Origin of the sequence: Microvirga vignae (genome assembly GCF_001017175.1) — a bacterium.
GTDB lineage: Bacteria > Pseudomonadota > Alphaproteobacteria > Rhizobiales > Beijerinckiaceae > Microvirga > Microvirga vignae.
This window is the reverse complement of record NZ_LCYG01000011.1, coordinates 1-95,563: the sequence shown is the minus strand read 5'-3', so window position 1 is coordinate 95,563 and position 95,563 is coordinate 1. Positions and strand designations below refer to the sequence as shown.

General features: G+C 60.5%; 88 protein-coding genes, 1 tRNA gene and 3 pseudogenes. 42 read left to right on the top strand and 50 right to left on the bottom strand.

What is annotated here, in order from left to right; translation table 11 throughout:
- The 3 genes and pseudogenes from AA309_RS03150 to AA309_RS03140 all read right to left on the bottom strand — a co-directional run.
- Positions 1–1,136: pseudogene (locus AA309_RS03150) on the bottom strand (NADPH-dependent assimilatory sulfite reductase hemoprotein subunit); the annotation flags it as partial.
- A gap of 22 nt (positions 1,137–1,158) precedes the next feature.
- Positions 1,159–2,910, bottom strand: a complete 1,752-nt coding sequence (locus AA309_RS03145) for a diflavin oxidoreductase (RefSeq protein WP_047187525.1) — start codon at positions 2,908–2,910, stop codon at positions 1,159–1,161.
- A 169-nt stretch (positions 2,911–3,079) separates the two neighbouring features.
- Positions 3,080–3,547, bottom strand: a complete 468-nt coding sequence (locus AA309_RS03140; RefSeq protein ID WP_047187544.1) for an Lrp/AsnC family transcriptional regulator — start codon at positions 3,545–3,547, stop codon at positions 3,080–3,082.
- Between the two features lie 184 nt (positions 3,548–3,731).
- Between AA309_RS03140 and AA309_RS03135 the strand changes: the two genes are divergently transcribed.
- The 4 genes from AA309_RS03135 to AA309_RS03120 all read left to right on the top strand — a co-directional run bounded on the left by AA309_RS03135 (position 3,732) and on the right by AA309_RS03120 (position 8,496).
- On the top strand, positions 3,732–4,496 hold the full coding sequence (locus AA309_RS03135; protein ID WP_047187524.1) for a phosphoadenylyl-sulfate reductase: 765 nt from the start codon (positions 3,732–3,734) through the stop codon (positions 4,494–4,496).
- Complete coding sequence (gene cysD / locus AA309_RS03130) at positions 4,480–5,466, top strand: sulfate adenylyltransferase subunit CysD (protein WP_280136869.1); 987 nt, start codon at positions 4,480–4,482, stop codon at positions 5,464–5,466. Before AA309_RS03135 ends, cysD begins: the two co-directional genes overlap by 17 nt.
- Entirely contained in the window at positions 5,466–7,082 is a 1,617-nt protein-coding gene (cysN, locus tag AA309_RS03125) for a sulfate adenylyltransferase subunit CysN (RefSeq protein ID WP_047187523.1), read from the top strand. The genes cysD and cysN overlap by 1 nt, the downstream gene beginning before the upstream one ends.
- Before the next feature lie 217 nt (positions 7,083–7,299).
- Positions 7,300–8,496 carry an O-succinylhomoserine sulfhydrylase gene (locus tag AA309_RS03120; protein WP_047187522.1) on the top strand — a complete coding sequence of 399 codons (1,197 nt, stop codon included), beginning with the start codon at positions 7,300–7,302 and terminating at the stop codon, positions 8,494–8,496.
- 11 nt (positions 8,497–8,507) lie between these two features.
- Here AA309_RS03120 and AA309_RS03115 read toward each other — a convergent pair whose 3' ends face one another.
- From AA309_RS03115 to AA309_RS03105, 3 genes are all read right to left on the bottom strand, one after another.
- Positions 8,508–9,359, bottom strand: a complete 852-nt coding sequence (locus AA309_RS03115; RefSeq protein WP_047187521.1) for a sulfurtransferase — start codon at positions 9,357–9,359, stop codon at positions 8,508–8,510.
- 18 nt (positions 9,360–9,377) lie between these two features.
- A complete protein-coding gene (locus tag AA309_RS03110; RefSeq protein WP_425286846.1) occupies positions 9,378–9,812 on the bottom strand; it encodes an OsmC family protein in 435 nt (144 codons plus the stop codon).
- A gap of 141 nt (positions 9,813–9,953) precedes the next feature.
- Positions 9,954–10,622, bottom strand: coding sequence for a peroxiredoxin (locus AA309_RS03105; RefSeq protein WP_047187520.1), 669 nt, complete (start codon positions 10,620–10,622; stop codon positions 9,954–9,956).
- Between the two features lie 745 nt (positions 10,623–11,367).
- Here AA309_RS03105 and AA309_RS03100 point away from each other — a divergent pair.
- From AA309_RS03100 to AA309_RS03085, 4 genes are read left to right on the top strand one after another with little or no spacing between them, the layout of a single operon-like run.
- Positions 11,368–12,345: a sulfate ABC transporter substrate-binding protein gene (locus AA309_RS03100; RefSeq protein WP_047187541.1), complete on the top strand. Its 978-nt coding sequence runs from the start codon at positions 11,368–11,370 to the stop codon at positions 12,343–12,345.
- Positions 12,346–12,348: 3 nt separating this feature from the next.
- The gene (gene cysT / locus AA309_RS03095; protein WP_047187519.1) at positions 12,349–13,197 is read left to right on the top strand and encodes a sulfate ABC transporter permease subunit CysT; all 849 of its coding nucleotides are present in this window, start codon (positions 12,349–12,351) and stop codon (positions 13,195–13,197) included.
- The gene (cysW, locus tag AA309_RS03090; RefSeq protein WP_047187518.1) at positions 13,190–14,071 is read left to right on the top strand and encodes a sulfate ABC transporter permease subunit CysW; all 882 of its coding nucleotides are present in this window, start codon (positions 13,190–13,192) and stop codon (positions 14,069–14,071) included. The genes cysT and cysW overlap by 8 nt, the downstream gene beginning before the upstream one ends.
- A complete protein-coding gene (locus AA309_RS03085) occupies positions 14,055–15,134 on the top strand; it encodes a sulfate/molybdate ABC transporter ATP-binding protein (RefSeq protein WP_244470239.1) in 1,080 nt (359 codons plus the stop codon). The genes cysW and AA309_RS03085 overlap by 17 nt, the downstream gene beginning before the upstream one ends.
- Before the next feature lie 262 nt (positions 15,135–15,396).
- On the opposite strand, the gene AA309_RS37560 is transcribed toward AA309_RS03085, so the two are convergent.
- From AA309_RS37560 to AA309_RS03055, 5 genes are all read right to left on the bottom strand, one after another.
- The gene (locus AA309_RS37560) at positions 15,397–15,705 is read right to left on the bottom strand and encodes an IS6 family transposase (RefSeq protein ID WP_047187515.1); all 309 of its coding nucleotides are present in this window, start codon (positions 15,703–15,705) and stop codon (positions 15,397–15,399) included.
- A 64-nt stretch (positions 15,706–15,769) separates the two neighbouring features.
- Complete coding sequence (locus AA309_RS03070; protein ID WP_047187514.1) at positions 15,770–16,537, bottom strand: SDR family NAD(P)-dependent oxidoreductase; 768 nt, start codon at positions 16,535–16,537, stop codon at positions 15,770–15,772.
- Positions 16,538–16,554: 17 nt separating this feature from the next.
- Positions 16,555–17,610 (bottom strand): tagatose 1,6-diphosphate aldolase, encoded by a 1,056-nt coding sequence (locus AA309_RS03065; protein WP_047187513.1) that lies wholly within the window; start codon positions 17,608–17,610, stop codon positions 16,555–16,557.
- A gap of 75 nt (positions 17,611–17,685) precedes the next feature.
- Positions 17,686–18,483, bottom strand: coding sequence for an HpcH/HpaI aldolase family protein (locus AA309_RS03060; RefSeq protein WP_047187512.1), 798 nt, complete (start codon positions 18,481–18,483; stop codon positions 17,686–17,688).
- Positions 18,484–18,534: 51 nt separating this feature from the next.
- Complete coding sequence (locus AA309_RS03055; RefSeq protein ID WP_047187511.1) at positions 18,535–19,452, bottom strand: PfkB family carbohydrate kinase; 918 nt, start codon at positions 19,450–19,452, stop codon at positions 18,535–18,537.
- Positions 19,453–19,601: 149 nt separating this feature from the next.
- Here AA309_RS03055 and AA309_RS03050 point away from each other — a divergent pair, with 149 nt between their 5' ends.
- From AA309_RS03050 to AA309_RS03010, 9 genes are all read left to right on the top strand, one after another.
- Complete coding sequence (locus AA309_RS03050; protein WP_047187510.1) at positions 19,602–20,420, top strand: IclR family transcriptional regulator; 819 nt, start codon at positions 19,602–19,604, stop codon at positions 20,418–20,420.
- A 24-nt stretch (positions 20,421–20,444) separates the two neighbouring features.
- Positions 20,445–21,326 carry a dihydrodipicolinate synthase family protein gene (locus tag AA309_RS03045; protein WP_047187509.1) on the top strand — a complete coding sequence of 294 codons (882 nt, stop codon included), beginning with the start codon at positions 20,445–20,447 and terminating at the stop codon, positions 21,324–21,326.
- A 255-nt stretch (positions 21,327–21,581) separates the two neighbouring features.
- Complete coding sequence (locus AA309_RS03040; protein ID WP_052954452.1) at positions 21,582–22,400, top strand: transporter substrate-binding domain-containing protein; 819 nt, start codon at positions 21,582–21,584, stop codon at positions 22,398–22,400.
- Between the two features lie 146 nt (positions 22,401–22,546).
- Positions 22,547–23,236 carry an amino acid ABC transporter permease gene (locus AA309_RS03035; RefSeq protein WP_244470240.1) on the top strand — a complete coding sequence of 230 codons (690 nt, stop codon included), beginning with the start codon at positions 22,547–22,549 and terminating at the stop codon, positions 23,234–23,236.
- Complete coding sequence (locus AA309_RS03030) at positions 23,233–23,889, top strand: amino acid ABC transporter permease (protein WP_047187507.1); 657 nt, start codon at positions 23,233–23,235, stop codon at positions 23,887–23,889. The genes AA309_RS03035 and AA309_RS03030 overlap by 4 nt, the downstream gene beginning before the upstream one ends.
- Positions 23,870–24,601 (top strand): amino acid ABC transporter ATP-binding protein, encoded by a 732-nt coding sequence (locus tag AA309_RS03025; RefSeq protein WP_047187506.1) that lies wholly within the window; start codon positions 23,870–23,872, stop codon positions 24,599–24,601. The genes AA309_RS03030 and AA309_RS03025 overlap by 20 nt, the downstream gene beginning before the upstream one ends.
- A gap of 238 nt (positions 24,602–24,839) precedes the next feature.
- A complete protein-coding gene (locus AA309_RS03020; RefSeq protein WP_047187505.1) occupies positions 24,840–25,802 on the top strand; it encodes a Bug family tripartite tricarboxylate transporter substrate binding protein in 963 nt (320 codons plus the stop codon).
- 24 nt (positions 25,803–25,826) lie between these two features.
- The gene (locus AA309_RS31620; RefSeq protein WP_052954451.1) at positions 25,827–26,324 is read left to right on the top strand and encodes a tripartite tricarboxylate transporter TctB family protein; all 498 of its coding nucleotides are present in this window, start codon (positions 25,827–25,829) and stop codon (positions 26,322–26,324) included.
- 7 nt (positions 26,325–26,331) lie between these two features.
- Positions 26,332–27,849: a tripartite tricarboxylate transporter permease gene (locus AA309_RS03010; protein WP_047187504.1), complete on the top strand. Its 1,518-nt coding sequence runs from the start codon at positions 26,332–26,334 to the stop codon at positions 27,847–27,849.
- Between the two features lie 246 nt (positions 27,850–28,095).
- On the opposite strand, the gene AA309_RS03005 is transcribed toward AA309_RS03010, so the two are convergent.
- Positions 28,096–29,133, bottom strand: coding sequence for an MBL fold metallo-hydrolase (locus AA309_RS03005; RefSeq protein WP_342027922.1), 1,038 nt, complete (start codon positions 29,131–29,133; stop codon positions 28,096–28,098).
- Between the two features lie 387 nt (positions 29,134–29,520).
- On the opposite strand from AA309_RS03005, the gene AA309_RS03000 reads away from it, so the two are divergent.
- The 4 genes from AA309_RS03000 to AA309_RS02985 all read left to right on the top strand — a co-directional run bounded on the left by AA309_RS03000 (position 29,521) and on the right by AA309_RS02985 (position 33,003).
- On the top strand, positions 29,521–30,495 hold the full coding sequence (locus AA309_RS03000) for a Vgb family protein (RefSeq protein ID WP_047187503.1): 975 nt from the start codon (positions 29,521–29,523) through the stop codon (positions 30,493–30,495).
- Positions 30,492–30,881 carry a c-type cytochrome gene (locus tag AA309_RS02995; RefSeq protein ID WP_200901932.1) on the top strand — a complete coding sequence of 130 codons (390 nt, stop codon included), beginning with the start codon at positions 30,492–30,494 and terminating at the stop codon, positions 30,879–30,881. The genes AA309_RS03000 and AA309_RS02995 overlap by 4 nt, the downstream gene beginning before the upstream one ends.
- Positions 30,882–31,108: 227 nt before the next feature.
- Complete coding sequence (locus AA309_RS02990) at positions 31,109–31,837, top strand: Crp/Fnr family transcriptional regulator (RefSeq protein WP_244470238.1); 729 nt, start codon at positions 31,109–31,111, stop codon at positions 31,835–31,837.
- Positions 31,838–32,106: 269 nt separating this feature from the next.
- Positions 32,107–33,003 (top strand): DMT family transporter, encoded by an 897-nt coding sequence (locus AA309_RS02985; RefSeq protein WP_047187501.1) that lies wholly within the window; start codon positions 32,107–32,109, stop codon positions 33,001–33,003.
- Positions 33,004–33,479: 476 nt separating this feature from the next.
- Here the strand turns inward: AA309_RS02985 and AA309_RS35025 are convergent, their stop codons facing one another.
- Positions 33,480–33,641 (bottom strand): hypothetical protein, encoded by a 162-nt coding sequence (locus tag AA309_RS35025; protein ID WP_160310386.1) that lies wholly within the window; start codon positions 33,639–33,641, stop codon positions 33,480–33,482.
- A 421-nt stretch (positions 33,642–34,062) separates the two neighbouring features.
- On the opposite strand from AA309_RS35025, the gene AA309_RS02980 reads away from it, so the two are divergent.
- Together AA309_RS02980 and AA309_RS02975 are read left to right on the top strand one after the other, a co-directional pair.
- On the top strand, positions 34,063–34,746 hold the full coding sequence (locus AA309_RS02980) for a phosphoglycolate phosphatase (protein ID WP_047187500.1): 684 nt from the start codon (positions 34,063–34,065) through the stop codon (positions 34,744–34,746).
- A 114-nt stretch (positions 34,747–34,860) separates the two neighbouring features.
- Positions 34,861–35,097, top strand: coding sequence for a BrnA antitoxin family protein (locus tag AA309_RS02975; protein ID WP_047187499.1), 237 nt, complete (start codon positions 34,861–34,863; stop codon positions 35,095–35,097).
- Positions 35,098–35,285: 188 nt separating this feature from the next.
- Here the strand turns inward: AA309_RS02975 and AA309_RS02970 are convergent, their stop codons facing one another.
- Both AA309_RS02970 and AA309_RS02965 read right to left on the bottom strand, forming a co-directional pair.
- The gene (locus AA309_RS02970; protein WP_047187498.1) at positions 35,286–36,218 is read right to left on the bottom strand and encodes a pseudouridine-5'-phosphate glycosidase; all 933 of its coding nucleotides are present in this window, start codon (positions 36,216–36,218) and stop codon (positions 35,286–35,288) included.
- Positions 36,215–37,168 (bottom strand): carbohydrate kinase family protein, encoded by a 954-nt coding sequence (locus AA309_RS02965; RefSeq protein ID WP_052954450.1) that lies wholly within the window; start codon positions 37,166–37,168, stop codon positions 36,215–36,217. Before AA309_RS02965 ends, AA309_RS02970 begins: the two co-directional genes overlap by 4 nt.
- 414 nt (positions 37,169–37,582) lie before the next feature.
- Between AA309_RS02965 and AA309_RS02960 the strand changes: the two genes are divergently transcribed.
- From AA309_RS02960 to AA309_RS02940, 3 genes are all read left to right on the top strand, one after another.
- Positions 37,583–38,143 (top strand): hypothetical protein, encoded by a 561-nt coding sequence (locus tag AA309_RS02960; protein ID WP_047187497.1) that lies wholly within the window; start codon positions 37,583–37,585, stop codon positions 38,141–38,143.
- 1,939 nt (positions 38,144–40,082) lie between these two features.
- Positions 40,083–41,042, top strand: a complete 960-nt coding sequence (locus AA309_RS02945; RefSeq protein ID WP_047187535.1) for a GGDEF domain-containing protein — start codon at positions 40,083–40,085, stop codon at positions 41,040–41,042.
- Between the two features lie 472 nt (positions 41,043–41,514).
- Positions 41,515–42,834: a low temperature requirement protein A gene (locus tag AA309_RS02940; protein WP_200901931.1), complete on the top strand. Its 1,320-nt coding sequence runs from the start codon at positions 41,515–41,517 to the stop codon at positions 42,832–42,834.
- Between the two features lie 369 nt (positions 42,835–43,203).
- On the opposite strand, the gene AA309_RS02935 is transcribed toward AA309_RS02940, so the two are convergent.
- The 4 genes from AA309_RS02935 to AA309_RS02920 form a co-directional block, all read right to left on the bottom strand.
- Complete coding sequence (locus AA309_RS02935; RefSeq protein WP_047187494.1) at positions 43,204–43,542, bottom strand: DUF6665 family protein; 339 nt, start codon at positions 43,540–43,542, stop codon at positions 43,204–43,206.
- Positions 43,543–43,748: 206 nt separating this feature from the next.
- The gene (locus AA309_RS02930; protein ID WP_047187493.1) at positions 43,749–44,495 is read right to left on the bottom strand and encodes a DUF4336 domain-containing protein; all 747 of its coding nucleotides are present in this window, start codon (positions 44,493–44,495) and stop codon (positions 43,749–43,751) included.
- A 12-nt stretch (positions 44,496–44,507) separates the two neighbouring features.
- On the bottom strand, positions 44,508–45,380 hold the full coding sequence (locus tag AA309_RS02925) for an SDR family oxidoreductase (protein ID WP_047187492.1): 873 nt from the start codon (positions 45,378–45,380) through the stop codon (positions 44,508–44,510).
- 70 nt (positions 45,381–45,450) lie between these two features.
- On the bottom strand, positions 45,451–45,747 hold the full coding sequence (locus AA309_RS02920) for a hypothetical protein (RefSeq protein ID WP_047187491.1): 297 nt from the start codon (positions 45,745–45,747) through the stop codon (positions 45,451–45,453).
- A gap of 217 nt (positions 45,748–45,964) precedes the next feature.
- On the opposite strand from AA309_RS02920, the gene groES reads away from it, so the two are divergent.
- Together groES and groL are read left to right on the top strand one after the other, a co-directional pair.
- A complete protein-coding gene (gene groES, locus AA309_RS02915; RefSeq protein WP_047187490.1) occupies positions 45,965–46,279 on the top strand; it encodes a co-chaperone GroES in 315 nt (104 codons plus the stop codon).
- Positions 46,280–46,319: 40 nt separating this feature from the next.
- Entirely contained in the window at positions 46,320–47,966 is a 1,647-nt protein-coding gene (gene groL, locus AA309_RS02910; protein WP_047187489.1) for a chaperonin GroEL, read from the top strand.
- Positions 47,967–48,317: 351 nt separating this feature from the next.
- Here groL and AA309_RS02905 read toward each other — a convergent pair whose 3' ends face one another.
- Positions 48,318–48,737 (bottom strand): hypothetical protein, encoded by a 420-nt coding sequence (locus AA309_RS02905; RefSeq protein WP_047187488.1) that lies wholly within the window; start codon positions 48,735–48,737, stop codon positions 48,318–48,320.
- Between the two features lie 281 nt (positions 48,738–49,018).
- Between AA309_RS02905 and AA309_RS02900 the strand changes: the two genes are divergently transcribed.
- The 3 genes from AA309_RS02900 (at position 49,019) to AA309_RS31615 (ending at position 53,840) form a co-directional block, all read left to right on the top strand.
- Positions 49,019–49,747: an oxygen-binding di-iron domain-containing protein gene (locus AA309_RS02900; protein ID WP_047187487.1), complete on the top strand. Its 729-nt coding sequence runs from the start codon at positions 49,019–49,021 to the stop codon at positions 49,745–49,747.
- 89 nt (positions 49,748–49,836) lie between these two features.
- Positions 49,837–52,230, top strand: a complete 2,394-nt coding sequence (locus tag AA309_RS02895; protein WP_047187486.1) for a penicillin acylase family protein — start codon at positions 49,837–49,839, stop codon at positions 52,228–52,230.
- 605 nt (positions 52,231–52,835) lie between these two features.
- On the top strand, positions 52,836–53,840 hold the full coding sequence (locus AA309_RS31615; protein ID WP_160310385.1) for an alpha/beta fold hydrolase: 1,005 nt from the start codon (positions 52,836–52,838) through the stop codon (positions 53,838–53,840).
- Between the two features lie 270 nt (positions 53,841–54,110).
- Here AA309_RS31615 and AA309_RS02885 read toward each other — a convergent pair whose 3' ends face one another.
- The 9 genes from AA309_RS02885 to AA309_RS02845 form a co-directional block, all read right to left on the bottom strand.
- Positions 54,111–55,616: a tripartite tricarboxylate transporter permease gene (locus tag AA309_RS02885; RefSeq protein ID WP_047187532.1), complete on the bottom strand. Its 1,506-nt coding sequence runs from the start codon at positions 55,614–55,616 to the stop codon at positions 54,111–54,113.
- On the bottom strand, positions 55,616–56,113 hold the full coding sequence (locus tag AA309_RS02880; protein WP_047187485.1) for a tripartite tricarboxylate transporter TctB family protein: 498 nt from the start codon (positions 56,111–56,113) through the stop codon (positions 55,616–55,618). The genes AA309_RS02885 and AA309_RS02880 overlap by 1 nt, the downstream gene beginning before the upstream one ends.
- Before the next feature lie 141 nt (positions 56,114–56,254).
- Positions 56,255–57,250, bottom strand: a complete 996-nt coding sequence (locus tag AA309_RS02875) for a tripartite tricarboxylate transporter substrate binding protein (protein WP_047187484.1) — start codon at positions 57,248–57,250, stop codon at positions 56,255–56,257.
- 393 nt (positions 57,251–57,643) lie between these two features.
- Positions 57,644–58,348 (bottom strand): RraA family protein, encoded by a 705-nt coding sequence (locus AA309_RS02870; RefSeq protein ID WP_047187483.1) that lies wholly within the window; start codon positions 58,346–58,348, stop codon positions 57,644–57,646.
- A 50-nt stretch (positions 58,349–58,398) separates the two neighbouring features.
- Complete coding sequence (kce, locus tag AA309_RS02865; protein WP_047187482.1) at positions 58,399–59,325, bottom strand: 3,5-dioxohexanoate:acetyl-CoA acetone transferase; 927 nt, start codon at positions 59,323–59,325, stop codon at positions 58,399–58,401.
- Between the two features lie 23 nt (positions 59,326–59,348).
- Positions 59,349–60,281, bottom strand: a complete 933-nt coding sequence (locus AA309_RS02860; protein WP_047187481.1) for a 3-hydroxyacyl-CoA dehydrogenase — start codon at positions 60,279–60,281, stop codon at positions 59,349–59,351.
- 20 nt (positions 60,282–60,301) lie between these two features.
- Entirely contained in the window at positions 60,302–62,818 is a 2,517-nt protein-coding gene (locus tag AA309_RS02855) for a branched-chain amino acid ABC transporter ATP-binding protein/permease (RefSeq protein WP_047187480.1), read from the bottom strand.
- A 4-nt stretch (positions 62,819–62,822) separates the two neighbouring features.
- On the bottom strand, positions 62,823–63,698 hold the full coding sequence (locus AA309_RS02850; RefSeq protein ID WP_047187479.1) for a branched-chain amino acid ABC transporter permease: 876 nt from the start codon (positions 63,696–63,698) through the stop codon (positions 62,823–62,825).
- Between the two features lie 128 nt (positions 63,699–63,826).
- A complete protein-coding gene (locus AA309_RS02845) occupies positions 63,827–65,077 on the bottom strand; it encodes a substrate-binding domain-containing protein (protein ID WP_047187478.1) in 1,251 nt (416 codons plus the stop codon).
- Between the two features lie 73 nt (positions 65,078–65,150).
- Between AA309_RS02845 and AA309_RS02840 the strand changes: the two genes are divergently transcribed.
- The 3 genes from AA309_RS02840 to AA309_RS02830 all read left to right on the top strand — a co-directional run bounded on the left by AA309_RS02840 (position 65,151) and on the right by AA309_RS02830 (position 67,630).
- Positions 65,151–65,876 carry a GntR family transcriptional regulator gene (locus AA309_RS02840; protein ID WP_244470237.1) on the top strand — a complete coding sequence of 242 codons (726 nt, stop codon included), beginning with the start codon at positions 65,151–65,153 and terminating at the stop codon, positions 65,874–65,876.
- An 83-nt stretch (positions 65,877–65,959) separates the two neighbouring features.
- Positions 65,960–66,736, top strand: a complete 777-nt coding sequence (locus AA309_RS02835; protein ID WP_047187476.1) for an SDR family oxidoreductase — start codon at positions 65,960–65,962, stop codon at positions 66,734–66,736.
- 360 nt (positions 66,737–67,096) lie between these two features.
- Positions 67,097–67,630 (top strand): DUF3124 domain-containing protein, encoded by a 534-nt coding sequence (locus AA309_RS02830; RefSeq protein ID WP_244470236.1) that lies wholly within the window; start codon positions 67,097–67,099, stop codon positions 67,628–67,630.
- Between the two features lie 115 nt (positions 67,631–67,745).
- On the opposite strand, the pseudogene AA309_RS32810 reads toward AA309_RS02830, so the two are convergent.
- The 4 genes and pseudogenes from AA309_RS32810 to AA309_RS02810 all read right to left on the bottom strand — a co-directional run.
- Positions 67,746–68,235 (bottom strand): annotated as a pseudogene (locus AA309_RS32810) (cation:proton antiporter domain-containing protein); the annotation flags it as partial.
- Positions 68,236–68,485: 250 nt separating this feature from the next.
- A tRNA-Trp gene (locus tag AA309_RS02820) sits at positions 68,486–68,562 on the bottom strand.
- 368 nt (positions 68,563–68,930) lie between these two features.
- Positions 68,931–69,773, bottom strand: a complete 843-nt coding sequence (locus tag AA309_RS02815) for a slipin family protein (protein ID WP_084730817.1) — start codon at positions 69,771–69,773, stop codon at positions 68,931–68,933.
- Entirely contained in the window at positions 69,770–71,146 is a 1,377-nt protein-coding gene (locus AA309_RS02810) for an NfeD family protein (protein ID WP_052954446.1), read from the bottom strand. Before AA309_RS02810 ends, AA309_RS02815 begins: the two co-directional genes overlap by 4 nt.
- A 730-nt stretch (positions 71,147–71,876) precedes the next feature.
- Here AA309_RS02810 and AA309_RS02805 point away from each other — a divergent pair.
- On the top strand, positions 71,877–73,841 hold the full coding sequence (locus AA309_RS02805; protein ID WP_052954445.1) for a PAS domain S-box protein: 1,965 nt from the start codon (positions 71,877–71,879) through the stop codon (positions 73,839–73,841).
- A 78-nt stretch (positions 73,842–73,919) separates the two neighbouring features.
- On the opposite strand, the gene AA309_RS02800 is transcribed toward AA309_RS02805, so the two are convergent.
- On the bottom strand, positions 73,920–74,234 hold the full coding sequence (locus AA309_RS02800) for a DUF6894 family protein (RefSeq protein WP_052954444.1): 315 nt from the start codon (positions 74,232–74,234) through the stop codon (positions 73,920–73,922).
- Between the two features lie 348 nt (positions 74,235–74,582).
- On the opposite strand from AA309_RS02800, the gene AA309_RS02795 reads away from it, so the two are divergent.
- On the top strand, positions 74,583–74,813 hold the full coding sequence (locus AA309_RS02795) for a hypothetical protein (RefSeq protein WP_047187474.1): 231 nt from the start codon (positions 74,583–74,585) through the stop codon (positions 74,811–74,813).
- A gap of 60 nt (positions 74,814–74,873) precedes the next feature.
- Here AA309_RS02795 and AA309_RS36240 read toward each other — a convergent pair.
- From AA309_RS36240 to AA309_RS02780, 4 genes and pseudogenes are all read right to left on the bottom strand, one after another.
- Positions 74,874–75,037, bottom strand: a pseudogene (locus AA309_RS36240) (DDE-type integrase/transposase/recombinase); the annotation flags it as partial.
- 254 nt (positions 75,038–75,291) lie between these two features.
- Positions 75,292–76,230: a PfkB family carbohydrate kinase gene (locus AA309_RS02790; RefSeq protein WP_047187473.1), complete on the bottom strand. Its 939-nt coding sequence runs from the start codon at positions 76,228–76,230 to the stop codon at positions 75,292–75,294.
- A 79-nt stretch (positions 76,231–76,309) separates the two neighbouring features.
- Positions 76,310–76,978 carry a GntR family transcriptional regulator gene (locus tag AA309_RS02785; protein WP_047187472.1) on the bottom strand — a complete coding sequence of 223 codons (669 nt, stop codon included), beginning with the start codon at positions 76,976–76,978 and terminating at the stop codon, positions 76,310–76,312.
- Entirely contained in the window at positions 76,975–77,868 is an 894-nt protein-coding gene (locus AA309_RS02780) for a dihydrodipicolinate synthase family protein (RefSeq protein WP_047187471.1), read from the bottom strand. The genes AA309_RS02785 and AA309_RS02780 overlap by 4 nt, the downstream gene beginning before the upstream one ends.
- Positions 77,869–78,005: 137 nt before the next feature.
- Here AA309_RS02780 and AA309_RS02775 point away from each other — a divergent pair, with 137 nt between their 5' ends.
- The 4 genes from AA309_RS02775 to AA309_RS02760 all read left to right on the top strand — a co-directional run bounded on the left by AA309_RS02775 (position 78,006) and on the right by AA309_RS02760 (position 82,173).
- Positions 78,006–79,340, top strand: a complete 1,335-nt coding sequence (locus AA309_RS02775; RefSeq protein WP_047187470.1) for an ABC transporter substrate-binding protein — start codon at positions 78,006–78,008, stop codon at positions 79,338–79,340.
- A gap of 42 nt (positions 79,341–79,382) precedes the next feature.
- Positions 79,383–80,321, top strand: coding sequence for a carbohydrate ABC transporter permease (locus tag AA309_RS02770; protein ID WP_047187469.1), 939 nt, complete (start codon positions 79,383–79,385; stop codon positions 80,319–80,321).
- Positions 80,318–81,142, top strand: a complete 825-nt coding sequence (locus AA309_RS02765; RefSeq protein WP_047187468.1) for a carbohydrate ABC transporter permease — start codon at positions 80,318–80,320, stop codon at positions 81,140–81,142. Before AA309_RS02770 ends, AA309_RS02765 begins: the two co-directional genes overlap by 4 nt.
- A 374-nt stretch (positions 81,143–81,516) precedes the next feature.
- On the top strand, positions 81,517–82,173 hold the full coding sequence (locus tag AA309_RS02760; protein WP_047187467.1) for a class I SAM-dependent methyltransferase: 657 nt from the start codon (positions 81,517–81,519) through the stop codon (positions 82,171–82,173).
- A 169-nt stretch (positions 82,174–82,342) separates the two neighbouring features.
- Here the strand turns inward: AA309_RS02760 and AA309_RS02755 are convergent, their stop codons facing one another.
- The 8 genes from AA309_RS02755 to AA309_RS02720 all read right to left on the bottom strand — a co-directional run bounded on the left by AA309_RS02755 (position 82,343) and on the right by AA309_RS02720 (position 89,796).
- Complete coding sequence (locus tag AA309_RS02755) at positions 82,343–82,603, bottom strand: dodecin family protein (RefSeq protein ID WP_047187466.1); 261 nt, start codon at positions 82,601–82,603, stop codon at positions 82,343–82,345.
- Positions 82,604–83,131: 528 nt separating this feature from the next.
- Positions 83,132–84,010: an NAD(P)-dependent oxidoreductase gene (locus AA309_RS02750; RefSeq protein ID WP_047187465.1), complete on the bottom strand. Its 879-nt coding sequence runs from the start codon at positions 84,008–84,010 to the stop codon at positions 83,132–83,134.
- 98 nt (positions 84,011–84,108) lie between these two features.
- Positions 84,109–85,368, bottom strand: coding sequence for a TRAP transporter large permease (locus AA309_RS02745; protein ID WP_047187464.1), 1,260 nt, complete (start codon positions 85,366–85,368; stop codon positions 84,109–84,111).
- A complete protein-coding gene (locus AA309_RS02740) occupies positions 85,365–85,946 on the bottom strand; it encodes a TRAP transporter small permease (protein ID WP_052954443.1) in 582 nt (193 codons plus the stop codon). Before AA309_RS02740 ends, AA309_RS02745 begins: the two co-directional genes overlap by 4 nt.
- A gap of 4 nt (positions 85,947–85,950) precedes the next feature.
- Entirely contained in the window at positions 85,951–86,949 is a 999-nt protein-coding gene (locus AA309_RS02735; protein WP_047187463.1) for a TRAP transporter substrate-binding protein, read from the bottom strand.
- Positions 86,950–87,068: 119 nt separating this feature from the next.
- Positions 87,069–88,121 carry a transketolase family protein gene (locus AA309_RS02730; protein WP_047187462.1) on the bottom strand — a complete coding sequence of 351 codons (1,053 nt, stop codon included), beginning with the start codon at positions 88,119–88,121 and terminating at the stop codon, positions 87,069–87,071.
- The gene (locus AA309_RS02725; RefSeq protein WP_047187461.1) at positions 88,118–88,993 is read right to left on the bottom strand and encodes a transketolase; all 876 of its coding nucleotides are present in this window, start codon (positions 88,991–88,993) and stop codon (positions 88,118–88,120) included. The genes AA309_RS02730 and AA309_RS02725 overlap by 4 nt, the downstream gene beginning before the upstream one ends.
- A gap of 53 nt (positions 88,994–89,046) precedes the next feature.
- Positions 89,047–89,796, bottom strand: coding sequence for an SDR family NAD(P)-dependent oxidoreductase (locus AA309_RS02720; RefSeq protein ID WP_047187460.1), 750 nt, complete (start codon positions 89,794–89,796; stop codon positions 89,047–89,049).
- A 115-nt stretch (positions 89,797–89,911) separates the two neighbouring features.
- Here AA309_RS02720 and AA309_RS02715 point away from each other — a divergent pair, with 115 nt between their 5' ends.
- Complete coding sequence (locus tag AA309_RS02715) at positions 89,912–90,814, top strand: LysR substrate-binding domain-containing protein (RefSeq protein WP_047187459.1); 903 nt, start codon at positions 89,912–89,914, stop codon at positions 90,812–90,814.
- Here the strand turns inward: AA309_RS02715 and AA309_RS02710 are convergent.
- Genes AA309_RS02710 through AA309_RS02695 form a run of 4 tightly spaced genes read right to left on the bottom strand, consistent with a single transcriptional unit; the run spans position 90,783 to position 94,696 of the window.
- The gene (locus tag AA309_RS02710; protein ID WP_047187458.1) at positions 90,783–91,049 is read right to left on the bottom strand and encodes a hypothetical protein; all 267 of its coding nucleotides are present in this window, start codon (positions 91,047–91,049) and stop codon (positions 90,783–90,785) included. The genes AA309_RS02715 and AA309_RS02710 overlap by 32 nt on opposite strands.
- Positions 91,050–91,084: 35 nt before the next feature.
- Positions 91,085–92,245 (bottom strand): M20 aminoacylase family protein, encoded by a 1,161-nt coding sequence (locus tag AA309_RS02705; RefSeq protein WP_047187457.1) that lies wholly within the window; start codon positions 92,243–92,245, stop codon positions 91,085–91,087.
- A gap of 10 nt (positions 92,246–92,255) precedes the next feature.
- Positions 92,256–93,491 carry a Zn-dependent hydrolase gene (locus AA309_RS02700; protein WP_047187456.1) on the bottom strand — a complete coding sequence of 412 codons (1,236 nt, stop codon included), beginning with the start codon at positions 93,489–93,491 and terminating at the stop codon, positions 92,256–92,258.
- Positions 93,488–94,696 (bottom strand): diaminopropionate ammonia-lyase, encoded by a 1,209-nt coding sequence (locus tag AA309_RS02695; RefSeq protein WP_047187455.1) that lies wholly within the window; start codon positions 94,694–94,696, stop codon positions 93,488–93,490. Before AA309_RS02695 ends, AA309_RS02700 begins: the two co-directional genes overlap by 4 nt.
- Positions 94,697–94,813: 117 nt before the next feature.
- Here AA309_RS02695 and AA309_RS02690 point away from each other — a divergent pair, with 117 nt between their 5' ends.
- The gene (locus AA309_RS02690) at positions 94,814–95,299 is read left to right on the top strand and encodes an Lrp/AsnC family transcriptional regulator (protein ID WP_047187454.1); all 486 of its coding nucleotides are present in this window, start codon (positions 94,814–94,816) and stop codon (positions 95,297–95,299) included.
- Positions 95,300–95,563 lie beyond the last annotated feature (264 nt).

The following is a 95,563-nucleotide window of genomic DNA, read 5'->3' as shown; positions in this document are numbered from 1 at the left end:
TCTCCGTCATGCACCTCTGCAATGCGGCGAAGTCCTGTCATGAGAGAAGGACCATCCGGAATGTCGCGCACACGGCCGTTTTCGATGAACAGGGTCAGGTGATGGCGCCCATCCTCGCCCTCGACCCAGCCATATCGGTCACCGTTCGAATCGAAGCTGTAAGGACGCGGATCACCCAAAGGCTTGCCGATGCGCCGCTCGACTTCCGTGCGAAAGGCAGCAAGGCCACGATCTTCGATCGTATATTTGAGGCGGGCATGCTTGCGGCTCGTGCGGTCGCCCCAATCCCGCTGGACGGTGACCACCGCCTCGGCGACGGCAAGCGCGTCCTCTGGCTGACAGAAGCCCATCACATCAGCGGTGCGCGGATAAGTATCCTCTTCGCCATGGGTCATGCCCATGCCGCCGCCCACCGTCACGTTCCAGCCTTCGACCTCGCCCTTCCTGTCGAGGATCGCGATGAACCCGAGGTCTTGGGCGAAGATGTCGACCTCGTTCGAGGGTGGAACCGCCACAACCGTCTTGAACTTGCGCGGCAAATAGGTGCGGCCATAGACAGGCTCGGTCACCTCTTCCTCACCACCGGCGATCTTCTCGCCGTCGAGCCAGATTTCCCGGTAGGCGGGCGTCCGCGGCAGGAGATGGTCCGAGATCGACTTGGCCAGATCATAGGCTGCCCGATGTGCCCTTGACTGGTTCGGGTTGGTGGAGGCCAGTACGTTGCGATTGACGTCACCGCACGCAGCAAGAGTGTCCAGAAGCGCGGTATCGATGGCCTTCATCGTTGCTTTCAGGTTCGACTTGATGACGCCGTGAAACTGGAACGTCTGCCGCGTCGTCAAGCGCAATGTTCCGTTGGCGTAATCCTGGGCGATCCGATCGATCTGAAGCCATTGGGAGGGCATGCAGACCCCACCGGGAATGCGCAGACGGATCATGAAGGAATAGGCTTTCTCAAGCTTCTTCTTCGTGCGCTCCGCCCGCAGGTCCCGGTCGTCCTGCAGATACATGCCATGGAACTTTACGAGTTGCTGATCGTCCTCGCTGATGGAGCCGGTCACGACGTCGGTGAGACCTTCCGCAAGCGTGCCACGCAGATAGCCGCTCGCCTCTTTGATATGCTCGTTACGCGAAAGCTCTTTCGACATATTCTTTTTCTCAATAAACGTCTTGATGATAGCGGCGGCCGCGCTCAAGCTCTGACACGGCTTGCTCTGCGGCTTCGGGGGAGAGAGCCTTCACGTCCGCATAAGCCGCGACGATTGCAGCACGAACATCCTTCGCCATGGCTTTGGCATCGCCGCAGACATAGAGCTGAGCGCCATTTTCCAGCCATTCGATCAGGTCGCGGCGCTGCTCCCACAGGCGGTGCTGGACATAGACCTTATTTGGAGTGTCGCGGGAGAACGCGAGATCGATCCGCGTCAGCGACCCGTCCTTAAGGGCATCCTGCCACTCGAGCTGGTAGAGGAAGTCATGAGTGTAGTGTCGGTCGCCAAAGAACAGCCAGGATCTGCCCTTGGCTCCGATGGCTCGCCGTTCCTGCACGAAGGCGCGGAAGGGAGCAACGCCGGTTCCAGGGCCGATCATGATAATATCGGTCGACGGCTCCGGCAGCCGGAAGTGCTTGTTGGGCTTCAGCCGGACGCGGGCTGTCGCGCCGGATTTGAGGCGATCGGCCACGAAGGTCGAAGCAACGCCGCCGCGCTTGCGGCCATGCGCTTCATAACGAACGGCTGCGATCAAGAGGTGTGCCTCATCGCCGACTTCCTTGCGGGAGGAGGCAATGGAATAGGCGCGGGGCGGTAAGGGGCGCGTGAGAGCTGTGAGTTGGTCGGCCGTCAGTGCTGCGGGAAAGGCCTCCACCAGGTCGATCAGTTGGCGTCCCTCGATCCACGCACGGGCCTGCTCTTCATCGAGGAGCTTGCGTAGCTCTCGATGCCCTGTCTCTGCGGCAAATGTTTCGAGGGTCTTGATGGAAAGCGTCGTGATGTCGCGCTCGTTCAGTAATCTGGAACGCAAGCTCTCTTCTCTGCTGAGCCCTGTTGCCGCGAGAACGGCATCGACGAGAGCCGGATCGTTCTCGGGGAAGAGTTCAAGCGAGTCGCCGGGCTCGTAGGCCGGAGCGGCGCCATCAAAACCGAACGCCAGATGGATGGTTTCCTTGTCGGAGCGTGAGGAGTTCAGGTTGACGTGCTCGATCACTTCGGCGGCGACCGGATCGCGGCTGATCTCGACGCCGGCACGGCTGCTGAAGTCGACGGAGACCACATTGTCTGCTGCATCCTGGGCCGGCGTAAACGCCTCAAGGGTGCTCTTGATCCAGGTTGCCGCGGGAGATTCGAAGTCTAGATCGCAATCGATGCGCTCCACGGCCCGCGAGGCTCCAAGCTCGGCAAGGCGCGCGTCAATAGCCTTTCCCACGGCGCAGAATTCCGCATAGGCGGTGTCGCCCAGGGCCAGAACGGCAAACGTCAGCCCCTCGAGGCGTGGCGCCGATGCTCCCATCAGATCCGCATAGGCCCGGGTTGCCCGGGAGGGTGGCTCGCCTTCCCCCCAGGTGGCGGCAATCACCACCAGCCGGCTCTGCTTCGGCAGGTCCGCGATATCGAGATCGGCAAAATCAATGATCTTGGGTTTGAAGCCGCCTTTTCGGGCCAGCTTCGCGATGTCCTGAGCCAATCGCTCCGCGTTGCCTGACTCGCTCGCGAACAGGATCGTGAGAGGTTCAGCGGCGCGCGCGGGCGCATCGACGCGGGGAAGGGGCGCCTGACCCGCATCGATCCCGGCAAGGAAGCCGGCGAGCCATGCACGCTGGATGGGCGAGGCTGCGCCCAGGACGCGATCGAGGCTGAGCCGGTCGTCGTCCTTGAAAGGCGCTGTTTGAGGCAGAAGGGCAAGTGCTGTCATGGCTTCAGTCTCGCGTGGGCCACAGGGGTAGTCAATGAAACGTTCGTTTTAAAGAACTAATACCGACGGAAGAATTCTTCTCTTTGCAGGCCATGGCGGAGAAGAAGAGTTCTGCAGGGCTCGAATATAGGAAGCCAAGCCCGACGCATGGGGAGTCCGGCCGCTTTCATCAGCCCTGGGCGACCATCTCAATGGGCAGGACCGTGGTGAATTTGACCCGCTCGACACTGAAGCGTGAGCTGACCTTCTTCAAAGAGACGATCCCGATCAAACGCTTGTAAAACAAGTCATAAGCCTTGATGTCGGGCACGACGACACGAAGCAGGTAGTCCACATCGCCGGCCATGCGATGGAACTCCACGACCTCGCTCATGGTCGAGATTGCTCTCACGAACTGCTCAATGGATTCCTGGGTGTGGTCTCCGGCTTCGATGCTCACGAAGACTGTCAGGCCCAGCCCCAGCTTGTCTGCATCCAGAAGCGCGACCCGCCGCTGAATCACCCCTTGCGCCTCAAGGCGCTGAATACGTTTCCAGCAGGGGGTTTGAGATAAACCGACCCTCTGGCCGATATCTGCGACAGATAACGTGCCGTCCTGCTGGAGAAGATCCAAAATTTTTCGGTCGATACGGTCCATCTCTGCAACTCGCCATTTGCCGAATATTGCTTTCGTCGTTCTGGCCTTCCGAGAAAAATAGTTCTCTTCTTGGGGCGTCTTGACCATTTGGTCAGACAGCCGCCCTTCGGCTTCAGAACCTCCTGACCTTGACACCGTTCGTTATTAAGAACAAGTTCGATGTTGTGTTTAGGAGACTTTTGCCATGGATCTGGGTTCAGGCGGCTCGGGAGGTGGGACTTTAGCCCGCGCCCTGAGTGGTATCGGCCTTCCTGAGAGGTTGGCTCTTGCCTCACGATCGATTGCCGGTCGGCTGGTGTTCACAACGAGCTTTGGTATTGAGGACCAAGCGATTACCCATGCGATCTTCAGCGCAGGACTCGATGTCCATATCGAGATCGTTACTCTCGATACGGGCCGGCTTTTCCCCGAGACCTACGATTTGTGGGAGCAAACAGAGGAGCGCTATCAGCGCCGGATCAACGCCGTCAGCCCCGATCGCGGTGCGGTGGAGGCTTTGGTGAACCGTCAGGGCATCAATGGATTCCGTCACTCGGTTGAAGCACGCAAGGCTTGTTGCGATATTCGGAAAGTTGAGCCGCTCGGACGGGCTCTCGCGGGAGCGGCAGGCTGGATCACGGGACTGCGCGCCGAGCAATCGGCTTTCCGCGCCGCCGTGCCGCTCGCCATTCATGATGAAGGCTATGGGCTGATCAAGATCAACCCTCTGGCGGACTGGAGCCGGCAGGACCTCGCCCGGTATGTCATCGACAATGCCGTTCCGTACAACCCGCTGCACGACCGTGGCTACCCGTCCATTGGGTGCGCGCCGTGCACACGCGCAGTCCGCCTCGGAGAGCCCGAGCGTGCAGGCCGCTGGTGGTGGGAGCAGGAGGCTAAAAAGGAATGCGGGCTGCACCTCGTACCAACACAAAAAAATCTGGAGCATTCCCATGACCGTCTGGCGTGAAGCATGGGGTGGTGGCCGCGCGAAGCAGCTTGATCCTCAAGATGGCGCACCGAAGACCGAGCTCCTCCCGACAGGTTTGACACATCTCGACCGCCTCGAGGCGGAGAGTATCTACATCATGCGAGAGGCTGTCGCCGAATGCGATAATCCGGTTATGCTCTATTCGATCGGCAAGGACTCATCAGTCCTGCTCCACCTTGCGCTCAAGGCATTCTATCCGGCGAAGCCTCCGTTTCCTTTACTGCACGTGGATACGACCTGGAAGTTTCGCGAGATGATCGCTTTTCGGGATCAGCGTGCTCGGGAGCTCGGGCTTGAGCTTTTGGTGCATACCAATCCGGATGGGCTGGCCCGCAACATCGGTCCGATCAGCCACGGTTCGGAGATCCATACGGACGTGATGAAGACTCAGGCGCTCAAGCAGGCGCTGGAGCGTTACGGGTTCGATGCGGCCTTCGGCGGCGCTCGCCGCGATGAGGAGAAGTCGCGTGCGAAGGAGCGCGTATTTTCCTTGCGCAATGCTCATCATCGCTGGGATCCTAAGCGCCAACGCCCGGAGCCCTGGCAGCTCTACAACGGACGCAAGCGCAAGGGTGAGAGCCTGCGCATCTTCCCGCTGTCCAACTGGACCGAGCTCGACATCTGGCTCTACATCCACCGCGAGAACATCCCCATCGTTCCGCTCTATTTCGCGGCGGAGCGGCCGGTTGTGGAGCGGGACGGGATGCTCATCCTCGTCGATGATGAACGCCTGCCGCTCCATCTCGGGGAGCAGCCGCAGCTGCGTTCTGTCCGGTTCAGAACCCTCGGATGTTATCCTTTGACCGGTGCCGTGGAGAGCACGGCATCCACGCTTCCGGACATCATTCGCGAAACACTCGAGGCACGTACATCCGAGCGACATGGACGCGCCATCGACAAGGACACGGCAGCATCCATGGAGCGCAAGAAGCAAGAGGGCTACTTCTGATGACCGTTCATCCCGCACCTGCGAGTTTCATGCTGAAGGATTATCTCGCGGCCCATGAACACAAGAGTTTGTTGCGCTTCATTACCTGCGGCTCTGTCGACGACGGCAAGTCCACGCTGATTGGCCGTTTGCTGTACGAATCCAAGCGCCTGTTCGACGATCAGCTCGCTGCTCTTGAACGTGACTCGCGCAAGCACGGAACCCAAGGAGGAGAGATCGACTTCTCGCTCCTGGTCGACGGGCTTGCCAGCGAACGCGAGCAGGGAATCACGATTGACGTTGCCTACCGGTTCTTTTCGACGGAACGGCGGACCTTCATCGTCGCCGATACGCCGGGCCATGAGCAATATACGAGGAACATGGCGACAGGCGCATCGACGGCAGATGTGGCTATTCTCCTCGTTGACGCCCGCAAAGGGATAACCCGGCAGACCCGCCGACATGCCCTCCTCGTGTCCTTGCTTGGGATAAGGCATATCGCCCTGGCCATCAATAAAATGGACCTCGTGGGCTGGTCCGAGGAAAAATTCAGAGAGATCGAGGAGGAGTTCAGAACCTTCTCGGCCAATCTCGGCTTCGAGGAAGTCACCGCAATTCCTCTCTCCGCACTTCATGGTGACAATGTCGTAGAGGGCGCTTCCCAAGTGCGCTGGTATTCAGGGCCGACATTGCTCTCATACCTTGAGACCGTTGAAGTGGAGCAGGCGGGAGAGGCGGAGCCCTTCCGCATGCCGGTCCAGGGGGTCAACCGACCCAATCCGGATTTCAGGGGATTTGCCGGGCTTGTCACGAGCGGGGCAATCAAGCCGGGAGATCGCATTCGTGTTCTCCCTTCAGGCGTGGAAACATCCGTTGCACAGATCGTCACCATGGATCGGCTGCTGGATAGGGCTGTCGCCGGACAATCGGTGACTCTCACCCTGTCCGATGAGGTGGACATCTCTCGTGGAGACGTCATCGCGTCCGTAGATCAACCCCCTCAGGTCTCCGACAGGATCAGCGCGCGACTCTTCTGGATGGCGACCGAGCACCTGAAAGAAGGTGACCAATTTCTCCTGAAGCTTGGTGCCGCGACGGTGCCGGCGATGGTGATCAATGTCCGCCAGAGGATCGATCTCACGACCCTGGCGCCTGTAAGCGTCACGTCCTTCGGAGCGAACGACATCGGTGACGTTGTCCTGGCGCTCGATCATCCCATCGCCTTCGACGCCTATTCCGAGAGCCGTCGCACGGGGGGCTTCATCCTCATTGATCGGGAGAGCTTCGATACGGTTGCCGTTGGACTTGCGGATGCGGCCGGCTTGAAGCGCAAAAAGGAGCAACAGGGATCACGAAGCTATCTCCGCTTGGTCTGGCATAAGCCGAGCAACGAGCAGCCATGGCGCAGTGTTGCCAAGGCCATGTCATGGAGATTGATTGGATCCGTTGCAACCATAGGGGCAGCCTTTGCTCTGACGCAGGATGCTCGCCTTGCTGCGGCGATCGGAGCCATCGAGGTCATGACCAAACTCGTGCTCTACTACGGGCATGAGCGCATCTGGGCGCGCATCAGGTTTGGCCTGTCCATCGCTTCGGGACAGCACGGCAGGGGGCCTCAAGGCTCGAGCGCCAACTAGCCCCTTGGTGTAAGAACCGATCCCGATCTTTAGCGCATCGTGCCGACCCGAAGGGCCGCGTCAGCGAAAAGTGGACCCGGTTTTCTGCATCAACGATGCGCTCCTCTCAAGAATGAGCATCGGATGGAACCAAAAGTGGATCCCACTTTTCTTGTCCGATGCTTGAGAAGATCGCCTATCGGGTATCGGGCGGTCAGCCTCATTTGAAGGAACAGCCATGAGTGAGCGGTCACGCAACGGCCGGATTTTGCATGCGGATACCCGCCTCGTCCATGAGGGGATACTGCGATCGGAGTTTGGTGAAACATCCGAGGCGCTTTTTCTCACCCAAGGCCACGTTTATGCGAGCGCGGAAGAATGCGAGGCCCGCTTCACGGGGGATAGTCCAGGCTTCCTTTATGCCCGCTTCTCGAATCCAACCGTTTCGATGTTCGAGCAGAGGATCGCTTCGTTCGAAGGGGCCGAAGCGGCTCGGGCAACCGCAACCGGGATGGCTGCTGTAACAGCCGCTCTCATGGGATTGTTGCAGGCGGGCGATCACATCGTCTCCGCCCGGGCGCTGTTCGGCTCCTGCCGCTATGTCGTTGCGGAGCTCCTGCCGAGGTTCGGTGTTGCATCAACGCTTGTCGATGGAACGAACCTCGACGCCTGGCGCGAAGCCGTGAGGCCGGAGACGAAGGTCTTCTTCCTTGAGAGCCCGGCCAATCCCACGCTGGAAGTGATCGACATTCAGGCTGTCGCACAGATAGCACGCGAAGTCGGGGCGAAGCTCGTCGTGGATAACGTGTTCTCGACACCAGTCTGGCAGAAGCCATTGGAGCTTGGGGCCGATTGCGTTGTTTACTCGGCGACGAAGCACATCGACGGCCAGGGGCGCTGTCTCGGCGGCGTCGTCCTTGGGTCAGAGGAGTTCATCCTGACCCATATTCATACGCTCCTCCGGCAGACCGGGCCATCAATGTCCCCGTTCAATGCATGGGTGCTGCTGAAGAGCCTCGAGACACTCCCCTTGCGCGTGGAGCGTCAGACCCGAACGGCGGCGGAACTTGCGGACGCGCTCGCTGGACATTCCCGGATCAGGCGTCTCACCTATCCGGGTCGTGCGGATCACCCGCAGGCGGACATCATTGCCAGACAGATGAAGGGGGGATCGACCTTGATCGCACTCGAAATCGAGGGCGGAAAGGCGGGAGCCTTTCGCTTCCTGAATGCGCTCAATCTTGTTCGGATTTCCAACAATCTCGGTGACGCCAAGAGCCTCATCACACATCCCGCGACCACGACACACCAGCGGTTCACGCCGGGAGAGCGCGCCGAGATGGGAGTCCGGGAGGGCCTTGTCAGGCTCTCGGTCGGCCTCGAGCATCCCGGCGATCTCATCGACGATCTTGTTCAGGCGCTCGATCGGGTTTGAGGCCAAGCGCCTCAACTCTCATCCGTGGCAACAGGTCGGGTGGGCTCCTGCGTCCATTCCGACATGGAGCCATCATAAAGCCTGACTTCAGGGCGCTTCAGCACTTCCGAGAGAACGAACCAGTTCGTGGAGGCGAGGTGACCGGTGTTGCAATAGCTGATCACCGGCCCTGAGGGAACTCGCCGGAAGAGCTGCTCCAGCTCAGCGAGAGGGAGCAGACGTCCGGTTCCGGGCTGAAAGGCTTTGCTGTGATCCAGGTGGACGGCACCGGGCAAGTGTCCGGCGCGAGTAACCTGCGGGCTCTTCTCCCGCCCCTCGAATTGCGCTTGAGACCGTCCGTCGAGCAGTGTTGCGCCAGACTCTGCAATCGCCTTTTCGACCACATCAGCCTCTGCACGCAGGTTCCCCGTCGGTCTCACCGGGTAAGGATCGTCCCCTGCCGGGGCGGACGGTCCTGTCTCCTCAAGTTTTCCGGCATCGCGCCATGCCTTGTAGCCACCGTCGAGGATGGATACCTGTTCATGACCTGCGACTTTCAAAGTCCAGTAGACGCGGGCGGACGCGCTGAAATTGGAAGGAGCTTCTCCTGCCGAGACGATGATGACATGGTGCTCGGGCTTCACTCCGATCCGTCCCAACAGAGCTGATACCTGCGTGGTCTCCGGAAGAAGTCCGCCTGCTCCACCTTTCACACTTCGCCAGCCGTCAGTGGCATAGTCGCTGTGAAGGGCGCGAGGGATATGTCCATCCTCGAAGGCCACCCGGCCGCCGCTTTCCGTGGAGCGGATGTCAAGAACGAGGAGCGAGGGATCTGCGAGATGAGCTCCAAGCCATTCGATTGAGACGAGCGGTGAGACAGGCATGGCACTGACCTTAAGCAATCAAGCGGCGGGGCGAGGATCAACCGTCCAGGAATGAGTGATGTCCACAACCTGACCCAGCATGATGGATGCGGAGCAATACTTCTCCTTGGAGAGCTGGATGGCACGTTCGACCTTCTCAGGTGAAAGTCCCTGTCCCGAGAGCCGATACTTGAGATGAATCGACGTGAACACCTTCGGATCTGTCGGTGCCCGTTCGGCTTCCACCTCGACCACGCAATCCGTGACGGGCTCACGGCCGCGCTTGAGGATGAGGACCACATCGAATGCCGTGCAGCCCGCGAGACCGATCAGCATAAGCTCCATCGGGCGAATGCCGATATTGCGACCGCCGTTCTCAGGTGCTCCGTCGAGCACGATGGCGTGCCCACTCCCCGATTCAGCCGTGAACATCATCCCGTCGACCCAGGACACACGTGCTTTCATGTCTGTCATCAGTCCTGCTCCTGACCACGATGTCGCTCTGCCCTGTGAGCCGGCATGCCAAGCCGACAAGGATCGTCGCCGCGCGCATCAAAGCCCGCGGCGACGGTTCATGGTAACCAGTCAGCTCTTCCGGTCAGATATAGGGGAGGATCAGCTGGCTTTCGCGGGCTGCGGCACGATGCGCAGATACGGCTTGGGCGCCTTCCAGCCCCCGGGATAAAGGCGCTGGGCTTCTTCGTCCGAAACCGAGCCCGCGATGATCACATCCTCGCCCTGCTTCCAATCCGCGGGAGTGGCCACCCGATGTTGGGCAGTCAGCTGGAGAGAGTCGATGACCCGAAGCACTTCATCGAAGTTCCGGCCGGTCGTCATCGGGTAGACGAGAACAAGCTTGATTTTCTTGTCCGGGCCAATGATGAAGACGTTTCGAACCGTCTGGTTGTCGGCGGCCGTGCGCCCCTCCGACGTCTCGCCAGCCTCGGCCGGGAGCATGCTATAGAGTTTGGAGATCCTGAGGTCAGGATCACCAATGATCGGATAATTGACGGCGGCCCCTTGGGTCTCTTCGATGTCGCGCGCCCAGGCTTCGTGCTTCTCGACGGGGTCGACGGAGAAGCCGATCACCTTGACACCTCGTCGATCGAACTCGGGTTTGAGCCGCGCCACCTGTCCAAGCTCCGTTGTGCACACGGGCGTGAAATTCTTCGGATGCGAGAACAGCACGGCCCAGGAATCGCCGATCCATTCATGGAAACGAATAGGACCGTGGGTGGTAATTGTCTCGAAATCTGGAGCAACTTGCCCAATTTGCAGCGTCATGACGTGCACTCTCCCTCTCTTATGCGGCGAGACATTGATCTCTATGTGTACAAGCAGCGTGCAATTCGTGGGTCGATTGCGTGTGCTTCATCGGTTCGCAGCCATGAAAAACGCATTCCAAATATGCCTACGTCATAATCAAACCTGATCCGAGGTAAGCTCGCGCGTAAGGCGAGCCTCGCTCACAATCGGTTGAAACGAGGTGGAACGCATCGTCTGGCAAAGGAAAGTCTCAAGCGAGCGTAGCTCCGAGTCAACAGGAATGTTCTTTTTAAAGAACCGAAGGAGCCCGGTCGATTGTGCTAAAAAACAATCGCTGGAGAGAACTTTCTTCTAAATTGCAGTATTTTGGCAGCTACATAGTATTTTCTGTGTATGTGTAGCGGACATTTAGCGAAAAAAGATGTTTGCGTATTTTAAAATAGATGTTCATGGCGCAATTTTCTAGGGACTTTCCGGCGACTAGAATTTTTTTCTATGAACCTTCGTTTCAATGTTGTTCTTGATGGTTGAGGCAGCGATATAGGGACGCGTTTGAGCCGGAGTCAATTTGACAGTTGTTCTTTTTAACGGATACTTCATCCCGCTTCTCGTGCATTGAAAGCGATGTCCGCATAGCCCGCGAGTTGCTCGGATCCAAGATGGGACCCAGGAGGGTGAAGTGACAAATAAGTTCTCACATGTTGCCGAAGCTAAGACACGTTTCCGGTCTGGATCTGTCTGGCCGACGATTGGCTTGATTGTCATGAGCGGGGTAGGCCTTCTGACCCTTTCGGGTGCCGCGTCGGCTCAGACGCAGCTGCTGAACGTATCTTATGATCCGACGCGCGAGCTTTACCGTGAGATCAACCAGGCCTTCGCGGATGAATGGAAGGCGAGCACCGGCGAAACCGTTGCCGTTCGTGCATCCCATGGCGGCTCAGGTGCGCAGGCTCGCACGGTCATTGACGGTATCGAAGCCGACGTGGTGACGCTTGGCATTCCATCCGATATCGATGCCATCGCAAAAGTAACCAAGAAAATTCCGGCTGACTGGCGCAATAAGTTGCCGAACAACTCCTTGCCGTACACATCGACCGTTGTCTTCCTGGTCCGCAAGGGCAATCCGAAAGGGATCAAGGATTGGGACGATCTCGTAAAGCCCGGCATTCAGGTGATCACGCCCAATCCGAAGACGTCCGCAGGCGGTCGTTGGAATTTCCTGGCGGCCTGGGGCTATTCCCACACCAAGGATGGAAATGCCGATAAGGCGAAGGGGTTCGTGACTGCGCTCTACAAGAATGTCCCGGTGCTCGACACCGGTGCCCGAGGCTCAACCGTAACCTTCGCCCAGCGTGGCCTGGGAGATGTGCTGCCGGCCTGGGAAAACGAAGCCTTCCTCGTGCTCGATGAATTCGGCCATGACAAGTTCGAGATCGTCGTGCCGAGCCTGTCGATTCTGGCCGAGCCGCCGGTCACCCTCGTTGACGGCAATGTCGATGCCAAAGGCACACGCAAGGTGGCCGAGGCCTATCTCAAGTTCCTCTATACCGACAAGGCGCAGGCGATCTTCGCCAAGCATCATTACCGGCCTATCAAGGCCGAGGCCGCCAAGCCGGAACATCTCGCCGAGCTGCCGAACCTGAAGCTGTTCACGATCGAATCCCTGCAGGGGAATTGGGATGACATCCAGAAGAACAATTTCGACTCGGGCGGACTCTTCGACCAGATCAGCAAGCGCTAAGTCATGAGCTCTGCCTTCCTCTTGCGTTTCAAGCAGCCGAGCGTGTTGCCGGGCTTCGGCATCACGCTCGGATATACCCTGCTGTATCTCGGGTTGATCGTGCTGTTGCCCCTTGGTGCGCTCGTGGCGAAGGCCTCGAGCATCGGCCTCACCGGGATACTCTTTGCAGCCGCTGATCCTCGGGTCTCGGCGGCGTTGTGGACGAGCTTCGGCGTCTCTCTGATTGCAGCTGGCGTCGCGTCTCTGTTCGGTCTTCTCGTCGCCTGGGTCCTTACGCGGTACGACTTCCCAGGGCGGAAGATCGTTGATGCGATGGTGGATTTGCCGTTTGCCTTGCCGACGGCAGTGGCAGGCATCGCACTGGCCGCGCTCTATGCACCGAATGGGTGGGTTGGAGCATTCCTTGAGCCTCTCGGCATCAGGGTTGCCTACACCCCGCTCGGTATTTTCGTGGCCTTGGTTTTCATCGGGCTTCCCTTCGCCGTTCGCACGGTTCAGCCATTGATCGCAGAAATCGAGCGCGAGCTGGAGGAGGCCTCCGCAACGTTGGGCGCCTCGCGATGGCGTACGGTTCGGAGTGTTCTCCTGCCGCCGCTGCTGCCTGGATTGCTTACCGGGTTTGCGCTCGCTTTCGCCCGGGCTGTCGGAGAGTACGGCTCCGTCATATTCATCGCAGGCAATCTGCCTTATGTTTCGGAAATCGCCCCGCTGCTCATCGTGATCAAGCTCTCGGAATATGATTATACCGGCGCGACTGTGATTGCGACGATCATGCTGGCGATCTCCTTCGCGACGCTACTGCTGATCAATCTGATCCAGGCCTGGAGCCGCAGGAGATTCGGTTATGTCTGATCTCAGTGCCACATTGCCTCTATCGCCTCCGTCTCAGCTCAGCGTCGTCACAGAGAAGAGATTGATCCGCCAGTTGGCGATCACGGTCGCGCTTGCCTTTCTTCTTCTGTTTCTCGTTCTCCCGCTCATCGTTGTTTTCGTGGAAGCGTTCAAGCGAGGGCTGGCAGGTTATTTCGCTGCCTTCCAGGAAGAGGATGCACTCTCTGCGATCGGGTTGACACTGACGGTTGCTGCCATCGCCGTTCCATTAAACCTGGTTTTTGGCCTGACGGCTTCGTGGGCCATCGCCAAGTTCGAGTTCAAGGGCAAAAGCCTGCTGATCACTCTGATCGACCTGCCATTCTCCGTGTCACCCGTCGTGTCGGGCCTGATCTACCTGCTTCTGTTTGGCGCACAGGGCCTATGGGGAAAATGGTTGATGGCACAGGGTATCCAGATCGCTTTTGCTTTGCCGGGCATCGTTCTTGCGACCATCTTCGTAACCTTTCCCTTCGTAGCCCGCCAGCTCATCCCGCTCATGCAGGAGCAGGGCACAGCGGAAGAGGAGGCGGCCCTGACGCTGGGGGCCAGCGGATGGCGCACCTTCTTCACCGTGACTCTGCCCAACATCAAATGGGGCCTGCTCTACGGAGTCCTGCTTTGCAATGCGCGCGCCATGGGTGAGTTCGGCGCCGTCTCGGTCGTCTCAGGACATATTCGAGGCCTGACCAATACTATCCCGCTTCACGTGGAGATCCTCTACAATGAGTACAACTTCGTTGCGGCCTTTGCTGTCGCCTCGCTCCTCGCTTGCCTCGCCCTCATCACGTTGGCGCTCAAGTCTTTCCTCGAGTGGCGTCACGGAGCTGACCTCGCCGGTGGCACAGTCAATTGAGAAAAGCCAAGCCGTGGACATCCGTGTTGCCGGCGTGACGAAGGAATTCGGAGATTTGGCCGCTCTCCACGATGTTCACCTGGACGTTCGTCCTGGAGAGCTCCTGGCTCTGCTCGGCCCTTCAGGTTCTGGAAAGACGACATTGCTGCGAACCATCGCCGGATTAGTACAGGCCGATCGCGGGCAAGTGTTGTTCGGCGGCTTGGATGCCACGCACCTCCCTGTGCAGAAGCGGCAGGTCGGCTTCGTGTTTCAGCATTATGCCTTGTTCAAGCATATGAGCGTTGCCGACAACATTGCTTATGGCTTGCAGGTGCGGGAGCGGGCGAAGCGGCCGTCGAGAGCCGAGATTCGGCGCCGCACCAGTGAACTGCTCGATCTGGTCCAGCTCTCAGGCTACGAGAACCGCTTTCCGGCGCAGCTTTCCGGTGGGCAGCGCCAGAGGGTGGCACTGGCGCGTGCGCTTGCAGTCGAGCCGCGCGTCCTGTTGTTGGATGAGCCTTTTGGAGCACTGGACGCCAAAGTGCGCAAGGATCTCCGTGCCTGGCTGCGCGACATTCACGAGCGTACCGGCAAGACGACGGTGTTCGTCACGCACGATCAGGACGAAGCCTTGGAGCTGGCTGACCGGGTCGCCGTCCTCAACCTGGGCCGCCTTGAACAGGTCGGCACTCCGGACGAGGTGCAGGACCAACCTGCAACGCCCTTCGTCATGACATTCCTCGGTCAGGCAACACGCTTTGCGGCAGATATTCGCGACGGAAAGGTGCTGGTCAACGAAAGAGGGGTGCGTGCCGACGCACGAGACCTCGCGGCAGGAAAGGCCAGCCTCTATTGCCGTCCCTGGCATCTGAGGCCGACACCTGCGGGGCAGGGAAATTTCCAAGGCATCGTCAGCGGAACTCGGCGTCTTGGATCCATTCGCAGGATCGAAGTCTCGGGAGATGATGGGACGAGGCTCGAGGTTGAAATCCCTCTCGAGGCGAATCTGCAGCCTGGGGAGCAGATCGGCTTGGAAATCCTGGACGGGGTCGTGTTCCCTGACCATTGGACGCCACGCTGATCGATGCCGAGGATCAGAGAGCAGACCAGGTCATTGCGGTCTGCCCTTATGTAGTCGAGCCGAAATGGAAGGCTAAAGCCGAGGCCGGGTCCGACTCAGATCAAGCCGCCGTCGTTAGCAATATCGGAGGCCAGGATGGTGTGCAGGGCCTTTGCTATCTGGGAGAGAGACGTGTCTTGCCGTCGGTGTGGCCGCGGGCTGTCGATCCGATGTTCAGCCACAACCCGTCCCGACGATCCCGAAAGAGCAATGACCCGGTCGGCTAGGTACGTGGCCTCATCGATGTCGTGAGTGATGAACGGGATGGTCTTACCCGGCCCCCGCCGACGCACACATAGGTCTCATCCACGAGCCATGAACCGGAGCGGACGCCCTGGTAGCAGCGAACTCTCGTCTCGATTTGGGGAGCATAGCGCTGAACCCGGCGGAAGATGGTGGATGAGCCGACCTCGACGCCACGCTCCTGCATTATCTCAGACAAGTCGCGATAGCTGATGCCGTATTTGCAATACCAGCGAACGCACACTAGGATGACCCCGGCCAGAAAGTGGCGGCGCTTGAAGATCGACATAGGAACGGCTCCTTGATGGACCGTTCCTCGTCATAAGGCCAAGGTTAATGCAACGGCGCCGCACTCATGGCATGTATTGGCCGCCGTTCAACTCTATCGTCTGACCGTTGATATAGCCGCTCATCGCGTTACTAGCGAGGAATAGGAACACGCCGACTGCATCCTCAGGCGTGCCGATCCTGGCCATAGGAATTGTCTTGCGCTGTGTTTCAATCCAATCAGGGCTTGAGAAGCGTTCATGAAATGGTGTCATGATGACGCCAGGCGAGACGCCATTCACGCGGATGTTGTTAGGGGCGAGTTCCTTGGCCATGTTCCGCGTAATGTTGAGGACGAAGGCTTTTGCGCCAGCATAGAGGCCCGCTCCTGGTCCTCCGCCGTTGCGCGCGGCGATGGAGCTCGTGTTGATGATCACACCACCGCCCTCGGCCCGGCTGAGATAGGGCAGGGCTGCTTTCGATGTCATCACCACCGAGCGGATGTTGGTATCGAGAACCCGGTCGTAGAGATCGTCGTCAATCTCCTGCAGAGGCGATCGCTTGATCATCGCACCTGCATTGTTGATCAACACGTCGAGCCCGCCGAGTTTGGCGACGGAATCTTCCACCAGTTGCGCTGCTGCGGCAGAGCGTGAAACGTCGGCTTGCAAGGCATGAGCCTCTCCGCCGGCGTTCCGGATGTCCCTCACGATGGCTTCAGCCTCTCCTGCACTGGAATTATAGTGAACAATGACGCGTGCGCCTCGTGCTGCAAAAGCCTTAGCGACGGCAGCGCCCATGCCGGTGCTCGACCCGGTGACAAGAACGCGCTTGCTTTTCAAATCCTCAAGCATCTTTCGAAAGCTCCCTATCAATGCGTGTCTTCGAAGGCGGCGTAGTCGCTCGGGAAGGAATGGCCGGCTGCCGCCAGTTCAATGTTTCTCGCAATTCCCGGGGCCTCACTCCAGGACTTGGCGAGGGACACGGTGAGGGCATTGATTTCATTCATGTAGCGGGTGGCCTCATCGTCGAGCTGCCGCTCCATGGCGGCGATGTCGGGATAGGCTCCGAAGGAAGGCCACCAGATCGCGCGGCCGGCCAGATAGCCATTCGCGCCAGCCCGATAGGCGAAGGTCAGGACGCGCCGGAAGACTTCCATGCTCGCGCCGGCGCTCAGCATGACCCAAGGCTGGTCGATGATCTGTGAGATCTGGTTGAACAGCGCCTGTGCCTGACGGGTTTCGGGGCTGTCCATATCCGGATCGGGAAGCGCTGACGCGACGACCGGGCTTTCGAGCTTGTAGATGTCGACCCCATATTCCGGGCTTGCGAAATCCCTTAGGCTCTGCAGGACGAGCTCGGGGTACTTTTCCTTGTTCTCGGTGTAGTCGGTGGTGTGACCCTGCGCGCCTTTGAACGGATAGACGAGCAGTTCAAGCAGGAAAGGAATGTCGTACTTACGGCAAGCATCGCCCACTTCACGAACAAGGTTCTTTTGGTGTGTGACGACGTCCCGAGTGGCGTCGGGTCGGTACCAGAGCAGAAGCTTTACACCATCTGCGCCCATCCGCTTGATCTTGCCAACGCTCCAGCTCTTCATGAGGTTGGTCTTGCGACCCTCCGAGGTCTCTTCAAAATTGAAGTCCTCAAGCGTGACCAGAAGGCCTTTGCTGGGTTGAATGGCGGCTTCCGACTCGCTGAATCCGTAATCCGGGTCGATGAGCAGCGCCGAGCCAAGCGGCAGAAGCTTCTTGGTGAGCGTTGCCTTTGCCCTTGCGAGATCTTCGTATCCGGGTGTGCGCGGCGCCAGTTTCGGCGCCAGTGCCTTGAGCATCGGCGGACGCTGGTCGACGGCGACCATCTTGAAGCGTCCATCATTGTCGGCGAGCCTCCGCATGCCGCGGAGCTTCCCTGCTGAGATCTTCATAACCCTTCCTTCATGCAAGCGGCAGCGCGCCCGTTGGAGCCGGCGATTGCCGCAGATACTTCGATCGCACCGGTGTCAGCCGTTGACGGCCTTCATGGCCTCGCTAGCGCGTTGGCATCCTTGGTTGAGGAACATCACGTCGTTGCCGAGAATGATCATGTCGACACCCTTCTCCGCCAGCTTGATCGCGTTCTCCGGCGTTGGGGGGATGCAAGGGGCCATGACCTTGATGCCGCGGGCGTGGCATTTCTCTATCAGCTCGTCGAGCCTCTCGTTCACTTCCTGATTCGACATTGAGTAGTCGATCGGTATTTGCCTGGAGAGCGAGTAGTCGGCAGGGCCGAAATTGATGACATCTATTCCCTGCACGTCGAGAATGGCGTCGATGTTGTCGAAGAACTCGTAGCTCTCCGCCATGGGAATCACGAGGCTCTCCTCATTCGCGGTCTGCGTATAGGTCGACCACTTGAAGTTCGGGCCCGCGAAACCCGCCGCGCGCACGGAGGCGTCGCCACCGCGTCGGCCGAGGGGCGGGAATTTCGCGGCGCGCACGATGGCTTTTGCCTGTTCGGCGGTGTTGACCTGCGGAATAATGACACCCGCTGCGCCAAGCTCCAGGGACTTACGGATATCCCACTCGATGGTGCCGCGCGTGCGGATCAGCGGCGCAATACCGGAGAGCTTCGCGGAGAGGATGAGCTTCTCCAAGTGGAGATCGACGTTGACCGCTGTATGCTCAGCATCGATGAAGGCAAAGTCGAGACCCCAATTCCCGGCAATTTCGATCGCGGCGTTCGAGCCGCTATACATTGTCATTCCGAAGGTCGGTTTGCCGGAGCGGAGTTTCTGCGTGAGCGTTTCCTTCTCAGTCATTCTATTTCTCGTCTGAAGTGTTGGATAAGGTTTGTTGGGGCAGCCTGAATTTCAGGCTTTCTCAGTTATGAACTCGTCGAGTTCTTCGCGGGTCGGAATACCGGCTCGGCCACCCCAGCGCGTGCATTTCAAGGCAGCCGCCGCTCCAGCGAACTGACCTGCGCTTTCGGTGGAGTGTCCCTCGGCAAGAGCGAGAGCGAAGGCGCCATGGAAGACGTCGCCTGCAGCGAGGGTATCCACAGCTTCGATCGGGAAGGCGCGGATGCGGCGGACCTCTCCGTGTTCGAGCCATGCGAAGCCATCTGCGCCCAAGGTGACGGAGACGGTGCCTCTTGTCTGGCTCTGCGCTGCGCGAAGGCCGCCTTCGATATCGTCTGTCGCCGCAAGACGCCGGAGGGCAGGAGCAGAGAAGACCGCGTGGGAGGAGAGCCCAATGAGCCGTTCGACGGCGTCGTCGTTTGTCAGGTCTGCATCGAGCACACTGGGGATTCTGTTCTCGAGCGCCATGCGCAGAACCTTTTCCGATGCCGCCGGCCAGCGCACATCGCAGAGAACTGTATCGATCTCATCGGGGAGTTGGCTCGGGAGCCAAGAAGGGTCGGCGTCGAGTTCGCGGTCCGCAAAGGCGATGATGAAGCGCTCGCCGTTCTCATCCACCATGACAGCGGAAACACCTGTGCGGCGGCCAGGTACGCGACGGATCGTGGAGGTATCCACTTTGTAATGGGACAGTTCTGCAATGACGCCGGCGCCGATTCCGTCGTCGCCAACGCGAGCCCAGAGGGAAACCTTCCCTCCCAAGCGGGCAATGGTAACCGCTGCGTTGGCGGCAGGGCCGCCGCCTACCTGACGGAAATTCCGTGCGAAAACCTTAGTGGGCTCAGCAGGGAAATGATCGATAGCGAACATATTGTCGAGAACGGCCACGCCCACGCAAAGCACACGGCCAGGATCAGTCGGTTTTCTCATTGCCGGACCTTAATTCCGTATTTCGGAATTCATGAGTAATTGGTCCGTATTGCGGTTGTCAATCCCGGAATTATGTTCCCGTACAGGATATGGCGCGCTATAGGGGCGTGTCATAAGATTGCGACACGACGTGTCGTGCACGAGGAACAATGACTAAGACCAAGCAAAGTAAGAGTTCTGCCGTCTCCGAGGTCCAGGCGAACGATCGGGGATCCCTGAAGTCGATGCACAAGCTCATGGCTGTGCTGGACTGCTTCTCCCGCTATGACCGTTCACTGACCCTCAGCGAAATATCGGCTCGCTGCGGCATGCCGAAGACCACCGTCCACAGGCTCGTCAGCAGCTTGAGGGAAGCAAAGCTCCTTGAGCAGGATCGCGAGCGTGACAGATACAGGATGGGTATCCGCCTGTTCGAGCTGGGCAGCATCGTTCTCGGAAATATCGACGTCTATCGTGAGGCGAGGCATCTGGTCGAGCGGCTGATGAGCGCCACCGGCGAGAATTCGCATCTATGCGTCTTCGACGGAACCAACATGGTCAGCATCGAGCACTTGGAGCCAGGCGGCAACAGCGTGAACTGGACGACGACGCTGTCCATCTCCCCGTCCTATTGCACGGGCGTTGGAAAGGCGGCGCTGGCTTACCAGGACCCGTCCGTGGTGGAGAAGATCATCAGTAGCGGGCTTGTGCCTTACACCCCGACAACGATCACAGATCCCGGCCGATTGCGGGAGGAACTGGCTCTCACCCGAGAGCGCGGCTACTCTATCGACGAAGGCGAGCACCAGCCGGGGATCCGGTGCGTAGCAGCCCCGATCTACAACTCGGCAGGCCGCGTCTTTGCCGCCATCAGCGTGTCCGGCCCGAAGGAGCGCGTTACACCCGACAGGTTACCAGCGCTGACGGCACTCGTCATCGCGACGGCCGACCAGATTTCTCGCCAACTTGGCTTCGACAAAAGAGCCTAAGGGTCCATTTTTCCGGAGTTATTTATGTCCGTCTCGCAACTTCCCCGTGGTGTGCTGGTTCCGCTCACGACGCCCTTCGACGCCCAGGGAAATATCGACGAAAAAGGCTATATTGCGCAGCTCGAATGGATAGAGCGGCAGGGAGCCCATGGCGTCGTGGTGGGCGGGAGCACGGGCGAGGGGTACACCCTTACCGAAGACGAGCTCGTTCGGCTCGTGGAGCTGGCGACGGATACCTTGAAGGGGCGTCTGCCGGTTCTCGCCAGCATCATAACCGACAGCACCCGCGCTGCGGTCAGCCGGGCGAATCTCGTGGCTCAACTTCCCATCGACGGAATTCAAGTTGCTCCGCCTCACTACATCTTTCGACCGTCCGAAAACGGAATCATCGCGTTCTATGCCGCCATCGCAAATGCAACGCGGCTTCCCCTCGTCATCTACAACGTCATTCCCTGGACCAATGTTACGCCTGAGTTGGCAGTGCGGATCATGGAGACGGTGCCTCAGGTGCAGGCCGTCAAGCAGAGCGACAAGGATTTCGGCGTCTATGTCGATCTCGTGCGCAAGATCGGGCCGAAGCGCGTCTTCGCGGCGATCGATGGAGGCCTGATGAGCTGCTACGACGTAGGAGCCGTGGGATCCATCGCCGCCATTGCCAGCGCCGCGCCGGGGCCGAGCGTGGCTCTGTGGAATGCCGTTCAGAACAACGATCGCGAGCGGGCAGCTCTGCTGCATGCGCAGCTGCTCGACGTCTGGATGGCTGTATCGGCTCCCAACCTGCCGGCGCAGGTCAAAACCGCTCAGACTCTTCAAGGGATGCCTGAGAGTTTTCCCCGCGCCCCTATGGCCGCATCCAGCGAAGCCCAGCGGGATGTGATAGCGCAGGCGCTATCGCCATTCGTCTGACGGCCTCAGGTTCTCCGAAAGCACTGAGTTCTCCGGAAGCACTGAATTGAGAAAACTGGCATGCGGCCTTGCATGTCAGGATAGGCAACCGGCTGTCTTAAGCTGAAGCACTCCTTCTGCTAGCTTATTACGTTATAATTCTAAACGGAATTGACATCTGAAATGCGGGATGCATTATTTTCGTATTCCGCAATGCGGTTTAGCATTCGCTTATCCGGGCTGTTGCGGCCGATAAATGTCAACGGGAGGAAGATCGTGAACTGGTTTTCGAAGCTGCGCAGCGCCGCGCTTGCCACGACGTTTGCAGTCACTGCTGCAACCTTGGTCGCTGTGCCCGCAAAGGCCCAGACTCTGAATGAGATCACCGAGAAGGGAAAGGTGACGATTGGCGTTCTGACAGGCATCCCGCCCTATGACACGGTAGATGCGAGCGGAAAGACCGCAGGCTTCCTGGTCGATCTGGCCAATGACGTCGCTAAAAATCTCGGTGTGAAAGCCGAGATCGTGCCCGTCAATAATGCCTCTCGCGCTGCGGCTCTCGAGTCCGGTCGTGTCGATATGCTGATCGCGCACATGACTGCGACGCCTGAACGCGCCAGGACCTTCCTCATGACCAATCCTTATGGCGCTTATGAGATGCGCTTCGTGGCGCGCAAGGACATGCCGCTGAAGAAGCTCGATGATCTCGCGGGGAAACGGGTCTCGGTTCCCAAGGGCAGTACGCAGGATGCCGCGGTCAGCGGTTTCGGCATCAAGGGCCTTGAGGTCGTGCGCTTCGACGATGACGCTCTTGCAATGCAGGCGCTCATCTCAGGTCAGGTCGACGCGACCGCAGCCGTGGCAGCCGTCGCCAACGACGTGATCAAGAAGAGCAACCTTGCCGATATCGAAGTGAAGTCGGACGTTCCGATCTTCACGCTCTACTGGTCCATGGCCGTTCGCAAGAACGCAACGGAACTGCACCATTGGCTCAACAACTATATCTACTACAGCGAAGTCAGCGGTTCTCTGGGCACCCTGCACCAGAAGTGGGTCGGCATTCCGATCCCCGGCGGTAAGCTGCCCACGTTCTGATCGAGACGCGTCACGGGATTGCTCCCGTGACGCATTTGCTCCTTGGAGAGCATTCTCACGGTTGCCAACCTTTCTCTCTGCCCGGCGCTGCAGGTGCCCAACGTGAGCCGATGTGAATGGCATATCAGATGAATTTTGCGCCCGTGATGGCGCTCGCGCCCCAACTCTTCGAGGGGGCGTTCAATACTTTGATCCTCTCGGGCCAGTCTATCGTCGCAGGTATCGCCATCGGCGTTGTTGGAGCGGTCGGGCGCACGGAAGGCCCAAGATGGCTCGATCGTGCCATAGGTGCTTACGTTGAGCTGTTCCGCAACACTCCGCTGCTCGTGCAGCTCTTTCTCATCTTCTTCGGGCTTCCTTATATCGGCCTGCGGCTATCAGCCAACGCGGCGGCAATCATCGCCGTCGCTCTTAATCTCGGCGCTTACTCGACAGAGATCCTGCGCGCCGGATTGCAGGCCATACCCCGGACCCAGATCGAAGCAGGTCTGGCGCTCGGCATGTCGCGTCTTCAGGTCGTACGCTATGTGGTGATCGTTCCCGCTCTACGCATCATTTATCCGGCGTTGACGGGACAGCTGACACTGACGCTGCTCGGAAGCTCGATTGCTTCTGCGATCTCTGCAACCGAACTCACTGCTGCGGGAGCAAGGATTGAGTCAACGACATTCCGCAGCCTCGAAACGTTCCTGTGCGTTGCCGTCATCTATATCGCGATGACCTTCACGTTTCGATTTATCTACTGGCTCATCGGGCTATTGCTATTTCGTCGTAAAGCGCCGCCGAAGCCTTCGCTCATCGCCGATATTTCCGAAATTTCGAGGGTTGGCGTATGATCAGGTCATTCGGTTGGGAGAGCGTCGAGTTCCTGATCCGCGGTGCGGGTTGGACCCTGCTTCTGTCTTTCATGACCTTCGTCATCGGAGGATGCTTTGCGCTGATCTTTGCTTTGCTGCGGACGTTGGGGCCAAAGCCCGTGCGCCTCGCCATTGCCGGCTTCATCCAGCTCGTGCAGGCGACTCCGCTGCTGATCATCGTCTTCTTGTCTTTCTACGGCCTGAGCTTCGTGGGCCTTCACTTTCCGCCGATGGTGGGAGCGGGCCTCTCGCTGGCGGTTTATACCACCGTCTTTCTCGGCGATATCTGGCGTGGCTGCATCGAGGCGATTCCACGCCAGCAATGGGAAGCGGCCGATGCGCTTGCGCTGACGCGCATGCAGCAGCTGCGTTACGTCATTCTTCCACAGGCCTTTAAGATCTCACTCGGCCCGACCGTCGGGTTCATGGTGCAGATCGTCAAGAACACATCGGTTGTTGCGCTGATCGGTTTCGTGGAGCTCACTCGTGCGGGCCAACTGCTCAACAACATGACGTTCCAGCCCTTCCACGTGTTTCTGACTGTCGCCGCGATCTACTTTGCCATTTGTTACCCAATGTCCTTCCTAAGTGAACGTTTGAAGGGGAACCGTCATGTCCGCCCTGCACATTAACGAGATCCAGAAGTATTTCGGTGCGCTGCTGGTTCTCGACGGCGTGTCGCTCGATATCGCCCAGAGCGAGGTTGTCGCGGTGATCGGGCGCAGCGGTTCCGGTAAGAGCACTATGCTGCGCTGTATCAACGGCCTTGAAAAGATTCAGGCCGGCTCAATCGAGGTCGCAGGCCATCGAATCGGCCCTCAAGGTGGCGACCTTCGCAGCCTGCGTAAGGAAGTCGGCATGGTCTTCCAGAGCTACAATCTCTTCCCGCATCTGACCGTGCTTGAGAACGTGACCCTTGCGCCGAAGGTCGTCAAAGGCGTTGGTCGCGAGGAGGCGGAGGCGATTGCGCATGATGTGCTGCGCCGTGTCGGTCTTGCCGAGAAGAGCGGAGCTTATTCTGATGAACTCTCAGGAGGGCAGCAGCAGCGCGTTGCCATTGCCCGTTCTCTGGCTATGCAGCCGAAGGTCATGCTCTTCGATGAGGTGACATCCGCTCTCGACCCCGAACTGACGGGGGAGGTTCTGAAGACGATGGAAGAGCTTGCCGATGCCGGCATGACCATGGTGCTGGTGACGCATGAGATGGGCTTCGCACGCCAGGTCGCAGACCGCACCGTCTTCATGCACAAAGGAAAGGTTTGGGAGCAGGGGCCCTCAGAGGAACTATTCTCTTATCCGCAAACTCCTGAATTACGAAACTTCATTGCTCCGAATCTGAAGTGATCCCAGCCAAAAAATCATAACTGGGTTGCGGCCAGGGCTCGCGGTTCGGAATTGACAACGTCATTTCGGGACCATTTACTGGTTAAATCCGAAATACGGAACGGTGGTCCGGAAAGAGGCGCTGACGTATAGTCGGGCAGGCCAGTGCCGCGAATGTGCACGTCAGGCCAACATAAACAACTAAAGAGGTCGCTTCCCACTGAAGGTGGCAAGGCGAACGATATCACTGGAGGATCCCATGAAGTTAACTCGCCGCCTTGTTCTTGCCGCCGCTGTGGCGTTCACCATCAGCACGCCCGCACTTGCGCAATATCCTGAGCGACCCATCACGCTGATCGTGCCTTGGGCGGCGGGTGGCGGCACGGACGCTACGGCCCGCACTGTCGCGTCGCTCCTTGAGCAGGAACTTGGAAAACCGGTCAACGTGGTCAACCGTACGGGCGGTGGAGGAATCGTCGGTCATACTGAGATCGCCAATGCGAAGCCGGACGGTTATACGCTGGGCGTCATCACAACCGAACTCTCGCTTTATCACTGGCTGGGTACGTCGCCGCTCGATTACAAGAACTATACGCCAATTGCCCTCTACAACACGGATGCACAGAGCATTAACGTGCGTCCTGATGGGCCGAAGGATCTGAAGGAACTGCTCGCTAAAGCGAAGGAAAAACCTGGTTCCCTAAAGGCCTCAGGTGCCAATCGCGGCGGCGCGCCTCATCTTGCGATGGCGGGTCTTCTGAATGCTTCGCAAATGCCCGTCGATACGGTTCCATGGATTCCAACGGACGGCATCACTCCCGCACTGCAGCTTCTCACCTCAAATGCGATTGCGGTAGTCGGAACGACGATTCCTGAAGTTCAGTCGATGGTCGACGCGGGAGAAGTGAAGACTCTTGCGATCATGCGTGCCGAGCGCGATCCATCCTTCCCGAATGTGCCAACCGTCAAGGAAGTAGCCGGCGTGGATTGGTATCTGTCATCCTGGCGCGGCGTCGCCGGTCCGAAGGACCTGCCTGCCGACGTCGCGAAGCGGCTCTCGGATGCGATGGCGAAGGTCGTCCAGAAGCCTGAATTCAAATCCTTCATGTCAGCCCGGAAGTTCGGCATGGATTACGCGGATGCACAAAGCTTCGGGAAGTTTCTTTCGGATGCCGATGAACGTTTCGGCACGGCTATCAAGGCTGCCGGTCTCGCGAAATAGAAAACGTATCGGAAGCTGTCTGACATGAGCAAAGCTCCGTTCTTGGCAGGAGCGATCCTGTCTCTCTTGGGGGCGGGCGTCATCGCGGAAGCGATGCGCCTTCCAACTATCCCTGGCCAAACTTATGGGCCGGGCTTCTTCCCAGTGCTGATCGGCGCCGGGCTGCTTGTCTTCGGTGCTATATATGCCCTGAGTGTGAGGCGTCCGATGCAAGCGGTCATCCTGCTGGAAGGAGAGGGGACTGCGCCCGATGAGGCGGAGGAGACTGTTCCGGAGCGTCCCTTCTATGGGGCGCTCGCATGGCTCGTCACCGGGCTTGTAGCAACGATTTTTCTTTGGGAGACCGCAGGCTTCGTCCTTCTGATGTCGGTTGTTTTGACAGTCTTCATGATCCTTCTGGGCGTTCGGTTCTGGCATGCAGGGCTCGTCTCAATTGCCTCCACGATCATAGTCTATGCACTCTTCATCAAGATCCTGATGGTTCCCCTTCCTGCGGGCCTACTCGCGCCGCTGGGTTTGTGAGGCAGACATGCAAACGCTTCTTGAGGCCTTCAGGCTCATCGCGGATCCGCAGGTTATCGTCACTGTCCTGCTGGCTTCCATCTTCGGTCTTTTCGTCGGCGCTATTCCTGGACTGACAGCAACCATGGCAACAGCGCTTCTCGTGCCGATGACGTTTTTCATGGACCCGCTGTCTTCGATTGCGGCTATCGTCGCATGCACGGCCATGGCGATTACGGCAGGCGACATTCCGGGCTGTCTGCTGCGCATTCCCGGAACGCCCGCTTCGGCGGCCTATACTGACGAGACGTTCATGATGACGAAGAAGGGGCTAGGTGCGCAGGCACTGGGTTCCAGCCTCGTCTCTTCTGTCATCGGCGGCCTGTTCGGAGCTATCGTCCTGATGGTGGCTGCACCGTCGCTTGCGCGTGTTGCTTTGAACTTCTCGAGCTTCGAGTATTTCTGGCTCGCGTGCATCGGCTTGTCCTGCGCTGCGCTTGTAAGTTCGACAGGCTTCGTGGCCGGACTGCTATCCCTCTTCATCGGGCTGTTGATTGCAACCGTCGGGATGGATGTCATCAGTGGATCGCCGCGTTTCACGTTTGGTTCCGTTCAGCTCATGGGCGGCGTCAGCTTCGTTCCGGCCATGATCGGCATGTTCGCTATCTCGGAAATTCTCTACAGCCTCCTGAACGGAACGGCCCGGCAGCGCTTTGCAAAGCCTCAGAAGATCACTGGGATCTTCCATGGTATCCTTCCTCTCATTTCGAAATACCGCACGAATGTTGCGCGCGGATCGGTGATCGGCACCATCATCGGCATCTTGCCGGGTGCCGGTGGCGATATCGCGGCTTGGATCACCTATGCTACCGCCCGCCGTTTCTCGAAGGAATCGCAGAAATTCGGTACAGGGCATCCCGAAGGGGTCATTGAGGCCGGTGCCGCAAACAACGCGGGCTTGAGCGGCGCCTGGGTGCCGGCGCTCGTCTTCGGCGTGCCCGGAGACGCGGTGACGGCCATTGCCGTCGGCGTGCTGTTCATGAAGGGCATCAATCCCGGTCCGCGCCTTTTCGAGACGCAAGGAGCGATGCTCTATGCCGTCTTCATGATCTTCCTCATCGCCAATATCGCGCTGCTACCGTTCGGCTGGCTTGCCATCCGCGCAGCCAGCAAAATCCTCAGCGTTCCACGTCCTCAGCTGATGGCCGTGATCCTCCTCTTCTGCATCGTCGGCTCATTCGCCATCAACAACACGATCTTCGATATCGGTGTCATGCTGGTCTTCGGAATTCTCGCCTTTGCCTTGTCGGAGGCTGGTATTCCCATTGCACCCATCATCCTCGGCATCGTCCTAGGGCCGCTTTTAGAACAGAATTTTCTGACGTCGATGACGATAGCGGATGGCAACCTGCTCGCTTTCTTTGAGCGTCCTATCGCTGGTGTCTTAGGAATCTTCGTCCTGCTGTTGTGGAGCATTCCGCTCGTGAGCGCGATCATGCAAGTGTCTCGCCACGTGTCACATGCGCGCCCTATGAAACTGACCTGATGAATCTCCCTATCGAGTCATTCACGTAAGTCAAATCAGGAGCATCTATCATCAAATCTGAAAGATGCTCCTCCATAAGACTCTCTGCATCACTAGTCTCCAATCGAGACACTGGTTTGCACACCCTCACGAGTTATCGGGTGCCGGGTTGCATGCGCGTGCTGGTGGCCTTCTATGGCTGAACAATAGCGGTTATATCATCGCACATTAGGTCCGGTTGTGACCCTAAGCAGACATTGCGCCAGATCAGGTTGTCCAAACCAGACCTGGTCGCATGGCGATGAAGCGACGGCCGGAAATTGTTCCTGCCCGAAGAGCGTTGGCAAGATCTCGAGGCGGTTGGTCAACGCCCTCGTCTGTGAGCCTGAAGGTTCCCCAGTGACAACCCAAGGCAGACTTGGCCTTGAGAATGCGGAAAGCATGAACCGCCTCCTCAGGATTCATATGATGAGGCGCCATGAACCAGCGGGGTTCGTAAGCGCCGATGGGCAGAAGAGCTACATCAAGGCCAGAATGTCTGCCTGCAATAGCGCGAAAGTGCCTGCCGCCGCCAAAGCCGGTATCACCGGCAAAATAGACTGAGTGATCGCCACCACGCACCACGAAGGATGCCCAGAGCGCATGATTACGGTCATTGGTGGCCCGAGCGGACCAGTGATGTGCCGGCTCGACAAACACCTGGAGACCAGGTGCGAGTGCAATGCTGTCCCCCCAATCCAGAGCCGTCACGGCGACCTTCGGATCATGAGTCCGGATGATGGTGTCGTTGCCGAGCGGGGCCACGATCCTCGGTCGGTCGCGTTCCCAGAGGCGTACGAGGGTAGGGAGGTCCAGGTGATCGTAGTGGTTGTGCGAGACGAGCACTGTATCGATCCGGGGCAAGCGGTCGAACGGAATGCCCGGTCTGTTGTATCGGCGCGGTCCGGCAAACGGAACGGGGCTGGCCCGCTCGGACCAGATGGGATCCGTGAGAATGTTGTGACCGGCGATCTGGATCAGGAAAGTCGCATGCCCGACGAAGCTGATGCGGAGATCACGCCTTCCGACACGCGCTGGAGGCGTGTCCTGGAACGGGCTTGGATAAACCTCAGGCCAGGGCACCGCCTGCTTGGTGAGCTGCCAATGGAGAAAATCGACAAAGCTGCGGGAGCGTTCTCCGCCGGGGTTGAAGAAGCGCTGCCCGTCGAAGTGGTCGCTCCGCGGACCTTTGTAGTAGAAGCTGCCCTGAGCGGCCCGAGCGTGCGACGTAGTACCAACGAAGGGAAGAAGTCCGACCAGTTGCACGAACCTTCTGCGCGATAGCACGGTTACCCCTTGGTCTGAATGCGGTGCCGAACAGCACTTAGGGCTCCCCTTAGGCTGTCTCAATCAGGTGGAGCAGGTCGAAATCGTTCGCCCCTGAGCCTCCTGGGCCGTTGCAGACCCACAATCAGGTGGAACAGTCGCCTCCTCCTTCACGCCATTGTCTCCACTTCAGGCGAACGCATCCCTGCGCTTGTTTAGGCGGCGAACACCACCATGGTGTCATCTTTCCAGATGCCATGGAAAGGGCGCTGAAGGCGATCGAGTGCCCTTAGGGCTCTCGCGGCAGTGTGAACGTCTCCCGTCTTGTCGTCTTGGAGGATTGACACAATCTGGCTCCATGCTCTGCAGCGACAGCAGGAGAGCCCCATGCACGCGCTTTTCAGTCGCCTCGCCCTTGCGGCGACCGCCGCGTTCATTGCCGTGTCATCTGCATTTGCGCTCGACCGACAGGTCTATGAACTCCCGCAAGGTGCCCGTCCGCACGATGTCGCACCGGCCCCAGACGGGAAGGTCTGGTACACCGCCCAGCGTAAGGGCGCCCTCGGCATTCTCGATCCTCATACAGGGAACGTCCGTGAGGTGCCGCTCGGCCCGAGGTCGGCGCCTCACGGCGTCATTCAGGGGCCGGATGGGGCTGCCTGGATCACCGATGGCGGGCAGAACGCCATTGTGCGCTTCGATCCGAAGACCGAGGAGGTGAAGATCTGGCGGCTGCCCGAGGATATCGGCTACACCAATCTGAACACCGGCGCCTTCGACAGGAACGGCGTGCACTGGTTCACGGGCCAGAACGGCATCTACGGCCGCCTCGATCCCAAGACGGGCGATATGAAGGTGTTCAAGGATCCGAAGGGGCGGGGACCTTACGGCATCGCCTCGACCCCGGACGGGGAAATCTACTACGTCTCCTTGGCAGGAAGTCACCTGGCGAAGATCGATCTGGAGACGGGGGACGCGAAGGTGATCGAGCCGCCGACGCCGAACCAGGGGGCGCGGCGGGTCTGGTCAGACAGCCAGGGACGTCTGTGGATCTCCGAGTGGAACTCGGGCCAGCTTTCCATGCATGATCCCAAGAGCGGTGACTGGAGGGCCTGGAAGCTGCCAGGCGAGCAGCCCCGGGCCTATGCAGTCTATGTCGATGAGCGCAACACCGTCTGGGTATCGGACTTCGGCAGCAACGCAATCCATGCCTTCGATCCGAGGACGGAGGCTTTCACAACCATCCCGAAATCAGAGGAGGGGGCGAATGTCCGCCAGATCCTCGGCCGGCCAGGGGAGGTCTGGCTGCCCGAGTCTGGCGCGGACAGGCTCGTGGTGATCCGCACCGGAACCACGCAGTGAGGCCACGGATCGCGGTCCTGGTTGCATGTACGGTCTTTCCGGGCGCAGGATCGCCTGCCAACGCGGGCGATCCGGCCCAGGGCGAACGGGTTTTCCAGTACTGCTACTCGTGCCATTCGGTCATGCCGGGCGAGACGAACCTGCAAGGTCCCAATCTCGCAGGCATCATCGGCCGGCCTATTGCCGCACAGAACGATTTCGCCTACTCGCCGGCGATGCGAGATCTCGCAGCCCGTGAAAGGGTCTGGTCGGAATCGCTGCTCGACAGGTTTACCGCACAACCCGAGGCCGTCGCGCCGATGACCAGCATGCAGTTCCATGGGGTCGACGATCCAGCCGAACGCGCGGACCTGATCGCTTACCTGCGGGCCATCCCTCGCCCGTAGCAAGCGTGGCTAATCGGACAGCTTGTTTCAGTGACGACTCTCGGATCAGCCGGATTGGCGAAGCTCACTTGCTTCAGCGAGTGACACGAGCCCTGTTCCCCTTGCTATGAAGTATCACGGACGAAATGTTCGGGCGAGCGGCTGCTTGCGACCGTCCAACCGTATTCTGGCTTTTGATCTGGGCTGTAATCGGTTTAGCTTGCGGCATGCGAATGCCGGAACACAGCTTGACTCAAGACGCGAGACCCAATCATCGAGCCAATCGGCTCCTGGCCGCGCTGGAGCCTGCTGATTTCGCCTGTCTCGAGCCGCATCTTCAGATCATAAATCTGGAGCAGGATCAGGTCGTCCACGAGGCGGGCGATACCTTTCGCTACGCCTACTTCCCCCATGACACCGTGGTGGCGCTTGTCGCGGTGCTGAAAGACGGCCGCTCTGCGGAGATGGCAGTCTACGGCCGCGAGGGTGTGATCGGCCTCGTCGGCACGATGGTCAGCCGCCAGGCATTCGGGCGCTATGTCGTACAGGCTCCCGGAGCGGCATCCCGAATTGACATGGAGCTCATGCGCGAGGTGATCAGCAGCCGCCCGAAGGTTCTGCAATTGATCCTACGTTTCAGCGAAGCGATGATGGCGCGTGTCCTCCAGAACGTGGCATGCAACGCCGTTCACAGTGTCGAGGCGCGCTGCTGCCGATGGATTCTCAGTGTTCATGATCGGCGCGACCAGGATACCCTGCCGCTCACGCATGAGCTCCTGGCTGACATGCTCGGGGTTCAGCGCTCTACCATCAGCACCATTACGCGAGCACTTCAGGAAGCGGGGCTGATCAAACAGGGCCGAGGGCAAATCACCGTGACAGATCGGGCTGGTCTCGAAGGTGCGGCTTGCGAGTGCTACGCTACCGTGCGCCGCAGATTCGAGCGCCTGTTGCCTCACACTTATGCGCGAGAGTGATCTGTGTCTGTCTCCAGGAGCGCACTCGGCCAACGGCAATGGCACGGACACAGCCCATCAGGGCTTAGTCACCGATGAGTCCCCTGTGTCTTCCGCAGGCGTTTCGGCACTCACCATAGAAAAATCATGACGGGACAGCCGGTCCCTCTCTCGTGCACCTGTTTGACAGGAAAAACGAGCGGCGCATCAACGGGGCCCCTGCGCTTGCGCATGCCAGCTCAACGCTCTTGGCAGTTGTGGTGCCCTCCAGGGCCGGTTTATCAGAGCTCATGAATCTCCGTGATTTTTCCCTGATGCTCCTGGTGTGCCTCTTGTGGGCGATGCACACAGTGGTGAGCAAGCTCGTCGTGACCGGCATGGAGATCCCGCCCTTGTTTTATGCAGCGACCCGATATGGGATCGTCGCGCTGTTGGCCGTGCCGTGGCTCCTGCCCGTTCCACGTCCGATCTGGCGCATTCTTCTGGTGGGGTTCCTCATGGGCGGTGGTGGCTTCGCACTCTTCTTCCTTGGCATGAAGAGCGCAAGTCCTTCAAGTGCCGCCGTCGTAACCCAGCTCGGGCTTCCGATCACGACCCTCCTGTCCGTCGTCATGCTGGGAGAGAAAATCTACTGGAGAAGAGGGCTTGGGATTGCCATGACCTTCGTGGGCGGCGTGCTGGTGATGTGGAATCCCGACAATGGGCTTCCAGTCTCCAGTGGGCTCGTTCTGATCCTTGGATCTGCAGCTGCAGGGTCGCTGGCAGCCGTGATGATGAAGCAGACGGAAGGCGTTCAGCCGCTGCGGTTCCAAGCCTGGGTCGGGCTCGCATCCGTGGTGCCGCTGGCGTTCCTGACGGCAGGCTTTGAGACCGATCAGATCCCCCGAGCCCTGGAGGCTGGCTGGGCCTTCATGATGGCCCTGCTGTTTTCGGCTCTGATCGTGTCCCTGCTGGCCCACACCATCTACTATGGCCTGATTGGCAAGTATCCGGCCAACCTGATCGCGCCTCTCATGATCATGAATCCATTGATGACCGTGGCGATGGGGATCTTGGTGACTGGGGATCGTTTCGACACCCGGATGGCTCTCGGCACCGGGATCGCGCTCTGCGGCGTTCTGATCATCACTCTGAGGCGCAACCACGTCATGCCGCTGGCGGCACTCGTCTGGGACCGCCTGCGATAAGGCAATCGGGTATCGCCGGCTCTCCGTCACTTACCTCTGGTCGCAGGATTAGGTTCTGGGATCTCATGGCGCCGTACCCGCTGGCGCCGCACCCGCGTGGCTCGAACTGGGATTGTCCGTTCCTGGTACTCAGCAGACCTTGCGATCGTTCTCAAAACCTGCCGTTTTCGCAATCGGCGGCGAAGGCGGATCTTTGATTGCGCGAGAGGCGCTTGGAACTGGTCACGGACAGGACACAGATTGAGCAATCGGTCCCGTTTGTCCCCGTTTGACGAAGCGCAGGACCGCCAGCGGCAGGGCCGAGATGCCGAGAGTGTTAGGCTTAGGCCGCAGGTGAGAAAGTTTGCTGCACGGTATGAGGCGAGCAGGACCAGCGCTTGGAGCAGCGAGTACCCGAGGTGAAGGCTCATCGTGGCTCGAAAGCCTACCGGCAGGGCATGATGGCTGTTCTCGGCGGTGAAAAAGCGGCCTGTGGCTCAATCGTGAGCCGGGACCGTATTGGCGGAGTTCAATCCATTCTTTGTCCGCGCCTGCCGCGAGATATCGAAGCGGACTTTCTCGGCCTTGCTCACGTACTGGCTCGCGACCAGCATTCCTTTGAAGGGGCGGATCGTCGACGGCACACTCGACGCTATCACAACTGCGATCCGTGGGGAGAGCGCCGCCCGTCAAACCATCGCACGACGGATTCTCCAAGGGCATGTGTTCCAAGCCCATCCAGAAGGGCATCATCTTTGATTTTTGCTTCCGGAGCGGTGGCGCCGGGCTGATCCCAATGTCTATGCCAGGCAGTCGGGCTTCGCCCTCGTGCCGAGTGAGGCCTTCGCGGTCGGGGTTGCTCCAGACGCTATCCGCGTCTCCCTTGGCGCGGCACAGAACCAAGCGATGTTGGAACGGGGCCCTGGATTGCTGGCGACGGTCTTGTCGCACGGGCCGAGCACCTTGTCCTCCATTGTCTCATCTTACCCGAGAAAGCCATCAAGCGCCGTCGGACGGTAGCGTGTTGCCTGTTCGTACGCCAGGATTAGTGTTCCACCAGAAATCCTTGAAGGCGATCACATGACCCAGCTTGAAGCCGTCATCTTCGATCTCGATGGAACGCTCGTCGATAGCGCGCGCGATCTCCAGAACGCTATGAATGCGCTTCTAGCGGGGGAGGGACTGCGATCGGTCTCCCTGGAAGAAGTCAAATCGATGATTGGCGACGGTGTCGCCAAATTGGTTGAGCGCGCCCTGGCCGCGACCGGAGGAGACCCGGCGCGCCTCCCTGCACTCGTTGACCACTTCCTTGCGATTTACGATACCAATGCGGCTAATCACACCGAGGCCTATCCGGGCGTCCTGGACACACTGGAGAGCCTAAGGCGATTGGGGCTCCAGTTGGCGGTCGTCACCAACAAACCCTGTTCGGCGACGACAGAGATTCTTCGGGCCCTTGGCCTTAGAGCGTTCTTCAGTGCCGTGATCGGAGGCGATACCCTTCCTGAGCGCAAACCTCACCCCGCTCCCATCTTGATGGCGCTTGATCGGCTCGGTGTAAGCCCGGGGGCGGCCCTAATGGTGGGCGACAACTACCATGACGTACAGGCGGCTAGAGCGGCGGGCGTGCGCGTCTTCGCGGTCACGTACGGCTACAATCACAAGCCGCTTACGGAGTTGGCGGCTGATCAGCTTCTCGACACCATGTCCGATCTCGTACCGAGCATCGGGATTGGCATTGCAGCAGAAGACCTCTTGCGCTGAAACCCGTGCCGCTTTCTTCTGGCTTAATCCTGGTCAGACCTATAGGAAGGCGTTATTTTACAACCGTTCTGGTAGGAAGTAGCTTCAAAGGCAGCGTTGAATGGAGAGGAAAATATGTCGAAATCACCTGGAGGGCGCCGTTCAACCGATCCGCTGAAGGCTGCTGAAGCTGCCTTCAGGAAGGCGACAACCAAGCCGCTCGAGACGCCTCCTAAGGCTCCGTCCCTCCCGGGGGTGAAGGAGACCGTCACTCTGCGCATTGACCAGGATGTGCTCGAATACTTTCAGCAGGACGGTCCGGGATGGCAGGACCGCATCAATGTGGCTTTACGCAAGATAGCTGGCAAATAGCTGGCAAGTGAGGGATTGTCTCGTGGGACGCGCAACTCCTGTCTTGGAGTGCAGTCGGCCACTCAATCAGTTCAGTCAGTAGCCGATGGTCTCTCTGGTCGCGACATGATTGAGGCAAATGTTTCGTTGAGCCACCACCTCTTCCGGACTTTGGGACGAGACCGCAGGCCAAGTGACGCAAACTGACTTTACGAAGCAGGCTTGGCAAGTGATGCCGCAAGTCGCGCTGCCAACGCGGCGTTGTTTTTGACCAGGGCAATGTTGGTGGCCAGACTACGTCCGCCCGTGCTTTCGAAAAGAAATGACAGCAGGAAGGGTGTCACGGCCTTACCGACAACGCCACGGCGTCTGGCTTCAGCAACCGCCCGGTCGATGAAGACCTTCATCTCGTCGGCGGGAATTTCATCAGCCCTCGGGACAGGATTGGCTACAAGAACGCCGCCGCCAAGGCCTAGCGCCTCCTTGATGTCGATGAGATCAGCGACCGCCTCCGGGCTGTCGAGCCGTATGGGAGCGGTCAGTCCGCTTGTCCGGCTCCAGAAAGCCGGAAAGTCGTCCGTCTGGTACGCCACAACAGGGACGCCGCGGGTTTCGAGATATTCAAGAGTTCGCGGCAAATCGAGAATGGCCTTGGCACCTGCACACACCACCGTGACAGGGGTCCGAGTCAATTCATCAAGATCGGCCGAGATGTCCATCGTGATCTCCACCCCCTGGTGAACACCGCCGATCCCGCCCGTGGCGAAAACCCGAAGCCCCGCCAGATGAGCGCAGATCATGGTTGCGGCAACCGTGGTTGCACCATGACGCCTCGCCGCAATGGCGTAGGGCAGGTCGGCACGGCTGAGCTTCATCACGTCTGTGGCCGTCCCAAGCCAGTCGAGTTCCTCGTCCGTGAGGCCGACCTTGATCCGCCCGGCGATGATCGCAATCGTCGCCGGTACGGCTCCATTCACGCGCACGACGGCTTCAACCTCGCGGGCCGTGGTCACGTTCTGGGGGTGTGGCATGCCGTGAGTGATGATGGTGGACTCGAGGGCCACGACGGCACCGCCCTTTTCCAAGGTCGATCTCACCTCGGGGGCAAAGTCGAGAAAGCGACCGTCGATATCGCGGCTCATACGGGTTCCCCTTCAGGTCTCTGGTTGACACTCCGTGCCACAGTGGACTCGAGCAAATCAAGCGAGAGATCCGGGCGAACGCTGTCCGGGCACTCCAAGGTCAATGCCGCCGCCACCGTACCCATTCGCACTGCTTCCGCCAAGGAGCGGCCCCTCAGCATAGCGACAAGCGTGCCGGCAATGAGAGCATCACCTGCGCCAGTCGCATCGACGATCTGGACTGGGATGGCCTCGACTCTCGTGAGTCCTAAGCCATCCATTGCGATCAGCCCACCTTCGCCGAGAGTCAGGACGACCCGCGTGGCGCCAGCGTCGAGCAGGGCCGCCGCGAGCTCTTGCGGTGGTGCACTGAACTTGCCCAGGAGGGCTTGTGCCTCATCCAGATTAAGAAGGAGGAGCCCGACACCGTTCAGGTCGTGGGGCAGGCGCCTGACTTTCAGCATGGAGACGGCGTCAACCGCCAGCATAGAGGAGTGTCGACGAGCCAAATTGACGAGCTCATGCAGCGTCTGTGAAGGAAGGTTGCAATCGGCAAAGATCCAAGATGTCGACATTTCGGGCCAAACCTGATGCAACAGGGACGGCGTGAGGGCGTCAAAGATCGCCATATCGGCCAAGCCGAGGGCGAGATCCCCATTCGGCTCAAGGACAGCCACATATTCCGCTGTAGCATAGTCGCTCGAGACCGCCACGTGCTGCGTGCCGATGCCCAGCCCCATGAGGCCCGCTCGGATTGCGGCGCCATTCTCGTCCTGCCCCAGTACCGAAATGAGGGATGACCTCGCACCAAGTCGCGCGATGTTCTCCGCTACATTGCGGGCCACCCCGCCGAACGACCGCTTGGATGCGACGGGGTTGGACGTCCTTAGATGGACGGGTTCATGTGCGCGGTATTTTCGATCAACGGTTGCGCCGCCGATGCAGATCACCCTGCCTGAGTCCAGATGCATGCATACAGGCCTTTCGCGTTGCGGCGGTCTTTCCCACGCGGATGATATGCTAGGTGATATGCCAAGTCATTGAGCGGAGAACACTCGAGGGTGAGCGTCTTGGGCATCGACCCTCTATCTGCTGCAGATTCGCACTTGAGTGGACGTAGGAAACCTGACCGTTGACATGTTCGGAAGTGCAGCATGTTCTCCAATGCGAGTTCTGCACAAGTGGGATAAGCAGATCGGCACAGGACATCACGCTAAGACCTCTTTTGACCCAGAACTGCCATTCGTCCGCTGTATCAGAATACCGACGAAGACCTGCTCTCAAGAGCTAATCCTTCTGCGGGGCTACCAGACCATGCGCCAGGGGAGCAGGATCGCCGCTCGGTCGACATCATGCCATGATCAACGAGCTTGGGAGTGTCTCCTATGTCACATCGAAAGAGCCAGGGAAGCTTGCGTTCTGCAAGCCTTGCAATCGTGGCAGCTGTTGCATTTGGCATCGCGTACACGAGCGCGGCCGGGGCATCCCCAGAGGACGAGGTCGCCCGGCTCAACCGGGTGCGCGCCAATCTGTTCGAGGAACTCGTGAAGACGAGGGCCGACGCAGCTTCTGCGCGTGCCGAATTGGAAGCAGCTATCAAGGCGCGCGATGCAGCCGAGGCCGAGGTCGCTCGTCTGAAGGGGGCGGCCAGTGCTAAACCCGCCAACTCTGAGCCGAGCGCCGAGACGAAAGCCGAGCCGCAACAACGTGCCACGAACACCGCGTCCGCTACGGCTCGTCAGCAGCGCGTGCGCCCTGCGGCACTGAGAGCAACCGGATCCGTTCGGAAAACGGCCGCGGCGAGCGCGCAGCAGCGTGTCGCAGGAACCAACCTTGCACGGAGTACGGTCGCCCGGCAGACCGATCAGGCTGCGCGTCAGTCGGCGGCGCCGGTTGCTCGTGCACAGGAACTGCCTAGCGTGTTGCGCCTGCAAGCTCCGCAATAGTCGCCTGCCCGCGCGCTCCCACGCGACATTCAATAACGCCCTGGCGGGCTTCCCGCCCGCTTGGACGCCCATAGACAATCCCAACCTCCACCGGCGCCCGCTGACCATTTCGCGTCCGCCGCATTTCGCCGGCGCTTGTCGCATCCACTCGGATCAACTCTGCGCCCATCTCGGCGGCGTGCGTACGGGCTGCCGCAATGACCGCTTGGCGACATGTTGCGACCACCTCATTGGGCGTGCCAGGACGGTATTGAAGTTTTGGGATGGTTGCTCGTTCGGCTGCGTAGCCACCAACCAAACCAGAGACGCCAACGAGAAGAATGACCCACAGCATGTCTTTCCACCAAAAGCGCCCCGCGGATACTAAGGTCAAGGCGCCATGATCGCCGCTTCTAAGAAGTTCTCACCTAGTCTGTCAGTTCCTTATCCTGGAGTATTAGGCCAGCTGCCGTGGCACGGCGCTCACAAGCGGCCGGGTGGCTAGGGAGGGATAGAATTTCGTCAACTCCATCCGGGTACCGAAGCGACGATAGAGAAGCCGACACGATGTTGAGATCCACTGCTGCTCTGCGGCAAGAATGACTGCACTTGGCACTTCTCGGAAGTGGCGTCTTGGTCTGCTCGTTGCGCTTAAGCTGACAAGTCAGTTCGTTTGGCCGTTCCTGGTGGCGGGAATCGTCTCTGCATCTGGAACCTGCGCTTCCTCCCTTCTGTTCATCTGAGCGCCTTTAATCTTGTACCTTAGACGCTCAAAGAAATGTTCGCGTGCATTCTGTGTAGCGTCGCTCTAACGGAGACCCACATGCGGAAGGCTTTTATTCTAGCAGCTGGACTGGCTCTCATCGGAACGTCAGCGTGGAGCCAGAGCTCGTCGCGAGATGACGATGATTGGCGCGATAGATGGCAGGAAAGCCGTGGCCGATGGGACAGAGAGAGCGATCGGGACGATGATCAAAGTGAACGGCGCGGACGTGCCATGCGCGACGATGACGACGATCGTTCAGGGCGCGGTGCCCGCTTTTTTCTCCGTAGTGGCGATACGCAGCTTCGAGTCGCCTGTAGCGATAGGGACTCTACGCAAGCCTGCGTAGACGCAGCCCTGCGGATGTTCGACCGGGTGCAATCGCGACCTCGTGCAGCGACGATTTCGCCCACGCCTACGCCAGCATCTCCTGCGCCGAGCTCCCCTTCGACGCCCCGATAATGCGAGGAGATCGGTGATAGGCTCTATATCACCGATCGCTCGGCCTTAATCTTCGCAAATACGGTATCGTCTTATGACAGTTTCACCGAAACGGTTCGTGTAACGGCGGGTCTCGTAATAACAATCTCGTTCTCTATCGCGCCAACGCCGACCCCGCTCCCAGCCTCGATCTCTCCAGCCTTGATCGCGATCCGGGTTCCAATCCCGCTCCCGCCACTCGCGGCCACCATCCCAATCTCGATCCATTCGGGGCTGCGCGGAAACACTTCCCGCAAGACCACCGGCGAGAATGCATCCTGCAAGTACCGTCCATACGTGCCCAAGCCTTGCCATGAGTAATCTCAGAGCTCCCGTTGAACAGGGAGTTAACGGGCTTGAGAAAACCTCGTTCCTGAGGCTCTCTGGTCATCCAGTCAGCTTTTAGTTGGCTTTAATGTCAGCTTCTGGCACATTCCAGACCTAAGCCAAAGGCAGGTAACCTGATCTAAGCGGAAGTTCGAAAAGGGCAGGGGATCTTCAGGGCCTGAACTGTTCCAAGCCTCAATGCATGGGCGCGCAGGATTCCGCACGTGCAGGTTTGAGAATTGGCCTAAGCCGTGTGCTTTTCCGACATCGGCCTATGCACCAAGAGCCGTTTTGGCCGGATCAGGAGAGTTCCTCTTGCTCGTGTAATCGTTTACACTCCCGCAGCCTTGATGGCTCCAGCACTTCCTCCTGATCGTGCCCCGGTTCGTGATGACTAAGTTTATTCCAGATCTCGGCGACGAGACTCTCCAGGCCTTGGTCGAGGCCCTGACTGAAAGCGGCCAAGCGGTATCGCTCTACGATGCCGAGGATCGTCTCCGATACGCCAACAAGACCTACCAAGGCATGTTGTTAGGAGATTATGAGGGTCCCTACACCTTTACCGATATCCTGCGCCATGCGGCCAAGCATGGTTTGGGCGTGAGGATCGACGATCATGATGTGGAGGCTTTCATTGCCCGGACGCTGCCGCGGCGCAGAAGCGTGCCTCGCAAGTCATTCGAGACGGATCTTGTCGACGGCCGGTGGTTCTGGATGGATCATACGATCCTGCCGAATGGCTGGGTTCTGTCCGTGGGCGCCGACATCACGGCCCTGAAGCACAACGAGAAAACCTTGCGCATGGCGCACGAGGAGGCCCTTGCGGCCGCGCGCACCGACCAACTAACCGGCCTGCCAAATCGCCGCCACATCTTCGAATTGCTCGATGAGACACTTGCGTCAAGAGGGGTAGGTTCAAGCCTGTGCACCGTCATCATCGACATCGATGGGTTCAAGGCAATCAACGACACCTACGGGCATGATGCGGGTGATGCCGTGCTCGAGCATTTTGCCCGAGTTTGCCGGGAAAGGGTCCGGGTTCAGGACTATTTGGGACGGATGGGCGGAGAGGAGTTCCTGCTGCTTCTGCCGGAAGTCAGGCTCACCGACGCCGTGCCGATTGTTGAACGGATTCGAAAGGAATTTCCTCTGGTTCGACTTGGGAGCAGTGGACTTGAGCTGACTTACACCTTCAGTGCAGGCCTGACGGAGGCTCTGCCGCACGATGATCGTGTCTCTATTCTTCATCGAGCCGACCGCGCCCTGTATGCCGCCAAGGCGGATGGCCGAAACTGCACAAAGGCTAGCTTCGAAGGACGAACGCCAACGACCTGGACGAAGGCATTCTAGGCAACCTTGGTGAAGTTGCTTGTACAACAGGTGTTCGCTGACACTTCGCCGACATTATGGTTGGCCAGTTCTAGAACGAAAGCCGGGCGCTTACAGGAAACGGGGAACTCAGGGTGTCGATAATCGTCCCATGCCGATGGCAGAAAAGTGCTTGATAATAAAAAGGTTAGAACAGCATTAATGACTGCGGTTGTCTTAAGGGAGATCTCGTCACTTGGCCGAGGGGCTTTGTCCGTCCGCGTTCATTCACGGATCCGTGAAGGCGGAAAGTTGTCTCTTTGGGAGGAGGCGAGTTGCCGGGCAGGCCTTCAATCCTACTCCTCCGTGGACCAGGTTCAGCAGACGGATGGCCAAACAGGTGGCTCTATTTTATTTTAGAGTCAGGATCGCTGAACGTTGGATTCCTTGGCTCCTGGCGGCCCTTGCTCTCGCAGGCGCGCTTGGCCCTACGATCACCAACGAAGGACTGGTCATGAAAACCACGCCGGCCGGCTCCGAAACACTCCACCATCACACCCGACGAATGGGCGGCCGCGATCCCCACGAGGCGCACCGCGTCGCGACCCCGCTCGAATTGCTGTTCGACCTGACGTTCGTCGTCAGCTTCGGGCTCGCGGCTTCCCAGTTCGCCCATGAGCTGGCGGAAGGCCATTACGCCGCTGCCCTGATCGGCTTCGGGTTTGCGAGCTTCGCCATCTGCTGGGCCTGGGTCAATTTCTCCTGGTTCTCCTCGGCCTACGATACCGATGACTGGATTTTCCGCCTCGTCACCATGGTGCAGATGATCGGTGTGCTGGTCCTGGCCATTGGCCTGCCGCGCATGTTCGCCTCCATCGAGCACGGTGAACATCTTGACAATTCGGTCATGGTGCTCGGCTATGTGATCATGCGCGTCGCCATGGTGTTCCAATGGCTGCGCGCTGCCAGGCAGGATCCCGCCCGGCACCGCGCTTGCCTGACCTATGCCGTCGCCATCTCGATCGCCCAACTCGGCTGGGTGGTGCTGATCTTTTTCGATTTCTCGCTCGGTGTGACCTTCATCCTCGTCTGCACCCTTGTGCTCATCGAACTTGCGGGACCCGTCACCGCCGAGCGCAAGGATGGAGGCACACCCTGGCACGCCCATCATATTGCCGAGCGCCACGGCCTGTTCGCCATCATTGCGCTCGGCGAGGGGATCGTGGGCACGCTCGCGACGCTGTCTGCCGTGGTCGAGGAACAGGGCTGGACGACGGACGCGGCCCTGGTCTGCATCGCGGGCATCGGGCTCACCTTCGGCATGTGGTGGGTCTATTACATACTGCCGTCCGCGCAGATACTCGAAGCCCACCGCAATCGGTCCTTCGTCTGGGGCTACGGCCAGATGGTGATCGTCGGCTCCATTGTCGCGACCGGGGCTGGGCTGCATGTCGCAGCCTATTTCATTGAGCACAAGGCCCATATCGGGGCGCTCGCGACGGTGCTTTGCGTCGCCATTCCGGTTAGTGTCTATCTCGGTTCGATCTATGCGCTCTACACCTATCTCGTCGGCCGGTTTGATCCCTTTCACGCTTGGTTGCTGATTGGGACGGCCACCGTGGCGACGCTCGCCGTCATTGCGGCGTTTGCCGGCATCGACATGGCGGCTTGCCTTGTTATCCTCATGCTCGCGCCGGCCGTCACAGTTTTCGGCTATGAAATACTCGGACATCGCCATCAGGCAGAGGCACTTGTGAAAGAGGACGCGGCTACTCTAATAGAGCATCAGCGCGTGCACGTGGATTCCTCCTTGCCTCACACGCATCGCCAGTAATGCTTCTGGCCGTCGATCATCTTTGTTCGAACATGTCCTCGCCTAAGCCAAACGCTGTACCAGAACCAAACGTCCGTTCATGGCTAAGCGGAAGCGGGCCGAATGGCTGCTTAAGTAGAGAGTACCGGACCATCCTGAAAGGCGGGGTATTTCCTGGTTTGACCCGTTTCAGACCTTCCGGGCACCGGGTCTGTGACCGGGACAGCACAAGCATCCGGTGAGATGGGTGACGCGCCTCAAAAGTACCTGGAGCCTCGGACCCGAAAGTGGAATCCACTTTCGGGATGAATCCGATGCTCCCTTCCTCAATCAGCGCATCGTTTGGTGCGGAAAACCGGATCCACTTTTCCGCACGATGCGCTGGTCCGCCTAGCGCCTGACTTGCCCAACCCGATTCAGCACCTCCCGGGGGATGTCGTAATCTCTCACGACAGCATCCCAGTTCCGGAATCCGCACATCTCCCGCTGGATCATGAAGGCCCAAACCCGGTCGGCGGCCTCGTCCAGCAAGATATGACGCCGGATCCGCTCGTCGGATCTGTGCACATCGGCATCGAAGGCCCGTAATGCTGCAAGAGCCTGTTCGACTTGGCCGCTCAAGGTCCCCAGCGTTTGCGCTTTCTGCTCGCGGAGTTCGTAATCAAGAACGCTCCAGCCGGTTTCCTGCTGGAGGCCCGCCGATAGGTTCTGGGGTAGGCGAACTGCCATTTTAGGTCTCCGCAACACGCGACGATGGGGAAGAGATGATGTCGTCGTCCCCATGTGGAACCGCGACACCCTGGCGCAAGCTCGCGGGCGGTCGGAAATCCGTGAAATACCGCCTGCGGCCATTGTCAGCTTGTGAGCAGCAGGCGGGCATGAAGAAGGCCAGGGAACAAAGCTCTTCCCCTGCTCTCAATCGACCGAAGTCCAGCCTAGCTTATGAGCCAGTCCAGGGATCGTTTGAGGGCTTCCGTCCCATCTCGTTCGAACCAGCGGCCATGGCTCAAGATCACTCGCTCCGGCCGCCGTTCGACGAGCCGGGTTGCTGCCCTCGCAGCGTCGGGTTTGTTCGCCTTCACGGCAAGGCGCAGATAAATCGGTGCCCGACCCCGTGGTGCCGCGATACCATTCAGACGGGCCATGATCCGCGTAAACGCAGGCAGACGCTCCGTCTCCAGGTTCTGAACCAGATCCGTTATGATCAGTGTTCGGCTTGGATGGTGGAAGAAGTCCACCTCATTGAAGCCTAAGCCGCGGACGATGATCTGCTCCAGTTCACCAGCCCACTCCGGGGGTGAGGTATCGGAGAGGACATAATCGATCCGAATCCCGGCCTTCTGCACCTGCCTGCGCTCCCGCAGCCCGGGAGCTGCCCACGTCAGGATCTTCGGACAGTTTCGCTGCCAGTCCTGCAGGAAGGACCAATGCGCAATGTCCGGCGCGATCAGATGCGTAATACGCCCCTGCTGCCCGAGTTGGGCGCGGAGTTCCTCCGTAAACCGGGTTGGGGAATGAAGCCAAAGATCGCCGCTGGACAGGCGCACCACCGTCATTCTGATGGGCAGCGTCAAACCCAAGGCGTGAAGGGGCCCGCTGTCGACGATCCAGACGCCCTCCGCAACAGGCTTGAGGACGTCAAGAGGAGGATAGGTGCCATCCAGGCCGACCTCGCTCGCCATCCTGCGTCCTCGCTAATCAACGGATTTGAAGCCGCCACTGATCTCGAGCAAAGCTCCTGTCATAAATGATGCGTCAGCCGCCAGGAACACGTAGGCTGGCGCAATCTCCTCCGGCTGGCCCGCACGACCCATCATCGTAAAGCTGCCGAAGGTCTTGACCGTCTCCTCGCTCGATGTGGCGATGGCAGGGGTCCAGAACGGGCCTGGAAGCACCGCGTTGACGCGCACGCCCCTGCTGGCAAGCTCGTCTGCGAGTGATTTGGTGAACACGTTCACGGCACCCTTAGAACTCGAATAAGCCAAAGCGCCTTTCTTGCCGAGCAATGATGTCGTGCTGGACGTGTTGATGATACATCCGCTGGTCTTCTCCAAGTACGGCAGCGCAACCTGTGCCATCAGCATGTAGGCGATGATGTTCGTGTCGAAGACCCGCCGTAGGCCTTCCTCCTCAAGCTCGGGCAGCGTGCCATCGCCTTCGAAGTAAGCCGCATTGTTGACGAGAATGTCGAGCCGGCCCAGGCGAGACACGGTCTCTTCGATAATACGCTCACGGTCAGCTTTGACGGTGACATCGGCCAGGAGTGACAGGCAGCGCCGGCCACGTTGCTCGGCCAGACGGCATGTCTCGGCTGCATCATCCTCACTGTGGTTGTAGACAATGGCCACATCCGCGCCTTCCATGGCGTAGGCGATTGCGACAGCTCGCCCGATGCCAGAGTCGCCGCCCGTGATCAGAGCGACCTTCCCGACGAGTTTGCAGGCCGGCTTATAGTTGGACAGATCGCTGTCCGGCTTCAGCTGCATATCGGCTTCGCGACCGGGAGCAGGTTGATCGTGATCAACAGCCAATTCAGCCGGGGCGGGACGTTTCTCCTGATCGGCCATAGCCAGCCTCCGATGAAACGGGAATGCGCCCCGGAAACGGTGCGGGCGTCCGGCGGTTCCGCGGCAAAGCTCAAGAGCCGGTGTCAATCGCCGTCTTGATCCGCTGCAGTCCCTCGGAGGTCAGCGGATCAACCCTCAAGATCGGGTGCCCTCCTGAAGAGTAGCGTTGGGAGAATACGAGACGGACATACCCGCCGTCTTGGAGAGGCAGGAAGAAAACGCCGTCGGACTCTCCCTTCAGAAAGCAGCGTAAGCCGATATAGAAGCTCTCCTCATAACCCTTCACGGCTCGACGGATAGCGGGATGAAGGACAAGGGTGATGCTCTTGCTCTCACAGACTTCTTCGACGGTTTTGAAACTCGACACTGCTGAACCTCGCTGCCAAGGCGGCCTGCGGCCGCTGTCTCGGGTCAACGCAGCTCCTAAGGCAACGGTTCTGAGCGCTCTCCTCCAGAAGGAGGAGATTGCGTCACCCTTGGCACCAAGCTAATAATCTGCTTTGGCACTCTCATGCGTCGAGTGCTAACGTTCTGCCCGGCGCAGTCGAGTGCTCCCCAATCCAGAACAGAACGAGGAGGCATCCATGACATTCCGTCCGCTGCACGACCGCGTTGTCGTCCGCCGCATCGAGGCCGAAGAGAAGACGGCCGGCGGCATCATCATTCCGGACACCGCCAAGGAAAAGCCGCAGGAGGGCGAAGTCGTCGCCGTCGGCCCCGGCGCCCGCGATGAGACCGGCAAGGTCGTGGCTCTCGACGTGAAGGCCGGCGACCGCGTGCTGTTCGGCAAGTGGTCCGGCACCGAGGTGCGCATCGACGGTCAGGATCTCCTGATCATGAAGGAGTCCGACATCATGGGCGTGATCGAGGGAGTTGGTGCGTCCCGGAAGGCCGCTTGAGCGGCACCAATCAAGAACCATCAGAACAGGAGGAACAACCATGGCTGCCAAAGAAGTCAAGTTTGCTGCCAATGCCCGCGAGAAGATGCTGCGCGGCGTCGACATCCTCGCCGATGCGGTGAAGGTGACCCTCGGCCCGAAGGGCCGCAACGTGGTGATCGAAAAGTCCTTCGGCGCTCCGCGCATCACCAAGGACGGCGTCACCGTCGCCAAGGAGATCGAGCTTGCCGACAAGTTCGAGAACATGGGCGCCCAGATGGTCCGCGAAGTGGCGAGCAAGACCAGCACCGAGGCCGGCGACGGCACGACGACCGCGACGGTTCTGGCTCAGGCCATCGTGAAGGAAGGCGCCAAGGCGGTGGCCGCTGGGATGAACCCGATGGACCTCAAGCGCGGCATCGATCTCGCCGTTGCCGAGGCCGTGAAGGACATCCAAGCCCGGGCCAAGAAGGTCGCCTCGTCCGAGGAGATCGCTCAGATCGGCACCATCTCGGCCAATGGTGATGCCGAGGTCGGCCGCATGCTGGCCGAGGCCATGCAGAAGGTCGGCAACGAGGGCGTGATCACGGTCGAGGAAGCGAAAACGGCGGCGACGGAACTCGATGTGGTCGAAGGCATGCAGTTCGACCGCGGCTATCTCTCGCCGTACTTCATCACCAATGCCGAGAAGATGGTGGCCGAGCTCGAGGATCCCTACATCCTCATCCACGAGAAGAAGCTGTCCTCGCTTCAGCCGATGCTGCCGATCCTCGAGGCTGTCGTGCAGACCGGCAAGCCGCTGCTCATCATCGCGGAAGACATCGAGGGCGAGGCCTTAGCGACTCTGGTGGTCAACAAGCTGCGGGGCGGCCTGAAGATCGCCGCCGTGAAGGCTCCGGGCTTCGGTGATCGCCGCAAGGCCATGCTCGAGGACATCGCGACCCTGACCGCCGGACAGACGATCTCCGAAGACCTCGGCATCAAGCTCGAGAACGTCACGCTGGATATGCTGGGTCGGGCCAAGACTGTACGGGTGGAGAAAGAAAACACCACGATCATCGACGGTGCCGGCAAGAAGCAGGACATCGAGGCGCGCGTGGCGCAGATCAAGGCGCAGATCGAGGAGACCACCTCGGACTACGACCGTGAGAAGCTGCAGGAGCGTCTGGCCAAGCTGGCCGGCGGCGTCGCGGTGATCCGCGTCGGCGGCGCAACCGAGGTCGAGGTGAAGGAGAAGAAGGATCGCGTGGACGACGCCCTGCATGCCACCAAGGCTGCGGTCGAGGAGGGCATCGTCCCCGGCGGCGGCACGGCTCTGCTGCGCGCCAAGGCTGCGGTTGCCAAGCTCTCGAGCGACAATGCCGATGTGAAGGCGGGCATCAACATCGTGCTGCGCGCCCTCGAGGCTCCGATCCGCCAGATCGCCGAGAACGCCGGCGTGGAAGGCTCGATCGTGGTTGGCAAGATCAACGACAACGCCCAGTCCGAGACCTTTGGCTTTGATGCTCAGGCTGAGGAGTTCGTGGACCTGGTCCAAGCCGGCATCGTCGACCCGGCGAAAGTGGTCCGCACGGCTCTGCAGGATGCCTCATCCGTGGCGGGTCTGCTCGTCACCACCGAGGCCATGGTCGCCGAGCTGCCGAAGAAGGAAGCCGCTCCCGCCATGCCCGGTGGCGGCATGGGTGGCATGGGCGGCATGGACTTCTAACTCCCTGCTAAGTCTGGGACAGGTGGCCCCGGTGAAATCCGGGGCTTTCCTTTGGCCTCTACTCACTCGGCATCACTCGTGCTGTGGTTGGAGATTCTCCGCACCGCGAGGGCTGCCCGCGCGAACCCCGGGACTGCGCCTTTCTCTCTGGATCCCGGCATCAAATCATCTCTATGGCCCAGCTGACGAGGTAAGAGGTGCGTGCCTGCCGCCAAGGCTCTTCAAAGAGGGTTTGATCGGCCCTTCGAGATGAGCGATCGTCAGCAAGTGACACCAATAAGTTGCGCCGCCACGCTGACCCAGTTGTAGGTCTGCTCTGCAGAATTAGGCTCGGCTGCGGACCTATGCCGATCAGGGGATAGGATTGGTAGGACCTTGGGCTATCACCATGAAGATGGCAGAGAGCACTCCCGCCAGGGCCAAGCCGCCGAGCAGAAGCGTACGGAAGGGGATATGGCGGCTGGCCCAGGATAAGCGCACCGCTTCCTTGTGCTGTTGTCGTGTCACTACCTGATCAGCGGCGATCAGGTTGAGCAGGGTATCGATATCATCAAGCAGGTCGATCATCTCACGAGAGAGGGCCGCGTTTCGCCACTGCTGCCGCTGATCCTTGGTCGTCTTGAGCGTGATGGACTGTGCCCGAAGAAGTGCCTCTGCATGCATTTCTCGGCGGATCATATAAATGCCTAGGATCATCAAGACGGGCACCAGAGCAATAAGTCCGAGAGCTATCCAATCTGCGGCGGTGAAGCTTGACGGAAGGATGTCCATGGCGGTTCCTCCACATAGCACCTCGATACAACGCTTCCCAAACAGGACTGCGCTCGCAGCACCCGGCAGTTTGTAATTTTACCGCTAGATGCCCTTTGATCACCCGGAATTGGTCACTTTCGGGTAGAATGCTAAAATTAAAAGATTCAAGCTCGTGTTCATGAGCCGAGTGAGCGTTCATTCACGTCAGTGCAGCTCAAACTCTAAAACGTCAATCAGGCGAGAATTGAGCCAGTGATTGGGGGATCATCCATTGGCAGGAGAAGCAATGGAGAACCAAGATGGAAACCAGGATCGATGAGATTGGTGATAAGATCTACCGCCTGTCGACCTTCGTGCCTGATATCGTGCCGCCCTCCGGCTTTACGTTCAACCAATTCCTGATCATGGGCGATGATCCGCTGCTGTTTCATACAGGCCTGAGAACGATGTTCCCGCTTGTCTCTGCGGCCGTCTCCCGGATCATGCCGATCGACAAGCTGCGTTGGATCACGTTCGGTCATTACGAAGCTGACGAATGCGGCTCAATGAACGAGTGGCTTGCGGTGGCTCCGCAGGCGGAGATTGCACACGGAATGACGGGATCTACCGTATCGTTGATCGATATGGCAGATCGGCCTCCACGGGTGTTGTCGAATGGTGAAACTCTCGACATCGGGGGCAGGCGGATCCGCTACATCGACACGCCGCACGTGCCGCATGGCTGGGATGCAGGTGTGATTTATGAGGAGACGAGCAGGACCTTATTCTGCGGAGATCTCTTCACCCACGTCGGCAATGGCCCTGCAATGGTTGAAACGGAGATTGTAAGCCCGTCGCTCGCGGCGGAAGACATTTTTGGATTTACGAGCCTTGGCCCAACAACGGCACCAACAATCCGCAAGTTGGCGGATCTGGCGCCACGCATGCTTGCGGTCATGCATGGTTCCTCATACGCCGGCAATGCCGTTGTGGCCCTTCAGGACCTTGCCAGTGCCTATGATACCCGCTTGCGGGCTGCCATGGCCTGAAAGACCGCAACTTGGCGTCTCGCGGAAACGATCCGGGCGGCCGGGTCATTGCAGGAGCTACGATGTGGCTGCTCGGAAACCCCTCTCGAATGCGGTTTTGGATCCGCGGAACGTTGGTGATTTTCGGCCTGATTGCGATTTGTGCTCTCGCTGGCGGCACATTGATGTATTGGCGTCTGCGCGCCAGCCTCCCAATGCTGGAAGGCAATGTCGCAGCGCCTGAACTCTCCGCTCCCGTCACGGTGACGCGGGATGCCCAGGGGGTGCCGACGCTTGTCGGGCGTTCCCGGACCGATCTCGCTTGGACACTAGGTTTCTTGCACGCACAGGAGCGCTTCTTTCAGATGGATGGCCAGCGCCGCCTTGCGGCAGGCGAACTCTCGGAGTTGGCCGGAACTGTCACCCTGAACCAGGACCGCGTACATCGAGTTCATCGCTTCCGGAAACGCGCCGCCGCAGTGTTAGCCGCAATGATGCCAGAGGAACGCGAAGTTCTTGATGCTTATGTTACTGGGGTCAATCGGGGCTTGCAGAACTTGGGCGCCACCCCTTTCGAATACCTGGTCCTGCGTTCGACGCCTGCGCCCTGGACAGCCGAAGACACCGTTCTGACTGTATACACGATGTATTTGGACCTGCAGGAAGCCGACGGGGCAACCGAGCGTCGACGGGCCAATGCGGAGGAGGCACTTGGAGGGCCGCTGACCGCCTTCCTTTTTCCCGAGGGGACATCGTGGGATGCCCCACTCGATGGGTCGACCCTGCCGATGCCGGCAATGCCGGACAGCGACATCAAGAAAAGGGCGGGGCTGCCTCGGCCATCGGGAGAGGCCAACGAGGAGGTTACTAGCCGGGGCAGCAACAACTGGGCAGTGGGAGGCGTCCTCAGTGCCCGCGGTGCCGCGATCGTGGCCAACGACATGCATCTTAACCTGAGGGTTCCGAATATCTGGTACAGAGCACGGCTCGTGTTGAATGACGAAGGCGGCGGCAGCGCCCTCAACATCACGGGCGTCACGCTGCCCGGTGCTCCGAATATCGTAGCCGGCAGCAACGGCAAGATCGCCTGGGGCTTCACCAACAGCTATGCCGATACGAGCGACGTGGTCATCCTCGAACCTGTCGCGGAACGCCCCGATCTGTATCGCACGCCCGCGGGCGCTCGGCACCTCGATCGTGTTGAGGAGCGCCTCTGTCCCAAGGACGCCGCATGCGAGATCCTCCCAATTGAGGAGAGCCTCTGGGGCCCTGTCATCGGCACCGACCGCCAAGGCCGCAAACATGCTTACCGCTGGATCGCGCACGATCCTGTGGCGGTCAACCTGCGCGGCATCTTGGAACTGGAGCGTGCCGAGACGGCGCGTACAGCCCTAGACATCGCACACCGGATGGGCATTCCGCATCAGAACCTCGTTGTCGGCGATGCTCAGGGCAACATCGGCTGGACGGTCACCACGGCGATGCCGAAGCGCTTCGGGTTCGATGGACGAGTCCCAGTGTCGTGGGCGGACGGGACCAAGGGCTGGAGCGGATATCTGGCGCCGGAGGAAGTACCGGTGGTTTACAACCCCGAGAACCGGCGCATCTGGACCGCAAACAGCCGAGTGGTCGGCGGGGAGGCCTTGGCGAAGATTGGCTTTGGCGCCTATGCTCACGGATCCCGTGCCCGCCAGATCAGAGACGGATTACTGGCCAAGGAGCTTTTTGACGAACAGGACATGCTGGCCATCCAACTGGATGATCGCGGGATGCTGCTGGAACGGTGGCAGGCTTTGATGCTTCAGCGCTTGCGGGCAGGGGCCCGAAACCCCCATTACGCGGCGCTTATCCCGGCGACCGAGAATTGGGGAGGCCGGGCAGTTCCAGACTCTGTCGGCTACCGACTTGTCCGGACATTTCGGACGGAACTGATCAATGCAGTCTATACGGCCTATACCGCGCCGATGCGAACAGGTGAGCCCGCACTAGCGGGCGGCCGCCCCCCTCAGCCTTTTTTACCAAGGCAGGCAGATGAGCCGGTGTGGCGGTTGTTGTCAGAGCGCCCGGCTCATCTCGTGCCGCTCGGTTACCGGGATTGGGATGCAGTCGTGGACGCAGCAATCGAGAAAACTCTTTCAGCCGTTGCCATACAGGCGGATGGCCGACTTGAAGCCTTTACCTGGGGCGCTGCCAACCGGGCGGAGATCAGACATCCGCTTGCAAGAGCCGTACCTGGGCTGGCGCTCTTTCTGAACCCGCCGAATGAGCCGCTGCTGGGGGATCTCTATCAGCCTCGGGTGGCTGGCCCAGGAACCGGAGCATCGGAGCGTTTCGTGGTGGTACCGGGGCATGAAGGAACAGGCATCTTCCACATGCCAACCAGCCAGACCGCTCATCCTCTCTCACCCTACTACAATGTCGGGCACGAGGATTGGGTGAGGGGCCGAGCAACCCCATTCCTACCAGGAGAACCAAAGTGGCGGATGGTGTTCCACCCGCAATGAGCATACCAGCCCAGATAGCCGGTCAGAGTGAAGCAATGTCAGTGGGTATCGAACAGAGATGGAGTGCTGCTGTGTGGCGCGACAATTTTGCAGGCTAGATCTCCGAGCGCTTGTCTTTGAGACTGCGTTGCCCAAAACGCGCCTCCCACTACGGGCAATGACGTCAGCTTGTGGCACGGGGCGGAACTTATCCTGATCTCCGTGCTCGGCCGATAAGCGGACTTTTACAGGGTCGCGCTGTTCGTCTCATTTCGACCCAACCTGCACCTTCCACTTGGCTCCAGGAACCACTTGGCTCCAGGAACCACTTGGCTCCAGGAATGGCTGACCCGCACTCGGCCTCAGCGCTTCCTGCGAGTCACTTGCCACCCCAGCGGTGAGGCGTATCCTGTTTCCATAAGTCAAAGTCCCTGCGTTGGACCTGGGCTCCCGACGAGCCGTTTTGACCGACAGCTCTGTCGACGCCGCTCCTGAACGGGATGGGTGCTTCACCTGAGAATGGAGCCAATGGAGAGGCGAAAAACTCCGGCAATCAGCTACTTCTCCTTCTTGCCGGACCCAACCCAGTTCAACGTGGACGTGTTGCGCTTCCTGAGGACGGCACGATGAGCAACTCCGAACCCCAAAGCAGGGAAGCGAATGGGTCATCCGATCAGGGGCGGTCGGACATGGCGCAAGGGCCGGCACCGTTCACCGACCCCACGCCGCCCCGGTCGGCGTTCGCCGCGGTCAATGGCATCAAGCTCTACTATCTGGACTGGGGCGGCAGCGGGCCGCCGCTGGTGATGGTCCACGGCATCGGCGACAACCCGCACGTTTTTGACGACCTCGCGTCGCACCTGCGCGACAGCTTTCGCATCATCGCCTACGCCCGGCGCGCCCACGGGCGTTCGGACGCGCCGGCGGGTCCGTATGATGGGGCCACGCTGGTCGAGGACCTTCGGCAATTGCTCGACACACTCGGCATCCAGCGCACGAGCTTGGTCGGCTGGTCCATGGGTGGCAACGAGATCACCGCGTTCGCCGGCCAATATCCGGATCGTGTCGACAGGCTCGTCTACCTGGAGGCGGGGTATGACTGGTCGAGACCCGCATTCTTCAACGCCTTCGTGGATGCTCTTGCTGTCAACAGCCCCGGCGCCACCGACGTGCTGTCGGTCGATGCTTTTCGCGCCTGGTATCGCGAGGCTTGGCTCGGCGAGGCTCCATGGTCTCTCGGGCTCGAAGCCTATCTCCGTGACGTGGCGCAACCCGACGCGATGGGCAAACTCCATCCGGTGCCGAATGAGAAAGCATTCGCCGCGCTCCTGGAAACGCTCGGCAGTTGGCAGCGCGACTACCGCAAGGTGCGGGCGCCAGCGCTCGTCCTTTACGCCACGGCGTTCTTCCCGCTCGACCCCAGCGACGCCGCGCTGGCGCAGAAGGTTCGCGATTTCGAGCAGAACACGATGGTGCCGTTCCGTGCCGCCAGCATGGAGCGCATCCGGCGCGAATTGCCCGGCGCAAAGGTGCTGCAGCTCTCGGGCCGCACGCACATGTCGATCGGTGTCGAGAAGACTGAGGAGCTGGCCGTCATTATTCGCGATTTCTGGAGTTCCCCGGTTCGGTGACGGTTGCGGTCGATACAGCCGCGCGATCGAAAAACGATTCTGTCGTAAACTCGAAGTATAGGCATTTTTCAGCGCCATTTTGCGTGATGGCAGCGACGCCAAGCCTTTGATTCTACGCCAAACGTTCAGCGCGGCCCTGGTAGCGGCCGTTGACCGGCTTTCACAATCTGCTCTTCAGTATAACGATCCGACTCGCGATCCTTCAGGATTCTGCGTCTCGTGCCATGCCCGCTGGTGCGAAGGTCTCCATCATGTCGGTCATCCACTGCCTCACAGCGCCTGCTCTTGGTGCCGAGGTCGGATGCGCTTCCAGGACCAGATGAAAACGGGCCACAGCAGCGCGGCGATGGTCATCGCGGCCAGAACAGCCGAGACGGGGCGTTCGAAGAATGGCAGCAGACTCCCGTCGGACTTGATGAGCGACGTGACAAAACTCTGTTCGACCATGGTGCCCATGACGATGCCAAGCACCATCGCGGCGACGGGATAGCCGTTCCTCTCCATCACATAACCGACAACGCCGAAAGTCGCGACAAGAACGACCGCGAATAGATTGTTGCCCGTCGCGAAGGCACCTACGGCGCAGCAAACAAGGATCACCGGCATCACCGTTGCCCGGGGGGCCCGCAGAACGGAGCTCGCCACGCGGATCATAACGATCCCGAGCGGAATCATCAGGATATTGGCGAGAATGAAGATGATATAGAGCGCGTACATACTCGAGGCTCTCTCGGTGAAGAGAGTCGGGCCGGGATTGAGTCCCTTCATGTACAGGACGCCGATGGCGATGGCAGTGATCGTATCACCCGGAATGCCGAACAGCAGTGATGGAACCCAACCGCTCGCCAGGCTTGCATTGTTGCTCGCTCCCGCCTCGACGAGTCCCTCCGGATGGCCTGTCCCGAACTTCTTCGGTTCCTTGGAGAACCGCTTTGACATTGCATAGCTGACCCAAGCGGCCATATCGGCGCCGGCTCCCGGCAGAACGCCGATGATGATGCCGACGAGATTGCCACGGGTCATCTGACGCCAATACTTGCGGGTGAGGTGGAGTTGTCCGGCCAAGATGCTTCCGAACCTGCGATGTGGCAGGGGAGGCGGTTCGGGTGACACCATCGCGCGGATCACCTCGGAAACCGCAAAGACGCCGACCAGGACCGGAATCGGCTCGATACCGCCAAGGAGTTCCGTGATTCCGAATGTGAAGCGAGGCACGCCACCGGGATTTTCCATGCCGATGCACGCGATGAAAAGCCCGAGCAGCATGCTGGCAATCGCCTTCACAGGGGATGACCGCGCCACCAATGTGGCGCACATCAGACCCAGGAAGGCGAGCCAGAAATACTCGAATGTCGAAAAGTTCAGCGCCAGCTCCGCGAGTGCAGGAGCCATCACGACGAGAGAGATGGTTCCGGCGATCCCTCCAAGTGCACTGAACCAGAGGCCAGCTCCGAGAGCAATTTCCGCTTGGCCCTTTCGAGTGAGAGCATAGGCTTCGTCCGTGTAGGCGGCGGAGGCAGGCGTACCAGGAATGCGTAGCAAGCACCCTGGAATATCCCCGGAAAAGATCGCCATGGCGGAGGCCGCGATAATAGAGGCCACCGCAGCGATCGGAGAGAGATAGAAGGTCACAGGGACGAGGAGGGCTGTCGCCATCGTTGCCGACAAACCCGGCAAAGATCCGATGACGAGGCCGTAGATGGACGACAAAAGAATCGCGATCAGCACATCGGGAGCGAGGACGAGGCGGAGGGCTTCAATGAGTTCGTTCATGATCACCACGGCATCGGGAGCAAGCCGGCAGGCAGTGGAACGCGCAGGAGTTTGTAGAAGATCAAGTGAATCGCAACCGAGGCGAGTGCCGCCAGCGGTAACGCTACGCGCAACTTGGCGCCGAAAGCGACGGACGCGATGAAGATCATAATGGCTGCCGTCGGAACAAACCCAAGACGGTCGACTGCAACGACATAAAACAGGAGCAGGCCCGGCGGCAGCAATGCGCGAAGCCTATACGTCAGAGGGGCCTTCGTTGACGCGTATTCGGGAGGGCCCTCGACGACAGCAAGATCGGCCTCCGCCTCCTCCTCGAAGCTGTGTCCGATTCCGGCAGCGATCAGGAGCCCGCACAGAATGAGGCCGACGCCGATCAGGATCGGGAATGCGCTCGGCCCGATATCCTGGCCCGGCACGGGGGGAAGCCGTGAGCCACCATAGGCAGCCAGCACGCCTAATGTGGCGACAAACGAGCCAGTGATGCGGTCAGAGAGGTGCATCGGCGGATTTCTCTTTAGGCGGATGAAGAGGATGGATCCGGACGCCTCTGCCAAAGCGAAGGCGTCCGGACGGATGGGGGCGCACACCTGCCGTTGCGATCGGGCATGTTAAGGACAGAGGCGCTTCGGTCTCATCCCTAGCTACGCCTTCGCCAGGCCTGCGGCCTTCATGGCCTCGCCCATTTGCCGGTCCGACTCATCCATGAACTGACCAAACTCGGCCCGCTCGGCCCATTTGACCCCGAAGCCCCGGCCGCTCATGAACTCCTTGTATTCTTTTGAGGCGTAAACCTCCTTCAGGACCGCAACCAGCTTGTCTTGGATATCGGCCGGAAGGCCCTTCGGTCCGGCGATGCCGCGCCACACGCCGACCGATTTGTGGGGACCCATCTGCTCATCAAGCGTGGGCACGTTCGGAAATTGCGGGTTCCGCTCCGGCGCGAGGATCGCGAGGCTCTTGGCTCGCCCTGCATCGATCATGGGCCGCGCTTCCGGGAGTGAGCAAGGCACAATGTCGACACCGCCGGCGACCAGATCCTGCATCCCTGGCGCGGCGCCGTTCGATGGGACCCATGCCACGTGGTTGGATTGAAGGCCCAGGGATTGCAGCCATCCCACAAGGGCCAAATGCCAGATGCCGCCCTGGCCAGTCCCCGATGCCTTCAACTTGCCGGGAGGCGCTGCCTTGATAGCGTCGGCGAGTTCCTTGATGGTCTTGTAAGGGCTGTCGGCCTTCACCTGAATCGCGGGCGCGTCGACATTCATCAGAGTCAGGGGCGTGTAACTTCTCGGCGTCAGGTCCGTCATCCCTTGCCAATGCATCATCGCGATTTCGACGGTGAGCAGGCCGATCGTGTAGCCATCCGGCGCCGCGCTGGCGATTGCCGCATGTCCGACCACGCCGTTTCCGCCTGTTCGGTTCACCACGTTCACGGGCTGACCGAGCTTCTGCTCCATCACTTGCCCGATGATGCGCGCGGTTGCATCAGTGCCGCCGCCCGCGCCCCACGGGCAGATCAACGTGATCGGCCGGTTAGGATAATTGGATTGTGAGAAGCTTGGTTTGAGTCCAACCACTGAACTTGCAAGGACAGTGGACGCCGACGCGATGAAACCGCGTCTCGTAAATGAAGTCATGTATTTCCTCCCGGCTATTCCCCAGCCACAGCCTCGCCTGTTTCCGGCGCTCGACCTAAGAGTATTCTACGTGACCCTCCTGTCAGTGCAACTTATTTGGCCTGAGTTGGCTCCACAATCATTGCAGCTTTATCGAAGGTGGGGAGGCCATCTCATATTCGTCTCGATGATGATCGCACGCGAATGCTCCCATTGGTCATGCGAGAGCAGAAAGCGGCACTTTTTGAGCGTCTTGAATCGTCTGCTCATGCTCCTGTGTGCAGAGTGCCGATCCAGGTCTGATATATGGTTTTCGTTAATCCCGGCCACGCCGCAAAGGTAAAAGATGAGCTGACGAGCACGCTCGCGCATGGAGGGAAGAGCGGAACCCGGTCTTCCGTTTCGAACGAAGCGCTAGTGGACATCCTCTGCCTCACCCCAAGCCTCGATCAGGTTCTCTACCGTGAAGCCAGGACTGCGGGCAGCTCTCAGGACCGGAGCTTCTTTTCTCGTTACAAGATCAATGGCGCGGGGGAGTTCCGCTGCAATCTGAGGATCGATGATGACTGCGCCATGGCGGTCGGCGTGAAGCAGATCACCGGGCCGCACCGTCAGTCCGAAGACCTCCACTGGGCAATCGTACGTCTCGATCCGGACAAAGGCATGGCTCGGGCTGATTGCGCCCGCCAGAATTTGAAACCCGGGATCGATGGCGCCGAGGTCGCGCATCGAGCCGTTGGTCAGAACACCTCGGACTCCAAGACCCTTGTGGATCGCCACATTGACCTCGCCCCAGAACGCGCCGAGACCGGGCCTGGGGTCACCATCCTGAAGAACCGCCACGGCAGGACCGGGCTGAGCCGCGACATACCTGTAATAGGCGAGCCGGCGCTGCCGCACGGCCTCCGGTGTCTCCTGCGCGGGCTGCGAACTGCGGATCATGCCTGTGCGCGCGTAGCCCACGACGGCTGGCAGGTTCGGATGGGCAGCGAGAACCGGCTGTGTCGTAAAGCCCTCTGCCGTCCGGCGGCCGAGGACGAGTTCGATTGCGTTGCAGACTGTCGGCGTATCGACCCTCTCTAGTGCGGCGAAGATTTCGGAGGAGAGCAACTGTTCCATTCCCTGGCTTTTCCTGTTTCAAGTGATTTGGTGCTCATGGCATATCCACGTCAGAAATTGACACGGTCGCCTCCCTTCAACGACAGCATGTTGCGCGCGTCATCGGGAGTAGCGATCTCCAGCCCCAATCCCTCGATGATTTGGCGCGCCATTTTCACCTGCTGCGCATTCGATTCCGCAAGCTTTCCAGGCCCGATCCAGAGCGAATCCTCAAGCCCGACACGGACATTGCCACCCATGGCTGCGGCTTGGGCCGCGATGGCGAGCTGGTTCCTGCCGGCGCCTAGGACCGACCATTGGTAATCATTCCCGAACAGCCTGTCGGCTGTACGCTTCATGTGGGCTACGTCCTCCGGGTGCGGGCCAATGCCGCCGAGGAGACCGAAAACACTCTGGACGAAGAGAGGCGGCTTGATGACGCCACGGTCGACGAAATGGGCCAGTGTATAGAGATGGCCGATATCGTAGCACTCGATTTCGAAACGGGTGCCATTCTCGGAACAGGTCGTCAGAATGTACTCGATGTCAGCAAATGTATTGCGGAAAATCCTGTCGCGCGAGCCCTCGAGATAGGGCTGCTCCCAATCGTATTTGAACTCCTTGAACCGGTTGAGCATCGGATAGAGTCCGAAGTTCATCGAGCCCATGTTGAGGGAAGCAACCTCCGGCTTGAAATGCGCCGCAGGTCGCACGCGCTCCTCCACCAGCATTGTCGGCGCGCCGCCCGTTGTGATGTTGATGACGCAATTGGTGCGCTGCTTCACCACTTGCAGGAAGGGAGCGAAGGCCTCGGGCGACTGATCAGGCTTGCCGTTCTTCGGATCACGGGCGTGCAGATGCACGATCGCAGCACCTGCCTCCGCCGCGCCGATGGCGGCTTCCGCGATCTCCTCAGGGGTGATCGGCAGGTGAGGGGACATGGAAGGCGTGTGGATCGCGCCGGTCACGGCGCATGTGATGATGACTTTGCGGGCCATGGGCTTGGTTCCTTCTCGGGAGATCATTGGTCCGATTGCGACTGCTTGTGGGCCTTCAGGGCTGCCAGGCGTTTGTCCCGCCAGGCGGAGCGCCGTGCGAGCACATCGGGTCCCGGCGCTTCACCCCAGGCCTGCAGGATGCGGCTTACATTCTCCTTGTCCCAGACATGGGGTTTGGCGGGATCCTCGGAGAGACGACGGTAGAAGCCGGTATAGCGGTTGCAGTAATCGGCGATGCCACCGGGCGCGTTGAGCTCGATGGTTTCGAAAGGACCGAGAAAGGACCAGCGCAGACCGAGACCATCCTTCAGAGTCTTGTCGAGATCCTGCGGGCTCACCACGCCCTCGCCGACGAGCCGGAACGCCTCTGCCAGGAGCGCGCCCTGGAGCCGGTTGAGAACGAAGCCCTCGACCTCGCGGTTCACCGTGATGGGCACCTGCCCGACGCTCTCGTAGATGGTTCGCGCGCGAGCCATCGTCTCGGTCCCCGTCCACGGAGCCCCGCAGAGCTCGACGAGCGGCACGAGGTGAGGGGGGTTGACGGGATGCGCCACGAGGCAGCGGGCGCGGCCTGCGAGCGCTTCGGTAAACCGGGACGCGACGATCGCGGAGGTCGATGAAGCAAGAATGCAGTCCGCCGGTGCGAGCCGGTCGAGCTCCGCGAAGATCATTCGCTTCGTCTCGACAGTTTCGGGGCCATTTTCCTGAACGAGGTCGGCGCCGATCACGGTCTCCGCAAGCGAGGGCACGGCGATGACGTGCGCGGATGCATCTGCAGGGTCTGCGACGAGGCCATGCCTTGCAAGTTCTTCGAGCCCTTCTTGGATGAGACTGGGCGCCTTCTCAAGAGTCTCGGGATTCGGGTCGGTGATGCGGACATCCCAGCCGGCCCGCGCGAAGACGATCGCCCAAGACCGGCCGATCAGCCCCGCACCAATGATCGCAGCACTCGGCATTCCGTAGTCTCCCTCAACGCTCACAGCCACAGGACCTTGCGGCGGAGCGCAAGATCGTCCCGCAGATCCTTCGATGGGCCGGTATGGATCACCCGCCCTCGTTCGAGCGCGACCGTCCGGTCGGACAAGGCGAGCGCAAGGTCCAAGTGGTGGTCGACGATGATGATCGAGACCTCGTGGCGGAGCTTGTCGAAGCTCTCGAAGAGTTGCTCGACGATTGCCGGAGCAAGACCCTCGAAGGGCTCATCGAGGAGGAGCACCTTCACGTCGCCTGAGAGGGCGCGTGCGACCGCCACCATCTGCTGCTCGCCGCCGGACAGGAAGTCCGCCGGGGTGTCGAGCCTCTCGCGAATTCGGGGGAAGTATTCGAAGATCCTATCCAGATCCCACCGGACACCGTGGCCGGTCTCGCGCTTGAGCCGGCCGAGCTCGAGATTCTGGGCCACGGTCATTCCGGCAAAAAGCCCGCGCCCCTGTGGCACATAGCCGATCCCCAGACGCGCGATCTCAGCGGAAGGCCGGCCGGCGATCTCCTGGCCATCGAGCCTGATCGAGCCCGAACCGGGCGGCGCAATCCCGATCAGCGTCTTGAGCAGTGTCGACTTGCCAGCGCCATTGCGGCCCAGAAGGGCCACGATCTCATGTTGACGCACGTCAAAGGACACGTCCGCCAGGACATGGCTCTTGCCGTAGAAGGTGTTGACCCTCTCTGCCGTGAGCACGGTCGCCGCCTCGGCGGCGCTCTGCCGAGGCTTCGCGGCAACGGTGGCCGCGCCGGAGCCGATATAGATCTCCTGCACCTTCGGGCTTGAGCGTGCATCCTCCACCGTTCCGTCGACCAGAACCTGGCCCGCATTCATCACCGTGACGGCATCGGCGATCTGGAACACACGGTCGATATCGTGTTCGACGAGCAGCATCGGGACGTCTGCGGAGATGCGCTTGATGATGTCGCCGATGCGCTGGCGCTCGGCGGCCGCAAGGCCCGCGAGCGGCTCGTCGAGCAGCAGCACCCTCGGTTTCGTGGCAAGCGCTAGGCCCATGTCCAGGAGGCGCTGCCCGCCATATGAGAGGGCGCCGGCTTCGGCCTTCTCGATGCCGGCGACGCCGAGATAGCGGATCACCGCCGATGTCTCGGCTTCGATCTGCTTGATCGAGCGTGCCGCCGTCCACGGATTAAAACGCTGCGGGTGACGCGCCTGAATGGCGAGACGGACATTCTCCTCGACGGTCAATGCCGGGAAGAGGTTGGTGATCTGGAACGAGCGTCCGATCCCAGCCTGCGTGATCGCTTCGGGGGAAAGCCCGGCGATGGAGCGACCCTGAAGGAGGACATCGCCTTCATCAGGCGTGTAGTACCCGGAAATGAGGTTGAAGGCCGTGGTCTTTCCGGCGCCGTTCGGACCGATCAGGGCATGAAGGCTGCGGTCACGCACGGCGATATCGACGGACTGAACGGCCTTGAGCGCCCCGAAGCTCTTGGTGATGCCTTTGGCTTGCAGAATGATGCCGTCGACATGGTCCGGAGGCTTGAGAAACGAGGGCAGAGGCTCGTCCGTCAGGGTGCGGCCCGCCATGGCCGCCTCTTCCGTGATCCTGGGGCGGAAAGGCGCGGCGATCCGTTGCGCGATCCCGACCAATCCCGTCGGCGAGAGGACAATGAATCCGACGAAGAGGATGCCGAAATAGAACAGCCAGTGCGGGGTCCAGATCGACAGGAATTCGCGGAACAGAATGTAGAAGAGAGCCCCCAGGGCAGGTCCTAGAAAACTGCGCATCCCGCCGATCACCACCATGGCGATCAACTCGCCCGAGAAGGCGACGGAAAGGGGCTCGGCCGAGGCGAAGCGATGATTGAAGACCGAAAGGATGCCCGCAAGTCCCACGGCGATGGCGGACACCACGAACCCGAGGAGTTTGTAGCGATTGGTCGGATAGCCGAGAAAGCGGGCGCGCTGTTCGTTTTCCCGGATCGCCACCAGCACGCTTCCAGCGGGCGAATTGTGGAAGCGCAGCAAAGCAAAGCAGACGGCAAACGCCACCGCCGCCACGAACCAGTAGTAGGTCCAGTCCGAGCTCAGATCGAGGCCGATCGCACCTGCGCGGACGACGCCTCCGAGCCCACTCTCTCCACCCGTCAGCGCCGTCCAGCGGTAAGCGACAGCAAAAAGCATGGCTGCCAATGCCAGCGTCAGCAGTGAGAAATAGACGCCGCGACGCCGCAGGATGAGCGCGCCGAGGAGGGTCGACGCGGCCGCAATGAAGACGATGGCGAAGAGTGCCGGAAGAACGATGCCGTCCGGGAACCAGTGAAGCTGGCTCAGCGCCGCCGCGTAAGCTCCAAGCCCGAACCAGACGCCGTGCCCGAAGGAGACGAGCCCCGTATAGCCGACCAGGATATTCAAGCCGAGGCAGGCAATGGCAAACACCACGACGTCGATCGACGAGCGGAGGGGCAGGCCGATGGGATCGAGAACGAAGGGCAGCAGAATGAGCGCTGCTGCTGTAATGAGGAGAGGCGAATAATTCGTGCGCATCAACCTACTCGAATTTCTGGATGCGTTCGCCGAGTAACCCACGCGGCCGCAGGAGCAGCACGAGAGCCATCAGCAGGTACATCGAGGCTTCGCCGGCGGGCGGGAAGAAATAGATCGTGAGGCCGCGCACCACGCCGACCAGCGCTGCAGCCGCGATCACACCCCAGAAGGACCCGAGCCCGCCTATGACGACCACCACAAAGGCAGCCGTAAGGATCTCGGCACCCATGGCGGGATGAACCCCCGAGATCGGGGCCAGGAGGACTCCGGCAAGGCCTGCCAGGCCAATGCCCAGTGCGGCGACGGCCGTCATGTACGGCTGAAGCGAAATGCCAAGCGCTCCCACCATGTCCGGGTTTTGCACTCCGGCCCGGACCACACGGCCGAAGGCGGTGCGATAGACCAGGAGCCAGGTCGCGATGACGGCTGCGAGCGCCACGCCAAAGATGATCAGGCGATAGCGCGGATAGATGAAATTGCCGAGGAAGACCTGACCTCTGAGGGCCGACGGGATGGAGAAGGGCAGGGGAGCCGCCCCGAAAATCATCCGAAGACTCTGCTCGATGATCATCGCAAGCCCGAAGGTCAGAAGCAGGCTGAGAATGGGATCCGAGCGGTAGAACCTCCGAAAGAACAAGCGCTCGATGACGACGCCTAGGAGCGCGACGAGCAGGGGAGATGCGACGAAAGCGCCAGCAAATCCAAGCCGGGGCGTCAGCGTCACGGCGAGATACGCGCCGATTGCATAGAATGCACCGTGGGACAGGTTGACGATTCCGCCGAGCGAAAAAATCAGCGAGAGGCCGAGGGCGATCAGCAGATAGTAAGCGCCGACCAGAAGGCCATTCAGAACCTGCTCAAGGAGAAAGACGAACGCCAAGCGAGACTCCTTTTCCAGTCATAGAAGGCCTCCTCCCGCGAGGAGCCGGAACTGAGGGAAAACGGAATGCCGTGCTCTCGGCGGCCGGAACGGCGTTCAACCGCCCGGCCTCACCGATGTCTGTCGCGTCATGCCTGCATCTTGCAGGTGCCGTCCTTCGGCGGCGCCAGAACCTCGAGGTCCTCGTTCGGACCGGGTACGGTGCCGAGCGGATCGTAGATGTCCCACTGGTCCTTCATCTTGTCGGAATCCTTGGCGCGTACGGCATACATCTCCTGGACCATCTGATTGTCGTAGGCGCGGAAATAGCCTTCACGGCTTTTCAGGACATCGAACTTCGCGCCTTTGCGCAGGTGCTCAGCGAGCTTCTGCGGGTCCGCGGATTTCATCTCGGTGAAGGATTGCGCGACAATCTTGAGGGAGTTGTAGTCACCCCAGCTCTGATTTTCGGGCGGCTTGCCGTATTTCTTGGTGAAGGCGTCGACGAATTTCTTCGATGACGGCGTATCGACCATGTGGTGCCAGATCAGCGGCCAGATGCCCGAGAAGTTGCCCTTGCCGGCGCCCCAGGCCACCGCCGTGTCGAAGCCGAAGCCGGTGATCGGGAACTGGAGCCCGTATTCGGCATATTGCTTGATGAAGTTCGTGATCTGGTTTCCGGCGAGGTTCGAGGCGACGATATCGGGCTGGGCCTGCCGGATCTTGAGGAGATAGGGGCTGAAGTCGGTGGCATCGGTGGGGACGAGATCCTCGCCGATGAATTCGCCGCCGTTCTCCGTCACGAACTTCTTGGCGACCCGGAAAAGATCATGGCCGAAGGCATAATCAGCCGTGAGGGAGTACCATTTCTTCCCCTTAATCATGTTCTCGTTCTTCAGGTACGTGCCGACTGCCGTGACCATCATAGAGTTCGCAGCCTCGATGTGGAACATGAACGGGTTGCAGCTGGCCCCACGCAGCGCGTCGGAATTGGCGCCGGTGTTGATGAACACCGTCTTGGTCCGATAGGCCACCTGACCGATGGCCAAGGCCGAGGCGGAAGAAATTTCGCCGATGATCATCGCGACTTTGTCCCGCTCGATCAGGCGCTCGGCCTTTGCGGAGGCGGTCTGTGGGTTCACCGAATCCTCGATCACGAGTTCGATCTTGCGGCCCAGAACGCCCCCGGCGGCGTTGATTTCTTCGGCGGCGAGTTTCACGCCCATCTGGGCGAACTCGCCGAGCGGTCCCAGGAAGCCGGTAATGGGCGTGAGATGCCCGATCCGGATCACGTCAGATTGCGCCTTGACGATCGCAGGCATCCCAAGGCCTACGAGCGCGGTCGCGCTGGCCGCTCCCTTCAGGAGCGTACGACGGGTCAAGTCATCAGAATGTGCCATGGCCTTTCCTTCCTCCCATGATGGTGTCGCAGTTACTTGCCGCGATCTGTGATCACAGTTAGACTGTCGGAAAATGAGCAACTTGTCGAGCCCCCGCCCAACCAAGATGCCATCGGCCATCGCCCAGATCGGCCGGCTGGAGCGTGTCACCCTGGGCGAACGCGTCCATACCGAGCTGCGGGACCTGCTGATGAGCGGCGAGCTTGCTCCCGGGCAGAAGATGTCCCTGCGCAGTGTCGCCGAAACTCTTGGCGTATCGATGATGCCGGTGCGGGAGGCAGTCTCGCGGCTTGTCGCCGACCAGTCCCTGGAGGTGCTGCCGAACCGTGCTGTGCGCGTCCCACTGATGACCCGCGCGCGCTTCCGGGAACTGACAACGGTGAGACTCGCGGTCGAGGGCTTCGCGGCGGAGCAAGCGTCTAGGAGCCGCGCAGAATCAGACCTCGCAGCCATGCGGCGGTTTGAGGAAGCGTTCCTGTCCGAGGCTCAAAGCCCCGATCCTCATGCGGACCGAGCCGTCCGGGCCAACAAGGAACTCCACTTCGCTGTCTACCGGGCGACAGGCCTGCCGACACTGGTGGGGATCATCGAGGGTCTCTGGCTGAAGATCGGGCCTGTTCTGAATTTCGATCTCAAGGCCTCTCCCGAACGATTGCGCACGGGCGGCGCAACCGAGCATCACCGCCGTCTTGTAGCTGCGGTGAACGCCGGTGACGGAGACGCTGCACGCAAGGCGCTCATCGACGACATCGAGGGCGCGGCCAGTTTCATCGAGAGCACCGGACGTCTGCTGGATTAGGCCAATGCCCGGGCTCTCGGAAATCACAAGACGAGCGGGCGCCGAGTTCAAGGGTGCCCAGTTCAGGGATGGAGACGACGAAGATGGACCTCAATATCGCAGGGCTGCGTGTGCTGGTGACGGCTGGTGCCGCGGGCATCGGACTTGAGATTGCCCGCACCTTCCATCGCGAAGGCGCGCGCGTGCATGTCTGCGACGTCGACCGTGCGGCCCTTGACGCGGCGGCCACGACCGATCCGGAGCTGACCTCCTCCTATGGCGACGTGGCGGATCGAGGCGATGTCGCCCGGGTTTTCGAGGAGGCTCTGGGAGCTCTCGGCGGGCTGGATGTCCTCATCAACAATGCCGGTATCGCAGGTCCGACCGCACGGGTGGAGGAGATCAACCCCGAGGATTGGGATCGCTGCCTTGAGGTATGCATCACCGGACAGTTCAACTGCACACGTCTGGCAGTGCCTCACCTGAGAAAAAGCGAGAACGCCTCGATCGTGAACCTTTCCTCCGCTGCCGGCCGGTTCGGTTTTCCCCTGCGCTCCCCGTATGCCGCTGCCAAATGGGCCGTGATCGGCTTCACGAAATCGCTCTCGCGTGAACTCGGTGAGGACGGCATCCGCGTGAACGCGATTCTGCCTGGGGTTGTCGCCGGCGATCGCCAGCGCCGGGTGCTCGAGGCCAAGGCCCAGCAGCTTGGAGTATCGTTCGAGGAGATGCAGCGCCGGGCGCTCGCGAACACGTCCTTGAGGGAATACGTGACGGCGCAGCAGCTTGCCGACCAGATCGTCTTCCTGTGCTCGCCGCTGGGCCGAACGATCTCGGGACAGGCCATTGCCGTCGACGCCGATCTCCAGGCTCTTTTCTAAGGAATATCGATCAGCGCCGTCTAGGCCTATCTCTCTGTCAAGCTCGGTCTGGAGTTCCAGCCATGAACTCTCCCAAGGATGTGTCGCAAATTTGCGCGAGAGACGAAAAGCAACGAGTGTCTCTGTGAGGTGCTCACGCGGCGAGCAAATCAAACTGCCCTACGCGGTGAAGTAAAACTAGTCGGGTGGATCACTGGCACTGTGGGGCACGAACGAGGAGAACGGCTTCCGGTCAGGGAGGATGTGATGGATAGGCGCATGTTCGAGATCGTTGCCCTGCTGCTCCTCGGATGCGGACTTCTCATCTGGGGGATAAGTCAACAACCAGTCCCGATCCCCCACGTCCGTGAACAGGGTAGGATGGCGGTATCAGAGCTGCGATCGGCATCCACCCACGAACGCGTGGTCGATCCCATCCACCTCTTCAGAGCGTCCCTTGCAGAAACCTACCCGGGCGATGCGAAGATGCGCCGCACCGTCTACGTTCCGGCTTATTCGACGATCCGGATGATGAACGGACGCTCCCGCATCGACCTCGCGGCTACGCTCAGCATCCACAACACCTCTCAGGAGAAGCCTCTCCTGCTGGAACGGGTCGACTATCACGACACGGGCGGCGAACTCGTCCAGGCCTATCTGGACAGCCCTGTCGCCCTCAAGCCGCTCGGCACCATCGAGATGTTTGTGGCCCGCGAGGATCGCCGGGCCGGGATGGGAGCCAACTTCGTGGTCGACTGGGCGGCGGACGGCCCGATCAGCGAACCGGTGATCGAGGCTGTGATGATCGGCACCCAGGGGAATGCGACGTACTCGTTCGTCAGCCCCGGGCGCCCGGCGCGGATCGTGCACCCGGATGAGGAACCAGATCGGGGACGAGGGCTCCACGCTCCCTAGCGCATCGCGCGGAGAAGCGGATCCGGTTTTCGCCTGGGACGATGCGCTGCTCTAGGGAATGAGCATCGGATCAATCCCGAAAGTGCATTCCAATCTTGGGTCCGATGCTCTAGCGCAAGGCAATCCTCGGGGTCGACGGATCGAGGTGGAGCCAGCCGACGGCGATAGGGCCGCGCTCGGTCTCCACGAGACGCATCTCCTGCAAGGCTTTTAGAAGCACGATCGTGCTGGCGACCGAGAGCGCCAAGCCGAACACGAGTCCGACTCCGATCGTCCAACCCATGCCCCACGCCAGCCCCAGACCCATCAGCGTTGCGATGGAGACCTGGCCCGAAGCTCCCGGAATGGCAATGGCCCGCACCGAGAGAAGGTCGGGGGCGAGAAGTGCAGCCCGACACCGAACATCAGCGGGATGACACCGATCCCTGCCAGTTGCAGCGCAAGACTCTGGTCGGCCACGTATCCTGGCGCGAACGGCCCGATCAGGATGCCGGCAATGAGATTGCCGACCGGGGCGAGAGGCGCAGGCGGTTGGCCAGGGCGCCGAGGAGGAAAGCCGGTCCGAGACCGACGATGGTGGTGATGAGCGGGGTGTGATGCGGCATGGTCTCCCGGTCCTGTATGGTTGGGGATCCCTGCTCCAACCACTGGCAGCCAGTACCAGAACGTCTGTCCGCCATCCCGGCCTTTGTCGTAGTGTTTGGGCGGGCGCTCGGCCGGCCCGCCCCGATGAGGCGATCCGAATGTGATGCTAATTCAGGGTTGGCCACGACGCTTGCGGCAGAGTAAGTCGGTCTCCAGCCTCGACCTGGTCCCGCTGTGCCGGACGCCTGGAGGTGTCAGGTGTTTGCGCATTGGCAGGAGTGGAGGGACTCGAACCCCCAACCCCCGGTTTTGGAGACCGGTGCTCTAGCCGATTGAGCTACACTCCTGCGAGGTCAGTCCATGTGTGCCGACCAGAGGTGGGGCCTTATCGGTCGAACGCTCCCGACCGTCAAGCTTCAGATCAGTCCCGGCCCCTGAATATGGCTGTGGCGGAGCCCTCATTCTCCCTCGTGGGCGCTGGGATGTCTGCTATGGCGCGCAAGCAGAACTCCCAAAGTTGGTGCCTAAAACGACCGCTTTCGGCACAAAGCGGAAGGAGCAGACCGTCTGCATTTGCGCGGTGAGGGGGCCTTTATACGGTGGAGCTTTAAGGACTATCGTTGCCCCAGAGCCGACCTTCGGCCCGAAGTTAGGTCAGTGCGATCATCTGTCTGCAGGGGAGGCTTCGTCCGCACGGATCATTCGGCAGGGATCGTCAGGCGCGCTTCGCTCCAAGGCTGGCAACCCCCGGTTCACGAGCGCCGTCTTGCGAGCCGGTTGCGTTCGAAGGACCGACGATCTGACCTCCGACCGCGTTCCCGAGCTGGGACAGAAGGTCCATGGGCAAGGGAAAGACAATGGTCGAAGAGCGCTCGCTGGCGATATCGTGCAGGGCTGCGAAATAACGAAGCTGCATGGCGCGCGGCTCGACTGCGAGCAGTCGTCCTGCCTCCACGAGCTTTTCCGCCGCCTGCTGCTCGCCTTCGGCGTTAATCACCTTGGCTCGCCGCAGGCGCTCAGCTTCGGCCTGCTTGGCGATGGCGCGCACCATGCTCTCGTTGAGGTCCACATGCTTGATCTCGACATTGGCGACCTTGATTCCCCAGGCGTCCGTCTGCTGATCGAGAATCTGCTGGATATCGGCATTGAGACGATCGCGCTCCGCCAGCATCTCATCAAGCTCGTGCTTGCCCAGCACTGAACGAAGGGTCGTTTGTGCCAGCTGGCTTGTTGCGGCCATGTAATTCTCAACCTTGATGATCGCCCGCTCGGGGTCGACGATCCGGAAGTAGATCACGGCATTGACCTTCACCGAGACATTGTCGCGCGAGATGACATCCTGGGTCGGCACGTCTTGCACGATGACCCGCAGATCAACTCTGACCATCTGTTGCACGAAGGGAACGAGAATGATCAGCCCGGGGCCCTTCACGCCCGTGAAGCGACCGAGGGTGAACACGACCCCGCGCTCGTATTCCCGGAGCACCCGGATCGCCGCAGCCAAAAAGCCCACAATGAGCAGCGCTAGGATAAGGTAAGCAACATAGTCGAAGATCATGGCTGTCCCTCCGAACCGATCGCCACTTCCGGACTACGGCGCACCTCAAGCATCAGGCCCTGGATCCCGGCGATCTGAACATGCTCGCCCGGGGTGAGAGGTTGTGAGGCTCGCGCCTGCCAGCGCTCCCCCAAGGCAAGCACATGGCCCTCCTGACCTGTCCAGTCGAGCACCTCTGCGGGTTGCCCGAGCATGGCGGGGGTGCCGGTGCGGACGGGCTGGTGGCGCGCCCGCCAGACATAGCCTAGCGTCAGTGTGAGGAGCCCGATGCTGGCCACCAGTGCTCCCCCGATGACCGTCCAGGAGAGCTGGAATTCGGGAGCATCGGTGTCAATCAGCATCATGGCCCCAAGCAGGAAAGCCATAAGACCGCCCAGGCCCAGGACCACGGTCGGGTTGAAAGCCTCCGCGATCAGGAAGGCAAGGCCAAGCAGCATCAACGCGAGGCCGGTATAGTCTACCGGCAGCATGTTCAGGGCGTACAGGCCGAGGACGAGACAGATGGCACCGATCACCCCAGGTGCGACCGTCCCGGGATTGCTGAATTCGAAGATCAGGCCGTACACGCCGACTATCATGAGGATGAATGCGACATTGGGGTCAGTGATCGTCGCGAGCAGGCGGATGAGCCAGCTCGGTTCCTCCGGTCGGATCGGGAGGCCCTTGGTGGCGAGACGTCGGCGCTCGCCCAGCACCTGCACCTCGCGTCCGTCGATGCGGGCGAGGAGTTCCTCGGACGTGTCGGCAACAACGTCGATCACGCCCTGGTTGAGCGCCGCTTGGGACGAGAGGCTGGCCGCCGCTCGCACAGCTTCTTCCGCCCAGTCGGCATTCCGGTGCCGAAGTTCGGCGAGACTCCGAATGAAGGCGACCGCATCATTGGTCATTTTCGCGGTCATGGCATCCTTGGTGCCCGGGCCTGCGCGGTCAGCACCGTCCTTGTCCTTCGTCGGCTCCGAGGAGGGGAGTGTGGGTGGGGCGCCGATCTGCACCGGGGTTGCAGCCCCGAGATTGGTGCCCGGCGCCATGGCGGCCACATGGGTTGCATAAAGAATGTAGGTGCCCGCGCTGGCCGCATGGGCTCCAGCGGGAGCAACGAAGCCGATGACCGGTACCGGCGAGGCCAGCACGTCCGCGATGATCTCGCGCATGCTCGTCGCCAATCCTCCTGGTGTGTTGAGGCGCAGGATGATGGCCTCGACTTTTTGCGGACTGGCGGCGAGAAGGGTGTCCCTGACGTATTTGGCGGTCGCGGGGCCGATCGGTCCTGTGACCGCGATCGAGGTGACGTACCGGTCCGCGTCTGTTTGGGAAGCAGGCTCTGAGGCGCTCACTGGGAGCCAAGCCGTCATCACAATGACGGTTGCCAGCATTCGGATTAGACGCTGCAGGCACACGCACCGATCTCCCAGGTGGTGAGGCCCTTATACCTTATAGGCGAATTGTAGCATCAAACAGTCTGGTGGGCCATCAAGCCATGAAGCGTCAGGCCTGAAGAGATTGCTTCGCTGCCGATTTTAACTTGGCCTTGGAGATTATTACGTCCAGTGCGGACGTGCAGGTCCGTTCCTGGCGCAGAGCGGATCTGAATCCGAGGTCAGCTAACCTTGCCTAAGCAGACATTCTGAAGGGCAGGGGAACTTCACGGTCTGGCGCAGAAGAGCCCTCTCAGGGCAGATTGGCCTCTGGGGAGCCCGAGCACAAGCTTCCGGCCTTCAGAGCGTCATCTAGTCTTCGACGATCAACCCTGTCAGACCGGGTCTCCTGCACGGCCTGTTACTGCAAAAAGAAAGCGCCCGTCGTCTCAAGGGGCGCTTCAAGGTCCGGTCCGTAGGGGCAAATATGGTACCGGTGGGAAACAGTAAGGTTCAGATACACCTGTTGTGTCATGTCGGTGGATTACGACGTAGCAATACGGAACATGCCAGGGATCAGGATCTTTTGCCAATGTGAGACGATCAGCATCACCTGTCGACTATTGGACACCTATACTCTAGGCACATACGAAGCGGGGAACATATGAGGCGGCGGAATATAGCCAAGATCGAGATGGCATGATCAACTCGAACCATAGGAGGCAGGAGGGTCGGCGGGTTGAGTACCATGCAGTTTTTGAGCGGAGGCGGCACCATGGGGAGCCGCATCCAGGCCTATGACTGGTCCGACTCGCCTCTCGGTCCCGTCGAGACTTGGCCACCCTCACTCTGCGTCACGCTCAGCAATATGCTCCGGTCCAAGCTTCCCACCTACATGCTATGGGGACCAGAACTGGTCACCTTCTACAATGATGCCTGTCTGCCATTGCGTGGATTGAGACCGGAGGCGCTCGGGCAGTCCCTGCCGCAGGCTTGGGCGGAGATCTGGCATGTCGTTTCTCCGCTCGTCGTGCAGGCGCGTCGGGGAGAAGCAGTTTACGTTGAGGATGTGCCTGTCGATATCATTCAGCGCAAAGGTTATCCCGAGACGACGTGGTGGAATGGCTCGTTCAGTCCCGTCATGGACGAACTTGGTGACGTGGGTGGCATCCTCATCGTCATCCATGAGACCACGGAGCGGGTGCTCGGCGAGCAGCGGCTTCGTTTCCTGGTCGATCTGAGTACCCGCCTGCGCGGTATAGCCGAGGGGTGCGAGGTCATGGCCACGGCCGCAGAGATGCTCGGTCGGCACCTGAAGACTAGTCGCGTCGGCTATGCGGAACTCAGCGAAAGCGGCAAGTCCTTTACGGTCGAGCGCGACTGGAGCGAGGGCACGAATCCGACCTTTGCCGGCCAATACAGCCTCGACGAGTTTGGGCCGGCGATCCGCAGCGAGCTTGAGGCCGGGCAGACGGTGTGCATCGAGGATGCTCTGTTAGATTCCCGCACTGCGGAGGAGCGTATCGCCGCCGAGTTTCTCCGCACCGGCAAGCGCGCCACCATCCTCGCGCCGCTCATCCGAGACGGTCGCTTGGTCGCGTCGCTCTATGTCCACCACACCGCGCCTCGTTATTGGCGCGAGGATGAAGTGAAGCTGGTGCAGGAGGTCGCCGAACGCACCTGGACCTCGGTCCTGCGAGCGCGGGCAGAAACCGCCCTGCGGGAGAGCGAGGAGCGTTTCCGGCAGTTCGCCGAGCACTCAGCCGATGTGCTCTGGATCATGAACGCTGAAACGTTGCAGATGGAATACGTCAGCCCCGCCTTCGAGCGCGTCTGGGGCTGGTCTCCCGATGCTTTCCACCGCCGTGACCAATGGGTCGAAACCGTTCATCCCGAGGATCGGGAGCGCGCATCCCAGACCAACGATCGGGTCCTGCGGGGCGAGACTGTCGTTCAGGAGTACCGCATCATTCGACCTGACGGAAGCATGCGCCACATTCACTCCACCGGGTTCCCGATCCTTGACGAGCATCGGAAGATCCGACGGATCGCCGGCATCGCCAAGGACATCACCCAGCATGATGGATCCGAGGTCTACGTGGTGGATAGCAATGAGGCCTCACGCCGGGATCTGTGTCTTCTGCTCCAGGGGGCCGGCTATGAGGTGAAGACGTTTGCCTCGGCGCGCTCCTTCCTTGAGGTGGCGCCGGTGCTGGTGCCTGGCTGTGTGGTGCTCGATATTCGCGGTCCCGAGACTGGCGAACTGACGATCCCCACGGAACTGAAGTTCCGGCGTGCGGGCCTGCCGGTGATCGTGATTGGCGAAACCGGCGGAAACGTATCGCTCGGGATCCGGGCGATGAAGGCCGGAGCCGTGGACTTTCTTGACGTGCCGTATCGTCCCGAACAACTTCTGGATGCGCTTGCCTCAGCTCAGGCGACAATTCAGGAAAGGGCAGAGCGGGATCAGGCCGCCGAACGCTTGAAGGCGCTCATTGCGGCACTGCCGCCACGCGAACGGGAGGTGCTGGATGGACTACTGTCCGGGGGCACCAACAAGACGATTGCTCGAGACCTCGGGCTTAGCCCGCGCACGGTGGAGGCACATCGGGCCCGCATCATGGAACGTCTTGGCGCTCAGAGCCTGCCCGAGCTGGTTCAGATCGCGGTTGCTGCTGGCTTGCAACCTAAATTACAGGACAGGCAGCGCTGATCGGGACAGGCAGCGCTGATCGCGCATGATGTGATGAGATGCGGCATGTTCTGCGTTCGTAGAGTCGCGTCCTTTCCCTTAATGGGGTCGAACGGCGTCCGAGAATGGCACGGTCAAGACCGTTTCGCCGGTTCCATCAGCGATCTCGATAACCGCATCCCGTCCCAGGTCAGCCACCTCGTCCAGAAGTTCCCGTGCAACTTTCAGAGCCTCTATAAGAGCAGCATCCTGGTCAGGCAGCTCCATGCCGTCTGGATCGATCTCAAGCTTGTCCCCGTTTCGGATGTGAAGGAAGTACAGGGGCATCATGGCAAGGAACCTGCTCTGGGTGAGGAATATAGGCTTTAGGACATCTTCGCCCAGCTCCTGCCTGGAAGAGGCACAGTCCTTCATTGGGCGACCTTGGAATGTGGATCGTCGGGTCCATAGGCCCTTGCGGAACAGTCCGTAGGGAAGTCCCGACTGTTGTCTGTCACTGCCGGAAGTTAACTCAGGTTAATGGCAGGCTGCGATCGGCAGATCGGCACCTGCAGTTTAGGGAGAGACCTGCCCAAAGAGGCAGGGAGACGCCACACCAATCGAGGAACGGCCTACGGGGGTGGCACGGATGCACTGCCATCCCCGAACCGGCTCCTTTCGCAACGGACCCGCCCGACGGGATCCTTCTGCCGGGAGCAGGCGCAGCACAGCCAGGTTATCAGGTCAGCCTCAAAAAGCATGCTAGGGAAGGGACACAGGCCAATGGACACGGCTGCGAACGATAATCAGGTTACTGAGCTCATTTCGATCCTGTCCACGACACTTTCTAACATCGATGTCGAGTACGAGTTCGAGCTGGCCCGAATCCGAGCAACGGCCAAGCCTGACCTTAGGGCAATGATCCTGGACACGGTACGGCAGCGCCACATCGAGCGCCGGGAACCCTATGTCCGCCAGATTGCCGAACTCCGGACCAGAGCCGATGCCCGTTAGTGCCGAACGACTTGGTTCGGCTGCACTCTGCAAGGTCCGCTCACTGTTTAGGTCATGCTAAGCAGTGACGTTTCGTCGTTTGCCAAATCGAAACTCGACCGCGCGACCGTTGCTGTCGAAGGCGTGGTAGAGATACATCCAATGCCCCGGACCTTGATGTAAGTTTCGTCGGCATGCCATTTCCGGCTGACGGGTCGCTTGTGTCCATTGAAGCGCTCGAGCAATTCATAGAGAGCCCTGTACCAGCGCCAGCCAACAACAAGGTGCATCTGGACCGGGGACCAATGTCGCCAATCCACGCGTCGAAGGTAAGGAACTGGCATGGAGCTGACCTTATCCTGATTTCCGCATTGGCGACGAAGAGTGGACATTCAGATGCTCTCGCTCTTCACCTCAATTCAACCTGAACCGGAGATGGCGAGAAGGACAAAATAGAAAATTGCAGTTACTGGAATGGCAGGACCAGTTTCATCTGGTCCTAGATATCCGCGAACGGTGCTTGGAGAGCCAGACTTCGCTCGAGCAGTTCAGGCAGGCGGGGAGAGCCGAGACGGCCTCCGAAAGACTCGCACTTGATGGCAGCCGCGACGTTGGCCATCTGCACAGACCGCAATATCCCCCAATTATTGACCAGGCCATAGACGTATGCGCCGTGCCAGACGTCGCCCGCATTCAAGGTATCCACGGCGCGAATGGGTAGGGATGGAAGCTCATATAAAATGCCTTCCGACCGTCCGCGCTGCCATATCAATGCACCAGCGGCGCCAAGTGTCACACCCACGACCTCCGCCTTTAGATCATCGACGATATCCAGCAATGCCCCTCTGGGCGATACGTCGGTTGTAAGAGACATCAGCGCCGGCTCCGAAAACAGAACGTGATCGGCAAGCGAGATCATCTCCCGAAGCGCATCAGGAGGTGCAATATCTGCATCAAGAATGGTCGGTATGCCGTGACGGCGTGCCTCAGTCAGCACGGCTCTTGCTCCTTCCATCCATCGCATGTCGACAAGAACGGCGCTTGCTTCTGCGATCTTATGAAGAGGCAGCCAACTCGGGTCATGGTCCAGTGATGGGTCGGTGTAGGGCACGACCAGCCTTTCGCCGGCGCTGTCGACGAGAATGGTGGAGAATGCTGTACGGGCGCCCTCGATCCTGCGAATATGATCGATTCCGACTGCCTCTTGTGACAGATCGAGCAAGAAGCTGTCGCCGGCTGGATCCTCGCCGATGCGCGCCCAGAGTTCGACATGTCCGCCAAGGCGAGCGATTGTGATGGCGGCTGCCGTCGCCATTCCGGACGCAGCCTGAACGGCTTTCTCGGGTAGTATCTTGGTACCGTGACCGGGGATATGATCGACCTTGAAGATGGTGTCCCAGAAAGCGCATCCTAGGCAGATCACAGGCTTTTCGTTCATCGCCGGGGTCCGAGTATCTCGATCCGCCATCGTAGGGCGGTGCATCCTGTATTGCTCATGAACCAAAGGGCAGGGGCTGTTATTCCAGATTGATAGCCCTCGAGCGGGCATTCATGATATGCGCCACGGCGGCATCCACGGCAGCGGCGGCGTCTCGTCGCTTCATCGCTGAAATGATAACGAGGTGCTCCTGCATTACGGGTATCACAAGTTCTTTGTCGAGGCTCGTTTCATTCTGGCGAATGAGACGCACTTTGATCCAATTGACCCGGTAGGCCTTCGATATAATATCATTGTTGAGCTCGTCCACGACTGTCTCATGGAATTCGCGATCAACCTGTTGAGCCTCGGCGACAAGTTCGTCAGTCACGCCTTTCTGCGCCGACACGATAATTGACTGGTGAATGGCCTCGAGCCGCTCGATCGCTTCGTCGCTGGCCGTCTGGCAGAAAGATGAGATCGCCTCACGCTCAAGAATCATACGGAACTGAAATGCATTGCGGATCAACCCGATATCGAGAGGCAGGATCTGCATCCCACGCTGCGGGACCGTGACAATCAATCCTTCGGCCTCAAGGCGTGGGATCAGCTCCCGGATTGCCCCGAGAGGCTGTCCTGTGAGAACCACGAGTTCTCGTTGGGTGACGAACTGACCGGGCTTGATCTTGCTCCGCAGCAGATGTTCCGTGAATGCATCATAGGCCCGTTCACGGAGCTTGAGTTCGGCACGACGCGCGTGGCGGGTCATGGTTGCTTGATCGCAGTCGCCGAAAGGCCGAACGGCTCAAGGAGCGCAACGGCTTGGGCAATGCTCTGCTGGTCCAGAGCGGGGAGGGGCGGTCTTGGAGCCGCCCAGACGCGGTCTCCTTTGGTATATGCTACAAGTGCCTTCACCATTGGAACCACAGGGTGGCGGGTGATCTCCTGAACGAGTGCGACGACGCGAGGATCGTCGTGACCACTCTCCGCCAGGGCGATGACGGCTTCGGGAAGAATATTGGCAACGCCGCAGATGGAGCCTGCTGCGCCCGCCGCACATGCGCGCCCGAGATAGGTCTCGTCACCGACAAGAATGTCGAGGTGAGGAAAAGCCTTGAGCAGCGCGAACGTCGCCTCGGCGTCGCATGCGCTGTCTTTGACGCCCCTGATCGCGTGAGGATAACGCTCGATGAGGCGAGCGATGACAGCGTGCGACAGTGGCACGCCGGTCATGCCAGGGATGTGATAGAGGATCACATCCCGAAGATCGCTGCCGACTGCCTCGAAAACTGCCGCGTACCAGGCAAATACGGCCTCGTCGGGCACCGGCCTGAAATAGAAAGGAGGCGCCAGAAGGACGGCGTGAGCGCCACGGCGCAACGCTTGGCCCGTGCTGTAAGCGGCCTCCTCCAGCGAGCAGGCAATAACGCCCTCCACCAGTTGTTCCGGCAGAATGCCGAGGTTGATGAGGTCCTTGGCAACACGCTCCCGCTCAGCAGCACCCACGGAGGGGCCTTCGCCTGTGGTCCCGAAGATCGTCGCCGTTCGGCAGCCACGGGCGAGGCAATCCTTCGCGTGATGGGCGAGGCGTTGAACGTCAACTTTGCCCTCCGCAAAGGGAGTGACGAGAGCGGGACTGATGCCGAAGCTGAGGGACAAGAGAGCCTCCAGAGGCCTGAAAGAAGGCCGGATCAAATGTTGTGTTGACACTAACATGTTACTCGGTGCTTAATCGGTTGCAAGCACAGAAAAGAGCCCGAAGAGGCCGTTACGGTGAAACAGGGAGGGAACTGACAATGGCCAAGACCTTTGGCTCGCTCACGCGTCGCACATTCCTGGCAAGCAGCGCGGTCGCATCCGCATACGGCCTCGGCGGCACGGGACCTGCCTTTGCCGATGTGAACTGGAAGAAGTACGCCGGCACCAAGATCGGCGTGAACCTTGTCAAGAGCCCGCGAGGCGAGGTCCTGCAGAAGTATGAAAAAGAATTCACCGACCTTACCGGCATTCAGGTTTCCTCTGAACAGACACCGGAACAGCAGCAGCGGCAGAAAGCCGTGATCGAGCTGAATTCCGGCAGCCCGAGCTTCGACGTGATCCACATCAGCTATCATGTCCAGAAGCGTCAGTTCGAGAAAGCAAACTGGCTGGCTGACATTGGCCCATTCATGAAGAACCCTGAGCTGACGGATCCCAGCCTGACCGAAAGCGACTTCTCTCAGGCCGGGCTGCTCTATGCGAAGAATCCGCAGGGCCAGATGCTGTCGCTGCCGTTCTCCGTCGATTACTGGATGGTTTACTGGAACAAGGATCTCTTCGCGAAGAAGGGGCTCGCCTACCCACAGACCTTCGACGAGATGGTGAAAGTGGCGGAAGCTCTGACTGACCCGAAGGAGGGGACCTACGGTTTCGTGGCCCGGGGTCTGAAGAATGCCAATGTCCCCGTCTGGACGAGCTTCCTGCTCGGCTATGGGGTCGATCCTGTCGACGCGAATGGCAATCTGATGACCGATACGCCAGAGGCCATTGAAGCTGCGCGGCTTTATCAGCGCCTCCTCTCGAAATCGGCCCCCCAGGGAGTTTCCGGATTCAACTGGTCGGAATGCCAGTCGGCCTTCCTGCAAGGAAAGATCGGCATGTGGCTCGATGGCGTCGGCTTTGCGCCTCCTCTTGAGGACCCGGACAAGTCACGAGTCGTCGGAAAGGTTGGCTATGGGGTCATGCCGCGCGGGCCGAAGGCGCAAGCCTCGGCAACGTTCGGGGATGGCATCGCCGTTACCGCCGCCAGCAAGAACAAGGAGGCAGCCTATCTTTACTGCCAATGGGCTGTTTCAAAACTGATGGGCGCGCGGCTTCTGCAAGCCGGTGGTGGCGTCCCATTCCGTAACTCGATCCTCAGCGATCCGGAGGTCCGCAAGGGCGTGAAGATGCCGCCGGCTTGGATCGACGCGGTCGTGGAATCCGGCAAGATCAGCAAGCTAGGCCTCCCCGTCGTTCAGCCGGTCACCGAGTTTCGCGACATCATCGGTATCGGGCTCACCAATCTCTTGGCGGGAGCTGATCCAGCCACGGAGATGAAGAAGGCAACGGAGCAATTCAAGCCGATCCTTGAGCGCAGCGAAAAGGCTTGATAGCCGCTTGCATGAGGAGGGCTGCCATGGTGGAGCGCGTTGATGGCGACCATCGTTGAGCAACAGCCTGGAGAGATAAAGGAGGCAGCGCCCGTTCAGGGCGCTCGCCCGCGAAGCTCGTACTGGCCGTTCGTCGTCCCTGCGGTTGCCGTGGTGGGGTCGGTCATCGTCTTCCCCTGGGTCTTCACGGTCTGGATGAGCCTGCACGAATGGACTGTAGGTGGAGCTCGCCGCTTTGCCGGTCTGTCCAATTACGCGCGGCTGGTTTCGGATGAGCGTTTCCTGACCTCTGTCATTCACACGTTCATCTACACGTTTCTTGCCGTCGTCCTGCCGTTGATCCTCGGGACCTTGGCTGCCCTGGTCTTCAATTCACGTTTGCCGCTCAGAGGCATTCTGCGCGGGTTGTTCATCATGCCGATGATGGCGACGCCCGTGGCTATTGCGCTTGTATGGACGATGATGTTCCACCCCCAATTGGGTGTGCTCAACTATCTCCTGTCGCTGATCGGGATCGGGCCTCAGGCTTGGGTCTTCAATCCTTCGACGGTGATCCCGTCATTGGTTCTCGTCGAGACCTGGCAGTGGACGCCGCTCGTGATGCTGATCGTGCTTGGCGGCCTCGCGGCCATTCCATCGGAACCTTACGAGAGTGCTGCCATCGACGGAGCCAGCGCAGTTCAGCGGTTCCGCTACATCACCTTGCCGATGATCGCACCGTTTCTCATGGTTGCTGTGATCATCCGGACCATCGACGCCCTGAAGAGCTTCGACATTATCTACGCCATCACTCAGGGCGGGCCCGGAACAGCGTCGGAAACGATCAACCTCTACCTGTACAGCGTCGCATTCGCCTACTACGACGTGGGCTATGGATCTGCCATTGCAGTCGTATTCTTCGCAATCGTTATCGCCCTGTCGCTTCTGATGCTCCATCTCCGTCAAAGGACGAAGTGGACCGACGTGCAGGGGGGCGCATGACGTCAAGGAGAATTCTGAACTCGCTTGGCATGTTGTTCGCTGGCGTGGTGCTGGTGTCGCCAGCCATCCTGTTCTTTCTCTGGATGCTCTCCCTCTCTCTCAAGTTTGAGGTCGATAACGCTGCCTATCCGCCCATCCTGATCCCTGAGCGCTTTGCGTGGAAAAACTATACCGGTGTGTTCGAGGCGAACCGGTTCGGGCTCTTCTTCCTCAACAGCCTGATCGTGACCGGCGCCGCGACCGGGCTTGCTCTCCTGATCGGCGTTCCGGCCGGTTACGGCATTGCGCGCATGCGGGCCACCAAGGCCGCTATCGTCGTACTCATCGCCCGCATGACTCCGGGCCTGTCGTATCTCATCCCGCTCTTTCTGCTGTTTCAATGGCTGGGGCTTATGGGGACCCTTGTGCCGCAGATCATCGCCCACTTGGTCATCACGGTTCCGATCGTGATCTGGATCATGATCGGCTATTTCGAGACGACCCCGCTCGAACTCGAGGAGGCGGCAGTCATCGATGGCGCCAATCGTTGGGACGTGTTCCGCTACGTTGCGCTCCCAATCGCGAAACCAGGCATCACGGTTGCTTTCATTCTCGCGGTGATCTTCTCCTGGAACAACTTCGTATTCGGCGTGGTGCTGGCTGGGCGAGAGACACGCACCTTGCCAGTCGCTGTCTACAACATGCTGTCCTTCGAGCAGCTAAGTTGGGGACCCTTGGCCGCAGCGGCGTTGATCGTAACCTTGCCGGTGCTCGTGCTCACCGTGATCGCGCAGCGTCAGATCGTTGCCGGTTTGACGGCTGGGGCGGTGAAGGGTGGTTGATCCGGAGGACTGCCTAGCAAACTGCCTGCACAGGTAATGTTCTTCAGGGTGAGGCGACCGAAGCAGCGTAGGTTCGCGGCTAGCCGCGATCCGGCGATCATTTTCCAGCCCAACTGCACTGTCGTCTACGAGCTTGCTGACTAACCGGCTAAATCATGGTCCCCTTTCAGACGTACGCTCTGTCCGGCAGGGCAGGAGGTGGCACAAGTGAGACCAAGCTTGAGAGCAGCTAACCGGCCCTAAGCGGACGTTTTGAAAGGGCTGGGGATTCGCGGTTTTGACCTTGAGCGGATCTTCCGTGCTTCTTGGATCTTAGTAGTCCAGGAGCATGAGATAGCGTTCGCTTAATGTTCGAAACTCGAGCGAGGCATAGGATGACAAACGTCCATGATGCGTTGCTGCAGACCATATGGCACGGGCAGGACCCGTTCTTGAACTATCCGGCCCGACTGTACCGGCAGGATCAGCAGGGCTGGGGCTCGACCCATCGCTACCTGACAGATGCTATCGAGATCCTCAGGCCGTCGGTCGTCGTCGAGGTTGGCGTCTGGAAAGGAGCGTCTGTAATCTCTCTCGCCTCTAAGATGAGGGAGATGAACCTCGACGGAGTAGTGGTCGCCGTCGATACCTGGCTCGGGGCCTGGGATCACTGGATGAGCGATGAGTGGTTTGCCCATCTCAATTTCAGCAACGGCTTTCCTGCCCTCTATCATACGTTCGCGGCCAATATCGTAGGGGAAGGCTTGCAAGACTATGTCCTTCCCCTCCCGCTGGACTCGATCAACGCCGCGAATGTCCTGCGACATCACAACGTCCAGGTTGATGTGGTTCATATCGATGGCGGACACGACTATCATGCGGTCACGTCGGATCTTCGCGAATGGTGGCCCATGATCCGACCTCGAGGTGTTCTCATTGGCGACGACTACCCGCACTGGCCGGAGGTCAAGAAAGCTTTTGACGACTTCTTTTCCGGCCAGGGCAAGTTCCCCTTTGAGGTCGACCCTCCAAAGTGCCGGATCTTCAGGTAGCGGCCGCAGGAGCGCATCGCCCGCAGACCTGCCGGCGGACCAGGGTAGAACCTGAGACGTGTCGGGCCTTACAACAGGCGGTCTGCGGGCGCTATGTTGGGTCACTCGCTCGGCTGAGACTGCCGCACCGAGCGTGACCGTCTGTAGTCCCTTCGCTAGCCGAGAAGCATCATTCTAGGCCCTGGATCTCCTCACTTCCCATGCTCCTTGTACTCCTCGCGCTCGTGCCTTCCTCGAGCTGGAATGCGACCTTCAGGACGACCCGGAACTGGGTGACTTGCTCGTTCTCCACAACGGCCTCGAACTCCTTGACCCAGACGGAGCGAATGTTGCGAAGCGACTGCGAGGCCCGCTCCACCGCTTGGCGGGTGGCATCCTCCCAGCTAGAGGTAGACTGAGACGACAGCTCTACCATTTTGACGATCGACATTTGTCCCTCCTTCACTCCGGCGCGAGCACGCGCCTAAAGGGAAAGCCTCAGGAGACGGGTGTCGTTCCTTGTCCTGGATGGTGCGGCCAGCGTGGGTCAGCACGAAGATGAAGTCAGGTGCCGTCAGCCCGGGCCGACAATCGTTGTACCTCGAAGCGCCCTGGCCTCCGGGCTCTTGCCAAGCGTCTCTGTCCCGGCCGCGGCAGTTTCGATCGGGTGAGACCAATCCTGGTTTGAGCCGACATCCACGCGACGCATTCATCAGACGAGCCGATGGAAATGACGGTTCCATGTCTTGGCTCCATGTCTTGGCGCCGGAATATCTGCTTCCGGCACAGACCGGAAGGAGACCGCGTGTCCGCTTAAGGCGCGAACACCGGACGTTCGTGAAGGGCAGGGAATTTCCTGGTGTGACCCACAGAAAACCCTCAGACGAGTCGTCGTGAGAGGAGCGTCACAACACAGGTTTGAAGCAACGGGGCTTCTCCAAGAGAGAGCACTTCTCCAAGAGAGAGCACTAGGGTCAGGTCATTTGCTTCCGTTCAAGGCAAAGTAAGAGCGGATCACCTGGCTGTCATCCGCCGTTCCGTCTCCGCGTCCGGAAGCAGCAAGGAACATCTGGTGGGCCGCCGCAGCCAAAGGAAGCGCCGCCTTCGTATCCCGCCCCGCATCAAGGACGATCCCGAGATCCTTGACGAAGATGTCGACTGCGCTCGTCACCTCGGGCTCTGCCTCAAGCATGCGCGGTCCGCGATCCCTCAGCATCCAGCTCGAAGCCGCTGATCCACTCATGATCTCGAGCAGGATCTTGAGATCGACGCCGACCTTGGTGGCCAGCGCAAAAGCTTCCGCGACCACGGCGATATGCACGCCGCAGAGGAGCTGGTTGACGGTCTTGACCATAGCGCCTTGCCCCGGGCGCTCGCCAACATGAAACACCTTGTCGCCAAGCGCATCGAAGACAGGTTTTGCCGCATCGAAGGTGTCCCGGGGTCCTGCGGCCATGATCGTGAGCGTCGCGGCCTTCGCGCCAGCTACCCCTCCCGATACAGGGGCGTCGATCAGCCGTCGGCCAGTTTCACGCACGCGCTCCTCGATAGCTTCCACCGCCGCAGGAGGGCAGGTTGCCATCAACGCGACCACGCCGTCAGGGCGGAGAGCCTTGAGCGCACCACCCGCGAACAGCACGGCTTCGGCCTGGGCAGCATTCACCACCATCAGGACCAGGACATCCGCCTCGGCTGCGGCTTCGGCGGCGGATCCTGCCCGACGTCCTCCGGCACTTTCCAGGGCATCCAGAGCCTTCAAACTCAGATCGTATCCAGTGACGGCAAAACCCTTCCCCAGGAGGTTCGTGGCCATCGGTAGTCCCATGGCGCCAAGGCCGACGAAGGCGACGCGGGTCATTTTCGTATTCCTCCCCGATGATGATCGACTCAGTACCGGCTCGACAGGCCGATGCGGATGAGGCGCCCCGCTCGAGTTCAAGCAGGGCGTCTCACGGCTCAGTAAATCGTGAGCCCTGGAATATAGCTTACCGCTAGGAGGACCAGCATGGCCACGCCGAAGAATGGCCAAAGCTCGCGGGTCGTGTCGGCCAGCGATGACCTGGCGATCGACGAGGAGATGAAGAGGGTGGTCCCGATCGGGGGTGTATAAAGACCGATACCTAGGTTCAGCACCATGATGATCCCGAGCTGCACCGGATCCAGGCCGATCGTCGCGGCAAGCGGGACGAAGATCGGCCCAAGCAGCAGGATAGCGGGTGGAAGGTCCAGCGGCATGCCTATGACGAGCAGCAGGATGTTCATCACCAGGATCACCAGGAGCGGGTTGCTGATCGTGGTCGAGACCCATTCGGCGAAGCGGGTCGGCACCTGATCGAAGGTCAGGATCCAGCCGACGATCGCGCTGCCCATGATCACGAGCATGACGACGCCCGTGGCAACGCCGGACTCGATCAGGCTGTGATGGAAGCGTTTCCATGTCAGGTCGCGATAGAAGAAGGCGCTCAGGGCAAGCGCATAGACGACCGCCAGAACCGAAATTTCGGTTGGTGTGGCAATGCCGAAACGCAGGCCGAGCAGGATCAGGATCGGCATCAGCAGGGCAGGGCCGCTCAACACCGCCAATTTCAGGAGCTCCATCCTCCCAACAGCGGGGTCTTCCGAATGGATGCCTCGCCACCGTGCAATGAGGCTGCATGTCAGGATGAAACCGCCCGCCATGAGAATGCCGGGGAGAATGCCCGCTGTGAACAGATCGGCGATGCTGACGCCGCTCACGAGGGAGTAGAGGATCAGGGGGATCGAGGGCGGGATCAGGATATCGATGACCGCCGATGTGGCGTTGTTGGCGGCGCACAGCCCGGCCGGATAGCCTTGCCGCTTCTGCCACGGGATGAGCACCGATCCGAGCGCGCTGGCATTGGCGACCGCACTCCCCGAGACGCCGCCGAAGACGACTGAGGCTACAACGGTGGTCGAGAGAGGGCCCCCGCGCCAGCGCTGCATCGCCTTGGTGGCGAAGCTCAGGAGTTCCTGCCCCAGCTTGCCTCCGAGCATCAGGCTCCCTGCCATCATGAAGAAGGGCAGGGCCAGCATCGGAAAGGACTGCGTCTGCTGGTACATCTGCTGTGCGATGATCATCAGCGGCAGCTCACCCTGCCACGCCAATGTCGCGCCGGCCGCAATAACCAGCGCATGGCCGACCGGGATGGCCAGGAGCATGAGGACCGTGAAGGCGATAACGAGAACGATGCTCATATGCCCGTCTCCTCTGGATCAGGGGCCGGCATAGCTTCAGGGCCAACCATGGCGACCCGCAGCGCAAGGGCGAATGTCGTCAGGATGACGGCGACGCAGCCGAGAGCGAGTGCGTAATAGCTGTAGCTGCTGGACAATCCGAGCACGGGACTCGTCTCGATCGACACGATGTCCGCGACCCCAATCGCCTCCCATCCCAGGATGGCATAGGAGGCGATGATGATGGCATGTCCGACAAGGAGCATTGCGCGTGCGCCATTCCGGCTCAGACGGGAGAGAACGGATTCGACGGCCATGTGGCCGCCCTTCTGAACCGCAAGTGCGACACCCGCCATGATGAACCAGGGAAAGAGACGTTCGGGTAGCTCTTGTGCGAAACGGAAGCCGCCGCTCTCCAGCACATAGCGGGCAATGACGTTCGCCGTGAGAATCCCAAGCAGCGCGATCCCCGTCAGCAGTATCATCGCTCGGCATACAAAGCCGACCGAGCGGTCGATGATGTTGGCCACGGCAAGCGCGCCGCCCCCCGTGGCCAGGTCTTGTGCGTCGTGGTGAGGCAGGGGGGCAACGCGAGTCATGACGTCAGCCTCGGGCTGTCTTGACGAGCTGGTCGACAAACTCGCCGAATGGCTTCGCGCGCCACGTATCGATGACGGTGGCGGAGGCCTCGCGGAAGGCAGTCTTGTCGACTTCGTTGACCGCGAGCTTCGGATTGGCACGGAACTCGCTGTTGTACTTGGCCTCGTTCTCCGCAAACAGCTTGCGTTGCAGGTCGCCCGCCTCCTTCGCCGCGGTCCTGATGATTTCCCTGTCTGCGGCTGGCAGCCGGGTCCAGGTGATCTGCGACATGAGGAAGGGCGAACTCTCCCACTTGTGGCCCGACAGGCTGATGAACTTGTTCACTTCGAAGAGCTTCGAACTTGCGATGTTGGTGAGTGGGTTCTCCTGACCGTCCACCACACCCTGCTGAAGCGCGATGTAGAGTTCACCGAAGCTGATCTGCTCGGTCCCGGCTCCAAGCGCCCGGAAGATGTCGATCGTCATCGGATCCGGTGGGGTGCGGATCTTAAGGCCTTTCAGATCCGCCGGCTTCACGACAGGCCGCTTGCCGTTGGTGATGTGGCGGATACCGTTGTCCCACCAGCCGAGCGGCACCATCTGGACCTTGGAGAAACGTTGTGCGAGTTCTTCGCCAATCGGGCCTTCCAGCACCTTGAACGCGGCGGCACTGTCCTCGAACAGAAAGGGCAGGCCGAGGGCTGCGAGTTCCGGCACGAGTGCCGACGTGGAGCCCTGGCTGTTGACCGTCATGTCGACTGCGCCGGTCCGCAGGCTGGTGAGCAGCGATTGTTCGTTGCCGAGCTGCTCGGAGCCTGCGACGCGAACGCCGATGCGTCCGCCGGACCGTTCCTTGACCATCTCGCCGAAACGTTCGGTCGCGATGCTCCGTGGATTGCCCGGAGCTGCGTTGTGACCCAGGGTAAGGTTGGTCGCGGCGCTTGCGCCGCGGGGCAGCGTCAGGACGGCCGGGGCCGCGAAGGCGCCGATGATGAGGCTACGGCGTGAAATCGAGTTCTTCATGTGCGTTCTCCTTCTGGATCTTGCCCGCTGACCGGGCTTTTCGATCGTTGTGGTGTCCGGCTGTGGCCGATGAGCCATGCCTAGACCTCGGAGCGTTGGCCGCTCCGAGGCAAGTCGTTTTAAAGCCAACCCTTGATGCTGCCCGTGACGGCGCTTACCGAGAGGCCGTACCGATCATGAAGAGTCGGCAGAGCGCCAGCATCCAGGAACTCGTCGGGCAGCGCGATCTGGCGGAATGCGGGCGGGAACACGCCCGAGCGCATCAGGAGGCCGGCAACGGCCTCTCCCAAGCCGCCGACGATCGTATGGTTTTCCGCTACGACCACCATCCGGCCGGTACGTGATGCTTCCTTCAGGATCGTCGCCTCATCGAGTGGCTTGATGGTGGGCACGTGCAGCACGCCGACATCGACATTGTCGTTGGAGAGTGTTTCTGCCGCCTCGAGCGCCCGCATCGTCATCAGGCCGGACGAGATGATCAGGACATCATTGCCGTCCCGCAGCATCTTCGCCTTTCCGACCTCGAACTTGTAATCGTACTCGTCGAGAACGAGGGGTACGTTGCCCCGGAGCAGGCGCATATAGACGGGACCATCATGCGCCGCGATGGCCGGAACGGCCTGCTCGATCTCATGGGCATCGCACGGGTCGATGATGGTGATGTTCGGCAGGCCCCGGAAGATCGCGATATCCTCGGTGGCCTGGTGGCTCGGCCCGTAACCGGTCGTCAGGCCGGGCAGGGCGCACACGATCTTCACGTTGAGGTATTCCTCGGCGATCGCCATGCAGATGAAGTCGTAGGCTCTTCGTGCCGCAAACACGGCGTATGTCGTGGCGAATGGCATGAAACCTTCCCGTGCCATTCCGGCGGCGGCGCTGATCAGGAGCTGTTCCGCCATACCCATCTGGTAGAATCGGTCAGGATGGGCCTTCGCGAAGATGTGCAGGTCCGTGTACTTCGCGAGGTCCGCCGTCAGCCCTACGATTTCCGGCCGGCTCTCGGCCAAAGCAGCGAGGGCGTGGCCGAAGGGAGCGGGTTTGGTGCGCTGGTCCGGGCCGGCGAGCGAAGCGATCATCGCCGAGGTTGTCAGCCGCGGCTTGTCCGCCGTCCCTTGTCCTCCTTCTCCCTGCTCCCCGAGCCAAGCTGGCCGCGTGTATTTCGAGCGCCTCATGATGTCCTCCCGGCGTCAAGCAGTTCGAGGGCCTTCTGCCATTCATGCGGCTCGACCCGCAGGAAGTGGTTGCGCTCACGCTGTTCGAGGAACGGAACGCCCTTGGCCATCTTGGTGTCGCAGATGATGATGCGCGGCTTCGGTTCAGCGAGGTTGCGGGCTGTGTCGAACGCGGCGACCAAGGCATCAATGTCGTTGCCGTTGACGCGCTGGACATGCCAGCCGAACGACTCGAACCGTGCTTCGAGCGGCTCGAAGCCGGTGACCTGAGAGGCCGGCCCATCCGCCTGCTGGTTGTTGACGTCGACGATGCCGATCAGGTTGTCGAGTTTCCAGTGGCTGGCAGACCAGGCACCCTCCCAGATGGAGCCCTCACCGAGCTCTCCATCGGAGAACAGGCAATAGACGAACGAGCTTGATTTCTTGCGCTTCAGCCCGAGACAGAATCCGACGGCGAGCGCTAAGCCATGGCCGAGCGATCCGCCGGTGATCTCCATGCCCGGCGTGTAGGCTGCCATGCCCGACATCGGCAGGCGGCTGTCGTCGGTTCCGTAGCTCTCCAGCTCGTCTTCGGGGACAATCCCGGCTTCGATCAGTGCCGCGTAAAGAGCGATGGCGTAGTGGCCGATCGAAAGAAGGAAACGATCGCGTTCCTCCCACTCCGGTTCCTCGGGACGATAGCGCATGGCATGGAAATAGGCCACCGCCAGGACGTCCGCGACGCCGAGCGCTTGGGCAATGTAGCCCTGGCCCTGCACCTCGCCCATTCGGAGTGCATTGCGGCGGATGCGATAGGCGCGGTCCACCAGGGAGACATTGGACAGGGCAGATTGGGAAGCCCGCGGCACAGGTTCGCTGGTGCTGGTATTCATCGATCTCTCCAGATTGTCGGAGGGCGCGAGCGGACTAGCGCCCATTGCGCCCATCAATGGATCAGCATCCCGCCGTTCACGTCGATCACGGCGCCGGTGATGTAAGCGGACAGATCCGAGGCAAGGAATAGGTAGGCGCCCGCCACATCCTCCGCATTGCCGAGACGGTTGAGCGGGATGCCTTTCAAGATGTCTTGGCGCATCTCGTCAGTGAGCTTGCCGCCCGTGATGTCTGTCTGGATCAGGCCAGGCGTGACGCAGTTGACGCGGATGCCGTCCGGGCCGAGTTCGCGCGCCATGGCTTTTGCGAGCCCGAGAACCCCGGCTTTCGCGGCGGAGTAGTGCGGTCCGCCGAAGATCCCGCCGCCGCGCTGGGCCGAAACCGAGGACATGCAGGCGATCGAGCCTCTACGGCGGGAACGCATGTGGGGAATGAAGGCTTGGCTCAGATAGAGGGCGCCGGTGAGGTTGACGTCGACGATGCGATGCCAGCTCGCTTCGTCGATCTCCATCGTCTTCACGGGCTGCGTGACGCCGGCATTGTTGAGAAGGATGTCGACATGGCCGAAGGCCGTGATGGCTGCATCCGCGGCGCGCCTGCAGGCGTCGAGGTCGGTGACGTTGCACCCGATGCCGGCATGGTCCGGACCCAGGGACGCGGCGGCTTCCTTCGCGCCTTGTTCATCGAGATCGAGGATAGCGACCTTGGCGCCGTGCGCCGCGAAGAGACGGGCAGTCGCAAGCCCGATTCCACGTGGGCTGGCCGCGCCGGAAATGACAGCGGTCTTGCCTTCAAGAAGCATTATTTCCTCCAGGGTGGTTTATAGTTTTTAATTTGTCGGAGGAATTATTTGCCGATGTGCATCGTCGGACAAACGCGATGTTTACACCCTCTGTTGAATCTGATTCACTAATCCGATGCTTCAGCAGGTGCCACTCTCCTTTCTCCGGATCTTTGAGGCGGCTGGCCGGACAGGGTCCTTCCGGGCGGCCTCCGTGGAGCTTAACCTGACGCCCAGTGCAGTCAGCCACGCGATCCGGAAGCTGGAGCAGGCTCTCGGAATACCCCTCTTCGAGCGAGACACCCGCAATGTCCGCCTGAGCTACGAGGGAGAGGCACTGATGCGCCACGTCAGCCGGGCGTTCGATGAGTTACGGCGCGGCATGGAGGTCATCTCGACCCGCGGACCCAAACTCCTGCGGTTGCACTGTGCACCAAGCTTCGCAGCCCAGTGGCTGACACCGAGGTTGGCCGATTTCCTGAAACACCATCCAGGCGTGGAACTCCGCCTCGCAGCTGGCATCGATTACACACGGTTCGCTTCCGATGAGTTCGATGCGGATATCGTCTATGGCCTGCCGCGCGTGGAGGGGCTGATCGTCGTGCCCCTCGGGGAGGAAACGATCGCGCCGATGTGTGCGCCTGATCTGGCGGAGACGATCACCACCCCATCGGATCTGTTCAACCACGTGCTGATCCAGACGGACAGCAAGCAGATCCAATGGGCAGATTGGTTCGGTGCGAATGGCCTGGTCGCGCCTCCTCCGAATGGGAGCCGGTTTGACCGCAGCTTCCTCGCCATTGCGGCCGCCGCAGAAGGGCTTGGCGTCACCCTGGAGTCCACGCGTCTGGCAGAGAGGGAACTCGCATCGGGCCGCTTGGTCATGCCGTTGGACCTGAAATCAACCCCGGTCCGCTATGTCGGGCATAACCTGGTTTTTCCCCGCTACGTTCGGCAGCGTCGTCCGTTGAGGGCATTTGCCGAGTGGCTTCTCGCCGAACTCGGAGTCAAGGCTCAGCTTCCTCTCGGCGGGATCTAAGCTGACGCTTTTCGGCAGCGTCAGGGCTGTGCTTCAGGACCTCAGCGGCTTGGCCACCGTGTCGAACGTCATCCCAGAATGGATCTTGTCCGCAACGAGCTTCGGATCGGCCTTGCCTGCGGCCTGCCCCCTGGGCGATCACCTGCATGGCCGCATAGGCGTATAGGGTAAAGCCCTCCAGATCGACACCCTTCGCCTTGAAACGCTCGACGATTGCAGAGCCGCGAATACCCATGATTTCATCATTGACCTTCGCGTCGCTTCCTCCCGTCACACAGGGTGCAGGCGTTGCCGTGCAATGGCGGCGTGGAAGCGCGTGCCGTAGAGCAGGCCTTCATCGTTGAAGTCATAGGCTGGATTGTGCAGGGGCGCGGAATTCTTGCCGTTGCCGACAAAGGCAAAGCAGCCGGGCACGTGTTCCAGGAAGCGGGCGAAGTCCTCCGAGCCCGTCATCGGTTCGCGGGCGGTCGAGATGTGGTCTGTCTCAAACACGGTCCGAGCGGCCGCGAAGGCCTCGTCCACCAGGGCGGCATCGTTCAGGAGCGGCACGAACTCGCGCGTGTAGGTCACCTCGGCGGCGACGTTGTACGTCAGGGCTGTTCCCTCGGCGATGATGCGCATCTGCTTCTCGATCTCGGCGCTGATCTCGGGTTGGAAGCTGCGGGCATCGCCAAGGATGCGGGCCAGACCGGGCAGCGCGTTGCGGGTGCCGTCGGTGATCAGCTCCGTCACCGACACGACGCCGATGTCGGTCGGGCTTAGGCGACGCGAGACGATGGTCTGGAGATTCATGACGGTGGCACAGGCTGCGACCAGCACCTCGTTGCCCCAGTGCGGGCGAGCGGCATGCCCGCCGACACCCTTCAGGACGATCTCAAAGTTGTCCTCCGCCGACATGATCGGTCCCACGCGCGTCCGGAAGTGCCCGACCGGAATGCCTGGCATGTTGTGCAGGCCGTAGATCTCCTCGAACGGAAACCGCTCCATCAGTCCATCGGCCAACATGGCGAGCGCGCCCTTGCCCCATTCCTCGGCAGGCTGGAAGACAAAGCGTACGGTGCCGTCGAAGCCACCTTCCTCGGCCAGGAGCTTTGCGGCTCCGAGCAGCATGGCGGTGTGGCCGTCGTGACCGCAGGCGTGCATCGTGCCGGGCTTCTGCGAGCGGTAGTCCTGCGTGCCCTGTTCGGTGATGCGCAGGGCATCCATGTCGGCCCGGAGCGCGATGGCCCGATTGCCGCTGCCGCGTTTGAGCGTGCCGACGACACCAGTACCACCCACTCCCTCGGCCACATCGTCGAGGCCGAACTCCCGCAGTTTGGCGGCGACGAAGGCGCTCGTGCGCTTCTCCTCGAAGCCGAACTCCGGATGGGCGTGCAGATCGCGCCGCCAAGCGGTCATTTCCCGTTCGAGGGCGTCCAGATCCATCGCCATGGGTTTCTCCTCATTGGGCTGCGAGGCGGGCGGCGACGTCGAGCAGGATGTTGGCGCCCGCGACGAGGTCGGCATCCGGCGTGTGTTCGCGTGGATTGTGGCTGATGCCGCCGATGCTGGGCACGAAGATCATCGCCGACGGCGCGATCCGGGCGATCATCTGGGCGTCATGGCCCGCGCCCGAGGTCATCCGCTTCGAGGCCAGCCCGCGCTTCCGGGCGGCATCCTCCACCAGTTCCACGATCCTCCGGTCGAAGGCCACCGGCTCGAACCGCGCCAACCGCTCAACCGAGATTGTGACCTCCTCGGCGGCCGCCAGTTCCCTCAGGTACGCGGCAAGAGCCGCTTCCTCCGCCTGGAGTCGCTGTTCGTCGGGATCGCGCAGGTCGACCGTAAGGGCGGCACGGGAGGGGATGACGTTGATCGCGTTCGGCTCGAAGTTCATGCAGCCCACTGTCGCAACGGTAGGCGCATTCGAGTTCCGGGCGCGGTCGCGCAGGAAGGTGACGATGCGAGCCGCGGCGTGACCGGCATCCCGGCGCATCGACATCGGCGTCGTGCCGGCATGGTTGGCATCGCCATCGATGGTGACACGCTGCCAGGAGATTCCTTGAAGGTTCTCCACCGCGCCGATAGGCACACCTTCGCGTTCGAGTATGGGTCCCTGTTCAATGTGCAGCTCGACATAGGCGTGCGGCTTAAGGAAGCCCGGCTCCTCGAAGCCGGCATAGCCGATCCGCTCCAGCTCCGCCCCGAGCACCGTGCCATCGGTGCCGACCGTCGCCAGTGCCTCTTTGACCGGAAGTCCCCCAGCGTAGACGAGCGAGCCCATCATGTCGGGGGCGTAACGTACACCCTCCTCGTTGGTGAAGGCAGCGACCGCGATGGGCCGTGCAGGAGCGTATCCAGCCGCCTTCAGGGTCTCGATCGCCTCCAATCCCGAGAGCACGCCATAGCAGCCGTCATAGATGCCGGCATTGATGACGCTATCGATATGCGAGCCGAGCAGGACGGGTGCCTCGTCCACATTCGCGCGATCCTTCCAGATCCCGAAGATGTTGCCGATCCGGTCGACGGCAATGTCCAAACCTGCCGCGCGAATCCATGAGACGAAGGCGTCGCGTCCGGCCTTGTCAGCATCGGAGCCGGCGAGCCGGACCAGCCTACCGTCTCCATCGCGGCCGATCTGCCCGAGTTCCCGGAGACGGCCGAGCAGGCGCTCTGCATTGATGAAAAGTGTGGTCATGCGTCTGCCCCTTCGATGCTGGTTGCGACAGCGTCAGGTCGCATTCCGACCAACTCGGCGTAGCGCTCCGGATCGGTGGCACCTTCCGTGTTGATGACGAAGACACGGGACGCACCAGTGAGGTGGAGTGCTGCCTTGATGTCTGGGGAGGCCGCCGCGCGAACGAGGCCGGCAAGGCCCGCGCCGCCGCTCTCGCCAGCCACGATGGCCGGATCATTCCCGGCGGGGCGGGCGAGACGGTTCATCACCGCGACCGCATCCTCCTCGTCGACGATCATGAAGGCATCGGCGACGCGCGACAGCACCCGCCAGGCAACCAGCGAGGGTTCGTAGCATTCGAGCATCGCCATGACCGTCGGCGCGCCGTGCTCGATTTTGACCGGATGCCCCGCCTGCGCTGTCTCAAAGAGGCAGGCCGCCCGCGCCGGCTCGACCACGACGAAGATCGGCCGTTTGTCCCCGAGCACGAGGGCGAGATGGCCAGCAACGGCGGCCGCGACGCCGCCGACACCCGCCTGCACGAACACATGGGTCGGAACTTCGGGAAGTTGGCGCAGGGCTTCGCTCACCAAGGCGGTGTAGCCCTGCATGACCAATTCCGGAACGCGCTCGTAGCCCGGCCAGGAGGTGTCGGAGACAACGGTCCAGCCCTTCTCGGACGCGACACGTACGGCCTCGGCTACCGAGTCGTCATATGTACCCTCGACCCGGATCATCTGCGCGCCGAAGCGGGCGATGGCCGCCACCCGCTCGTCGCTGACGCCGGAGTGAACGAAGATGGCAGACTTGGCGCCGACCAGTTGCGCGCCCTGAGCCACCGAGCGCCCGTGATTACCATCCGTGGCACAGGCGACCGTCATCCCGGCGGCAATGGAACGAACCTCAGGCGAGTGCAGTTCGGCGACGTCGATCTGCCGTCCGAGGCGGCGGCTGGCTTCCTCCAGCACGATCCGGATGACCGCATAGGAACCGCCCAGGGCCTTGAAGCTGCCGAGCCCCAGCCGGAAGCCCTCATCCTTGACATGGATGGTGCCCGCGCCGAGTTCGGCGGCCAGGGTGGGAAGGGTGTGCAGAGGCGTCGGGGCGTGATTGTCGCGATAGGTCAGGTATCGCTCGACCTCCTCGGCAGCCTTCATGCCCAACGTCTCGGCATCAACGGGATCAAGAGGCTTACGGTAATAGGGGTGCTGGTTGAGAAGAAACATCACCGTTCTCTTGGCTCTCTTGGCTGGGACGGCGAGAAGATATTGCACATGACATGAGAAAGGCGCTCTATTTAGGCCTGCAAAATGCAAGAATTTTTCGTGTAAGTGGGGCCTGCGGTGTCCAAGTCTTCGTCCTCGATCCCCCTCGACAGCTTTGATCTCGCGATCCTGAACATCCTCCAGAGGGACAACTCGACCCCGCAGCGGGTGATCGGCGAGACCGTCAATCTGTCAGCCCCGGCCGTGCAACGGCGCATCCGTCGGATGGAGGAGGCCGGGGTCATCCAGGCCAATGTCGCGGTCATCGATCCTGCCCAGGTCGGGCAGCCCATCACCATCTTCGTCGAGGTCGAAGTGATCAGCGAGACGGCGGAGTTGATTGATGCCGCCAAGCGGGAGTTCGCCTCGGTTCCGGAGGTGCAGCAGTGCTACTACGTCACCGGCGAGGCTGACTTCGTTCTGGTTATCGTGGTGCCGACAATGGGCGCCTACGAGGCGCTGACGCGTCGTCTGTTCTTCGGGAACAACAACGTGAAGAGGTTTCGCACCTTCGTGGCGATGGACCGCGTCAAGGTCGGATTGGTGGTTCCTCTGCCGGGATAGCGTCACGTGCCCATTGCCGAGATCCGAGCGGCAGGGAAGGACGGCTCTTGGCACAAAGCGGGAGGAGACCGAATGTCTCCTTTAGGACGGAAAACGCAGACGCTCTTGAAAGAAAGGGGAGCTTCAGAGTGCGACCCGAACCTGACGTCAACCTTATGCACGATCTCGGTGGCGATCTTACCGTCTGAAGTGGCCAATTCGCCCGAGGTGTGGTGTCTGCTCCCAATTACTGCATCAGAGCCTTTGATCAGGTGCGCCTCAAGA

Bases quoted from the DNA above. Each gene is read 5' to 3' on its own strand.
- AA309_RS02730 (WP_047187462.1), bottom strand. From the start codon at position 88,121: ATGAGGCGCTCGAAATACACGCGGCCAGCTTGGCTCGGGGAGCAGGGA.
- AA309_RS02785 (WP_047187472.1), bottom strand. From the start codon at position 76,978: ATGACCCGCCACGCGCGTCGTGCCGAACTCAAGCTCCGTGAACGGGCC.
- AA309_RS02705 (WP_047187457.1), bottom strand. From the start codon at position 92,245: ATGGCGATGGATCTGGACGCCCTCGAACGGGAAATGACCGCTTGGCGG.
- AA309_RS03105 (WP_047187520.1), bottom strand. From the start codon at position 10,622: ATGACGCTGCAAATTGGGCAAGTTGCTCCAGATTTCGAGACAATTACC.
- AA309_RS03145 (WP_047187525.1), bottom strand. From the start codon at position 2,910: ATGACAGCACTTGCCCTTCTGCCTCAAACAGCGCCTTTCAAGGACGAC.
- AA309_RS03120 (WP_047187522.1), top strand. From the start codon at position 7,300: ATGAGTGAGCGGTCACGCAACGGCCGGATTTTGCATGCGGATACCCGC.
- groES (WP_047187490.1), top strand. From the start codon at position 45,965: ATGACATTCCGTCCGCTGCACGACCGCGTTGTCGTCCGCCGCATCGAG.
- AA309_RS02805 (WP_052954445.1), top strand. From the start codon at position 71,877: ATGCAGTTTTTGAGCGGAGGCGGCACCATGGGGAGCCGCATCCAGGCC.
- AA309_RS03065 (WP_047187513.1), bottom strand. From the start codon at position 17,610: ATGAAGATCTCAGCAGGGAAGCTCCGCGGCATGCGGAGGCTCGCCGAC.
- AA309_RS03060 (WP_047187512.1), bottom strand. From the start codon at position 18,483: ATGACTGAGAAGGAAACGCTCACGCAGAAACTCCGCTCCGGCAAACCG.
- AA309_RS02855 (WP_047187480.1), bottom strand. From the start codon at position 62,818: ATGCGCACGAATTATTCGCCTCTCCTCATTACAGCAGCAGCGCTCATT.
- AA309_RS03115 (WP_047187521.1), bottom strand. From the start codon at position 9,359: ATGCCTGTCTCACCGCTCGTCTCAATCGAATGGCTTGGAGCTCATCTC.
- AA309_RS03050 (WP_047187510.1), top strand. From the start codon at position 19,602: ATGACTAAGACCAAGCAAAGTAAGAGTTCTGCCGTCTCCGAGGTCCAG.
- AA309_RS02725 (WP_047187461.1), bottom strand. From the start codon at position 88,993: ATGAATACCAGCACCAGCGAACCTGTGCCGCGGGCTTCCCAATCTGCC.
- AA309_RS02935 (WP_047187494.1), bottom strand. From the start codon at position 43,542: ATGGCAGTTCGCCTACCCCAGAACCTATCGGCGGGCCTCCAGCAGGAA.
- AA309_RS03070 (WP_047187514.1), bottom strand. From the start codon at position 16,537: ATGCTTGAGGATTTGAAAAGCAAGCGCGTTCTTGTCACCGGGTCGAGC.
- AA309_RS03030 (WP_047187507.1), top strand. From the start codon at position 23,233: ATGATCAGGTCATTCGGTTGGGAGAGCGTCGAGTTCCTGATCCGCGGT.
- AA309_RS02715 (WP_047187459.1), top strand. From the start codon at position 89,912: ATGCTTCAGCAGGTGCCACTCTCCTTTCTCCGGATCTTTGAGGCGGCT.
- AA309_RS02925 (WP_047187492.1), bottom strand. From the start codon at position 45,380: ATGGCCGATCAGGAGAAACGTCCCGCCCCGGCTGAATTGGCTGTTGAT.
- AA309_RS02900 (WP_047187487.1), top strand. From the start codon at position 49,019: ATGGAAACCAGGATCGATGAGATTGGTGATAAGATCTACCGCCTGTCG.
- AA309_RS02875 (WP_047187484.1), bottom strand. From the start codon at position 57,250: ATGACTTCATTTACGAGACGCGGTTTCATCGCGTCGGCGTCCACTGTC.
- AA309_RS02795 (WP_047187474.1), top strand. From the start codon at position 74,583: ATGGACACGGCTGCGAACGATAATCAGGTTACTGAGCTCATTTCGATC.
- AA309_RS03025 (WP_047187506.1), top strand. From the start codon at position 23,870: ATGTCCGCCCTGCACATTAACGAGATCCAGAAGTATTTCGGTGCGCTG.
- AA309_RS02835 (WP_047187476.1), top strand. From the start codon at position 65,960: ATGGACCTCAATATCGCAGGGCTGCGTGTGCTGGTGACGGCTGGTGCC.
- AA309_RS03100 (WP_047187541.1), top strand. From the start codon at position 11,368: ATGAGCGGGGTAGGCCTTCTGACCCTTTCGGGTGCCGCGTCGGCTCAG.
- AA309_RS02775 (WP_047187470.1), top strand. From the start codon at position 78,006: ATGGCCAAGACCTTTGGCTCGCTCACGCGTCGCACATTCCTGGCAAGC.
- AA309_RS02895 (WP_047187486.1), top strand. From the start codon at position 49,837: ATGCGGTTTTGGATCCGCGGAACGTTGGTGATTTTCGGCCTGATTGCG.
- AA309_RS02700 (WP_047187456.1), bottom strand. From the start codon at position 93,491: ATGACCACACTTTTCATCAATGCAGAGCGCCTGCTCGGCCGTCTCCGG.
- AA309_RS02695 (WP_047187455.1), bottom strand. From the start codon at position 94,696: ATGTTTCTTCTCAACCAGCACCCCTATTACCGTAAGCCTCTTGATCCC.
- AA309_RS02905 (WP_047187488.1), bottom strand. From the start codon at position 48,737: ATGGACATCCTTCCGTCAAGCTTCACCGCCGCAGATTGGATAGCTCTC.
- cysN (WP_047187523.1), top strand. From the start codon at position 5,466: ATGACCGTTCATCCCGCACCTGCGAGTTTCATGCTGAAGGATTATCTC.
- AA309_RS02840 (WP_244470237.1), top strand. From the start codon at position 65,151: ATGAGCAACTTGTCGAGCCCCCGCCCAACCAAGATGCCATCGGCCATC.
- AA309_RS03045 (WP_047187509.1), top strand. From the start codon at position 20,445: ATGTCCGTCTCGCAACTTCCCCGTGGTGTGCTGGTTCCGCTCACGACG.
- AA309_RS03020 (WP_047187505.1), top strand. From the start codon at position 24,840: ATGAAGTTAACTCGCCGCCTTGTTCTTGCCGCCGCTGTGGCGTTCACC.
- AA309_RS02940 (WP_200901931.1), top strand. From the start codon at position 41,515: ATGAAAACCACGCCGGCCGGCTCCGAAACACTCCACCATCACACCCGA.
- AA309_RS02800 (WP_052954444.1), bottom strand. From the start codon at position 74,234: ATGAAGGACTGTGCCTCTTCCAGGCAGGAGCTGGGCGAAGATGTCCTA.
- AA309_RS02770 (WP_047187469.1), top strand. From the start codon at position 79,383: ATGGCGACCATCGTTGAGCAACAGCCTGGAGAGATAAAGGAGGCAGCG.
- AA309_RS02845 (WP_047187478.1), bottom strand. From the start codon at position 65,077: ATGGCACATTCTGATGACTTGACCCGTCGTACGCTCCTGAAGGGAGCG.
- kce (WP_047187482.1), bottom strand. From the start codon at position 59,325: ATGGCCCGCAAAGTCATCATCACATGCGCCGTGACCGGCGCGATCCAC.
- AA309_RS02790 (WP_047187473.1), bottom strand. From the start codon at position 76,230: ATGAACGAAAAGCCTGTGATCTGCCTAGGATGCGCTTTCTGGGACACC.
- AA309_RS03055 (WP_047187511.1), bottom strand. From the start codon at position 19,452: ATGAGAAAACCGACTGATCCTGGCCGTGTGCTTTGCGTGGGCGTGGCC.
- AA309_RS03000 (WP_047187503.1), top strand. From the start codon at position 29,521: ATGCACGCGCTTTTCAGTCGCCTCGCCCTTGCGGCGACCGCCGCGTTC.
- cysT (WP_047187519.1), top strand. From the start codon at position 12,349: ATGAGCTCTGCCTTCCTCTTGCGTTTCAAGCAGCCGAGCGTGTTGCCG.
- AA309_RS02870 (WP_047187483.1), bottom strand. From the start codon at position 58,348: ATGGAACAGTTGCTCTCCTCCGAAATCTTCGCCGCACTAGAGAGGGTC.
- AA309_RS31615 (WP_160310385.1), top strand. From the start codon at position 52,836: ATGAGCAACTCCGAACCCCAAAGCAGGGAAGCGAATGGGTCATCCGAT.
- AA309_RS02745 (WP_047187464.1), bottom strand. From the start codon at position 85,368: ATGAGCATCGTTCTCGTTATCGCCTTCACGGTCCTCATGCTCCTGGCC.
- AA309_RS02860 (WP_047187481.1), bottom strand. From the start codon at position 60,281: ATGCCGAGTGCTGCGATCATTGGTGCGGGGCTGATCGGCCGGTCTTGG.
- AA309_RS02985 (WP_047187501.1), top strand. From the start codon at position 32,107: ATGAATCTCCGTGATTTTTCCCTGATGCTCCTGGTGTGCCTCTTGTGG.
- AA309_RS02830 (WP_244470236.1), top strand. From the start codon at position 67,097: ATGGCGGTATCAGAGCTGCGATCGGCATCCACCCACGAACGCGTGGTC.
- groL (WP_047187489.1), top strand. From the start codon at position 46,320: ATGGCTGCCAAAGAAGTCAAGTTTGCTGCCAATGCCCGCGAGAAGATG.
- AA309_RS02740 (WP_052954443.1), bottom strand. From the start codon at position 85,946: ATGACTCGCGTTGCCCCCCTGCCTCACCACGACGCACAAGACCTGGCC.
- AA309_RS03010 (WP_047187504.1), top strand. From the start codon at position 26,332: ATGCAAACGCTTCTTGAGGCCTTCAGGCTCATCGCGGATCCGCAGGTT.
- AA309_RS02970 (WP_047187498.1), bottom strand. From the start codon at position 36,218: ATGAGCCGCGATATCGACGGTCGCTTTCTCGACTTTGCCCCCGAGGTG.
- AA309_RS02975 (WP_047187499.1), top strand. From the start codon at position 34,861: ATGTCGAAATCACCTGGAGGGCGCCGTTCAACCGATCCGCTGAAGGCT.
- AA309_RS31620 (WP_052954451.1), top strand. From the start codon at position 25,827: ATGAGCAAAGCTCCGTTCTTGGCAGGAGCGATCCTGTCTCTCTTGGGG.
- AA309_RS02815 (WP_084730817.1), bottom strand. From the start codon at position 69,773: ATGATCTTCGACTATGTTGCTTACCTTATCCTAGCGCTGCTCATTGTG.
- AA309_RS02755 (WP_047187466.1), bottom strand. From the start codon at position 82,603: ATGTCGATCGTCAAAATGGTAGAGCTGTCGTCTCAGTCTACCTCTAGC.
- cysD (WP_280136869.1), top strand. From the start codon at position 4,480: ATGACCGTCTGGCGTGAAGCATGGGGTGGTGGCCGCGCGAAGCAGCTT.
- AA309_RS03035 (WP_244470240.1), top strand. From the start codon at position 22,547: ATGGCGCTCGCGCCCCAACTCTTCGAGGGGGCGTTCAATACTTTGATC.
- AA309_RS03140 (WP_047187544.1), bottom strand. From the start codon at position 3,547: ATGGACCGTATCGACCGAAAAATTTTGGATCTTCTCCAGCAGGACGGC.
- AA309_RS02810 (WP_052954446.1), bottom strand. From the start codon at position 71,146: ATGCTGGCAACCGTCATTGTGATGACGGCTTGGCTCCCAGTGAGCGCC.
- AA309_RS02750 (WP_047187465.1), bottom strand. From the start codon at position 84,010: ATGACCCGCGTCGCCTTCGTCGGCCTTGGCGCCATGGGACTACCGATG.
- AA309_RS02735 (WP_047187463.1), bottom strand. From the start codon at position 86,949: ATGAAGAACTCGATTTCACGCCGTAGCCTCATCATCGGCGCCTTCGCG.
- AA309_RS02930 (WP_047187493.1), bottom strand. From the start codon at position 44,495: ATGGCGAGCGAGGTCGGCCTGGATGGCACCTATCCTCCTCTTGACGTC.
- AA309_RS02945 (WP_047187535.1), top strand. From the start codon at position 40,083: ATGACTAAGTTTATTCCAGATCTCGGCGACGAGACTCTCCAGGCCTTG.
- AA309_RS02960 (WP_047187497.1), top strand. From the start codon at position 37,583: ATGTCACATCGAAAGAGCCAGGGAAGCTTGCGTTCTGCAAGCCTTGCA.
- AA309_RS02965 (WP_052954450.1), bottom strand. From the start codon at position 37,168: ATGCATCTGGACTCAGGCAGGGTGATCTGCATCGGCGGCGCAACCGTT.
- AA309_RS02710 (WP_047187458.1), bottom strand. From the start codon at position 91,049: ATGGGTATTCGCGGCTCTGCAATCGTCGAGCGTTTCAAGGCGAAGGGT.
- AA309_RS02980 (WP_047187500.1), top strand. From the start codon at position 34,063: ATGACCCAGCTTGAAGCCGTCATCTTCGATCTCGATGGAACGCTCGTC.
- AA309_RS02880 (WP_047187485.1), bottom strand. From the start codon at position 56,113: ATGCACCTCTCTGACCGCATCACTGGCTCGTTTGTCGCCACATTAGGC.
- AA309_RS02760 (WP_047187467.1), top strand. From the start codon at position 81,517: ATGACAAACGTCCATGATGCGTTGCTGCAGACCATATGGCACGGGCAG.
- AA309_RS37560 (WP_047187515.1), bottom strand. From the start codon at position 15,705: ATGTCGATCTTCAAGCGCCGCCACTTTCTGGCCGGGGTCATCCTAGTG.
- cysW (WP_047187518.1), top strand. From the start codon at position 13,190: ATGTCTGATCTCAGTGCCACATTGCCTCTATCGCCTCCGTCTCAGCTC.
- AA309_RS02765 (WP_047187468.1), top strand. From the start codon at position 80,318: ATGACGTCAAGGAGAATTCTGAACTCGCTTGGCATGTTGTTCGCTGGC.
- AA309_RS02720 (WP_047187460.1), bottom strand. From the start codon at position 89,796: ATGCTTCTTGAAGGCAAGACCGCTGTCATTTCCGGCGCGGCCAGCCCA.
- AA309_RS03135 (WP_047187524.1), top strand. From the start codon at position 3,732: ATGGATCTGGGTTCAGGCGGCTCGGGAGGTGGGACTTTAGCCCGCGCC.
- AA309_RS03110 (WP_425286846.1), bottom strand. From the start codon at position 9,812: ATGACAGACATGAAAGCACGTGTGTCCTGGGTCGACGGGATGATGTTC.